The sequence below is a fragment of the Streptomyces sp. NPDC111744 genome (assembly GCF_055634995.1).
Map to the genome: position 1 here is coordinate 1 of NZ_JBVKCG010000009.1, position 115,343 is coordinate 115,343.

Consider the following 115,343-nt stretch of genomic DNA (forward strand, 5'->3'; position numbering starts at 1 on the left):
TGCGGCCGGTCCTCGGTCCCCTCGGAGCGCGGGAAGAACTCGTACCAGGAGCCGAAAAGGGCCCGCTCGCGCTCGACGAGCAGCGGCAGCGGCTCGGACGCGGTCACCAACTCCCGCAGCGGATACCGGGCCAGGACCTTGTCCACCTCGGGCGTGAGGGCGGCGGCCAGGCGCCAGGGGGCGGGCCGTTCCTCGTCGCGCAGGGCGGCCGCGGCGGCCAGCAGGACCTCCCGCTTTCTGGACTTCGGGACACCGGCGGCGGCCCGTTCGTAGAGCCGCGCGCCCTCCTCCAGGACCAGACCGGTGTCGATCGCCGCCGGGATCTTGATCTGGGCGTGGTGGCGCCAGGTGGTGACCGGATCTCCCCAGGCCTCGACCTGATAGGTCCAACGGCCCGGTTTCCCGTCGACGGTGACGGTGGCGCCCCAGCGGTCGGTGCCACGTACCAGCTCCCGCATCGGGGTCCAGGGGCCCGGACGGCCCTTGGGGTCCTTCAGTACGACATTGGCGGCCACGGCGTCATGGCCCTCGCGGAAGACGGTGGCGGTGACCTCGAACGACTCCCCGGTCACCGCTTTGGCGGGCCGGCGCCCCTGCTGGACCAGGGGACGGACGTCGAGGACGGGTATGCGGCCGACGGCGGTGGCCTCGTCCGCGGGGGGTGTGGCGCCGGGTGAGGTGCGCTGTGTCGGAGGTGCTGACGACTGGTGCGTGGCGGGCATGACCGCTCCTGTCCGCGGCGACGTGGGTGTGGGCGGATGGGTGGTGGGGAGGTGGGTCCTGCGGCTGTATCCGAGGGTGTACTTGAGGGTCTACCTGTGCGGGGTATCAGCGTTGTGTCCATGGGGTGTACCGGAGGAGCCTTCCCACCCTATTCGGGTGGGCAATCCGGCACTTTGTTAACTACTCGGCCGTATGTCTACGCACACAACCGGCCCCGTTCTGTACGAACGGGGCCGGTTGGCGTGTTCGCATGGGAGAAAACGCTTTACGATTTCGGCACCCGGAGGAGTCGGTTGGGTGACCCGGGCCCCGCACTGGACACCTTCCCGCTCGCCGCCCCCGCAATCAGGGCCCTGGCGACCTGGGCCGGGGCGGCCTTCGGGTGACCGGCGAGATAGAGCGCGGCGGCGCCCGCCACATGCGGTGATGCCATCGACGTACCGGAGTAGGTGGCCGTACCGGTGTCGCTCCGGTACGAGTCCGAGGTGATCGCCACGCCCGGGGCGAACAGGTCGACGGCGGAACCGAAGTTGGAGAACCCCGCGCGGGTGTCGGTCCGGTCGGTGGCGCCGACGGTGAGGGCCTGCGGTACGTCGGCCGGTGAGGAGCGGGCGGCCGGGAGGCCGCCGTTGCCGGCCGCGACCGTGTAGGTCACCCCGGACGTGATCGAGTTCCGTACCGCGGTGTCGAGTTGGGCGTTGCGTGAACCGCCCAGACTGAGGTTGGCGACCGCCGGCTTGCGGGCGTGTGTGGTGACCCAGTCGATACCGGCGATGACCTGGGCTGTCGTGCCCGACCCCGTGTTGTCCATGACGCGTACGGAGACGACCTTCGCCTTCTTGGCGACGCCGTACCGGGTCCCGGCGATGGTGCCGGCGACATGTGTCCCGTGCCCGTTGCCGTCGCCGGCGGATCTGTCGTTCCCGACGAAGTCCCAGCCGTAGCTCGCTCGGCCGCCGAAGTCGCGGTTGCTGATCCGGATGCCGGTGTCGATCACGTAGACGGTGACACCCGCGCCCCCCGACTGCGGCCAGGTGTACGCCCTGTCGAGCGGCAGACCCGCCTGGTCGACGCGGTCCAGGCCCCAGGACGGCGGGTTCGTCTGGGTGCGGTCGAGCCGCACCCGGCTGTCCTGGACGACGGAGGCGACCCGCGAGTCCGCGGCGAGCCGCCGGGCCTGGCCGGCGCTTGCCTGGACGGCGTATCCGTTCAGCACACTGCCGTAAGTATGGCTTATTTTCGCCCCATAGCGGGTGGCGACGCCCTTCCCGGCCGCCGACGCCCCCTTGATCCCCTCTTTCAAGGTCACCAGATAGCTTCCACCGACCGAGCCCGGTCGGCCGGCGCCGAGTACGGTCCCCTCCGGTACGGCGTGCGCGGGCAGGGTGGCCGACGACAGCACTGCGGCCGTGACGACCGCGGTCAAGCCCCCCACCAGACGCGGACACCGGGTGATCGTCCGTGACATGGCTGTGAGTTCCCCCTCCTCAGCTCAGGGGGGCAGCGTCTCGTGCGGGACCGGGTCCCACAAGGAGGCGTGACGTATCCCGGGGTCTGGGCCGGAGCTCCCGCAACGGCCCCCTCGACACCGGTACCGTCTGAGGGACGCCGAGCCGCACACCGCCGTACGGCTCTCACCACGAACGCGTGGAGTGGAATGTGAAGGCGATCCGTCGGTTCACCGTCCGTCCCGTTCTCCCCGACCCCCTCCGTCCCCTCAGCGACCTGGCCCGAAATCTGCGCTGGTCCTGGCACACCGAGACACGTGACCTCTTCCAGTCCGTCGACCCCGAGCGCTGGGCCGCCTCGGAGGGCGATCCGGTGCGGCTGCTGGGCAGTGTGCCGCCGGCGCGGCTCGCCGAGCTGGCCGGTGACCGCCGGTTCCTGCGCCGGCTGACGGCGGCCGCCGACGACCTCAACGACTACATGACCGGCGACCGCTGGTACCAGTCCCAGCCGCAGGCCGCCGAACTCCCGGCGGCCGTCGCCTACTTCTCGCCCGAGTTCGGCATCACGGCCGCCCTGCCGCAGTACTCCGGCGGCCTCGGCATCCTGGCCGGCGACCACCTCAAGTCGGCCAGTGACCTCGGCGTACCGCTGATCGGCGTCGGCCTCCTGTACCGGCACGGGTACTTCCGGCAGACCCTGTCCCGGGACGGCTGGCAGCAGGAGCACTATCCCGTCCTCGACCCGAACGAACTCCCCGTGGTGCCGCTGAAGGACGCCGACGGCACCCCGGCGCATGTCTCCCTCGCCCTGCCCGGCGGCCGGCTGCTGCGCGCCCGGATCTGGCTGGCCCAGGTCGGCCGGGTGCCGCTGCTGATGCTGGACTCGGACGTGGAGGAGAACGACCTCGGCGAACGCGGGGTCACCGACCGGCTCTACGGCGGCGGCAGTGAGCACCGGCTGCTCCAGGAGATGCTGCTGGGAATAGGGGGTGTGCGCGCCGTACGGACGTACTGCCGGCTGACCGGCCACCCCGAGCCGGAGGTCTTCCACACCAACGAGGGCCACGCGGGCTTTTTGGGCCTGGAGCGGATCGCCGAGCTCTGTGCCCGGGGGCTGGACTTCGACTCCGCGCTGGAGGCGGTGCGGGCCGGCACCGTCTTCACCACCCACACCCCCGTCCCGGCCGGTATCGACCGCTTCGACCGTGAGTTGGTCGCCCACCACTTCGGCCCCGACGCCGAACTGCCCGGGATCGAGGTGGAGCACATCCTGCGCCTCGGGATGGAGACCTACCCCGGCGGCGAACCCAACCTCTTCAACATGGCCGTGATGGGGCTGCGGCTCGCCCAGCGCGCCAACGGGGTCTCGCTGCTGCACGGCAACGTCAGCAGGGAGATGTTCTCCGGGCTGTGGCCGGGATTCGATCCCGACGAGGTGCCGATCACCTCCGTGACGAACGGGGTGCACGCCCCGACCTGGGTGGCGCCCGAGGTGGTGCGGCTGGGGGCGAGGCAGCTCGGTGACCGCCGCACCGAGGAGGCACTGACCGTCGGTGGCACCGAGCGCTGGGACGCGGTCGCCGACGTCAGCGACCAGGAGATCTGGGACCTGCGCCGGAATCTGCGGGAGCAGCTGGTTCTTGAGGTGCGGGAGCGGCTGCGCGCCTCCTGGCGGCAACGGGGTGCCGGGACCGCCGAGCTGGGCTGGATCGAGCACGCCCTCGACCCCGACGTGCTGACCATCGGTTTCGCCCGGCGCGTCCCGTCGTACAAGCGGCTCACGCTCATGCTGCGCGACCGCGACCGGCTGATGGACCTGCTGCTGCACTCGGAGCGGCCGATCCAGGTCGTGGTGGCCGGAAAGGCGCACCCGGCGGACGACGGCGGCAAGCGCCTGGTCCAGGAGCTGGTCCGGTTCGCCGACGATCCGCGCGTCCGCCATCGCATCGTCTTCCTCCCCGACTACGGCATGGCGATGGCGCAGAAGCTGCTGCCCGGCTGCGACATCTGGCTGAACAACCCGCTGCGCCCGCTGGAGGCGTGCGGGACCAGCGGGATGAAGTCGGCGCTGAACGGCGGCCTCAACCTCTCGGTCCTGGACGGCTGGTGGGACGAGTGGTTCCAGCCGGACTTCGGCTGGGCGATCCCGACGGCGGACGGAGCGGGTACGGACCCGGAGCGCCGCGACGACATCGAGGCGGCGGCGCTGTACGACCTCCTCGAACAGCGCGTCACCCCCCGCTTCTACGAGCGCGGCCAGAGCGGGTTCCCGGACCGCTGGATCGAGATGGTCCGCCAGACGCTCACCCTTCTGGGCCCGAAGGTGCTGGCGGGCCGTATGGTCCGGGAGTACGTCGAACGGCTCTACACGCCCGCGGCGCACGCCCATCGCTCGATGAGCGCCGACACGGCCCGCGAACTGTCAGCCTGGAAGGGCAGGGTGCGGGCCGCCTGGCACGGGGTGTCGGTCGACCATGTGGCGACCGCCGCGGCCACGGCCACCGCCGAACTGGGCACCACCCTCGCCCTGCGCGTCCGCGTCCGCCTGGGCGACCTCGGGCCCGACGACGTCGAGGTCCAGGCGGTCTCCGGCCGGGTCGACTCCGAGGACCGCATCACGGACGCGACGACGGTGCCGCTGAAGCCGACCGGAGGCCCGGACCTGGAGGGCCACTGGACCTACGAGGGCCCCCTGGCCCTGGACCGTACGGGGCCCTACGGCTACACGGTCCGCATCCTCCCCGCCCACCGCCTGCTGGCCTCCGGCGCGGAACTGGGCCTGGTGACGGCTCCTTCGGAGGGGGCGGCGGACGGGGCGGGGGTGCTGATGCGGTAGCCGGCGAGACGCCGGGGCGGGGCGGTCGCGCGGCTGCCCCGCCCCGGTTGGGGCGGTGACGTAGCCGCTCAGCCCTGGTCGTCGTACGGCGCGCACAGCCTCCGCAGTACCGCCCCGCAGCGGCGGGCGTACGCGTGCTGCAGTCCCCGGGTCGCCGGGCCGCCCGCGCGGGCGTACCACTTGGCGGCCTTGCTGAAGGCCGCGACCGTCAGCCAGACCGTGCCGTCGCCGGTGCGGGTGACCAGGAAGGCCTCCTCGCCGCACTCCGGATGGCCGGCGAGGGTGCCGTAGGCCCAGCCCGCCCGGCGGGACTCCTCCTGCGTCCAGACGATCCGGCAGGGGGCCTTGACGAGGCCGGCGAGCGTGACGGTGACGTCCACGCCGGGGGCCGCGCGGTCGGCGGAGGTCTCGATACCCACGCCCAGGGCGCGGTGGAGTTCCCAGGTGAGGACCGCTTCGGCGGCCCTGTGGAAGACCTCCGCGCCCTCGCCTATGCGCGTGCGCACATGGAGCGGGTGGAAGCCGGGCGGGCAGGCGGCGAGATCCTCGCGGGTCGCGCCGACCGCCTCGTACGTGAAGGACATGGGAGAGAGCGTAGGGCGGACCCCGAGGATGCCTTCGTCCCGGGGTCCGCCCGTACCGCTGCTACCGGGTCACCCGGTGACGTTGACCGCCGTCCAGGCCGCCGCCACCGCGTTGTACTCGGTGCTGCCGGAGCCGTACAGGGCGGCCGCCGCCGAGAGCGTGCCGGTGCGTGCCGACTTGTAGTTGGTGGTCGACGTGAAGTACGTCGTCAGCGCCTTGTACCAGATCTGCAGCGCCTTGGCGCGGCCGATGCCGGTGACCGTGGAGCCGTTGTAGGTGGGGGAGTTGTACGAGACACCGTTGATCGTCTTCGCGCCGCTGCCCTCGGACAGCAGGTAGAAGAAGTGGTTCGCGACGCCCGACGAGTAGTGCACGTCGAGGTTGCCGACCGAGGAGGACCAGTAGTTGGCGGAGCCGCCGTCCTTGCTGGGCTGGTCCATGTAGCGCAGCGGGGTGCCGTCGCCGTTGATGTCGATCTTCTCGCCGATGAGGTAGTCGCCGGGGTCGGACGCGTTGGCCGCGTAGAACTCCACACCCGTGCCGAAGATGTCCGAGGTGGCCTCGTTCAGGCCGCCGGACTCGCCCGAGTAGTTCAGGCCCGCTGTGTTGGCGGTGACGCCGTGGCTCATCTCGTGGCCGGCCACGTCGAGCGAGGTCAGCGGGTGGGTGTTGCCGGAGCCGTCGCCGTAGGTCATGCAGAAGCAGCTGTCGTCCCAGAACGCGTTGACGTAGGAGCTGCCGTAGTGGACGCGGGAGTAGGCGCCGACGCCGTTGTTCTTGATGCCGCTGCGGCCGAAGGTGTTCTTGTAGAAGTCCCAGGTCTCCTGCGCGCCGTAGGCGGCGTCGGCGGCCGCCGTCTGGTCGGTGGTGGAGCTGGAGGCGGCGCCGGTGCCCCAGACGTTGTCCGCGTCGGTGAACAGGGTGCCGGTGCCGGACGTCTTGTGCGCCAGGTTGTACGTCTTGTGGCTGCCGCGCGTGGCGTCGGTCAGGTTGTACGTCGAGCCCGACAGGGTGGTGTCGAGGCTGACGGTGCCCGAGTACAGCGTCTTGCCGGTGCCGGTGGCGTTCTCGATGCCCTGGTACTCGAAGAGCTTCTTGCCGGTGGCGGCGTCGGTGATGACGTGCAGCTGGTTGGGGGTGCCGTCGTCCTGGAAGCCGCCGACGATCGTCTCGTAGGCGAGGACGGGGGTGCCGGAGCCCGCCCAGATGACCTTGCGGGCGCCGTCCGCGGCGGACTTGGTGGAGCCCAGCGTCTTGGCGGCGCTGAGCGCCGACTTCTCGGCCTTGGCGGTGCTGATCTGCGGCTTGAGGGAGGCCACCTTGATGGCCGTCCTCGTCGCCTTGGTGACGCCCTCGGTCTTGCCGGCCCTGGAGGTGTGCACGACCAGGTCGCCGCCGAGGACCGGGAGACCGGCGTAGGTGCGCTCGTAGCGCGTGTGGACGGTGCCGTCGGCGTCCTTCACGACGTCCTTGACGACCAGCTTCTCCTTGGCGCCGAGGCCTATCTGCTGCGCGGTCTCGGCGACGTCCGCCTGCGCCTTCTGGATGAGGGCGGTGCGGGCCGAGTTGGAGAGCAGGGTGGGGGCGGCGGCCAACGGCTGCTTGTCGGCGGCGGAGGCGTTGGCGGTCAGACCCGTGGTCAGCAGGGCGCCGGCGGCGACAGCGGTGGCGATGGCCAGAGTGGTGCGCTGGTGACGCGCGTAGAGGGGGCTCACTCAAGCTCCTTCAGGGTGTGGGGAGCCCGGGGCGGTGTGGGGTTACCGAACCCGGCTGTGGGGTTGTGAAGTTGCTGTGCTGTGCGACGGGTGAGGGAAGAGTGACATCCAGGTCGCGTACATGTCAGGACCCTGAAGTGATGTTGGCCGAAAAGCAGATGCTCGGTGAATGTTGCGGACATGTGAACCGGGCGCCGCCCGAGGGAGTCGAACCCCCGGACGGCGCCCGTCGCTCACGCCCGTGTCCTGCGGTTTACGGGAAGGTCAGCTTCCACCCGTTGATCGTCCCGACGTCCTGCGCGGCCTGGTCCTGGACCTTCAGCTGCCAGGTCCCGTTGGCCGATTCCGCCGAGGCGTTCACCGTGTAGGTGTCCGTCACGTTGTCCGCGGAGTCGGACGAGCTGAAGTTCTTCAGGCGGTACGACGTCCCGGACGGCCCGACGAGGTCGACCACCAGGTCACCGCGCCAGGTGTGGCTGATATTGGGCGTCACCTGGAGGTTGGTCGGCGCGTTCCCGGTCCGGCCGGAGACCGTGATCGACGAGGTGACCGCCGGCCCGTTGTCCGGGATCGACACGGCTGTGGTGCTCTCGTACGAGGTGCCCGTACCGCCGCCACCGCCCGAGCGGGAGCCGACCGCGACAGCCGCCCAGGCGTCCTGCACCGCCTTGTACTCGGTGCTCGTGGTGCCGTACAGCTCACCCGCCGCCGCGAGGGTGCCGGTGCGGGCGGCGGCGTAGTTGGTCGTCGAGGTGAACTTGGTGGTGAGGGCGCGGTACCAGATCTGCAGCGCCTTGTCCCGGCCGATGCCGGTGACCGGAAGGCCGTCCGCCGTCGGCGAGTTGTAGCTGACGCCGTTGACGACCTTGGCGCCGCTGCCCTCGCTCAGCAGGTAGAAGAAGTGGTTCGCGGGGCCGGACGAGTAGTGCACGTCGAGGCCGCCGAGCCCCGAGTACCAGCTGTCCTTGGACGCGCCGTCCTTGCTCGGCTGGTCCATGTAGCGCAGCGGGGTGCCGTCGCCGTTGATGTTGATCTTCTCGCCGATGAGGTAGTCGCCGACGTCGGAGGAGTTGTTGGCGTAGAACTCGACTCCCGTGCCCATGATGTCGGAGGTGGCCTCGTTCAGGCCGCCGGACTCACCGCTGTAGTTGAGACCCGCGGTGTTCGAGGTGACACCGTGGCTCATCTCGTGGCCGGCCACGTCGAGCGAGGTCAGCGGGTCCGCGTTGCCGGAGCCGTCGCCGTAGGTCATGCAGAAGCAGCTGTCGTCCCAGAACGCGTTCACGTACGCGTTGCCGTAGTGGACGCGGGAGTAGGCGCCGACGCCGTTGTTCTTGATGCCGCTGCGGCCGAAGGTGTTCTTGTAGAAGTCCCAGGTCTCCGCGGCCCCGTAGTGCGCGTCGGCGCCCGCGGTGGCGGCGTTCGACGTGGTGCCGTTGCCCCAGGTGTTGCTCGACTGCGAGAACAGCGTGCCGGTGCCCGAGGTGCCGTGGTTCAGGTTGTACGTCTTGTGGCCGCCGCGGTCGCCGTCGGTCAGGTTGTACGTCGAACCCGACTGGGTCGTCGTCAGCGAGACCGTCCCGCTGTACTGGGTGTTGCCGGTGCCGGTGGCGTTCTCGATGCCCTGGTACTCGAAGAGCTTCTTGCCGGTGGCGGCGTCGGTGATGACGTGCAGCTGGTTGGGGGTGCCGTCGTCCTGGAAGCCGCCGACGATCGTCTCGTAGGCGAGGACGGGGGTGCCGGAGCCGGCCCAGATGACCTTGCGGGCGCCGTCGGCGGCCGACTTCGTGGAGCCGAGGGCCTTGGCGCGGGAGACGGCCTGCTTCTCGGCGCTCGCCGCGCTGACGGCCGGGCTGAGGTCGGCGACCTTGAGCGTTGCGTTGTTCGCCTTGATGACGCGCTCGGGGGCGCCCGACTTGGCGGTGTCGACGATCAGGTCGCCGCCGAGGACCGGGAGACCGGCGTAGGTGCGCTCGTAGCGGGTGTGGACCGTGCCGTCGGCGTCCTTCACGACGTCCTTGACGACCAGCTTCTCCTGCGCGCCGAGGCCTATCTCCTTGGCGGTGGCGGCCTTCTCGGCGGTCGCGTCGCGCAGCAGCTCCGCGCGCTGCGAGGGCGAGAGCTTGACGGCCACGTGGGCCGGGTTGGCCCGGCCGGCCTGCGGCGCGGCCGGGGTGGCACTGGCCGCGCCCGACTGGACGGCCGCGGCGATCAGGGCGGTGACGCCTGCGAGGGCTACTACTGCGGTGCGGTGGGGGGTGCGCCTGCGAGAGGAACTGCTTCTCAACACTGACTCCTTCTGCGTGGCCGCGGGTCACACGGCCAGGGGAGATCCGGAGGGCGGGTGGGCCGTCCGGGCAGAACATGCGGAACAGGCGGAACGCGGAACCATGTACGCGTGCAGTGCCGGACCCGGCAGCGACAGGGTGATTCTGTGGGGTTGCTGGGGGTCGGCCGTGGGAAGAGTGGCACCAGAAAACGCGGTCTGTCAGGACCGCGTCAGGAATTTGGCCGGAAAAGGTTCGTTGACCGGATGTTCATGTTCGGTATGCGGATCGTTCGGTAAGTGACCGGATCTCAGGGAGCCTTGTCGCCGTGCCAGGTCGCCCAGAGCGCCGCGTACGCCCCGCCCGCCGACACCAGCTCCTCGTGGGTGCCGACTTCGGTGAGCAGGCCGTCCTCCATCACGGCCACCCGGTCGGCGTCGTGCGCGGTGTGCAGCCGGTGGGCGATGGCGATGACCGTACGGCCCTCCAGTACGGCGGCCAGGGCGCGCTCGGCATGCCGGGCGGTCGCCGGGTCGAGGAGCGCCGTCGCCTCGTCCAGGATCAGCGTGTGCGGGTCCGCCAGCACCACCCGGGCGAGCGCGAGTTGCTGCGCCTGCGAGCCGTCCGTGGCACAACCGCCCGCGCCCAGCGGGGTGTCTAGGCCGTCGGGAAGGCCGCGGACCCAGCCGTCGGCGCCGACGGCCGTCAGAGCCGTCCACAGGTCGGCGTCGCCCGCGCCCGGTTCGGCGATCAGCAGGTTGTCCCGGACCGTGCCGAGGAAGACATGGTGTTCCTGGGTGACCAGGACGACCTGGCGGCGCAGCAGCTCCGGTTCCAGCCCGGCGATCGGCACCCCGCCCACGGTCACCGTGCCCGACCCGGGTGCGTCGACGCCCGCCAGCAGCCGGCTCAGCGTCGTCTTCCCGGCGCCGGACGGCCCGACCACCGCGAGCCGCTCCCCGGGCCGCACCGTGAGATCCACCCCGCGCAGCACCTCGCCGCCGCGCTCATAGGCGTACCGCACTCCACGCACATCGATCCGGTCGTCCGCCGGCGTCGGCGCCCCGCCGTCCGCCTCCGCCCGCGGCGCCTGCGCCAGCCCCTCCACCCGGGCGAACGAGGCACTGCTCGACTGGAGTTGCTCCACCCGTATCAGGATCTGGTCCAGCGGTTCCGTGAACTGCTTCAGATACAGCGCCGCCGACACCACCACGCCGATACCGACATGCAGCAGCCCGCCGACCAGCAGCACCCCGGCCACCGGCACGGAGTACGACACCTCGACGGCCGGGAAGAACACGGTCCGCAGATACAGCGTGTAGAAACGGGTCTTCCGGTTGGCCTCCAGCGCGTCCCGGCTCGCCGCGATCCGCTGTTCCTGGAGCCGGAACGCCTCCACCGTGCGCGCGCCCGCCACCGTCGCCGTGACGATCTCCGCGACCCCGGAAGTCGTCGAGCCCTCCGCGAGATAGCCGTCCCGGGCCCGGCGCAGATACCAGCGCAGGGCGATCCAGATCGGGGTCAGCCCGAGTATCCCGAACACACCGAGCAGCGGATCCAGTACGAACACCGCGCTCATCACGAACAGCGCCTGCACCGTGTTGACCAGCAGATCGGGTCCGATGTCCCGCAGCGTGGTGCCGACGGCGCTCACGTCGGAGGTGCCGCGCGCGGTCAGATCCCCGGTGCCTGCGCGCTCCACGACCGACGCGGGCAGCGCGAGCGCCCGGTCCACGAACTCCTCGCGCACCCGGGCCAGGGTCCGTTCGCCGAAGCGGTGGCCGACGTAGCGGGCGGAGCGGGCTAGCAGCAGCTGGGCGAGGGAGCAGACCAGGATCCACAGGGCGAGGCGGTCCACGGCGCCGACGCCCCGGCCGGCCCGCACCTCGTCCACGATCCGGCCCACCAGCCACGGGCCGGCCAGGCCGGTGCCGGCGGCGAGCGCGTTCAGCAGCAGCGCGGCGGAGAAGGCCGCGCGGTCGGCCCGCACCAGGCGGAGCAGGGCCCGGCGTACGTCGGCCCGTCCTGCGACGGGGAGTTGGCTCGTGCTCGTCGTCACCGGATGACCTCCTCCTCCGAGTCCCGGGCCACCAGGGCGCGGTAGCCGGGCTCGTCCTCCAGCAGACCCTCGTGGGTGCCGGTCGCCGCGACCTTGCCGTCGACCAGGTAGATCACCTCGTCGGCGCGGGCCAGCATCAGGGGGGAGGTGGTCGTGAGGAGGGTGGTGCGGCCGGCGCGGGCGGTGCGCAGGCGCTCCGCTACGAGGGACTCCGTGTGGGCGTCCAGGGCGGAGGTGGGTTCTACGGCGAGGAGGATCTCGGGGTCGGTGAGGAGGGCGCGGGCCAGGCGGATGCGTTGGCGTTGGCCGCCGGAGAGGTTGCGGGCCTGGGCGGTGATTTCGGAGCCGAGGCCGTTCGGGAGGGCCTGGAGGATGTCGGTGGCCGCGGCTGCGTGGAGGGCTTGGGTGATGTGCGCGTGAGGGGGCGCGGCCGGAGGTTGAGCGGCGGGTGCGGGTGCGTGGGGGCTTGTCGCGCCCACGCGGCGGTGGCCGCACATTTGATACCGCCCCGGGCCCCCTTGGGGCGCGTCTGCGCTCCCGGCGATGGCATCGCCCAGGGGGCCTGCGAAGAAGTCGGCCTCGTTGTCCGCCACCAGGACGCGGGAGCGGACCTCCCGTAGGGGGACGGCGTCCAGTCGAGTCTCTCCCCAGATCACGTTCGATCGGATGTAGCGGCCCAAGCGGTCGATCACCGTGGCTGTTTCTGTGGGGCTGGCGCCTACCAGGGCGTGCAGGCGGCCCGGGCGGACCCGTACGCCCGACTCCGGGTCGTGCAGTACGGCGGGGGCGGCGGGGGCCGGTTGGGTGCCCTCGTCCGGCTCCGGGGCCAGGTGCAGCAGTCGTACCACCCTGCGTGCGGCCACCACGCCCCGGCTGAGCTGGTAGCCCATGTCCAGGAAGAACGCCACCGGGCCGACCAGGACGGCGACATAGCCGTACACCGAGACAAGCTGACCCACCGTGATCTCCCCGCGGGCGGCCATCCGGGCCGCGATCCAGGTCACCACCGCCAGGTACACCGTGGGCAGGCCGACGCCCAGCGCCTGGACCCAGCTGGCGACCGCGCCCACCCGGTAGCCCTGGGCGCGCAGATGCTGCGAGTCCTTGCGGTAGGCGTCCGCGAACAGGCCCTTGCCGCCCAGCCCGTTGAGGACGCGGAGGCCGCCCGCGAGGTCGCCGATGCGGGCCGTGAGGACGCTCTGGCGTTCCCGGTACTCGCTCTCCCTGCCCTGGAGCCGCCGGGCCAGCGGGCCCGCGAGCAACGCCACCACCGGCACCCCGAGCAGGACCACACCGGTCAGCAGGGGCGAGATCGGCACCAGGAGGCCGGCCACCACCGCGTACACCACGACCGCGCCCACCCCGGGGCCGACGACGGTCAGCGCCTGGGCGATGGTCTGCACGTCACCGACGCCGATCGTGACGACCTCACCGGCTCCCACCCGCCGGGGCAGCGCGGCACCGAGCCGTACCGCGTGCCCGACGACCACCTTGACCGTGCGGTAGTAGGCGTCCATGCGCACCCGGGTCATCGTGCGGTGGCGCATGATGCTGATCCACGCGTTGACCGCCCCGAGGACGAAGATCGCTGCCGTCCATCCGGCCAGCACCGTCATGCGGCCCGGCACCAGCCCGTCGTCGACGGCCCGCGCCATCATGTACGGCGTTCCGGCCATCAGCGTCAGCCAGGCACTGCCCAGCATCGCCCCGGCGAGCGAGCGGCCCGGCTGGCGGCGCACCAGCCACCACAGGTAGTACCAGCCGCCGCGTGTGTCGGGCGTGCCCGGATCCTCGTACGCGTCGATCACCCTGCGCCCCCGTTCTCCTACGCCAGACTGTCCCGCCATGCCCGGTGCAGATCCGCGAACCGGCCCGTTCCCGCGATGAGTTCGGCCGGGTGGCCGTCCTCGACGATCCGGCCGTGCTCCATCACCAGTACCCGGTCGGCGATCTCCACGGTGGACAGCCGGTGCGCGATCACCACGGCCGTACGGCCCTTCAGTACCGTCGACATGGCCCGCTGCACGGCCCGTTCGCCGGGGATGTCCAGGGAACTGGTCGCTTCGTCGAGGATCAGCACCGACGGGTCGGCGAGCAAGGCGCGTGCGAACGCGACCAGTTGGCGCTGCCCCGCCGAAATGCGCCCGCCGCGCTTGCGGACGTCCGTGTCGTAGCCGTCGGGCAGTGCCGCGATGAACTCGTGCGCGCCGATCGCCTTGGCCGCCTGCTCGATCTCCTCGCGGGTGGCGGCCGGCCGGCCGATGGCGATGTTCTCGGCGACCGTGCCGGAGAACAGGAACGCCTCCTGGGTGACCATCACGACCCCGCGCCGCAGTTCGGGCACGGTCAGTTCGCGCAGGTCCACGCCGTCAAGGAGGACCCGTCCTTCGGTCGGGTCGTAGAAGCGGGCGAGCAGCTTCGCCAGCGTCGACTTGCCGGCGCCGGTGGAGCCGACCACCGCGACCGTCTGGCCGGCCGGAAGGGTGAGGCCGAAACGGGGCAGCACCTCGCCGCCGGTGCGGTAGGCGAAGCGGACGCCGTCGAAGACGACCTCGCGGCCGGGAAGTTCGCTCTCCAGCGGAGGCAGCTCCCTGGGGACCGAGGGCTCCGGCACGGACGGGGTCTGGGCCAGCAGGCCCGCGATCTTCTCCAGCGAGGCGGCCGCCGACTGGTAGGAGTTGAGGAACATGCCGAGCCGGTCGATCGGGTCGTAAAGTCGGCGCAGATACAGGACGGCCGCGGCCAGGACGCCCAGCTCCAGCGAGCCGGACGCCACCCGGTAGGCGCCCCACAGCACGATCACCGCGACCGAGGTGTTGGCGACCAGCCGGGAGCCGACCACATACCGCGCCATTTCGAGGAGCGCGTCGCCGTTGGTGCGTTCGTGGCGGCGGTTGAGTACGGCGAACTCGGCGTCGTTGGCGGCCTCCCGGCGGAACGCGCGCACCGGGCGGATGCCGTTCATCGTCTCCACGAACTTCACGATCACCGCCGCGATCGCCGTGGACCGCGCCTTGTACACCCGTACCGCCCGCCGCTGGTACAGCCGCACCAGCAGGTACAGCGGCACGAACGAGGCCACGGCCACCGCGCCCAGGCCCAGGTCCAGCCAGAGCAGCATCGCCGAGATGTAGACGAAGGAGAGGATGACCGTGACCAGCTCCTGGAGGCCCTCGCTGAGCAGCTCGCGCAGCGACTCGACGTCCGTGGTGGAGCGGGAGATCAGCCGGCCCGACGTGTACCGCTCGTGGAAGTCGATGCTCAGGGCCTGCGCGTGGCGGAAGATACGGCCGCGCAGGTCGAGGAGGACGTCCTGGTTCACGCGCGCGGAGGCCTCGATGAAGGCGTACTGGAGGCCGCCGGAGAGCAGGGCGCTCAGGCCGTAGCCGACCGCCACCGCGATCAGCGGGCCGTGGTCGTGGTGGCGGAACGCCGGTACGGCACGGTCGATGGCGTAGGCCACCAGCAGCGGGCCCGCCTGCGCGGCCGCCTGCTGGAACAGCAGCAGGAGCGTGGTCACGGCGACCCGCGCCTTCATGGGGGCGAGGAGTGAGCGCAGGAGAGTGGCCGTGGCGCCGGGCGGGACGGGCAGCACGTCCCGGTCGAAGGGGTCGCCGGTGGTGGCTTCGGCTGGTGCGGGGCCGGGGAGTTCGTCGTCCTCGTCGGGGGCGGGCAGCGAGGTGGCGGCGGTCATCGGCGGTGATCCTCCCCGGACATCAGGCGGGCGTACTCGGCGTTGCTGCGGAGCAGTTCGTGGTGGGTGCCGACGGCGGTGACACGGCCCTCGGAGAGCAGGGCGACGCGGTCGGCGAGCAGGACGGTGGAGGGGCGGTGGGCGACGATCAGGGCGGTGGTGTCGGCGAGCACGTCGCGCAGGGCGGCCTCCACGGCGGCCTCCGTGTGCACGTCCAGGGCGGAGAGCGGGTCGTCCAGTACCAGGAAGCGGGGCCGGCCGACGACCGCCCGCGCCAGCGCGAGGCGCTGGCGCTGGCCGCCGGAGAGGCTGAGGCCCTGCTCGCCGACCTGTGTCGCGGTGCCGTGCGGGAGGGCGTGCGCGAAGTCCGCCTGGGCGACGGCCAGGGCACGGTCCAGCTCCGCTTCGCCGGCGCCGTCCTCGGCCCCCATCAGCACGTTCTCGCCGACCGAGGCGGAGAAGAGGGTGGGTTCCTCGAAGGCCACGGCGACCAGGGCGCGGAGTTCCTCGCGGGGCATGGTGGTGATGTCCCGGCCGTCGAGGGTGATCCGCCCGGAGGTCGTCTCGTGCAGGCGGGGGACGAGAGCGGTGAGGGTGGTCTTCCCGCTGCCGGTGGCACCGACGAGGGCCATGGACTCGCCGGGGCGGATGTGGAGGTCGATGTGGGCGAGGGTGGGGGGTGAGTCGGGGGAGGCGTCCGGGTAGCGGAAGGAGACGGAGTGGAAACGGATGCCATCGTTGTCGGCTGACGTAGCTGCGGGCAGGTGACGGTCCCCGTCCCCCTCCTCCCGTGCAGCGTCCCGAACCTCGAAGTACCGCTCGGTGGCCGTGGCCGCTTCCTGACTCATCGCCAGCAGGAAGCCGATCGACTCCACCGGCCAGCGCAGCGCCAGGGCCGTCGACAGGAACGCCACCAGCGTGCCCGCGCTCAGCTCGCCCTCCGCGACCTGGACCGACCCCCACAGCAGCGCCGCCCCGATGGCCAGCTCCGGGAGGGTCACGATGACGCCCCAGATCGCCGCCAGCATCCGCGCCTTGCGCAGCTCTGTGCCCCGCAGGGTCCACACCAGGTCGCGGAACGCCCGCGCCTGACTGCGGTGCCGGCCGAACCCCTTGATGATGCGGATGCCGAGCACGCTCTCCTCGACCACCGTCGTCAGGTCGCCCACCTGGTCCTGGGCGAGCCGGGCCACCGCCGCGTACCGCTTCTCGAAGATCGCGCACGTCACCATCACGGGGATGGTGGGGACGAGGATGACCAGGCCAAGCGTCCAGTCCTGGAGCAGCATGATGACCACGCCGACGAGGATGGTGACCCCGTTGACCAGCAGGAAGGTCAGCGGAAAGGCGAGGAACATGCGGAGCAGCATCAGGTCGGTGGTGGCCCGGGAGAGCAGCTGGCCGGAGGCCCAGCGGTCGTGGAAGGCGACCGGCAGACGCTGCAGATGGCCGTAGAGGTCCGCCCGCATGCCCGCCTCGACGCGCGAGAGAGGTCTGGCCACCAGCCAGCGCCGCAGCCCGAAGAGCAGCGCTTCGGCGATCCCGAGCAGCAGCAGGTACAGCGCGCCGAGCCAGACCCCGCCGGGGTCCCGGTCGGCCACCGGACCGTCCACCATCCACTTGAGGACGAGCGGGATGACGAGTCCCGTACAGGAGGCGATCACGGCCACGAACGCGGCGACGGACAGCCGCGCCCGCACCGGCCGTACGTACGGCCACAGTCGCAGCAGGGTACGGACGGCGGACCGGTCCTTGGTGGTTGCACGTGTCGGAGGCATCAGGAGCGAGCCTACGGATCGGCACTGACAACGCCTACCGAGTTTTGGCCGGACCGGAATCCGTCTGTGCTCCTACGACCAGCACGTTCGAGCCGTCGTGCAACCGGATTCGCCGTATCAGCCGATCGGCTGATGCCACTTCCTATGCCATCCGTCATCGAATTGACTGCTCCCCCCTCTGATTATGAAGGGCAGGGCATCCTCCGGGCCCCGGTGACAGACATGCGCAAGTCGTACGGCGGCCGGGCAGCCGTCAGCGGGGTGAGTTTCGCCGTCGAGGAGTGCGAGATCTTCGGGACCTCCGGTCCGAACGACGCCGACAAGACTTCTACGAGAACCCACTCGACCGGGCGCTGCTCGCCGAGCGTCTCGGGATGACGTCCAGGCTCGCCACCTGGTTCGGCAAGCTCTCCGCTTGAAGCAGTGGCGGGCATCGCCACTCGCTATGAGAAGACCGAGACCATCTACCCGGCCGGACTCCACATCGCGGGCATCCTCCTCTGGCCCGCCCGGTGATTCCACTGAGCCCTACGATCTGGCGATCTCCTGCCGGAGCTCCTGGGTGAAGCGACGCAGGAGGTCCAACGTCTCCCGGAACTCGGCCCGGCGGTCGTCCCTGCCGTCGGTGGGCCGGGTGCTCCAGACGCGACGCGCGAGAGCATCGGCAAGGTCGACGGTGTCGCCGGCGCACAGCAGGTAGAGGGCTGACCGCGCTTCCTGCATCCGGTTCGCCAACTCGTTGGCTCCGGGACCGTCGTCACTCAGCTGTGTTTCCTTCAGGTAGTCGAGTAGCTGGACTACAGACGTATTGAAGCCGACCCCGGCTTTGAGCTTCTGTTCGCGCAGCCACATCCGGTCCTGTCGGCGCGCAGTGAACCAGGAACCGAACACCACACCTATGAGCCCGAAACCGGCCCCGAGGGCCACGGACAGCATGCTCTCCAACGTCAACTCCCCCCGAGGAACAGCCGACGCCAGGTTACAGAGGCCGTTGGGGGAGCAACCCGCGATGCGCACGCTCACATGCCAAGGACTCGGTGATCCGCACGAAGGCCTAGCCGACCACCCTCAGCAGCAGCACCGCCCGCGCCGGCACCGTGATCGCCATCCCCGCCTCGTGCACCACCCCCGGTGCCTCCGCCTGCTCCTCCCGTGAGGTGTCCACGAGCACCTCGTAGCGCTCCGCCCACGGCGGCCCCGGCAGCAGGAACTCCGCCGGGCGGTCGCCGGCGTGCAGGACGGTCAGGAAGCTGTCGTCCAGGACCGGCGCCCCGCGTTCGTCGCGGCCGGGGATGTCCCGCCCGGAGAGATACATACCGAGAGTGGCGGCGGGCGCGTACCAGTCGCCCTCGGTCATCTCCTCGCCGTGTGCCGTGAACCAGGCCAGGTCGCGCAGTCCGTCCGCCGAGTGGGCACGGCCCGAGAAGAAGGAGCGGCGGCGCAGCACCGGATGGCGGTGGCGCAGTGCGATGAGCCGGGAGGTGAGGTCGAACAGCTGACGCCAGGCCGGGTCTTCCAGCAATCCCCAGTCCAGCCAGCTGATCTCGTTGTCCTGGCAGTAGGCGTTGTTGTTGCCGCGCTGCGTGCGGCCCAGCTCGTCGCCGGCGACCAGCATCGGAACGCCCGTCGACAGCAGCAGGGTCGTCAGCAGATTACGCAACTGCCGCCTGCGCAGCGCCCGTACACCCTCGTCGTCCGTCTCGCCCTCCACCCCGCAGTTCCAGGAGCGGTTGTCGCCGGCGCCGTCACGGTTGTTCTCACCGTTGGCCTCGTTGTGCTTCGCCTGGTACGACACCAGGTCGCGCAGGGTGTAACCGTCGTGCGCGGTGATGAAGTTGACGGAGGCGTAGGGGCGGCGGCCGCCCCAGGCGTAGAGGTCGCTGGAGCCGGAGAGGCGGTAGCCGAGGTCACGGACGTCCGGGAGGGCCCCGCGCCAGAAGTCGCGGACGGCGTCCCGGTAGCGGTCGTTCCACTCCGTCCACAGGGGCGGGAAGGCGCCTACCTGGTAGCCGCCGGAGCCCACGTCCCACGGTTCGGCGATCAGTTTCACCCGGCGCAGCACCGGGTCCTGGGCGATGACCGCGAGAAAGGGGGAGAGCATGTCGACGTCGTGCATCGAGCGGGCCAGCGCGGCCGCGAGGTCGAAGCGGAAGCCGTCCACGCCCATCTCGGTCACCCAGTACCGCAGCGAGTCCGTGATCAGACGCAGCACATGCGGGTGGACCACATGCAGGGTGTTGCCGCAGCCGGTGTAGTCGGCGAAGTGCCGGGCGTCGTCCTGGAGCCGGTAGTAGCCGCGGTTGTCGATGCCCTTCAACGACAGCGTCGGCCCCAGCTCGCCCGCCTCGGCGGTGTGGTTGTAGACCACGTCGAGGATGACCTCGATCCCGGCCGTGTGCAGCGCGCGCACCATCCGCTTGAACTCGCCGACCTGCTGTCCCGTCGTACCTGAGGCGGCGTAGGCCGCGTGCGGGGCGAAGTAGCCGATGGAGTTGTAGCCCCAGTAGTTCTTGAGGCCCCGCTTCAACAGGTGGTCCTCGTGAGCGAACTGGTGGACGGGCAGGAGTTCCACGGCCGTGACACCGAGATTCAGGAGGTGCTCGACGGCGGCCGGGTGGGCCAACCCCGCGTAGGTGCCGCGGAGTTCCCCGGGTATGCCCGGGTGCAGTCTGGTGAAGCCGCGCACATGCAGCTCGTAGATGACGGAGTCCGCCCACGGGGTCTTCGGGCGGTGGTCGTCGGACCAGTCGTCGTCATCGTGGACGACCACGCCCTTCGGGACGTGCGGCGCCGAGTCCCGGTCGTCGCGGACGGTGTCGGCGACCCGCTGGTCCGGCCAGTCCCGCACATGCCCGTACACCTCGGGCGGCAGGCCGAACTCCCCGTCCACCGCACGCGCGTACGGGTCGAGCAGCAGCTTCGCCGGATTCCAGCGGGCACCGGTCCACGGGTCCCAGCGGCCGTCGACCCGGTAGCCGTACCGCTGCCCCGGCAGCACACCCGGCACGAACCCGTGCCAGATCTCGTGCGTCAGTTCGGTCAGCGGGACCCTGGTCTCCCGCCCCCGCTCGTCGAAGAGACAGAGCCGGACCGCCTCGGCCCCGGCCGCCCACAGGGCGAAGTTGGTGCCGGCCACCCCGTCCGGGCCGACCCGGAACCGGGCGCCCAGCGGAGTCGACGACCCCGGCCAGGCCGCCGGGACGGGCAGGGCCGTCCCGTTCACCGCGGGGGCGTCCGCCCTCGGGGCCCGCGCCCGTGCTCCCTGCTGCTCGGCTGCGCTCGTCACCTGTCGGCCCCTTTTTTGTTCCGCGGCTCGCCGACCCCCGGGGCGCACCCCACCCGTGTCCGGGCAGCCGACCGTGCCCGGACTCCCGGTCCCGGGCACGGTCGGCGGCTCGCTACGGCACGCCCGCGACGGCTCTCGCACGGGCGCGGCGGCTCCCCAGCTCGTCGTCCTTCCCTCTGTTCTGCCCAGTGCCGGCGTCGCACTCACGTTTCCCCGGGGCGTACCCGCTCGTTGAGTCCCACGTGAGTCATGCACAAGGGCGCGCACGGCGCGCGGGGGCCGCGTTGGCCGCGGTACTGACATGGGCGGGGCTGCTGGCGGGAGCCGTCGGCTGCTCCTCCGACGACACGGAGGGGCTGGGCATCGACCACGTCCTCGGGGGCGCGCCCCCGGCCCCCGAGGACGTCATCCGCATCTCCCCGGACGACGGCACCAAGGCCGTACGCCCAGGCGAACGGCTGACGGTACGGGTGCCCAGCGGCCGTCTGGAGTCCGTCAGCGTCGTCAAGTCCCAGGACGCCCAGGACTCCCCGGTCCCCGGGCGTATCGGCGCGGACGGCATGACCTGGCGGCCGGACGACCCGAAACTCGCGCTCGCCGCCAAGTACACGGTCGACGCGGTCGCCCTGGACGGCCACGGTCGCCGCTCCGCCCGCCACACCACCTTCACCACCCTGGTCCCCGACGAACGCTTCATCGGGTACGTCACCCCCGAGAACCGTGCCACCGTCGGCACCGGGATGATCGTCTCCCTCGCCTTCAGTCGCGAGATCGAGAACCGCGCCGCCGTCGAACGCGCCGTCCAGGTCACCGCGAAGCCCGCGGTCGAGGTCCGCCCGCACTGGTTCGGCAAGAACCGCCTCGACTTCCGCCCCGAGCACTACTGGCAGCCCGGCACCGTCGTCACCGTCGGCCTCGAACTCCGCGACGTCGAAGGGGCCCGAGGGGTCTACGGTCTCCAGCACAAGACGTTCACCTTCACCGTCGGCCGCAGCCAGGTCTCCCTCGTCGACGCGTCCGAGCACACGATGGAGGTCCGCCGCGACGGCGACCTGCTCGCCACCGTCCCGATCACCGCGGGCGCGCCCGCCCACACCACCTACAACGGGAAGATGGTGGTGATGGAGATGCACGAGGTGACTCGCATGAACAGCCGCACGGTCGGCTTCGGCGGCGAGTACGACATCCCCGACGTCCCGCACGCCCTCAAACTCACCGACTCCGGCACCTTCCTGCACGGCAACTACTGGGCGCCGGACGCCCCCGGACGCGTCAACGTCAGCCACGGGTGTGTGGGCCTGCGCGATGTGAAGGGCGGCAGCTCGGACACGCCCGCGGGCTGGTTCTACGACCGCAGCCTGATCGGGGACGTGGTCGAAGTCGTGCACAGCAACGACAAAACAGTCGCTCCCGACAATGGCCTCGGAGGATGGAACATGGGGTGGAAGGAGTGGAAGGCGGGCGGCGCGGTCAAGTAACCAGGTGGGGGGCCGGGCCGGTGGGGCGGGAAGTTGCGACGCAACGGTGACATTCGCCCAACACCAAGCTCAAAACCCTGCGGTTACTATGCGCCAATGCGCGATCGGGACGCGCCCGGGGTGGGCCTGACCAGGCCCTGGGAGGGGAGAAGGACTTTGGACGTACGGCCGATATCGGGGACGGCGGTTCGGGCTCGCGGGAAGGGCCTGGCCGTCGCGGCCGGTGTTCTGCTCATGGCCGTCACCGCGTGCGGGGGCGGCTCCTCCGGCAAGGGGAGCGGGGACACCAAGCAGAAGGACTCCACGACACAGGCGAGCAAGCAGTCCGTCGCCACCGTGACCATCAGCCCCAAGTCCGGGGCGACCGGTGTGGACACCAAGGGGGCGCTCAAGGTCGGCGCGGCCAAGGGCAAACTGACCGAGGTACAGGTCAAGGACTCCAGGGGCAACGAGGTCGACGGCGCGATCGCGGCGGACGGCGCCAGCTGGACGCCGGCGGCCCACCTCGCCAACTCCACGAAGTACACGGTGCACGCGGTCGCGAAGGACGCCGAGGGGCGTGAGTCGGCCGAGGACTCCACGTTCACCACGCTCACCCCGAAGAACACGTTCACCGGCTACTTCACACCGGAGGACGGTTCCACGGTCGGCGTCGGCATGCCGTTCTCCATACGTTTCACCCGGGGCATCACCGACCCGGCCGCCGTCGAGAAGGCGATAACCGTCAAGACCGAGCCGGCGGTCGACGTCGAGGGCCACTGGTTCGGCAACGACCGCCTCGACTTCCGCCCCGAGAACTACTGGAAGTCCGGCACGAAGGTCTCCGTCACGCTCAACCTCAACGGCGTCGAGGGCCGCGCCGGGGTGTACGGCCAGCAGGCCAAGACCGTGAAGTTCACGATCGGCCGCAACCAGGTGTCCGTGGTCGACGCCAAGAAGCACACGATGAAGGTCATGCAGGACGGCAAGGTCGTGAAGACCCTCGCCGTCACGACCGGCAAGCCCGGCTACGACACGTGGAACGGCCAGATGGTCATCAGCGAGAAGCTGCGGGTGACCCGGATGAACGGCGAGACGGTCGGCTACGGCGGCGAGTACGACATCAAGGACGTGCCGGACGCGATGCGGCTGACCACGTCCGGCACCTTCATCCACGGCAACTACTGGGGTGGCGACGCCTTCGGCAACTACAACGCCAGCCATGGCTGCGTGGGGTTGCGGGACATCCGGGGCGGGGGCGACCGGGGGCTGCCGGCTGCCTGGTTCTACGACCACTCGATCATCGGGGACGTGGTGACCGTGAAGAACTCGCATGACGCGACGGTCCCTCCGGACAACGGTCTGAACGGGTGGAACATGTCCTGGAAGGAATGGACCAAGTAGTCCTTCCGGGGCGCGGATGAACCGGCGTTAACCTGCTGGGCATGACTGTGACCCTCGAAGTCGCCGAAGGCGTCGGGACCCTCCGTCTCGACCGGCCCCCGATGAACGCCCTTGACGTCGCCACCCAGGACCGGCTCAGGGAACTGGCGGAAGAGGCCACCCGCCGCGAAGACGTCCGCGCTGTCGTGATCTACGGCGGCGAGAAGGTCTTCGCGGCCGGGGCCGACATCAAGGAAATGCAGAACATGGACCACGCCGCCATGATTCTGCGCTCCCGTGGCCTCCAGGACTCCTTCACCGCCGTCGCCCGGATTCCGAAGCCGGTCGTCGCCGCCGTCACGGGGTACGCCCTCGGCGGCGGTTGCGAGCTCGCTCTCTGTGCCGACTACCGGATCGCCGCCGACAACGCGAAGCTCGGTCAGCCGGAGATTCAGCTGGGGCTCATCCCGGGGGCCGGGGGCACCCAGCGGCTGCCCCGTCTGGTCGGGCCCTCCAAGGCCAAGGACCTGATCTTCACGGGCCGTATGGTCAAGGCGGACGAAGCCCTCGCCATCGGTCTGGTCGACCGGGTCGTCCCCGCCGCCGACGTCTACACGGAGGCGCACGCCTGGGCGGCCAGGCTCGCCCAGGGGCCCGCGATCGCGCTCAGGGCCGCCAAGGAGGCGATCGACACCGGCGTCGAGACCGACCTGGAGACGGGGCTCGCCGTCGAACGGAACTGGTTCGCCGGGCTGTTCGCGACCGAGGACCGCGAGCGCGGCATGCGGAGCTTCGTGGAGGAGGGGCCGGGCAAGGCGAAGTTCCTGTGACCTTCGCCTGGTTGTGAAAGCCCCGGACCACTTGCAATTGACGTGATGTCTGATTCCCGGGTCCCTCGATGGGGCGGTTTATGGGAGCCTTAAGGCGCCCTTAAGTCTGCCTTGTCGAGGGAGTCTGTCGATTGCCAGGAGATGAGCCGTCATCGCAGGTCGGGCGGGCTGCCGGCGGCCCCGAAATGCCGATGGCATATGCCGTTCGGCCGGTGCCGGGCGGAGTCCTCGCGGAGGCGTATTCCTCCGGAACGGCCCCGGAGGGCCCGCAGGGCGGCCATGATGGGGGCATGGCGGGGCTGGAGGGCATCGAACAGCCGCGGGGACACAGCCGTGCGGCCGCGGCGCGGTGGTCGCCTGCGGTCGAGGACGAGCGGGCACTCAAGGCGATCGAGCTGTTCGGCAACCCGACGGAAGCAGAGGTTCCGCTGCCGTCCCGCCCCGAGTCCGCCGCCACCGCCCGCCGGCTCGCCCAGGTCGTCGTCCTGCGTCAGTGGCGGCTCAGCCCCAAGATGACGGAGGACGCGGTCCTGCTGGTCTCCGAACTCGTGGGCAACGCCGTACGACACACCGGTGCCCGCGTGTTCGGACTGCGGATGCGCCGCCGCCCGGGATGGATCCGGGTGGAGGTACGGGATCCCTCGCGGGGGCTGCCCTGTCTGATGCCGGTTCAGGACATGGACATCAGCGGGCGGGGCCTGTTCCTGGTGGACAAGCTGTCGGACCGGTGGGGCGTCGATTTGCTGCCGCGAGGCAAGACGACATGGTTCGAGATGCGGGTGGCTGACCGATGAGGGGCTCGCTGGCCCCCTGTCAGGTCAATCAACCGATTTCTTACCCCGCGCCCCTTAAATAGGACGGGTGACCACCACCAACCGACGCGACGTCCTCCGAGCAGGCGCCGGCCTCATCGCCGGAGGCGCGCTCGCCACCGGTTGCGGCAACACCGGTACAGACGCGCCGCCCTCGCATCCTGCCGCCAACCCCACCACGGCCAAGCCCACCTCGGCCACCTCCGCCTCGGCCACCCCCACCCCCGTCGCCCCCACTCCCCGCGCCTTCCCCCGACAGCCACTCCAGATCACCCACGGCCCCCGCGCGAGCACATCCGTCGCGCTCACCTTCCACGGCCAGGGCGACCCCACCATCGCCACCCAGCTGCTCACCACCGCCGAGAAGCACGGCGCCCACCTCACGGTCCTGGCCGTGGGCAGCTGGCTCGACGCACACCCCGCCATGGCCCGCCGCATCCTCGACGGCGGCCACGACCTCGGCAACCACACCCAGCGGCACATCTCCATCAACGCCATGGCCGAGGCCGACGCCCGCCAGGAGATCACCGACTGCGCGGACCGCCTCAGGCGGCTCACCGGGTCGATCGGCAGCTGGTTCCGCCCGTCCAGGGCGCCCACCGCATCAGCCCTCGTCGCCCGGCTCGCGACCGAAGCCGGCTACCCGCACGTGCTGTCGTACGACGTCGACTCGCTCGACTACACCCGGCCCGGTGCGACGGCCATCACCCGCAAGGTGCTCGCGGAGGTCAAGGGCGGCTCGGTGGTGAGCATGCACTTCGGGTACCCGGACACGGTCGCCGCCCTTCCCGCCGTACTCCAAGAACTCGACCGCCGCGGACTGCGCGCGGTCACCACCACGGAGCTGCTGAGCTGATGCGAACCATGAAAGCCGCCCGGCTGCCGGCCGTCGGCGCCGTCCTCGCCGTCCTGACGCTGCTGCCCGCGTGCAGCGGCGGCCCCGAGACGCCGGCCGCCCGCACCCCCGCTCCCACGCAGTCGCAGGCGAAGAAGGCGGACCCGGTCGTCGACGTGCTGCCGGGAATGCCCCCGGTCCTCGACCCGACCGACGTGTACTCCGCCGACCGCCCCGGCAACCTCTCGCCCGTCGTCAAGGACTTCCCGTCCCGGATCTACGTCCCCAACACCAACTCCGACACCGTCTCCGTCATCGACCCGAAGACGTACAGGGTGACCGACACCATCCGGGTCGGCCGCCAGCCCCAGCACGTCGTGCCGTCCTGGGACCTGAAGACCCTGTGGGTCAACAACGACCTGGGCAACAGCCTCACCCCGATCGACCCGAGGACCGGCCGGGCCGGCAAGCCGGTCGCCGTGCACGACCCGTACAACCTGTACTTCACGCCCAACGGCAGGTACGCCATCGTGATGGCCTCCGCGGACCGGCAGTTGGTGTTCCGGGACGCCCACACCATGAAGACCGTCAAGACCGTCCCGGTCAGCTGCTACGGCGTCAACCACGCCGACTTCTCCCTGGACGGCCGGTACTTCATCGTCTCCTGCGAGTTCAGCGGGGAGGTGCTCAAGGTGGACACCGAGAAGATGGAGGTGCTCCGGCAGGAGAAACTGCCGTTCCACGGCGCCATGCCGCAGGACGTCAAGGTCTCGCCCGACGGCAAGCTGTTCTACATCGCCGACATGATGGCCGACGGGCTGTGGATCCTGGACGGCGACACCTTCACCAAGCCCACCTTCCTCGCCACCGGCAAGGGCGCCCACGGGCTGTACGTCAGCCGGGACTCCCGCGAGATGTACGTCTCCAACCGGGGCGAGGGCACCATCTCCGTCTTCGACTTCGCCCAGAACCGGCTGACGGAGAAGTGGCGGCTGCCGGGCGGCGGCAGCCCGGACATGGGCGGGGTGTCGGCGGACGGCAAGATCCTTTGGCTGTCCGGACGTTACAACTCCGAGGTGTACGCCATCGACACCCGCACCGGCACCGAACTCGCCCGCATCCACGTCGGCAGCGGCCCGCACGGCCTCGCCGTCTATCCGCAGCCGGGCCGCTACTCCCTCGGCCACACCGGCATCTTCCGCTGACCGCGCCGCCGCGGCCGGTGGTTCACGTCCTGAGCAGCAGCGCCTCGGCGCCGACCGGCAGATAGCCGGCCGCCTGGAACGCCCGCACGCTGCGGGCGTTCCCCGGGGCGACCTGCGCCCACAGGGGCTCCTCGGCCAGCTGCCGGGCGGCGGTCACCAGTGCCCGGCCCAGCCCTCGCCGTCGTACCCCCTCATCCACCTCCACCGAGACCTCGAGCCGCCCGGCGACCCCCCGGCCCAGGACGACCACTCCGCCCTCCGTCGCCCAGGCGCGCACCTCGTCACGGCGGGCGCGGGCGTAGGCGACCCGGGAGGGGTCGGGGCCGGTGAGTTCGGTCAGCGGGAGGTCCGGTCGGCCGGGGAGCGGGGTGGCGACCAGCAGCGCGTCGATCGTCTCCTGCTCGCGGCCCGTGCGGTCCATCAGAGCGACCAGGAAACGCGCGTTCATGGTCGCGCAGAGCGGGTCGCAGGGGGTCGCGCGCAGGGTGTCGTACACCCACTCCGGGTCCTCGTCGACGAAAACCACCGAGTGCGCGGTGAAGGAGAGGACCCCCGCGTCCCGGCCGGAGGGCTGCGGGACGACGGTCGTTCGGCCGTCCGGTGGCGGGAAGACACCGCGGGCCGCCGCGTCGAGAATGTCCCGCAAGGTCTCCATGGCCGTGCCCGCTCCTTGAGCCTTGAGTCTCCACCCACTGGAAGGCCCACACTCGCAGACATGATCGAAGACAGCACCGGACTTTTCACCATCGGTGAGCTGGCGCGCGCCACGGGGCTGACCGTGCGCACCATCCGCTACTGGTCCGACGAGGGTGTGCTCACCCCGGCGGGCCGGTCGTCCGGCGGCTACCGGCTGTATGACGCCGAGTCCTTCGCCCGCCTTGAGCTGATCCGCACCCTGCGCGAACTGGGCCTCGGCCTGGCGCATGTGCGTGCGGTGCTCTCCGGCGAGCAGACCGTGGCGGAGGTCGCGGCGGCGCATGTGGCCGCGCTGGACGCGCAGATCCGGTCGTTGAAGGTGACCCGGGCGGTGCTGTCGACCGTGGCCCGACGCGGTTCGAGTGCGGAGGAGACGACCCTGATGAACAAGCTGGCACGGCTGTCGGCTGCCGAGCGGCGGCGGATCCTCGAGGAGTTCGTCGAGGAGACGCTGCACGGGCTGGACACCGTCGACCCGGAGATCCGCAAGCGGATGCTCGCCACCGTGGCGGATCTGCCGGAGGACCCGACCCCTGAGCAGGTCGACGCCTGGGTGGAGCTGGCCGAGATGCTCCAGGACCCGGACTTCCGGGCCCAGATGCGCCGGGCGACCGAATTCAACGCGGCCGACCGGGGGCCCGAGGTGCCCGCCGGGACCTCCCTGTGGTTCATGAAGCGGCTCATCGACCTGGCGGGCGACGCACGTCGGCGGGGCATCGCACCCGAGGCACCCGAGGCCGACGAGGTGCTGCGGGCCCTGCTCGGCGACGGCAACGCGGCCGTCGTACTGGAACGGCTGGACAGCGCGTTCAACCACCGGGCCGCCCGCTATCGCGAACTGCTCTCCACGCTGAAGGGGCTGCCCCTGGTTGCTCACGCGGAGGAGATCGCCTGGGTGGCCGCCGCTCTGCGGGCTCGCGTGGACCGTTAATCTGACCTGCGACAGTACGCCGACACGGCATGAGCAATACGAACAAAAGGGGCGGATCGGTGGCGGACATCGAAGAAGCGCGCATCCACTTCCAGCGGATCGATGCGGACGGTGACGGTTTCATCACCGCCGCCGAGTTCAAGACCGCCCTCGCGCAGGGGGGCGACTGGAACGTCACCGAGACGGTCGCCCAGGCGATCATCAACAGCCGCGACCTGAACGGCGACAAGGTTCTGTCGTTCGACGAGTTCTGGGCCCACCTGAGCAAGTAGGCGCCGGCGACGAAGAGCGAAGGGGGGCCCGGATCCCGGGCCCCCCTTTCTCCTGCCCGGGGTGCGGTGCCGCCGGACCCTGCGCCGGCGCGCGGTCGTCGCGCAGGAGCAGCACGTCCAGCGCGGTGAGCAGCCGCTCCCGGCCCGGCAGGCCCGCCGGCCGGTTCGCCGAGCAGCGTCAGCCGGGGCTCGGGCATCAGGGCGGGGGCGGCGATCAGGGTCCGTCCGCGCTGGCCCTGCGACAGCGTGGGCCGGTGGGCCTCCCGGTGCGCGGCCAGCCCCGGCGTCCCGGTCAACGCCAGTGCGGCAGCGGCGCCACGGGCCGTCCGGTTCCGGGAGGCCGCAGCGTTCGACCAGGTCGAGGAGGAGTGCGGCGAGGCGGGCGGGGACCGGTTCGGTGATGCCGGCGCGCTGGGCGTCCGCCTCGCGCAGCCGTCGTACCGGCGTCTGCTCGAAGGCGGCGGCGATGCCGGGGCGGGCCCGGGCCAGCACGTGGAAGCGGCCGGCGGGCAGCTGCAGAAGGTCGGCGGCGGTGGCCGTGACCAGCGTGGCGGAGCGGCGGCCGTTCTCCACCGAGGCCTGCTCGCCGAGGAGTTCACCGGAACCGCGCAGCGCGAGCAGGGCGCGGTAGCCGGCGTGCGACTAGGCGATCACCTTGACCCAGCCGTGCACCAGCACGACGACATGGTCGGCGTCCTCGCCCTGGGTGAGGAACTGCCGGCCGGCGACGAGCGGGACCCGCGTCGCCGCCCGCAGCAGCGCCGCCCGGTTAGCTGCGTCGAGGGCCTCCCAGAAGGGCGCGGGGCTGGTCACCACGGATCACAGTGTGGCCCCGGCACACCGCACAGAAACCTGACGGAGCCTCCAGCCACGCTCAATTCCCCTTGATCGCCCATGCCTTGAGGGCGGCTTTGTCGGCGAAGTCCGCCACGTTCTTGTCGTGCGGGTCGCTGGTGTACTGGTGGAAGCGCCACTTGGCCTTGATACGCGGGTGGCCGGCGCTGACGTAGTCGGCGATCCAGAGGCCGTCGCCGGCGAACGAGGTGGTGTCGATGGTGAGCCAGAAGTTGCGGTTGGTGTACAGCACCACCCGGTTGCTGGGCCGCAGTTCCTGCACTGTTCGAATGAAACGATCCTTTTCGGCGTTGCTCGCATGCGTGCCGTCGCCGGTGGTCTCCCAGTCGACGGCGAGGATCTCGCCCGCCTTCTCGGGGGCGTGCGTGACGAAGTACTCGGCTTGGGCGGTGAGGTTGCCCGGCCAGAGGAAGTGGTAGTAGCCGACGACCAGTCCGGCGTCGCGTCCGGTCTTGGTCTGGGCGGCGAGCTTGGGGTTGACGTACGAACGCCCCTCCGTCGCCTTGATGAAGACGAAGGAGAGGCCGTCCGTGTCGTAGGCGGAGGACTGGTAGGCGCTCACGTCGATTCCGTGCAGCATGTGGGGGACTCCCTGGATGCCGGTGGGGGAGACAGGAGTTGGGGGGCGGGAATTGCAACTGCGTATTCCGTTATTCCCCGGATCGGCACGGGCGATCCGCGTGGGCGCGTGAATTGTCAGCTCCGGGCGGCCACGTCACCGAGCACGGCCGCCCGCTCCCCACGACGACATCGTGCTCGTCGTCGCCGAACTGACCGCCGACGCCGTACGGCCCCGCGCCGAACGCCTTCCGCCCCGTTCGGCCGGCCTCTGTGCCGCCGACACGGAGGCAACCGCCCGCGGGCTGCTCATCGTGGCGGGCCTCGCTGCTCGCTGGGACCGGCACCCGCGTTCTGACAGGCCGGGCACAACGGTATGGGCGAGCTACTCCCTCAGCACTCGATGATGTTCACCGCCAGCCCGCCCCGGGCGGTCTCCTTGTACTTGACGCTCATGTCGGCTCCCGTGTCCTTCATGGTCTTGATGACCTTGTCCAGGGACACCTTGTGGGAGCCGTCGCCGCGCATGGCCATGCGGGCCGCGGTGACCGCCTTGACCGCGGCCATGCCGTTGCGCTCGATGCAGGGGATCTGGACCAGGCCGCCGACCGGGTCGCAGGTGAGGCCGAGGTTGTGCTCCATGCCGATCTCGGCCGCGTTCTCGACCTGCTCCGGGGAACCGCCCAGCACCTCGGCCAGCGCGCCGGCCGCCATCGAGCAGGCGGAGCCGACCTCGCCCTGGCAGCCGACCTCGGCGCCGGAGATGGAGGCGTTCTCCTTGAAGAGCATGCCGATCGCGCCGGCGGCGAGGAGGAAGCGGACCACTCCGTCCTCGTCGGCGCCGGGGACGAAGTTGATGTAGTAGTGCAGGACCGCGGGGATGATGCCGGCGGCGCCGTTCGTGGGGGCGGTGACCACCCGCCCGCCCGCCGCGTTCTCCTCGTTCACGGCCATCGCGTAGAGCGTGATCCACTCCATCGCGTGTGCCAACGGATCGCCCTCGGCGCGCAGTTGGCGCGCGGTGATGGCGGCCCGGCGGCGGACCCGCAGACCGCCCGGCAGGATGCCCTCGCGGGACATCCCGCGCGCGACGCACGCCTGCATCACCCGCCAGATGTCCAGCAGACCCTCGCGGATCTCCTCCTCGGTACGCCAGGCCCGCTCGTTCTCCAGCATCAGCGCGGAGATCGACAGACCCGTCTCCTTCGCCAGGCGCAGCAGCTCGTCGCCCGTGCGGAAGGGGTACTTCAGGACTGTGTCGTCCAGTTTGATGCGGTCCGCGCCGACCGCCTCCTCGTCGACGACGAACCCACCGCCGACCGAGTAGTAGGTCTTGGACAGCAGCTCCGCCCCGGACGCGTCGTACGCCCACAGGGTCATGCCGTTCGCGTGGTACGGGAGGGTCTTCCGGCGGTGCAGCTTCAGGTCGGCGTCGAAGGAGAACGCGATCTCGTGTTCGGCAAGGAGCGACAGGCGTCCCGTGCTCTTGATCGCCTCGATGCGGTCGTCCGCCGTCTCCACGTCGACCGTGCGCGGCGAGGCGCCCTCCAGGCCGAGCAGTACCGCCTTCGGGGTGCCGTGGCCGTGGCCGGTCGCACCGAGGGAGCCGTACAGCTCGGAGCGTATCGACGCGACGGATTCCAGCAGCCCCTCGTTGCGCAGGCGTCGTGCGAACAGGCCGGCCGCGCGCATCGGCCCGACGGTGTGGGAGCTCGACGGGCCGATGCCGATCGAGAACAGGTCGAAGACCGAGATGGCCACGGGAACTCCTCCAAAGGGGGTGGGGGCACACGTCGTCGGGTGCCCCCACCAGGGAACTACTTGTTCAGACCGGGGTAAAGCGGGTGCTTCGCCGTCAGGGCCTCGACCCGGGCCTTGAGGGCCGCCGCGTCGTAGGACGGCTTCAGCGTCTCGGCGATCACGTCCGCGACCTCGGCGAAGTCCTCGGCCGTGAAGCCGCGGGTGGCCAGCGCCGGGGTGCCGATCCGCAGACCCGAAGTCACCATCGGTGGCCGCGGGTCGTTCGGGACGGCGTTGCGGTTGACCGTGATGCCGACCTCGTGGAGACGGTCCTCGGCCTGCTGCCCGTCCAGTTCGGACGCGCGCAGGTCGACGAGGATCAGGTGGACGTCCGTGCCTCCGGACAGGACGTTCACACCGGCCTCGCGGGCGTCGGGCGCGGTGAGCCGCTCGGCGAGGATGCGCGCACCCTCCACCGTACGGCGCTGGCGCTCCTTGAAGTCCTCCGAGGCGGCGACCTTGAAGGAGACCGCCTTCGCCGCGATCACATGCTCCAGGGGACCGCCCTGGAAGCCCGGGAAGACGGACGAGTTCAGCTTCTTCGCGAAGGCCTGGCGGGCCAGGATGATGCCGCCGCGGGGACCGCCGAGCGTCTTGTGGGTGGTGGAGGTGACCACGTCGGCGTACGGCACCGGGTTCGCGTGCAGACCGGCGGCCACCAGGCCGGCGAAGTGGGCCATGTCGACCCACAGGTAGGCCTCGACCTCGTCGGCGATCCGCCGGAACTCGGCGAAGTCCAGTTCGCGCGGGTACGCCGACCAGCCCGCGATGATCACCTTCGGCCGGTGCTCCTTGGCGAGCCGCTCCACCTCGGCCATGTCGACGAGACCGGCGTTGTCGACGTGGTAGGCCACGACGTCGAACTGCTTGCCGGAGAAGTTCAGGCGCATGCCGTGGGTGAGGTGGCCACCGTGGGCGAGGTCCAGACCCAGGATGGTGTCCCCGGGCTGGGCCAGCGCGAACAGGGCCGCCTGGTTGGCGGAGGCACCGGAGTGCGGCTGCACGTTGGCGTACTCGGCGCCGAACAGCTCTTTCACCCGGTCGATGGCGATCTGCTCGGTGACGTCGACGTGCTCGCAGCCGCCGTAGTAGCGGCGGCCCGGGTAGCCCTCGGCGTACTTGTTGGTGAGTACCGAGCCCTGCGCCTCCATGACCGCGACCGGAGCGAAGTTCTCCGAGGCGATCATCTCCAGGGTGGACTGCTGGCGCTCCAGCTCGGCGTCGACCGCGGCCGCGACCTCCGGGTCGAGCTCGTGCAGGGGCGTGTTCAGAACGGACATCTTTTTCTACGACTCCTCAGCCGGTGTCTCTACGGTCCTCAGCCGGCGGTGAAGGCGGTGTACTCGTCGGCGGAGAGCAGGTCGGCCGGCTCGTCCGCGACGCGCACCTTGAACAGCCAGCCGCCCTCGAAGGGGGCCGAGTTCACCAGGGACGGGTCGTCCACGACGTCCTCGTTGACCTCGGTGATCTCACCGGTGACCGGCGAGTACAGGTCGGAGACCGACTTGGTCGACTCCAGCTCGCCGCAGGACTCGCCCGCGGTCACGGTGTCGCCGACGGCCGGGAGCTGGACGAAGACGACGTCACCGAGCGCGTTGGCCGCGTGCTCCGTGATGCCGACCGTCGCCACGCCGTCCGCGGCGGCCGACAGCCACTCGTGCTCCTTGCTGTAACGCAGCTGCTGGGGGTTGCTCATGGCCTGAATTCTCCTGTACGCGGGGGAGTGCTGGTGAAAGAGGACTGCTGGAAAGAGATGTGAGCAGCGGAAATGTGCGCAGGGTCACGCGCCGCCGCGTTCAGTGTCTCCTCTGGGTCTACCTCTGGGGTCTACTTCTGGCGCTTGTAGAACGGCAGCGCCACGACCTCGTACGGTTCGTGGCTGCCCCGGATGTCCACGGCCACGCCCGCCGTGCCCGGCGCCGAGTGCGCCGCGTCGACGTACGCCATGGCGATGGGCCTGCCCAGGGTGGGGGAGGGGGCACCGGAGGTGACCTCGCCGATCACCTCGCCGCCGGCGACCACCGGGTACCCGGCGCGCGGCACCCGGCGGCCCTCGGCGATCAGGCCGACCAGCACCCGCGGCGGCCGGGCGGCGGCGCGGTCGGCGGCCTCCCGGAGCGCCTCGCGCCCCACGAAGTCGCCCTCCTTCTCGAACTTCACCACCCGGCCGAGCCCGGCGTCGAAGGGGGTCAGCGAGGTGGTCAGCTCGTGCCCGTAGAGCGGCATGCCGGCCTCCAGGCGCAGGGTGTCCCGGCAGGACAGCCCGCAGGGCACCAGGCCGACACCCTCACCCGCCTCGGTGAGTGCCTGCCACAGCCGCACCGCGTGTTCCGGCTTCACGAACAGCTCGAAGCCGTCCTCGCCGGTGTAGCCGGTGCGCGCGATCAGCGCCGGGACCCCGGCGACGGTGCCGGGCAGCCCCGCGTAGTACTTCAGGCCGTCCAGGTCGGCGTCGGTCAGCGACTTCAGGATGCCCGGCGACTCGGGCCCCTGGACGGCGATCAGCGCGTACGCGTCCCGGTCGTCCCGCACCTCGGCGTCGAACCCGGCGGCACGCTCCGCCAGCGCGTCGAGGACCACCTGGGCGTTGGAGGCGTTGGCCACGACCATGTACTCGGTGTCGGCCAGCCGGTAGACGATCAGGTCGTCGAGGATGCCGCCGTCGGCCCGGCAGATCATGGTGTAGCGGGCGCGCCCGACACCGACGGAGGCGATGTTGCCGACCAGCGCGTGGTTCAGCAGGGCGGCGGCCTGGGGGCCGGTCACGGTGATCTCGCCCATGTGGGAGAGATCGAAGAGCCCGGCCCTGGTCCGCACGGCGACATGCTCGTCGCGCTCGGAGCCGTAGCGCAGGGGCATGTCCCAGCCGGCGAAGTCGGTCATGGTCGCGCCGAGCGCGCGATGCACGGCATCGAGCGCGGTACGGCGGAGTCCAGCGGAATCGGAACTGCTCATCGGTCGGTCGTCTCCCAAGGGTCCCAGGGCATGACAGGCGAGGTCTGTCCTCCCCATCTGTCATCGGAACCTGAGAGGTTCGCCCTGACCACACGAGTGGTCACGGCTTGCACCTTGGGTGGGGCCACTGACACAGCGGCCCGCTTTTCAGATGTGCCTCGCCCGCGCGGTAACGGGGCCTGAGAGATTCAAGGGAGGGACTTGCTCCTTCGGCGCCCCAGCGAAGACTGCTGGGGACTCTCCCGCGCGGATTCAAGCGGCCGGTATGCAGTTGGCGGGCACATCATTGCATGCCGGGCGGAGCTTTGTAACAGGGCTGTGGCGCGGAGCGGACGGAACCGCGAGACACCGTGCATTACCTTCTCTTTACGTTAAGTGGGGAGAACCTTTCCTGAACCCCCGGGGAGGACGATCACGGTGACAAGGACCACGGCATACGGGACGACGGGCATCACCCTGCCGGGACAGCCGACGGCCCCGGCCCGCGAGCGGTGTGACAAGCGCCCCGCACCGGTCGTCCGCGATCTGCGCGACCGGGCCGGACACAGCCCGCACGGCCTGCTCTTCGGCCCGCGTGACCTGGTCGTGGTCACCGGGCTGCCCGGCAGCGGCAAGTCCACCCTGATGCACCGCACCGTCCAGGGCATCCGGATCGACTCCCAGGACACCCGCGACCGCTGGGACGCCCGCCTGGCCCGCTTCCTGCCGTACACCCTCTACCGCCCGCTGGTCCGCCTCGCCCACTACGCCGGACTGCGCCGCGCGCTGCGCACCGGCGAGGGCATGGTCGTGCACGACTGCGGTACCCAGGCCTGGGTGCGTGACTGGCTGGCCCGCGAGGCCCGCCGCCGCGACGGCACCCTGCACCTGCTGCTCCTGGACGTGACGCCGGGCACGGCACTGGACGGTCAGCGCGAGCGTGGCCGGGGCGTCTCCCGGTACGCCTTCCTGCGCCACCGCCACGCCGCCGCCCGCCTGGTGCGTGCGGTGGAGAAGGGCGGCCCGCCCCAGGGCGTCGGCTCGGCGGTGCTCCTGGACCGGGACGCGGCTGACGTGCTGTGCCGGATCGCCTTCGAGAAGGCGGAGAAGCTCGCGGGGTGAGGCTTTCCGGCAAGCGAAGCGCTCGCGGTGAGGTTTGCCGCCAGCGGGGCGCTCGCGGGGTGAGGTTTGCCGCCAGCGGAGCGCTCGCGGGGTGAGGCTTTCCGCAAGCGGAGAAGCTCGCGGGGTGAGGCTTTGTCCCCGCAGGGTGAGGCATTGTCACAGCCACCCGCTAGCCTTTTCAGCCTCAGCAGCAGTGGTTTCCAGCAGGCGGTAGGCAGATGGACTTCCCGGCGGACATTCCCGCGGACTTCCCGGCACAGGCACAGCCCCACCCGCACGGCGGTTGGCCCGGCAACGAGCTGGAGGAGGTCCTGTCGGCCTCCCTCGGCGTCCCCGCGGCGGCGGGCCGGCTCATCGAGGTACTGGGCCGGAGCTTCCTGTGGGTCCCGCTGCCGGAGGGCGGCGGCCCGCACAGCGGCTCGCTGGACCTGCCCACCACGGAGATCCAGGGCCAGGTGTACGTCCCGGTCTTCAGCTCCGAGGAGCAGTTCCGACTGGTGGTCGGCTCCCATCTGTCGTTCACGATCGCCCCGGCCGTCGAGTTCGCCCGCGGTCTGCCCCCGCAGGTCGGCATCGCCGTGAACCCCGGGGGAGTGGTGGGCGTCCCGCTGCCGCCGGAGGCGGTCGCCGAGCTGTGCCGGTCCGGCCGTACCGAACTGGACGGCGCCGCCTCGGGCGGCCGGGTCCGTCTCTTCGAACCGGACTGGCAGGACGACCCGATGGACTTCCTGACCGCGGCCGCCGCCGAGTTCGCGCAGACCGGCGTGGTGGCCACCGCCCGCCGCTGCCTGGCCGCGGTCGAGACGGCGGACCCCGTGATGTTCGTGGGCATCGAACTCTCCCGGTGGGAGGGGGACATAAGGGCGCTGCCCCTGGAGGCGCTGGGCAAGGCCCTCGGCAGGGTCCCGGTGAAGTGGCCGGTGAACCTGGTCCTGCTGGACGTGGCGGACGACCCGGTGGGCCACTGGATGAGGGAGAACGTCCGCCCCTTCTACCAGTACGGCCACTAGAAGCCGGCGCAGCGGCAGCCGAGCCAGGAGGGGGCCGAGGCGGGGCGGCCACCGCGAACCCGCACCCGCCGCCGGACAATCTGCGCCACCCCCCTTGGCGCTTAAGCTGTCTCCAAACGCGGGGCGACCTCCAACGCGGGGCAACTCAATGAAGGGGCGGTAACACGTGAGCGCCAGCGGCACCGCGGCGACCGGACAGGTCGAGCACATGCTGCGCCAGGTAACCCCCGGGCGCTACGACGCCTACGAGGCACTCCTCCGCGCCCTCGCCACGCCCTCCTCCGGCCAGATCTGGATGCTGCTCTGGCACGGCCAGGCCGGCTCCCCCGACGCCCAGTACGGGAACATGGAGGTCGACGGTCACGGCTACGCCCCCTGCGTGACCTCGGCCCAGGAACTGTCGGCGAGCGGCTGGAACCGTTCGTACGAGGTGGTCGACGGCCTCGATGTGGCCCGCACGCTCTATCCCGACCACTACGGCCTGTGGCTCAACCCGCACGCCCCCGGCGGCGGCGTCGGCATCCCCTGGCTGGACCTGCGCCGGATGGCGACCGGCCTGGACCGCCAGCCCGCGGGGCCGCTGCGCCTCGCGGAACCGGCCATCGAGGTCCCCCAGTTCTATGCGCTGCTGTCGCAGAACGCCCACCGTACGCCCGCGATCCGCTCACTGCGGCGCGCCTGGGTGCAGCCGGCGCTCGGGGCGCCGTATCTCGCGATCGGGCTCGACGTGTACGACACGTCGCCGCCGGCCGTGGACTCGGTGCGGGCGATGATGCAGCAGTCGATCGGGGCGGTGCCGGACGGACTGCCGGTGTCGACGGTCGCCATGACCGACGAGTACGACCCGGTGGTGATGTGGATGCGCGCGACGGCACGGCCGTTCTACGACCGCGAGGCACACGCCCCGGCCCCGGCGGCGGGGTACGGGTATCCGCCCGTGCGGTACTGACCCAGCGAACAGTGGGGCCCGCCCTGTGAAACAGGGCGGGCCCCACTGTGATTTCTGGCGTACGCCGAGGCCTCCGCCGATTTCTTTCTTCGGCTTCGGGTGCAGGCCTCATTCTTGCTCTGGCACGAGGCGAAAAGCGGGTACGCGGTGATGGCGTCCACGGTGTTCGACTTCACCTTCACCACACTGCAGTTCGGCTTCTCCACCTACTTGGTGGTGGAGAAGGGTGTACTGGACCTTCGGCTGGACGTAGCCGTAGGAATGGCCAGCCACCGGCAGGGTGAAGGAGACGCTGTTGTCCTTCTTGGTCTGCTTGGTCACGTTGTACGCGTAGCTTCCGTCGACCTTGATCTTGACCATCTTGCGGATCTCCCACCGACCTCGCCTCCCCGGCAGGACGCCGGGTCCTTCGTGCCGGATGTCCGCCGCCCAGCAATTCTTGGTCGGTGAGCGGCTTTGCTCTCCGCCGATGGCGAAGAATTTATCTGGCGGAAATTGAGGCTGGCAAGCGGATTCGAATTACTGCACGCGAACACCCTCAAATGACGCTCAAATTCCACTTCCGCTAGACTCGGCCCATCCGTGATTGCGTCGAATGTCCGCCCTGTGGGCGGGTAGGAAAGTGACCTCTTACTGTGAACCGGAGAGCGCTCCCTGTGATGTGACATGGGTCACTCTCTCCTCCCCTAGGGGGCTTGGGCCCGCCTCGGTCCCGCTGGCTTTCGTCTTCGCGCGTAGATGAAGGCGAAAAGGGTTGATTGCGACCTTCCTGGGGTGATTGACACCGTCCGACTCCCGCCACCTACCGTTCGGATAACGGAATCCCTCGGACTGCATCACGGTTGCGCATACTTTCTCCGTCAGATCTGGCGGGTGATCGCGGCGAAGCTGAAGACTCGCCAGTCAGGCCCGAGGTTTAAACCTCGGATCGAGCAAGTCGACAAAGCCGCAATCAGCGGCTGGCGTAGGCCGGTTACCACCGGCGAGAGGGGTCGGGTCACAGTGACCGCACCGATCGAGACCACCGGAGCGGCATCCGAAGTGCAGCCGGAGGCTGTGCTGGAAGGTGTCGGCAAGGGTCAGATCGAGGGCCGTTCCCTCGGGCAGATCGCCTGGACCCGGTTCAAGAAGGACAGAGTCGCCGTGGTCGGCGGCATCGTTGTCGTCCTGCTGATTCTCGTCGCGATCCTCGCCCGCCCCATCCAGGCCCTGCTCGGCCTCGATCCCAACGCCTTCCATCAGGACCTGATCGACGCCAACACCTCGCTGCCGACCGGCGGCTGGGGCGGCATGAGCCTCGATCACCCGCTCGGCGTGGACCCGAAGTTCGGCCGGGACATCGCCACCCGCGTCCTGGAGGGCTCCTGGGTGTCGCTGGTGGTCGCCTTCGGCTCGACCATCCTGTCGAACGTGATCGGCGCGATCATGGGTGTCGTCGCGGGCTACTACGGCGGCCGTGTCGACTCGGTCATCAGCCGGCTGATGGACACCTTCCTCGCCTTCCCCCTCCTGCTGTTCGCCATCGCCATCTCCGCCACCCTCCAGGGCGGCGCGTTCGGCCTGAACGGACTGCCGCTCCACCTGAGCGTGCTGATCTTCGTCATCGGCTTCTTCAACTGGCCCTACCTGGGCCGGATCGTGCGCGGCCAGACCCTCGCCCTGCGGGAGCGCGAGTTCGTCGACGCCTCCCGCGGCATGGGTGCCAGGGGCCCGTACATCCTGTTCCGTGAGCTGATGCCCAACCTGGTCGGCCCGATCATCGTCTACTCGACGCTGCTGATCCCGACCAACATCCTCTTCGAGGCGTCCCTGAGCTTCCTCGGCGTCGGCATCCAGCCCCCGCAGGCGTCCTGGGGTGGCATGCTCCGCGAAGCCGTGACGTACTACCAGGTCGATCCGCAGTACATGATCGTGCCCGGCCTTGCCATCTTCATCACCGTCCTGGCGTTCAACCTGCTCGGTGATGGTCTCCGCGACGCTCTCGACCCGCGCAGCCGCTGACGCCTGCTGTCACCGAGAGTCCGATTAAGTTTCCGACAATGGAGGGGAACCCACCCATCATGCGAAGGTCAGCGCTGGCCGCGATCGCGGCCATCGGCTCCGCCACCCTGCTGGTTGCAGGGTGCAGCAAGGCCGATGACAACAAGAACGGCAACGGCGGCAGCTCCGCCGCGGCCAACGCGGCTACCAAGGGTGTCGTCAACGCGTCCGACAAGAAGGGCGGCACGGTCACCTACGAGCTGTCCGACGTCCCGGACTCGTTCGACCCCGGTAACACGTACTACGCGTACATGTACAACTTCAGCCGGCTGTACGCCCGCCCGCTGATGACGTTCGAGCCCGGCCCCGGTTCCAAGGGCAACACCCTGGTCCCGGACCTTGCCGCGAGCAAGGGCGTCCCGAGCGACGGCGGCAAGACCTGGACGTACAAGCTGCGTTCGGGCCTGAAGTACCAGGACGGCACGGCGATCACGTCCAAGGACGTCAAGTACGCCGTCGAGCGCTCCAACTTCGCGCGTGACGTGCTCTCCCTCGGCCCGAACTACTTCCAGCAGTTCCTGGTCGGCGGCGACAAGTACAAGGGCCCCTACAAGGACAAGAGCGCCAAGGGTCTCTCGTCCATCGAGACCCCGGACGACACCACGATCGTCTTCCACCTGAAGCAGTCCTTCCAGGAGTTCGACTACCTGGTCTCGGCCCCGCAGACGGCACCGGTCCCGCAGGCCAAGGACAACGGCGTCGACTACGTCAAGAACATCGTGTCCTCGGGCTCGTACCAGTTCCAGAGCTACCAGGACGGCAAGCAGGCCGTGCTGGTCCGCAACAAGAACTGGGACCCGAAGACCGACCCGCTGCGCAAGCAGCTGCCGGACAAGATCATCGTCAACCTGAAGGTGAACCCCGAGACGGTCGACAAGGACGTCCTGGCCGGCGACGCGATCGACCTCGGCGGCACGGGTGTCCAGGCCGCCACGCAGGCCCAGGTGCTGACCGACTCCGCCAAGAAGGCCAACACGGACAACACCTACGGCGGCCGTCTGGTCTACATGGCGATCAACACCAAGCTGAAGCCGTTCGACAACGTCGCCTGCCGCAAGGCCGTCGAGTACGCGATCGACAAGGTCTCGGTGCAGACCGCCGAGGGCGGCCCGATCCGCGGTGACGTCGCCACCACGGTGCTGCCGCCGGACATCCCGGGCTACAGCAAGTCGGACGTCTACGCCACCGCCAGCAACAAGGGCGACGTGGCCAAGTCCAAGGACCAGCTGAAGGCCTGCGGCAAGACGTCGATCAACACCAACATCACGGCCCGCTCGGACCGCCCGCAGGAGATCGACGCCGCCACGGCGATCATCAACTCGCTGAAGAAGGTCGGCATCAACGCCACCCTCAAGCAGTACCCGTCGGGCAAGTACTTCACCGACTACGCGGGTGTCCCGAACTTCGCCAACAAGCAGAACGTCGGCCTGATGATGATGCAGTGGGGTGCCGACTGGCCGTCCGGCTACGGCTTCCTGCAGCAGATCCTGAACGGCCAGGCGATCAGCCAGTCCGGTAACACCAACCTGTCGCAGTACGACAACAAGTCGGTCAACGACCTGCTGGCCAAGGCGATCGGTACGCAGGACGACACCGCGCGCAACACCATCTACACGCAGATCGACAAGCAGACCATGGACGATGCCGCCCTGGTGCCGCTGACGTACTTCAAGGTCCTGCTGGCCCGCCCGACCACCTACACCAACCTGGTCTCCACGGCGGCCTTCAGCGGTCAGTACGACTACCTCAACATCGGCGTCGCGTCGAAGTAGCAGCCCCGGAAGGCAGGTGAAGGCATTGGTGCCCGCGGGCCGAGAGGCCCGCGGGCACCAGCGCCGATCCCCGTGATTTCGTACATCCTCCGTCGGACGCTCGCAGCGGTGATCCTGCTGCTGGTCGTCTCCGCGGTCACCTTCGCCATCTTCTTCGTGCTGCCGCGGCTGGCCGGGCAGACCGCTGATCAGCTGGCGCAGCAGTACATCGGCAAGAGCCCGTCGAAGGCGGACATCGTCGCGGTCAAGCACAATCTCGGTCTGGACCAGCCCGTCTACGTCCAGTACTGGCACTTCATCAAGGGGATCGTCTCCGGCGCCACCTACGACCTGGGCCCCACCACGGTGCACTGTGACGCGCCGTGCTTCGGCTACTCCTTCAAGACCCACCAGGCGGTCTGGCCGCAGCTGACCTCCCGGATGCCGGTGACCCTCTCGCTGGCCCTCGGCGCCGCCGTCCTGTGGCTGGTCTCCGGCGTGGCGATCGGCGTGGTCTCCGCACTGAAGCCGCGCTCCATCTTCGACCGCACCTTCATGGGCGTGGCCCTCGCCGGCGTCTCGCTGCCCATGTTCTTCACGGGCAACCTGGCGATCCTGCTCTTCACCTACCAGTGGCCGATCTTCGGCCGCACCTACGTCCCGTTGACCGAGAACCCGGCGCAGTGGGCCAACACCCTCATCCCCGCCTGGTGCTCGCTCGCTCTCCTGTATTCGGCCATCTACGCGCGGCTCACCCGCTCGGGCATGCTGGAGACGATGAACGAGGACTACATCCGCACGGCGCGCGCCAAGGGCCTGCGCGAGCGCACGGTCGTCGTCCGGCACGGACTGCGCGCCGCGCTCACCCCGATCATCACCGTCTTCGGCATGGACCTCGGTCTGCTGCTGGGCGGCGCGGTGATCACCGAGACCGTGTTCTCGCTGCACGGCATCGGCCAGTACGCGGTGCAGGCCATCGACGACAACGACCTGCCGCCCATCCTGGGTGTGACCCTGCTCGCCGCCTTCTTCGTCGTCATCGCAAATCTCCTGGTGGACCTGCTCTACGCGGCCGCCGACCCGCGGGTGAGGCTCTCGTGACCGAACTCTCCAAGACCGGCGCGGCCGTGGGCGAGCCCACGCCGTCCCACACGCCCGACGCCTTCCTCGAAGTCCGCGACCTCAAGGTGCACTTCCCGACGGACGACGGCATCGTCAAGTCCGTCGACGGGCTCAGCTTCTCGCTGGAGAAGGGCAAGACCCTCTCCATCGTCGGCGAGTCCGGCTCCGGCAAGTCCGTGACCTCGCTGGCCATCATGGGCCTGCACCGGCTCGGCGCCCGCGGCAAGAACGTCCGGATGTCCGGCGAGATCTGGCTGGGCGGCAAGGAGCTGGTGAGCGCGTCCCCGGACGAGGTACGCCGGCTGCGCGGCCGCGAGATGGCGATGATCTTCCAGGACCCGCTGTCCGCGATGCACCCGTACTACAAGATCGGCGACCAGATCGTCGAGGCGTACCGGGTCCACCACAACGTCACCAAGAAGGTGGCCCGCACCCGCGCCATCGAGATGCTCGACCGGGTCGGTATCCCCGAGCCCGCCAAGCGTGTCGACGGCTACCCGCACGAGTTCTCCGGCGGTATGCGTCAGCGCGCCATGATCGCCATGGCCCTGGTCAACAACCCCGAGCTGCTCATCGCGGACGAGCCGACCACCGCCCTCGACGTCACCGTCCAGGCGCAGATCCTCGACCTGATCCGCGACCTGCAGAAGGAGTTCGGCTCCGCGGTCGTCCTCATCACCCACGACCTGGGTGTGGTGGCCGAGATCGCCGACGACGTGCTGGTGATGTACGGCGGCCGGTGCGTGGAGCGCGGCCCGGTCGACGAGATCTTCGAGAAGCCGCAGCACCCCTACACGTGGGGCCTGCTCGGTTCGATGCCGCGCATCGACCGGGAGACCTCCGACCGGCTCATCCCGGTCAAGGGCCAGCCGCCGAGCCTCATCAACGTCCCCTCGGGCTGCGCCTTCCACCCGCGCTGCCCGTACGCGGACCTTCCCAAGGGGAACGTCACCCGCACGGTCCGCCCCGAGCTGCAGCAGGTCGACGGCGGCCACTGGTCCGCCTGCCACCTCTCGGCGGAGGACCGCACGCGGATCTGGACCGAAGAGATTGCGCCGAAGCTGTGAGTGAGACCAACAAGACCGATGACGCCGTCATCCCGCAGCAGGCGTCCGCTCCCGAGAAGGCGTCCGGGGACCGGGAGGTGCTGCTGAGGGTCGAGGGCCTGCAGAAGCACTTCCCGATCAAGAAGGGCATCCTGCAGCGGCAGGTGGGCGCGGTGAAGGCCGTCGACGGCATCGACTTCGAGGTGCGCAAGGGCGAGACCCTGGGCGTGGTCGGCGAGTCGGGCTGCGGCAAGTCGACCATGGGCCGGGTCATCACCCGGCTCCAGGACCCGACCGGCGGCAAGGTCACCTTCGAGGGGCAGGACATCACGCACCTGTCCACCGCGAAGATGCGCCCGCTGCGTCGCGACATCCAGATGATCTTCCAGGACCCGTACGGCTCCCTGAACCCCCGCCACACCATCGGCTCGATCGTCTCGGCGCCGTTCCGGCTGCAGGGCGTGGAGCCCGAGGGCGGCGTGAAGAAGGAGGTCCAGCGCCTCCTGGAGCTGGTGGGCCTGAGCCCCGAGCACTACAACCGCTACCCGCACGAGTTCTCCGGCGGCCAGCGCCAGCGCATCGGCATCGCCCGCGCGCTGGCCCTGAAGCCGAAGCTGGTGGTGGCCGACGAGCCGGTTTCCGCGCTGGACGTCTCCATCCAGGCGCAGGTCGTCAACCTCATGGACGACCTCCAGGAGGAACTGGGCCTCACCTATGTGATCATCGCCCACGACCTCTCGGTCGTCCGGCACGTCTCCGACCGCGTCGCGGTGATGTACCTCGGCAAGATCGTCGAACTCGCCGACAGCCCCAAGCTGTACGAGTCGCCGATGCACCCGTACACCAAGGCCCTGATGTCGGCGGTGCCGGTCCCGGACCCGAAGCGCCGCGGCCAGAAGAGCGAGCGCATCCTGCTCCGCGGCGACGTCCCGTCGCCGATCGCCCCGCCGTCTGGGTGCCGCTTCCACACGCGGTGCTGGAAGGCGACGGAGATCTGCCGGACGACCGAGCCGGCGCTCCTCGAACTCCGCCCGGGCCAGCGGGTCGCCTGCCACCACCCGGAGAACTTCGCCGACCAGGCCCCGCAGGACACGGTCCTGCTGAGCGCGGCGAAGGAGGCGTCGGAGCTGGTGGGCGAGGCGGTCCTGGAGGAGCCGGCGGAGACGCCGGTACCGGTGGCGGAAGCCACGGAAGCGGCGGCGGAAGCCACGGAACGGGCGGCGGAAGCTACGGAAGTGGCGGCGGAAGCTACGGAAGTGGCGGCGGAAGCCACGGAAGCAGCGGCGGAAGCCACGGAACCGGCGGCGGAAGCTACGGAAGTGGCGGCGGAAGCCACGGAACGGGCGGCGGAAGCTACGGAAGTGGCGGTGGAAGCCAAGGAACCGGCGGCGGAAGCCACGGAAGCAGCGGCGGAAGCCACTGAACGGGCGGCGGAAGCTACGGAAGTGGCGGCGGAAGCCACGGAAGCAGCGGCGGAAGCTACGGAAGTGGCGGCGGAAGCCACGGAAGCAGCGGCGGAAGCCAAGGAACCGGCGGCGGAAGCCACGGAAGCGGCGGAAGCCAAGGAAGCGGAGTCGGAGCCGGCGGCCGAGACTCCCGCAGTGGAGCCGGCGGCCGACGAAGCCCCGACGGCGGTCACCACCGAGGAGCCGGCGGCCGACGACGTCCGGGAGGGCCGGTCCTCCCGGACCGACGACGCCTGACGTCGGACGGCGCCGCCCGTCCTGAACACGACCCAACCGGCGGACTGTCCGCTCACCGCCCGCTATCGCCCCGCCGAGCACCCGTCTCGGCGGGGCGATTCGTCTGCCGGTACTCGCGTCGGCCATGACTGGCTGGCCGTTGGTGAACTATTTAAATGCCAGTGCGGGCATGCTGGGTTACCCTGCACCAGTGGTAGCGGAAGGAAGATAGGCGAGTCCGGCTTGGAGTAATTAGTCCGTATAGGATCTCATTCGTTCCGGGCGTGCCCTGACGGGGGTTTTCGTGGCTACTTTGGACGATAGGGTACAGTTTTGCGTTCTTGGCTCGCTGGAGGTCAGATTCGAGGGGAAAAGAGTATTCGTCACGGCGCCCAAACAGCAGGCGGTGCTTGCGTCGCTGCTGCTGGGTGCGAATGAGTTCGTATCGGTCGATAGCCTTGCCGACCATGTATGGGACGGCCGGCCGCCTTCTGCCTACCGTACGACGCTTCAGGCCTACGTCTATCGGTTGCGCCAGCTCATCGGGGGCAACCCGGGGGTCGAACTGGCCACGGGGAATGCCGGGTACATGCTTGAGGTCAATCCGACCGCATTTGATCTGCGAGTGTTTCGACAGAGAGTGCAGGCGGGCCGTGACCTCGTTCGTCTCGGAGATATCAGAGGATCTGCGCGGGAGCTGCGCGGGGCGCTGTCCTTATGGCGAGGAAATGCGCTTTCCGGAGTGCCGGGCGAGTTGCTCCAGCAGGAAGCACGCTTTCTTGAGAGCGAGCGGCTCGCGGCGTACGAGGAATTGCTGAGCCTGGAAATCTCCCTCGCAAACCACCGGCGTATCATTCCCGAGCTGACCAAATTGGTCAATGCGCATCCCCTGCGGGAAACTCTGGCGGCGCAGCTGATGCTGGCGCTCTACCGCTCCGGGATGCAGGCGGAGGCGTTGCAGGGCTATGCCCTCGCACGGAGCCGGCTGCGCGAGGAACTCGGCATCGAACCGGGCGTGGAGCTGCAGGAACTGCACAAAGGTGTGCTGAGCCGGATTCCGGCCGAGCAGATTCCGATCCCAGCCTGGCCGGATTGAGCGGTCCGCGTCCTGGAGGCCGTCCCGGCCGTGGCGACGTGCTCCTCCGCGCCGTCCGGGCCGGCCTCTGCGGATCTGCCGGTTCCCTCATTCCTGCAGGCGCCAGCCGGTGTTCCGGAGACTCGCACTGAGCGGCGCGGCGGCGGTCCTCTCGACCAGCAGTTCCACCAGCCCGCGTGGTGGGTCGGGAGCGTGTTCGATGCGCACGTCCTCGATGTTCACACCGGCCGCACCCGCGTCCGCCAGCAACTGGGCCAGCATTCCGGGACGGTCGGAGATCTCCACGGGCACCACCGCCAGCTCGAAGGGCGGCCGGCCCTCCTTCTGCGGTATGCGGGCGCGTCCGGTGGTGCCGCGGCGCAGCAGTTCCTCGATGTCCCGCCGGCTGCGCTTGCCGGCCACCTCGTCCCTGCTCGCCAGCGTGCGCAGCGCCGAGATCGCTCCTTCCAGGTCGTCCGCGAGGGCCTGGAGGACATCGGCGACCGCGGTCGCGTTGGCGTCCAGGATCTCGCTCCACAGACCGGGATCGCCGCCGGCGATCCTCGTCATGTCCCGCAGGCCCTGTCCGGAGATGCGGATGGCGCCGTCCTCGGCCGCCGCCAGACGGGCCGACATCAGGGCGGCGAGCAGATGCGGGGCGTGCGAGGTCAGAGCCACCGCGCTGTCGTGTTCGGAGGTATCCATCAGCACGGGAACGGCCCCGCACAGAGACACCATCTCCAGGGCGTGGTTGAAGGCGCTCTGCGCGGTGCGGTCGGAAGGGGTGAGGACCCAGTACCGGCCCTGGAACAGGTCGCCCCGGGCGGCCAGCGGTCCGGACCGTTCCCCGCCCGCCAGGGGATGACCGCCGACATAGCTGGCGGGATCGCCGCCGAAGGCGGACAGCTCCTCACCGGGACGGACCTTGACACTGCCGACGTCCGTGTAGGCGTGCGCGAGCCCGTTCTGCTGCCAGCGGGCCACCTCCGCGCTGATCCGGGCCGGCGGCACGGCGAACACGGCCAGGTCCACCGGGCCTTCCGGCAGGCCGAAGGAGCCGGCTCCCATGGCGGCAGCCGTCCGGGCGCTGGCGGGGTCGGCGTCGCTCAGGTACACGCTGACGCCCCGCCGGCTCAACGCGAGGGCGACCGACGTCCCGATGAGGCCGGTGCCGATGACTGCGGCGGACCTCATCCTGTCGGCCCCTCTCCGCCCGTCGTCCCGGTCGCGGTCGCGGCGCGGTGTCGCAGCGTCTCCGCCTCGACGAAGCGGGCGAGTCGTGCGATCCCCTCCGTGATCTCCTGCGGCGCCAGATAGCTGAAGGACAGCCGTAGCGTGTGCTCCCCGCCGCCCCGCGGATAGAAGTACGACATCGGCGTCCACAGGACCCCGAAACGCTCCGCCGAGCGGGTAAGCGCCGTGTTGTCCGCCCGGAAGCCGACTTTCATGGTGAGGAAGAAGCCACCACCCGGCTGGTTCCACCCCACCTTGAGCCGCTCGCGCTCCGCGGGAGGGAAGACCCGGGCCAGCTCGCGGAGTACGGTGTCCAGCCCTTCCCCGTAGTGCTCGGCGGCCTGGACGTTCGCCTGCGACAGCCGTCCGCCCGAGGCGAGCAGGACACCGGCCACGGCAGCCTGGCTGAGCGGCGGCGTGTTGACCGTGACCATGCTCTTGATCTTCGCCAGCTCGGTGGCCAGGAGTCCGGTCTCTCCCCGGCCGTCCCGCACGGGTTGATCGGCGACGACGAAACCGACCCGGGCGCCGGGGAAGACCGTCTTCGCGTACGAGCCGAGGTGAATGACGCGGTGTCCGCGGTCCAGCGACTTCAGCGTGGGCGGCTGGGCGCCCCGGCTGACCAGACGGTACGGGCTGTCCTCGATGATCAGGACGTCGTGGCGCTCCGCCAGTTCGATCAACCGGCGACGGCCCGGTTCGGACAGGGTGTTCCCGGAGGGGTTGGAGTGTTCGGGCACCAGATAGCAGGCGACGGGGCGCCGGCCGGCAGACAGCTCCCGCTCGATCGTGGCCTCGAACTCCTCGCAGGAGAAGCCGTCCTCGCTCTCCTCGACCTCGGCGACCGCGATGTCCAGCAGGGACGCCGCGCCGGTGATCCCGACATAGCACGGACTCGATACGAGCAGCACCTGGTCGGGTCGTGAGAACAACGCTCGGAGCACCAGAACCATGGCCTCCTGCGCGCCCACCGTCACCACGATCGACTCCGCCGTCACGTCGATGTCCTCGTCCGCGCGAAGGGAGTCGGCGATCAACTCGCGAATCTGTCCGGCCGAAGGGCCGTACTGGTAGAGGGAGTTACGGATCCGCTCGGGCGGCATTCCCTGTTCCGCGAGATGGTCGAGGTAGCGCTGAATGGCGGTGAGGATCTGATCGGTTTCGAAGAAGCCTTCGAAGGGACGTCCCGGGGCGAACGAGATCGCCTCCGGGTAACGGTCGGTGATCTCGTTGAGGAAGTTCATGGAGTCGAGCAGCGGGTCCGAGACGCTCGGGTGCAGATCGTCCTTGCTCAGCGGTCCCCGCCGGCCTGCGGGGACCGGCCCGGGGGAGGGATCCGTGGCGGCCGGTGACGGTGGGGGCTCGTGACGGGATGTCTCCGGGGCCAGGTCGACCCGGGTCGAACACGTGTCGGCCACCGAACGGGTGCCGGTGAGGGCCATGGCGTCGGTGAGTTCGGCGCGCAGGACATCCATCACCCGGGCCGCACCGGCCTGTCCCTCGACGGCCAGCCCGTAGAGCACCGGGCGGCCGAGCAGCGCGGCGTCGGCGCCCAGGGCCAGCGCGGTCAGGATGTCCGTGCCGCGCCGGATCCCCCCGTCGATGAGCACGGGGCGGGATCCCGCCACCGCCTGTGCCACTTCGGCCAGCACGTCCAGCGTGGCCGGGGCGGAGTCGAGTTGGCGGCCCCCGTGGTTGGACACCACCAGGCCGTCGACTCCTGCGGCGCACGCGTGCACCGCGTCCTCGGCCGACATGATCCCCTTGACCAGCAACGGCAGGTCGCTGACCGAGCGCAGCCACTCCAGCACCGACCAGTCCAGCGCGGGGTCGAGCGCGTCACGGCCATGGTCCGCGGGCGAGTCGAACCCCTTTCCGGGCAGGTTGGCCGGCCGGACACCCGCAGGGAGCCGGAAGGAGTTGCGGACGTCCCGCAGCCGGCGTCCCAGATGCGGGGTGTCGGCCGTGAGGACGAGGGCCTCGAACCCGCAATGCTCCGCACGCCGGATCAGGTCCTGTGTCACGGCACGGTCGCGGAAGCAGTACACCTGCAGCCACAACGGGCCGGTCGCCGCGGCGGCCAGTTCCTCGAAGGTGCGGCCGGCGAACGTGCTCACGACCACGGGAAGTCCCGCCGCGCCGGCCGCCCGTACGGTGGCCAGTTCGCCATCCGGATGGGCCAGCGTGTGATAAGCGACGGGGGCGACTCCGAAGGGCGCCGCCCACTCACGGCCGAGGATCTTGACCGCGGTGTCGGGCCGGCCAGTGCCGGCGAGCGCCCTGGGGCGCAGGCGCGCCCGGTCGAACGCGGACCGGTTCGCCGCGAGGGTGCGCTCCTCGCCCGCACCGCCGCTGATGAAGTCCCAGACCTGCGGTGCCAGCCGCGGCCGTGCCAGCCGGGCGATGTCGGCCAGGGAATGGGCGTCTGCGGCCCGGACGGCCGGGGAAAGCGTGGACCGGTTCACGCGGGGGACACCCGCTCCCGCTCGACGGCCTCGTACAGGGCGCGGATGTTGGCGCTTCCGAAGCCCTGGGCGCCGCGCCGCTGTATCAGCTCGTAGAACAGCGTGTTCCGCTCGTGCGGAGAACGCGAGAACAGCTGGAGCAGATAGCCCCACTCGTCGCAGTCGGCGAGCACGTTCGTGTCCGAGAGGTTCGATATCTGCTCACGCATGACGGGAATTCGATCGACCAGCATTTCATAATACATGTCGGGCGTGCGCAGGAATTCGACACCGCGGTCGCGGAATTCCCGTACCGCGGCGACGATGTCGTCGACGAGAAACGCCAGATGCTGGACGCCGGATCCGGAATTGCGCTGGAGGAACGCGTCGATCTGCCCGGGTTCACGCGTCGGGTCGGGCTCGATGATAGTGAAGGTGACACCACCGGAAGGGCTGCGGACCACGACCGAGTCCATGGCCTGAGTGCCCACCTCCACGTATTCGCTGTAATAGCGCTCGCACCCGAAGCCGTCGATGTAGTACTGCACGGCACTCTGCAGGGTGCCCGCGTCGAGGCAGACCGCCACATGGTCCAGCGAGAGGACCGGGTGCCGCTCCGCGCCGGTAGGCGCGCCCGCCCGCACCTCGGTCCAGTTTCGGTCGGCCGGCCGGCGACCGGAGTCGCCCCGCACCGCCTGGACCAGGGTGTGCCGGACGTCGCCGAAGCCGGAGACCACGCTGGTGTCCGGTTCGGAGGGCAGTACCCGGCCGCCCGCGGCCACCGCGGAGGCGGTGATCGCGGAGACGTCGTCGCATGCCAGCGCAATGTCGGCGACACCGTCCCCGTGCTGCTCGACGAAGGACTCGGTGGCCGGGCCGCTGGACACGACCAGGTGGACCCCCCCCTGGCGCAGCAGCGACGAATTGATGCGGGCCGATTCGGAGACTGCCGTTTCCTGGAATCCGAAGGACGCGGTGAAGTAATCGACCGTCTTGTGTCGATCCACCGCGTACAACTCGACGTAGGAAATTCCTCGTGCAGTCATGCCATTCCTTCCGACCTGAGTGGAGGTATTTCGGACTGAACTTGCCCGACGAAGGCTGGCATGCCGTCAGTGCCGACTACAAGGAAAATCATTGCGCCGCCGATAAGGCGCCAGCAGGCTGCCAGAGCAGCGTCAGAGAGCCCCCACGGGGGAGCCAAGGCCGTCGTTGATAGTGACTTCGGCCGGCCGGGGTGATCACTCCCGGCACACCGACACATGGGGGAGTCGAATGACGGGGAGTGAGGCGTCGGCGTACGCCGGAACCGCGGTTGCCCATGAATTCCGACTGCCGGACGGGGCCGCGGATCCGGCTCCCGGCAACGATCTCGCCAGGGCCGTGGCCGCACTCGCCGCGGTACTGCAGCGCAGGGAGGGAACGGAGCGCGTTCCCGTCACATGGCGAGACCCGGACGCTCCCGGAGTGTTCCGGCACGGGGTGATCGAGGTGTCCCCCGGCCTTGGTCTCGACGCGCTCGCCGACCGGGTCCGGGACATGCTCCGGGACAGTCCGGCCGGCGACGGGCGGACTGCGTTCACGGTCGAGGCTTGCGCACAACCGGGAGGCGTGCGGATGCTGCGCCCACCCGAGGGCTACTCGGCGGCCGAGACGGCGCGCTTCCTCGACCAGGCCGGTGCCCTCGTCGCAGACGCGGCACGGCGCCCGCACCTCCCGTTGCGCGACCTCGCTCTGGCCGCCGACGGTGAAACGCTGCCGCCGCCGCAGTGGGGCTCCGGCCTGCCCACCGCCGACCTCCGTGCGGTGCCGACCCGCATCGCCGCCCAGGCGGACAAGAGCCCCGACACCCCGGCGGTGGTCGCCGGTGACGTCGTACTGAGCTACGGCGAACTGCAACGGCGCGCCCAGGCCCTCGCGGCGCGGCTGGTCGCGCGCGGGGTCCGGCCGGAGTCCGTCGTGGCGATCCGCGCCGACCGGTCTCCCGAGCTCGTCGTCGCCCTCCTCGCCGTGCTGTCGGCGGGCGGCGCCTACCTCGCCCTCGACCCAGAGCAGCCCCATGACCGGATCGAACGCCTGCTCGCCGACGCCCGGCCCACGCTCGCCCTGGTGGCGCGTGCCCACCTGGCAGGCCTGGCGGCCGCCGACGCGAAGGTGCTGATCCTGGAGGACGAGCTGGCCGCGGCCGGCCGTGAACCCGCCCAGGTGAAGCTGCCCGACCTCCTGCCCGACCAACTCGCCTACGTCAGCTACACCTCGGGCTCCACCGGAGAGCCCAAGGGCGTCGCCGTCCCGCACCGCGGACTCAGCCGACTCGTGGACCCCGACTGGGCCGACTTCGGAGCGGACGACGCCTTCCTGCAGATTGCACCGGTCGCCTTCGACGCTTCGACGTTCGAGATCTGGACCTGCCTGGTGCACGGCGCCACGCTGGCCGTGTACCCACCGGAGCGGATCACTCCCGAGCTGCTCTCCGAGACGGTCCGGCGGCACGGGGTCACCGTCCTGTCCCTGACCGCCGGCCTCTTCCACCAGGTAGCCGACACCGCACCCGAGGTCTTCGCCGGGGTACGCCGGCTGATCGCCGGCGGCGACGTGGTCTCGGCCCAGCACGTCCGCAAGGTCCTGCGCGACCGTCCCGGGCTGACCTTCACTCACGCGTACGGCCCCACCGAGAACACCACGTTCACCACCGTGTGGACGCCGCACGGAGCACCGGCCGAGGAACACCTGCCCATCGGCCGTCCGATCCGGGGAACCGACGTGGTGATCCTGGACGAGTCGTTGCGCCCCGTGCCGATCGGTGTGATCGGCGAGCTGTACGCCGCCGGCGACGGGCTCGCCCGCGGCTACCTCGGCAGGCCGGCCGCGACGGCCGAACGTTTCCTGCCCAACCCGCGAACCGGCACGGACGGCGCTCGGATGTACCGCACCGGGGACCTCGCACGGTGGCGGGAGAACGGTGACATGGAGTTCCTCGGCCGCGCGGACACCCAGGTGAAGATCCGCGGCTACCGGGTCGAACTCGGCGAGATCGAGGCCCGGTTGCGTGAGATGCCGGACGTCCGGGACGCCGCCGTGCTGGCCCGGACCGGCGGGTCCGGAGAGCGTGAACTGGCGGCGTACCTCGTCCTGGCAGCGGACAGCGGAGAACCGGCCGAGGCGGCGGAAGGGCTGCGGCGGCGGCTCGCCGGCCAGCTGCCCTCGTACATGATCCCGCACCGGCTGTACTCGGTGCCTGCCCTCCCGTTGAACGTGAACGGCAAGGTGGACCGCGGTGCGCTCGGGGCCGGGACCGACGCGCTCGAACTGAACGTCCGGCGCGACGACCAGCCGTCGGCGCCCGGGACCGAACTCGAACAGCTGGTCGCCACTGCCTGGCGCGACGTGCTGGGCCGTGACACCGGCGTTCACGAAAACTTCTTCGAGGTGGGCGGCGACTCGCTGCTGCTGCTGCGCCTGCGCGCCAGGCTCTCCCAGCTCCTCGGCCGGAAAGTGCCCACCGTCACCCTGTTCAGCCACCCCACCATTCGTGACCTGGCCGACCACCTCACGGGGGAACCGGCCTCCGCGGCCCGTCCGGCGGACGCGAGCGGCACGCGCGAGTCGGCCGAGCGCGGCCGGCAGGCACTCCAGGAGCGCGCCCGCCGACTCGGCGGCGAACGGACGGGACGGCGGCCATGACATCCGACAGCAACGCCCACGAAGAGCCGACCGGCCTGGAGATCGCGATCGTCGGCATGGCCGGCCGGTTTCCCGGTGCCGCGTCCACCGCGGACTTCTGGGAGGTCGTGCGCACCGGCAAGGAGACCATCTCCCGCTTCACCGAAGCCGAGTTGGCGGCAGCGGGCGTGCCCGCCGAGGTCCGCTCCCGCGCCGACTTCGTCCCGGCGGGCGGAGTGCTCACCGACGCCGACCGCTTCGACAACGAGCTTTTCGGCTACACACCCCGCGACGCCGCACTGCTCGACCCGCAGCAGCGCCTGTTCCTGGAGACCGCCTGGGCCGCACTGGAGGACGCGGGGTACACCGCGGAGCAGTACCGGGGCCTGATCGGCGTCTACGCCAGTACCAGCCTGAGCACCTACCTGCTGCACCACCTGCGGACCGACCCGGCCGCCCTGGGCGGTGCCACCCTGCACGAACTGCTGCTCGCCAACGACAAGGACAGCCTTGCCACCCGGGTCGCCTACCACCTCGACCTCCAGGGCCCGGCCCTGACAGTGCAGAGCGGCTGCTCCTCCTCTCTGGTGGCGGTGCACCTGGCCTGTCAGGCCCTGCTCAGCCGCGAATGTGACGTGGCGCTGGCCGGCGGGGTGTCGCTGCACGTGCCGCAGCACGAGGGCTACCGCGCGCAACGCGGCGGGGTCATGTCGGCGGACGGACACGTCTACGCCTTCGACAGCCGCGCCACCGGAACGGTCAACGGAGACGGCGTCGCGGCCGTCGTACTCAAGCCGCTGGCCGACGCGGTGCGCGACCACGACACCGTGCACGCCGTGATCAAGGGATCGGCCGTCAACAACGACGGGGGACGCAAGGTCGGTTTCACGGCGCCCCGCGCCGAGGGACAGGCCGCCGTGATCCGGACGGCACACCTCGCGGCCGGAGTGTCACCGGACTCGATCTCCTACGTCGAGACGCATGGCACGGGGACGGCCCTGGGCGACCCCATCGAATACGCCGCGCTGCAGGAGGCCTTCGACACCGGCGAGCCGCGGCCGGGCGGTGCCGGCTGTGCCCTCGGATCGGTGAAGCCGTCCATCGGCCACCTGGACGCGGCGGCAGGCGTGACCGGGGTCGTCAAGGCGGCGCTGGCGCTGCGGCACCGGACGATCCCGCCGAGCCCCTACTTCCGCGAGGCCAATCCCGAAATCGACCTGGAGACCGGCCCCTTCCACGTCCCCGTGGCCGCGGCCCCCTGGCCCCGGGAAGACGGACCACGACGGGCCGGGGTCAGCTCGTTCGGCATGGGTGGCACCAACGCGCATGTCGTCCTGGAGGAAGCCCCGGTACCGCGGGCCCGGAGCGCGGCACACCGCTCCGCTCAGCTGCTGGTCGTGTCGGGAGCCTCCGGACGCGCCCTGGCGGACAACACCGCCGAACTGGCCCGGGCCCTGGCCGACGGCCCGGACGTCGCCCTGGCCGACGCGGCCTTCACCACCCAGCTGGGGCGCCGGGCACTGCCGTACCGGACGGCCGTGGTGGCCGCGGACCGGGCCGAGGCCTCGGCCCTGCTCGCCGCACAGGCCACCGCGGCCGCGAGGACGACCGGTGCCGAACCGTCCGCGCGGGAACGCCGGATCGCGTTCCTGTTCCCCGGTCAGGGCGCGCAGCACCCCGGCATGGCCGCGGGCCTGTACGGCACCGAGCCGGCCTTCCGGACGGCCTTCGACCTGTGCGCCGACCTGCTCGCCGACGAACTCGACACCGACCTGCGGGTCGTCTCGGGGCTGCTGCCCGACCCGACCGGCACGGCGGCGGGCCTGCTCGACCGGACCGAGTACGCCCAGCCCGCCCTCTTCGCCACCGAGTACGCGTTGACCCGGCTCTGGGCGGAGTGGGGCGTGCGCCCGCACGCCATGCTCGGTCACAGCGTCGGCGAGTACGTGGCGGCATGTCTCGCCGGGACCTTCGAACCTGATGACGCCCTACGGATCGTGACCGCTCGCGGACGGCTCATGCAGGCCCTCGAGCCCGGCCGGATGGTGGCCGTGCACCTGCCCGCCGAGGAACTGGCCCCGTTGCTCACGCCGCGGGTGTCGCTCGCCGCGTCCAACGGCCCTCGGCTCAGCGTGGCCTCCGGTCCGCTGGACGGCGTGGCGGAACTCGTGGCCGAGCTGACGGCACTGGGGATACGGCACAGCGTCCTGCACACCTCCCATGCGTTCCACTCGGCCATGATGGATCCGGTCCTGGACGAGTTCGCCGGCCTGCTCCGCAACGTCACCCTGCGGCCGCCGCGGATACCCTTCGTCTCCAACCTGACGGGTCGCTGGATCACCTCGGAACAGGCCACCGACCCCGCCTACTGGGCCCGTCATCTTCGTGCGACGGTGCGCTTCAGCGAGGGAGCGGCCCAACTCCTCGACGGGACCGGTCCGTACGTACTGCTGGAGGCGGGGCCGGGTACGACCCTGACGAGCCTGGTCCGCCAGCAGCCTCTGGCGGACCAGGCCCATGTGGTGGTCTCCTCGCTCGGCCATCCCCGGCAGGCCGTGCCGGACGACTTCGCCGTGCTGTCGGCGCTCGGCACCCTCTTCACCAGCGGGATCACCCCCGACTGGGAGGGCTTCTGGCAACACACGGAGCCCGCCCGGGTGCCACTGCCGACCTACGCGTTCGAGCGCCGCCGCCACTGGCTGGGCAGGCCGGCCGACCCGCTGCCCGCGACCGCGGCACCACCCGCCCCGACCGGCGCACCGGAGCCGGCCGCCGCCGGAGCCGTGGCCGACCGGGTCCGCGCGATATGGCAGGAACTGCTCGGAATACCGGATGTACAGCCGGAGAGTGACTTCTTCGCCCTGGGCGGCCATTCACTGCTCGCCACCCAGCTCACCGCCCGGGTGAGCGACGACCTGGCCGTCGAGCTCTCCGGCGCGGCCCTGTTCGAGGCCCCCACCCTGGGCGAGTTCACCGACCTGGTCGAGCGCGCCGTGCCTGGCGACGAGTCGCTGTCCGACGACCTGGTCGCCGAGTTGGGTCGGCTCACGCCCGCCGAACTGGAGAGACTGCTTGCCGAGGCAGGCGATGGCTGAGAGCCCCGAGCGACAGGCCATGGCCGACTGGTGGCGCCGCAACGTGCTCGGCGCCACGCCTTCCGACACGCGTACGGTACGGCGCCCACGACGCCGGTGGGGCGAGTGGCAGACGGATGTGGTGAACGTCCGCGTGCCCTCCTCGGTGGCAGGACTGGCCGACGTGGCGGGCCGGCCGGTCGGGGCGACCGCCGAGCAGCTCGTCGTCGCGGCGGGCTTCCTGGCCTTGCTCGGTCGCTACGCCTGCCGAGCGGACCAGATCGTCGGCTGGCGCAGCTGGGAGCGACCCGCCGGCACCGCCGGATACCGCGTGCTGCGCGTACCGACCCCCGCGGACGCCGTGTTCAGCGGCTACGTCGACACCGTTCGCACGGCGCTGGCCGATGCCTGCCACAGGTCCGCCCTGCCGGAAGAGCCGGACACGGACAGCGTCGGGGACACCTCCCTGAGCATCGGCATCGGCCCGGCCCCGGACGGCACGGGGAGTCGTACGACGCCGTACGACATGTTCCTCGAACTCGGCGACCCGGGCGGTGGCACGCCGACGGTCCTGCGTTACCGCAAGGGCCTGCTGGACCGGGCCACGACGGACCGGCTGGCCGACCAACTGAGCGGCCTGCTGGAGGCCGCCGCCGCGAACCCCCGGTGCCGGATCGCGGAGCTGCCCGTCATCACCCACCTGGAACTGGAGACGGTCACCATGAGCCTGGCCCGAGGCGGGGATCTGCCCGCCGAGAACACCACCGTGGCCGAGCTGTTCCAACGGCAGGCGGCACGGAATCCCGGCGCCGTGGCGGTCGTGTGCGGCGATCAGCGGCTGACCTACGCCGAGCTGGACGCCCGGAGCACGGAGACCGCCACCCGCCTGACCCGGCTCGGTGCCGGTCCCGGCAGTCGGTGCGCCCTGCTGCTGGACAGATCGGCGGAGCGGATCGTGGCCCTGCTGGGGATCCTCAAAGCCGGCGCCGGTTACGTGCCGCTCGATCCCGAACACCCCGCACAACGGCTCGCCGCCATTCTCCAGGACTGCCGGCCCACGGCGATCCTCACTCGCGAGGGGCTTCGGGCGCGGTTGCCGGTGAGCGGTCTGCCCGTGGTGGCCGTCGACGACGGCACGGCCCCGGTGCCCGGGCCGGCCCCGCTGCGGGCCCGCCCCGACGATCTCGCCTACGTGATGTACACCTCGGGATCGACGGGACGGCCCAAGGGCGTCATGGTCGAACACCGGGCGGTCGTCGGCTTCCTGGCCGGCATCCGCGACCGGCTCGACCTCGGACCCGGGGTGCGCATGCTGCAATTCGCCGGGATCACCTTCGACGCGACCGTTTGCGAGATCTTCGGCCCGCTCGTCAACGGTGGCACCGTGGTCGTACCACCGCCGGATGCCGACACCGTCGGTCCGGGACTGCTGGACTTCCTGCGCACGGCGCAGGTGACGACGGCGCTGCTGCCGCCGTCACTGCTGTCCGTGCTGCCCGACGAGCACCCGTTGCCCGCCCTGCACACCCTGCTCGTCGGCGGAGAGGTGGTCTCCTCGGCCGTCTTCGCCCGCTGGGGGCGGCGGCGCCGCTTCCTCATCGGCTACGGACCGACCGAAACCACCCTCATCGCCTGCACCGGCGACCGGCTGCTCGACGACCGGCCGCCTGCGATCGGCCGCCCGCTGCCGGGGGTGGAGATGTACGTCCTCGACGAGGCGATGTCCCCGGTCGCCGCCGGCGTGACCGGCGAGATCTGGATCGGCGGGGGCAACCTGGCCCGCGGCTACCTCGACTCGCCGGCCCTGACCGCCGACGCCTTCCGGCCGCATCCCTTCTCCGACCGCCCCGGCGCACGCCTGTACCGCACCGGTGACCTGGGCCGCTGGCTGCCGAGCGGGGAACTGGAGTTCCTCGGCCGCGCGGACGGCCAGTTGAAGATCCGCGGTCATCGTGTCGAACTCGGCGAAGTCGAGCAGGCGCTGGCCGCGTTGCCCGGCGTACGGGATGGCGCGGTGGTTCCGCACGGCAACGGCGCCGACCTGAAGCTGGTCGCGTTCGCCGCGGGTGCGGACCTGGACCCGACCGCCCTGGCCCACGGCCTCGCCTCCCGGCTGCCGCGGGTCATGCTCCCCGCGCTCATCGTGCCGGTCGGGAAACTGCCCATCGCCTCGCACGGAGGCAAGGTCGACCGCGGCCGGCTCCGGGAACTCGCGGCCACGGCCCTGTCCGGCGCCGCCTCCGCGGAACTGCCCACCGATCCGCTGGAGCGTCGGATGGCCGAGTTGTGGGCCGACGCACTGGGTCTGCCGGCCGTCGGACGGGACGACGGTTTCGTCGCCCTCGGCGGAACCTCACTGCAGGCTGCCCGTGTCCTGGCCCGGCTGCGTGACGAGGACGGTGTGCGGATCGGTTTCGCCGACTTCTTCGCCGCCGACACCCTGGCCCGGGCCACGGCGCTGCTGACCGCCGGGGACGCCCACGCCCCCGCGCTGCCCTCCCTGGACCTCATGTCCGGCCCCGACGACCTCGCCTCGCCCGGGCAGCGGCGGCTGTGGTTCCTGAGTACGCTCGGCGGCCGGGCCGGGGCCGCCTACAACGTGCCCGTGGTCACCCGGCTGTTCGGCCGTCCGGATCCGGAGACCCTCCGCTCCGCGCTGGCCACGGTCGTCGCCCGGCACGAGGTGCTGCGTACCGGATTCACCCTGCGCGACGGCGAGCTGCGCGCGGTCCCGGCCGACGTCGGCGAGGTCTCCCTCACGCTCCAGGACGTCAGCGGGGAACCCGAGCCGTTCCAGGCCGCTCTGCGCGCCGCCGAGGCCCTCGCGGGCACCGGGTTCGACCTGGCCTGCCCGCCGCTGCTGCGTGCCGCGATGTTCCGTGTGGGCGACCAGGAGCACCTCCTGGTGCTGGTGCTCCCGCATCTGGTCACCGACAACTGGTCGGTGGACCTGTTCGACCGTGAACTGGCCGCCGCGTACGGTGGCAACACCCTGCGTTCCCAGCCGCTCGAACAGGGGCCGGGCTATCGCGACTTCGCCGCCTGGCAGCGTTCCCTGGCGGACAGTGAGGCCCGTGCCGCGGGCGAACGGTACTGGCGCGGGGAACTGACCGGGGCACCGAACCGGATCCGGCTGCCCTACGACCGGCCCCGGCCGGACACGCCGAGCTTCGCCGGGCGGCGGGTGTCCCGGACACTGCCGCGCTCGCTCGCGCGGCGGATCACGGAGTTCGCCCGTGCCGAGGGCACCACCCCCTACGCCGTCTTCCTCGCCGCGCTGGCCGTCCTGATCGACCGGACCACCGGCCAGGAGGACATGGTCATCGGATCCCCGACCGCGGGGCGGCCCGGTCCGCGGATGGACGATGTCATGGGCTTCTTCGTGAACACGGTGCCTCTGCGGTTGCGCACCACCGCCCAGTCCCCCCGTGCGCTGCTGCGCGCCGCCACCCGGGCGGCGCTCGGTGCCTTCGAGTACCAGCACGTGCCCTTCGAATGGCTGGCCAAGGAGTTCGGCGGCGCCGCCGACGCCCTGTCCTCGCCCCTCGTCCAGCTCGTGCTCGCCTACCAGGGGCCGCGACGGCCCAACGCCCGCCTCGGCGACCTCCGTTGCGAGGCGGTGTCCGTGGACAACGGAACGGCCAAGTTCGATCTCACCTTCGAGGTCGAGGAAGTCGCCGACGGCCTGGTCTGCACCGCCGAGTACAGCACCGACCTGTTCGACCCGGCGACCGGGGAGCGGCTGCTCGACTGGTACATACGGTCGGTCGAGGCCACCGTCCGTGAACCCGACACCCCGCTGTCCTCGTTGCAGCTGTTCACCGGCGCCGAACTGTCCCTGATGCCGGCCTCACCGGCGCACCGGGCCGGCCCGGGACGCTGCCTGCACACCTGGTTCGCCGAGCAGGCCGCACGATCCGCCGGCCGGACCGCGGTGAGCGACGGCGAGACCCGGCTCACGTACCAGGAGCTGGACCGGGCTGCCAACCGGCTGGCGCACCGCCTCGTGCGGTACGGCGCAGGCCCCGGACGACTGGTGGGCGTCTGCGCCGAACGCACCGCCGGTACGGTCGTCGCCCTGCTCGCGGTGCTGAAGACGGGCGCAGGTTATCTGCCGCTGGACCCGGCCCACCCCACCGCCCGGATCCGCTCGGTCCTGGCCGACGCCGGCTGCACCCTGGTCGTGGGAGCCGACCGGCACCACGACATGGTCGGAGAGACCGTCGCCCGTGTCGCGCCGGACGCCCCGGACCTGAGCGGTGAGCCCGACACGGACCCGAGGGCGGCTGTGCGACCGCAGGACGTCGCCTACGTCATCTACACCTCGGGGTCGACCGGCCGGCCGAAGGGCGTGATGGTCTCCCACGACAACGCCACCCGTCTGTTCGAGAACACCCGGGACGCCTTCCGGCCCGGCCCGGACGACGTCTGGACCGCCTTCCACTCCTTCGCCTTCGACTTCTCCGTCTGGGAGATGTGGGGTGCCCTGCTGCACGGCGGCCGTCTCGTCATCGTGCCCTACGCCACCAGCCGCGACCCCGAGGCCGTGCTCGGGCTGTTGCGCGGTGAGCGGGTGACGGTACTCAGCCAGACCCCTTCCGCGTTCCGCGGCCTGATCCGGGCGGCCGAGCGGGAAGGCTGGCCGGACACATCGCTGCGCCTGGTGGTCTTCGGCGGCGAGGAGCTGGAACCGGCACTGCTCCGCCCCTGGTTCGAGCGATACGGCCACACCTCGCCCCTGCTGGTGAACATGTACGGCATCACCGAGACGACGGTCCATGTGACCCTGCGCCCGATGCGGGCGGCCGACGCGGGGTCGCCGGCGAGTCCCATCGGTGCTCCGCTGCCCGGTGTCGGCATCGCCGTCCTCGACGAGAGGATGCGGCCGGTACCCGTCGGCACCGTCGGCGAGATGTACGTGAGCGGGGCCGGCGTCTCGTACGGCTACCTGGGCCGGGCCGCACTGACGGCCGAACGTTTCCTGCCGGACCCCTCGGGGGAGCCCGGCCGGACTCTCTACCGCACGGGCGATCTGGCCGTCCTGCGCCCGGACGGTGAACTGGTCTACCGCGGACGCATCGACGAGCAGGTGCAGTTGCGCGGTTTCCGTATCGAACTGGGCGAGGTCGAGGCTGCGCTGCTCGCCCAGGGCGGGGTCCGCGAGACCGCAGTGGTGATGGGCGAGGACCACGAGGGCGAGCCCCGCCTGGTCGCCTACGTCGTCACGGATACCGGCCGGGTGTCCGCCGACACGCTTCGTGCGGCCCTGTCCGAAGGGCTTCCGGCCTACATGATCCCCTCCGTGTTCGTCGGTCTGGAGCGGCTTCCGCTGACCGTCAACGGGAAGCTGGACCGGGCCGCACTGCCCGCCCCGTCGGCGCGGCAGGAGCAGCCGGACCCGGTCCTCGCGACGGTGGCGCCGCGTACCCCTGTCGAACACCGGCTCGCCGAGGTCTGGGGTGCCGCTCTGGAACTGCCCCACGTCGGTGTGCACGACAACTTCTTCACGCTGGGCGGGGACTCGATCACCGCGATCCGGGTGATCGCCCGGGCTCGGGAGGCCGGGCTGGCGATAGCCGTCGAGGAGCTGTACCGACATCCCACCGTGGCGGAACTGGCCGCACTGTGTGCCGACGAGACCCGGCAGCCGGCCGCGGAGCACGACCGGGAGCCCACCGCACCGCCGCCCGGGGCGGACACGGACGCCTACGCCGTCAGCAGCATGCAGCTCGGCATCATCTACGAGTGCGAGGTGTCGGGTGATCCGACTCTCTACCACACGCTCACCAGCGTCCGGCTCGCCGGTTTGCTCGACCTCGCCGCGCTGCGCCGGGCACTCGACCGGATCTCGGAGCGGCACGAGATGCTCCGCACCTCCTTCGACATCGACGCCTTCCCGGAACCCCTTCAGGTGGTGCACGGCACGGCACCCATCCCGCTGACCAGGCTCGTCGCGCCGGACGGTCTCGACCACGAGACCGCGCTGCGGGAGTGGTGGGCCGGCGAGTGGAAGCATCCGTTCGATCTGGCCGAGGCCCCGCTGGCCCGTTGCCACGTCCTCGAGTACCACGACGGGACGTTCAGCGTCGCGCTGTCCCTGCACCACGCGGTGGAGGACGGCTGGAGCATGGCCGTGATCATCAGCGACCTCCTGCTGGCCTACGAGGGTGAACTGGGTACCGGCGCCGTCCTGGAGCCGCTGCCCCGCACCCGCTACCGGGACTTCGTGGCCCTGGAGCGGCAGGCGGCCGCCTCGGACGCGACGGCGGCGTTCTGGACGGAACGCGTCGCCGGTGCCCGGATGCGGACCATGTTCCCGCCGGACCGGGGGACGGGAGGCGACCCCGGGGTGGACCCGGAGGTCTGCGTGCCCGTTCCGGCCGAACTGGTCGCGGGCGCCCGCAAGGTCGCGGATCTGCTCGGGCTGCCGGCCAAGAGCGTCTTCCTCGCGGCTCACCTGTGGACCCTGTGGCGGCTCACCGGCAGCCGGGACGTCGCCACCGGCATCGTCGGCAACGGCAGGACGGAGACGGAGGGCTCGGACCGGGTGGCCGGGCTGTTCCTCAACTCCCTCCCCCTCTACCTGACGCTGGACGAGGGCAGCTGGCAGGAGAGCATCAGGAAGGTGTTCGAGGCGGAGCGGGAGATGCTGCCGCACCGCCGCTATCCGGTCGCCCGCATGCGGGCCACGGCCGGCGCACCGCTCTTCGACGTCATGTTCAACTACGCAGACTTCCACGACTTCGACCGGCTCGGTGGGCTGACCACGGTCCGTCCGCTCGACTGGTGGTTCTCCGCCCGCACCGCCTTCACCCTGGACGTGGAGCTGGCCGCCCGCCCGCAGTCGGACGCCTTCGACCTCTTCGTCCGGGTCAACCGCCGCCACCTGGAACCGTCGGCAGCCGAGCGTACGGCCGACGTCTTCCTTGCCACCCTCGCCGCGATCGTGCGGGACCCGGGCGCTCCGGCGGGAGGCGAGGCATGACCGTGCGTATCGCTCCGGAGCCCGTCGGACGGTGGCTGCTGCGCTGGGCTGCCGCCGGGAACCGCGCAGTGCAGCTGGTGTGTGTGCCCTACGCCGGTGGCTCCTCGTCCGTCTTCCGCTCCTGGGCGGACACCGTCGCGCCGGGTGCCGAGCTGCTGTGCGTCGATCTGCCCGGCCACGGCCGCCGGTTCACCGAACCGCTGCGGACGCGCATGGACGAGATCGCCGCGGCGCTCGCCGACGAGATCCAGGCCGTGCGGACAGGGCCGCTGTACCTGTTCGGGCACAGCCTGGGCGGTCTTGTCGCCTATGAAACAGCCCGCGAGCTGACGGCGCGCGGCCACGGCCCCGACGGCCTGTTCGTGTCGGCGGTCCGCCCGCCGAACAGGCGGGTCGCCCAGCCACTGCACACCCTGGACGACTCGGCGATGCTGTCCGGACTGACCCGGCTCGGCGGCATTCCCGACGAAGTGCTCGCTGACGAGGAACTCGTCCGGGCGTTCCTGCCCATCCTCCGGGCCGACCTGACCCTGCGCGAGACCTACGCCGCCGCCCCCGGACCGGTGCTGGAGTGCCCGCTCACGGTGTTCGCCGGCGCCGACGACCCGACGGTTCCACTCGCCGAGGTCTCCGACTGGGCGGACTGCACCAGCGGCGGTTTCGACCAGGTCGTGCTGCCCGGCGGCCACTTCTTTCTCCATGATCACGAGCCCCTGCTCGCGCTGCTGGACGAACGCCTCGCAGCGCACCGGGCCGCGGACCGAGAGAGGCACGAACGATGACCGACGACTTCGCCGCGAGGCTCGCATCGCTGACCCCGCAGCAGCGCCGTGCCCTGGCCCTGCGGATGCGGGAACGCCAGAGCACGGACCGGCACGACTCGGCCGGGACGCCGCTCTCGCATGCGCAGGAACGGCTGTGGTTCCTGAACTCCCTCGACCCCGGAGACCCCGCCTACAACATCACGTTCGGGGTGCGGATGACCGGACCGCTCGATCCCGAGACACTCCAGCACGCGCTCGACGCGGTGATCGCGCGCCACCCCGCCCTGCGTACCGTCATCACGGAGACCGACCGGGGTGCCCGGCAGACCGTATGCGACCCGGTCCCCGTCGCGCTGCCGTCGACCGACCTGCGGACCACCGCCGACCCGGCTGCCGAACTCGCCGCCGTGACCGCGGCGCACGCCGGACACCGGTTCGACCTGACGACGGGTCCGCTGCTCGCCGCGCGGCTGGTACGCCGGGCGGCGGAGGACCACCTGCTCCTGGTGGCCGTCCACCACATCGTCTTCGACGGCTGGTCGAGCGAACTCCTGCTGCAGGACCTGGTGGCCTGCTACCGGCATGCGGCCGGCGCTGCCGAGCTGCCCCCGGAGCCCGCCCTGCGGTTCACCGACCACGCGGCCCGTGAGCGGGAGGTGGTCACGGACGCATACCTGGAGCGGGACCTCTCCTTCTGGCGGGAGGAACTGGCCGGCGCCCCGGCCCTGGCCACGCTCCCCGCCGACCTGCCCCGGCCCAGGGTGCAGAGTCACCGCGGCGGCTGGCGCGCGGTCACCGTGCCGGAGAAGCTGACGGAACGGCTGGACCGCCTGGCCCGCAGCGAACGCACGACCCTGAACGTCGTCGTTCTCGCCGCCATGGCGGCGGCGCTGCACCACGCGGGAGCCCCCGCGGACCTGCCGCTGGGCGTTCCCGTGGCGGGCCGTCCCCGGGTCGAACTGGAGACGGTGATCGGCTGCTTCGCCAACACCCTGGTGGTGCGCAACCAGGTGGACCCGCAGCTGACCGCACGGGACTTCCTTCGCCGGGCACACCGCTCGCTGCGCGCGGCCTACGCCCACCAGACGGCGCCGTACGCCCGAGTCGTCGAGGCGGTGGCTCCTCCGCGCGCCCTCGGGCACAACCCGCTCTTCCAGGTCATGGTCAGTGTGAACGAACTGCCCGACCAGGCCGAACGGCAGGCCGCCGGGGTGGAGTTCACCCCCGAGGAGCTGGAACTCGGTCGCACCGACTTCGACGTCTTCCTCGCCCTGCGGCGGGAGGACGGTGAGCTGCGGGGCAACCTGACCTACAGTGCCGACCTGTATCTCGACGACACCGTCGACGGGCTGGTCACCTCTCTGATCGCCACCTTGGAGTCCTTCGCGGACGCCCCGGACCGTCCGCTGGCGCAGATCCCGTCACTGCGCCGGCACCGGCTGGCCGAAGCGGCCTCCTTCACCGTCGACCCGGTGCACGAGGTGATCGAGTTCTGGTCCGGCTTCCTGCGGCTCCCCGTCGACGTCCGGGCCGCGCCCTACAGCCAGCTGATGCAGCATCTGCTCTCCGGCGACCCCGGTGACGCCACAGTCGCGTACCTGCGGTGGGCGGACTGGCTGCGGCGCTGGGAGGGCGAGGACCGTGCCACGTTCCTGGAGGACGTCCTGGACCATGTGGTCACCGCCGTCCGGGCCTTCCGGGACCGCACGGACGCTCCGCTTCTGCTCGTCGTGTGTCCCGCAGCTCCCGGCGAGCCGGGACTGGACGCCCTGTACGGGCGCCTGGACGACCTTCTGGTGCGAAGAACGCACGGCGTCCCCGGGACGGAGATCGCCTTCGCCGCGGAATGGGCGGTGCGCGCGGGGGTGAGCGATCCGTTCGACCCGGGCGCGGACGACCTGGGACATGTGCCGTACACACCGGAGTTCTACGCCGCGCTCGGTACCCTGGCCGTACGGCGGCTGGACAGGATGTGGGCGGCCGGCGCCTGGCCCGTGGACGGCGGACGTGCCGCTTTCCTGGCCGACCGGCTCGGCGACGCCGTGGCGGTGGCCGAGCGGGTCGCCCGGACCGGCACCGACGCGGGACACAACACGGACCCCCTGGTTCCGCCGCGGACACCGACGGAACAGCGGCTCTCGACGTTGTGGACGGAGGCCCTGGCCGCCGAGGAAATCGGCGTCACCAGTGACTTCTTCGCCTGGGGCGGCCATTCCCTGCTGGCCACCCGGCTTGTGTCCCGGATCCGCGCCGAGCTGTCGGTGGACCTGTCGCTGCACGAGTTCCTGGCGCACCCCACGATCGAGGAACTGGCGCGGCTGCTGGACGGGCACCGGCAGCCGGTGGACCCCCCGCAACGGATCCGCCCCGTGCCCCGCGACGGCGCCCTGCCGCTCTCCTCCACCCAGCGACGCATGTGGACACTGGACCGGCTCGCGGACCGGACCGCGGCACACAACACCCTCTACGCGGTGACGCTCACCGGACCGCTGGACACCAGGGCACTGCGACGTGCGCTGGCGGTGGTGACGGACCGGCACGAGGTTCTGCGCAGTACCTTCGTCACGGTCGACGGTGTTCCCATGGCGCGGACCCACCGGGACGTCAGCCCCTGGCTGCCCGACGTGGACCTGGGCGGGGTGGGCGCGGCCGACCGGGCGGAGGCGGTGCGCGAGCTGGTCCGTGAGGAGCTGGGTACGCCCTTCGACCTCAGCGAAGGACCGCTGCTGCGTGCCCGGCTGGTCCGGGCCGGTCAGGAGGCGCACCATCTCCTGATCGCAATGCACCACGCGGTGTGCGACGGGGAGTCGTGGAACCTGTTCCTCGGGGAGCTGGCCGAGGCCTATGCCGCTGCCACCGAGGACCGCGCGCCCGCGCTGCCCGCGCTGCCCGTGCAGTACGGCGACTTCGCCGCCTGGCAGGACGCCTGGCTCTCCGGCGCCGAGGCCCGGGGACAGACCGAGTTCTGGCGGCAGACACTGGACGGAGCACCCGCCGTGCTCAACCTGCCTGCGGCCCGCCCGCGGCCACGACAGTGGTCGGGCCGCGCCGGAAATGTACGGCACCACCTGGCGCCGCGGGCGGGAGAGGCGCTGCGGGGCATCGGCCGACGGGAAGGAGTGTCACCTTTCACGGTGCTCCTGGCCGCCCTCACGGTCGCCCTCAACCGGGCCGGCGCAGGTGACGACCTGGTGGTCGGGGTGCCCAGCCGCGGGCGCGAGGAGCCCGAACTCGACCACGTCATCGGCTACTTCGCCGATCTCCTGCCGCTGCGGGTGGACCTGAGCGGCCGACCGGGCTTTCAGCGTGTCCTGCGACGCGTCCGCCGGACCACCACCGAGGCCACGGCCCGGCAGGGCATCCCCTTCGCCGGCATCCTCGACGCCGTACGCCCGGCCCGTGACCCCGGACATCACCCGCTGTTCCAGTGGGTCCTCAACTATGTCGAGCGGCTGGAGCCCGAGCCGACGCTGCCCGGACTGGTCACGGAGCATCTGCCGGCCCACGACACGGGCATCGACTTCGACGCCTTCGTCAACGCGACCTGGGAGGACGAGCGGCTGGTCCTGGACGCCGGCTATGCGGCCGACCTGTTCACCGCGGAGACGGTACGGGAACTGCTGCACTCCGTGGAGTCGGTGCTGCTGACGGTCGCGGAGGAGCCGGACGCCGTTCTCACCGAGGCGGCCGAGGACGGTCGGACCCCCGTGGCACGGCTCGCGGTGGCCGCCACCTTCTCGGACGGCGCCCTCGGCGCGCACCTCGCGGAGTGGCAGCGCAGACTCGGCATCACCGTGCGCGCCGACCAGGCACCGGTCGGGTCGGTGATCCGGCCGCTGACCGACCCGGACTCCGCGTTCCACGCGGAGGACCCGGACCTGGGTGTCGTCGTCCTGCGGGGGCAGGACCTGCTGCCGCCCTCGGTGGCGCCCACCGACGCGCACGGGGAGGCGGTGTGGCACACCGACGAGGCCCTCTGGGACCTGGCCGGCACCCTGAGGGACTTCCGGGCACGGCGGCCGCTGCCGCTGTTGCTCGTGCTGTGCCCGCCGTCGGCGCCCTGGATCGGCCTGGCCGAGGTCTTCAGCGCGCTCGGCGACCGGCTGGCCGCCGCGGTGGCCGACCTCTCCGACGTCGAGGTGGCCGTCCTGGGCCCCGACGACGGAGCGGCCGCCGCCGCGCAGTGGGTGTTGCGACGCCTCCCGCACAGCTGCGGGTACTCACCGCGCTGGGTGGCCCTCGACGGAGCGGCCATGGACCGCCTGCGCCTGATCGGGACGGCCGTCGAACAGCTCTCGCACGGTCGGCGTGTGCTGGTCGCGGCGTCCGGTGCCCCCTTGCCGGAGGTGGATGCCCTCGCCGGGGTGACTGCACTCCCCGCGCTGACCGAGGGCCTCCAGCGGCTGGTGGCCGGTGGAGAGCTGACCGAGTCCGAGGGGCTGGTGCTCACCGGCGACGCCGAAGCGGTACGCCGGACACTGCCGGGCACCCTCGTGCTGGCGGCGGATCTGGCACGCGAGGACGCCGGCTGCTGGCCGCTCGACGCCCCGCTCGGCACGCCCGACCACCGTCCCTGGTCAGAGCTGGCACCCGGCGGCATCACCCCGGACCGGGCAGCGGCAGCCGACAGGGAAGTGGCCCCGGCCGTCGTCGAGCACCTCACGGCGATCTGGCGGGACCTGCTGCACGTGGCATCGGTGGGCCCGCAGGACAACTTCTACGAGCTCGGCGGCGACTCCATGCTCGCCATCGAACTGGCCTATCGGGCCGTCGAGTCCGGGCTTGACCTGACTCCGCGCAACATCGTCGACCACCCGACGGTCGCCGCCCTGGCGGCACTGCTCGCCGGTGGCGGTGACGGCGGGCCGAGCGAGCGGGCGGACGACGCCGACGAGGTCGCCGCACTCGGCGCGGGGCAGCACTGGTTCATGGCGGAGGTCGCTCCGGGTATGACACGGCCGGCCCACTTCAACCATCCCTACTATCTCCAGCTCACCGGGCCGGTCGATCCCGAAGACGTCCGTCATGCGATGGACGCCCTGGCCGCCGCCCACGACTCACTGAGGCTCGGCCTCCACCAGGACCCGCAGGGGCGCTGGTTCCTGAAGCGCGGACCGGAACACGACGGGCCGGCCTTCGAGAGCGTGGACGTCTCCGGGCTTCCCGCCGCCGAACGGGACCGCACGGTGGCGACGCTGACGGCGCGGGCACAGGCCTCGCTCAGCCTGGGCGGCCCGCTGTCGCGGGTCCTGCATCTGCGGATGGGCGTGGGCGGAGACCGGATTCTCATGGTCAACCACCATCTGGTGACCGACGGGGTGTCGCGGGGCATCCTGCTGGAGGATCTGCGGCGACTTCTCCAGCAGGGCGGGGACCGCGCCGCGCGGGTCACCGGTACCACCCCCTACCTCAGCTGGGTCCGGGCGTTCGACGCATACGCCCAGTCGCCCGAACTCCGCGCCGAACTGCCCTTCTGGCTGGAGCAGCGTGTCACCGAACCGGCCGTCCCCCTGGACCTTCCCGGCCGGATGACCTTCGGCACGCTCCGGCACCAGGGCTTCCACCTCGCCGAGGAGGAGACCACGGGGCTGCTCGAACGGGCACGCCGCATGCGGTTGAAGGTCAACGACCTGCTCGTGTGGGCCGTGGCCGGGTTCGTCGCCGACTGGACGGGCCGGCCGGACTGCACCCTGGCCATGACCGGACACGGACGCGACGACCTGGCCGAGGGACTGGACCTGTCCCGGACCACGGGCTGGTTCCAGGTCTTCTACCCCCTGCGTCTGACCCTGCCCGATCGTCACGCCGAGCCGGACGCGGCCGCCGATCTGGGCCGCCAACTCGCCCGGGTGCCCGGCTCCGGAATGGGCTGGAGCGCGCTGCGCTACGGCTGCGCCGACCCCCAGGTGCGCGCGGCCCTCGCCGAGGTGCCCCTGCCGCGCGTCAGTTTCAACTACATGGGCCACTTCAACTTCGAGGAGAGCCGCCAGGGAGCGGACGTCTTCCGGCTCTGCCACGAGCCGTACGGTCTCGAACAGGACTCCGCGGGCGTGGCACCGTTCGACCTGGACTTCGTGGCCTCCATGACCGGCGATCGGTTGCGGTTCGAGGTCAACTACGGTCTGCACTCGCACAAACCGGAGACGGTCGAGTGGATCCTCGCCGAACTCCGCAGTCGGCTGCGGCTCGCAGCGGACGTGTCTCGATGAACCATCTCGGAAGGAAACAGGTGACGTGATGCACAGGCCGCAAGGCTTCGGTGCGTTCAGCATCATTTGGCTGGGACAGATCGTCTCGGCAGTGGGTACCCGGATGACGGCCTTCGCCCTGGGGCTCTGGGTCTGGCAGGAATCGGGGCGGGTGTCGGACGTCGCGCTGCTCTCGTTCTGCTCCTTCGCCGCGACCGTCGTCTTCAGCCCGGTCGCGGGCCCCCTGATCGACCGGTGGAACAGGCGTCTCACCATTGTGATGAGCGACCTCGGGTCCCTCGCGGCGACCGGAGCGCTGCTGGTGCTCTTCCTCACCACCACGGTGCACCCGTGGATGCTGTACGCGACCGCGGTCGTGACCGGAGCGTTCCTCGCCTTCCAGTACCCGGCGTACGCGGCGGCGATCACCCAGATGATGAAGCGCGGGCACTTCCCACGCGCCAACGCGATGATGTCCCTCGTCCGTTCACTGCCCGCCGTGGCCGCTCCCACCCTCGCGGCGCTGCTGCTCGCGCTGACCGACATCAAGGTCATCGTCGCCGTCGACACCGCCAGCTATCTCTTCGCCCTGGCCACCGTGTTCGTGGTCGCAATCCCGCAGAACGAACAGCGTGAGCCGCGTGCCGAGCGCACGAGCATGTGGCGGGACTCGGCGTTCGGCTTCCGGTACATCCTGCGCCGGCCACCGCTGGTCTTCCTGCTCGGACTCAGTTTCGTGGTGGGCCTGACCGCGGCGGTGACCTGGACGGTGATGATCCCCTTCATCCTGTCGGAGACGGGCAACAGCTCCGCACAGGCGGGCGTCGTCCAGACGGTCGGAGCGGTGGGCGGGGTGCTCGGAGGCCTTCTGGTCGGGGCGCTGGGCGGACGCGACGACAAGATGAAGTACGTCCTGGGCGGGGTGATCGGCCTGGGCCTGCTGGGCCGCGTGGTGTTCGCACTGGGCGACTCGGTTCTGATCTGGTCCCTGTCGCTGCTGGTCGGCTGGGGCGCGATCCCCGTCATCGACGGCTACACGCAGTCGATCTGGCAGGAGAAGGTCGACAAGGGGGCGCAGGGCAGGGTCTTCGCCGCCCAGCAGTTCGTCGAGAACCTCTCCATGCCGCTGGCCCTCGGGCTGTCGGGGCTGCTCGCCGACCACTTCTTCGTGCCTGGCATGGAGAAGGGCGGTGACCTCACGGCCTACTTCGGCGGCCTGGTCGGCACGGGGCCGGGGGCCGGCATGGCGCTGATGTGCGTGCTCGGTGGCGCCGTACTGGTGCTGATCGGTGTGCTCGGCTATCTGGTCCCGCTGATCCGCAGGGTGGAGGTCCTCATACCCGCCCCCGAGGAGCACGCCGAGGCCGTGGAGGCCGCCTGAGGCGGGTGCCCCGCCCGCCTCACGCAATTCCCCTGAAACGAAGAACTCGAGGAGTCGACGGTGGACGACAGCACGACCGAGTTGCGGTACCTCGTCGTTGTGAACGAGGAGGAGCAGTACTCCCTGTGGCCCGGGGAGCGGGAACTTCCCGCCGGATGGCGGGCCGAGGGCCACTCAGGGACCAGGGCCGAGTGCCTTGACCACATCGAGAGCGTGTGGCGTGACATGCGCCCGCGCAGTCTGCGGGAGGCACGATGAGCCAGAGCACGGAAGCCGCGGCGCTCCGCGATGTCATGGCCCAGGTCTTCGGCGTCGACCCGGCCGAGCTGGAGGACGACTTCGGCCCGCACCAGGTCGCCACCTGGACCAGCCTCAAGCACCTGGAACTGGTGGTCTCCCTGGAGGAGGTCTACGGCGTCTCCCTGTCGCAGCAGGACATCAGGGCGATGCGCACCGTCGCCGCCGTACGCGGGATACTCGCCGCCCAAGGGGTGAGCGCATGACCACGACCACGGCGGAGCCGGGGCAGACCGGCACGTGCCTGACGCGGCTGCGCGACCAGGACCTCGACGACCTGCTGATGATCCGTCACTTCGAGCTGGCCCTCCTGGACCTGTTCTCCCAGGGCCGGCTGAACGGCACCACGCACACCTGCCTCGGCCAGGAGTACGTTCCGGTCGGCCTCTACTCCCTGCTGGACGACGGCGACCATGTCTTCAGCAACCACCGCGGCCATGGTCACTACCTGGCGCGTTTCCGAGATCCGCACGGCCTGCTCGCGGAGGTGATGGGCCGGGAGGGCGCCGTGTGCAACGGCGTCGGCGGAAGCCAGCACATCTACCGTGACCGCTATCTGTCCACCGGTGTCCAGGGACAGAGCCTGCCCGTCGCCGTGGGTGTGGCCCTTCACCTCAAGCGCGCCGAGCCCGGTCGGATCGCCGTCGTCCACATCGGCGACGGCACGTGGGGCGAGGGCTCGGTGTACGAGGCCCTCAACATGGCAGCCCTGTGGGACGCTCCCGTGCTCGTCGTCGTGGAGAACAACGGGATCGCCCAGTCCACGCCCACGGAGCGGGAGATGGCCGGCACGATCAGGGCCCGGGCGGCCGCCTTCGGGGTGGATCACCATCTCGTCGACTCCGTGGACGTCGAGGTGATACGGCGTGGTCTCGCCCCGGTCGTGGCGGGGGTGCGCCGGGGACGGCCCTGCGTCGTCGAGTTCCTCACCCACCGGGTGGGCCCGCACAGCAAGGGCGACGACTCCAGGCCGCTCGACCTCGTGGAGCGGGCCGCCCGGCAGGACTGGTACCGCCGGTACCAGCAGGACCATCCGGACCACTTCGAGTCGGCGGACCGCCGGCAGCGGGAACGCACCGCCGCCATCGTGCGCGAGATCGAAGAGCGCCCCGCCGCCCGCTGGGAGGAACGATGACCAGACGCGAGCGAGTCGCCGAGAACCTCAACCGAGCCCTGCACACCCTGCTCGACACGGACCCTTCCGTCTACGTGCTCGGCGAGGACATAGCCGACCCCTACGGCGGCGCCTTCAAGGTGACAAAGGGCCTGTCCGAACGCCATCCGGAGCGAGTGATCACCACACCGCTCAGCGAAAGCGGCATCACCGGGGTGGGCGCCGGGCTCGCGCTCGCCGGCAACCGGCCGGTGGTCGAGATGATGTTCGCGGACTTCGCGTCCCTCGCCTTCGACCAGCTGCTCAACTTCGCCAGCAAGTCGGTGTCCATGTACGGCCGAAGAGTTCCGCTCAGCATGGTGGTGCGCTGCCCGACCGGGGGCAACCGCGGCTACGGTCCCACCCACAGTCAGAGCATCCAGAAGCACTTCATCGGCATTCCGGAGCTCAGCCTGTACGAGACCACGCCGTTCCACGACAACCAGGACGTGTTCACGGCCATGCTGAACCGTGAGCAGCCCTGCGTCCTGTTCGAGGACAAGGTGCTCTACACCCGGCCACTGTTCGCCGACGGGGTCGTCGACGAACTGTTCCGCTACGAACTGGTCGGGGAGGACAATCCCACCGCGCACGTTCAGCCGGTGGACGACGAGGCCGAGCCCGACTGGATCGTCATCGCACCCGGCGGCCTTTCCGAGCGGGTCGTCGAGGCGATGCGGTCGCTGCTCGTGGAAGAGGAACTGAGCTGCGAACTGCTGGTGCCCTCACGTCTGTATCCGTTCGACCTTTCGACGCTGCGTCCGCTTCTGTCCCGGGCCCGCGGCATCTGTGTGGTGGAGGACGGCACGGCCGGCGGAACCTGGGGTGAGCTGCTCGCCCAGCAGGCCCACACCCAGCTGTGGGGACGGCTGAGCCGTCCCGTGCTGCTGCTCAGCGCGGAGCCCAGCATCATCCCGACCGCGGCTCATCTGGAGCGTGAGGTGGTTCTCCAGAGCCGGACCATCCACCGAGCCATCGCGGAGGCTAGCAAGTGATCGACATAGAGCTGCCGAAACTCAACAACAACGACACGAGCTATGTGCTGGTGGAGTGGCTCGCCGACGACGGCGCCGAGGTCGAGGCCGAGCAGCCGCTTGCCGTCATCGAGACGTCCAAGGCGCAGGAGGAGATCGAGAGCCCCGGCGAGGGCGTGCTGCACAGCCTGGTCAAGAGCGGTCAGGACTGCCGCCCCGGCCAGGTCATCGCCCATGTCTTCGGCACCCCCGAGGAGCGCGAGGAGTTCCTGCGGACCAGCGCGGCTTCGGCCGAGGCCCCGGAGGAGCCCGCCTCCGGTCTGGTCGTCACCAAGGGCGCCCAGGCGCTGGTCGACGAGCACGGCCTGACCGAGGACGCGTTGCGTGCCATCGGGCGGACGGTGATCCGCCGGGCCGACATCGAGGCACTGCTCGCCCGCACGGATCAAACGGACACGGCCGAAGGCCGGGAACTGCCGCAGTGGCAGCGGACGGTCGGTGCCGTCGTCTCCGAGTCGATGCGGACCATCCCGGCGGCCGCGGCCTACGTCCGGGTCGACGTGGACGAGGCGCTGGCCCTTGCGCGGCAGGCTTCGGAGGACGGCGGCGCACCGTTCGCTCTGCCGGAGCTGCTGGTCAAGGCGGTGGCCCGGCGCCACGCGGAGCAGCCGCTGTTCTTCGCCCGGCTGCTCGACGACGGCAGCGTCCGGATCCCGGAGACCGCGGACGTGGGTGTGACCATGGACCTCGGCAAGGGACTGTTCGTGCCGGTGGTCCGGGACGCGGCCACGCTCGCCACCGAACAGCTCGGCGAGCTTCTGATGGACTACCGCGTGAAGGCGCTGCGCGGCTCCTTCCGGGCGAGCGAGCTGGCCGACGCGAACATCATGGTCGCCCTGCACAACACCGAGGGTGTGGTGCTCGCCACCCCGATCGTCTTCCCCGGCCAGACCTGCGTCATCTCACTGGGCGGCACCGAAGAGCGCCTCGTCCTGGGCGCCGACGGCCGTCCGGTCGTCCGCCGCCACGTGCACGTCGGCCTGGTCTACGACCACAGGGTGGTCAACGGCCGTGACGCGATGACGTTTCTCCAGGGCCTGAAGCAGGACCTGGAGTCCCCGGCGGTCCTCGGCACGGCGGCGGGGTGACCGGCGTGGCCGCACACCCGTCCCGCCCCGATCTGTTGGCACTGCGCACCCGTTGGACACGGCTGTCCGGCGATGGTTCCGCGCCTTCCGGTACGACCGTGCGCCTGCTGGCCAGTTACACCATCGATCCGCTGGTGCCCTACACCGGAGTGCGACTGCACGACGCGGGTGTACGGGCCGACCTCAGCGTCGGCCCGTACCACCAGATCCTCCAGCAGTGCCTGGACGACACGTCGGACACCGGGCGGCTGCGGCCGGACGTGCTGGTCGTGGCGCCCCGGCTGGAGGACTACGCCGACGACGGTCGGGACCTCCTGCAGATCGCGGATGCCGCCCTGGCCGCCGCCCGGCGGTGGCGCTCGTGCCTTGCCTTCGTGCTGCCCGCCGTTCCGGAGCTGCGGTCGTACGGCGTCGGCGACGGGGGCCGCCGCACCGGTACCGCGGCGACGGCGGCAGCGGTGAGGGAACGCCTGCGCGCGATGTTGTCGGGCCGGCCGAACGTGCTGGTGGCCGACGCGGAGGAGGCCGTGCGTGCGGTGGGCACGGGCAGCGCACACCGGCCGGTGATGTACCGGGTCGCCCGCGTGCCGTACGCGGAAGCCGTCTTCGACCACCTCGCCCGGCAGCTCGCGGGCCTGCTGCGACTCCGCCTGGGCAGGGGCCCGCGCGCCGTCGTCCTCGACCTGGCTGCGGTCGGCACGGACAGCCTGGCGGAGCTGAGGCAGCCCCTGGAGCTGCTGCGACGGTGCGGGCACCGTCTGGCGGTCCGCGCCGCGGAGCCGGCCCCGGACCTGGGACCGGTTCTGGCGGGCACACTTCCGGAGTTGCTGGCCGACGCGAGGGTCGCACTGGTCGCCGACGGCAGGCCGCCGGCCGAGCAGCTGGCGTCCGTGGCCGCCCGGCTGCGGGTGTCGGTCACCTCGACGGTCCTGCTGACCGCGGCATCCGCGCCCGTCGATGCCGGAGCGGCAGAGGTGGTCCGGCTCGGTGAGGAGCCCGCCGACTGGGTGTCGGACATCGCGGCGGCCGGGCTGCTCGACACCCTGCCGGGACCGGAGGACGCCGGAGGGACACCGGACGGTCCGGGGGACGCGGGAGAGGACCCGGCGTCCGGGAGACGCCCGGAGGTGTCGCTGCAGGACTTCATCACGGGTCTCGGCGTCGAGGTGACGTTCCACGGTGTGGACCGCGCTCTGGACGACCACACGAGTGAACTGGTGGCCCGGGCCCACGACTTCACTCTCGGGGAGAACCGTCCGCCGGACCCGTCCGGGCCGGGGTTCGCCATAGCGGCACGGGTCACCGACAGGCTGGGCGACTACGGAACGAGTGCCGTGGCTGCCGTTCACCACGCGGACGCCGTGGCCACGGTCGACGTCTTCTCCGTTTCGTGCCCCGCGATGGGCCGGGGAGTCGAGGACAGGGTGCTCCAGGAGATCGTCGCCCGTGCCGACGGCGACGGCTGTCACACCGTGGTCGTCGAGTACGAGGAGACAGGACGCAACCAGGTGGCGGTGGACTTCCTGCGTGCCTCGGCGGAGCGCACCTGGGAAGCCCCGTCCGGCAGGCAGGTGCGGATGACGATCGTACGGAAGGAGGGTGACCGGTGACGTACGGCATCGTGTCGCTCGCGCACACGCTGGGCACGGCGGAGAACGTGATCGACGCCGCCCCTCGCTACACGGCGGACCTGGAGCGGATCCGGGACTGGGGCTACCGGGGCTTCCACCGGGCCGAGGAGGGCGTCGGCGTGACGGATCTTGCGGTCTCCGCCGGGGCCGCGGCGCTGGCGAAGGCGAATCTGACGGCCGACCAGGTCGATCTGCTGGTCCTGGCCATACCGGATGTGGCCGAACACCTGTACTGGGATGCGGCGGCGGCCTGCCAGGCCGCACTGGGCGCCCACCGGGCGGAGGCGGTCCTGGTCAACCAGGCGTGCAGCGGTGGCGTCATCGCCTTCGACCTGGTGGCCGGCCGGTTCGCCACCCACCCCGATCACCGTGTCGCTCTCCTGGTGACTGCCAGCCGGGTGTGCGAGACGTACAAGAACCGGATGGAATCGGACACCTCCATCGCCTCCGACGGCGCGGTCGCCGCGGTGGCCGTACGCGGTCACGAGGCCGGCCGCTGGCTGGTCACCGAGACGATCTCGGACGGCCGGTACGCCCGGTTCGCACGGCTGCCGGGCGGTGGCACCGCCCGGCCGTTCTCGTCCCGGGACGTCGATCCGGGGGTACTGGCGAGCCCCTTCGACGAGATGCAGAACTACTTCGGCAGGGACGTGCGGTCGATGCTCGAGTACGCGCGCCGGATCCAGTCGAACACCCGGGAGGTGATCGACCGGGCCTGCAAGCGCGCTTCGGTGGAATTTGGCGATCTCCGCCGTGTCCTTCATCTCAACGAGAACGCGAAGGCGCTCGGCGCCTTCGCCCGCGACCTCGGGGTGGGCCTGGATCGCACCAACGCCGAACTCGCCATGGAGCACGGTCATCTGGGCACGGCGGACCAGCTCTTCGCCCTCGAACGGCTGCTGGACGACGGCGATCTCGCCCCCGGCGACCTGGTCGCTCTGACCAGCACCGGCACCGGCATGCACTGGGCGTGCACGCTGTTGCGTATCTAGTCGGAGCATGACAAATCTGTAAAGGCATGTACATGCCCTAACGGGAGGGCGCAGAGTCGACCGTGTCTGTTCGCTGACCGGCACGCTCGAAAGGGACGACTCATGCGCCTCTCCCGTTCGGCACGTCTGGCGGCTGTCGCCACCGCGGCAGCCGCCTCCTTCGTCATCGCGGCCGCCCCCGCCCCCACCCCGGGCGCCACGGGCATCGGTGACCCCTACTTCCCGCAGCTCGGCAACGGCGGTTTCGACGCCCGCCACTACGACCTCGACGTCGCCTACGCCCCCGACACCGGGCGCCTGGACGGCCGTACCACCCTCACCGCCCGCGCCACCCAGAACCTCTCCTCCTTCGACCTCGACCTCCAGAAGCTGGAGGTCACGCACGTCGAAGTGAACGGCAGACGCGCCCGGTTCACGCGCGCCGGCGACGAGATCACCGTCACGCCGAGGAACCCGCTGTCCAAGGGGCACGAGTTCACCGTCTCCGTCACCTACGGAGGGATACCCGAACCCCTCAACGGCCCCATCGTCTTCGGCTCCGACTACGGCTGGATGAAGACCCCCGACGGCGTCTTCGTCGCCTGCGAGCCCAACGCCGCCTCCACCTGGTTCCCGTCCAGTGACCACCCTTCCGACAAGGCCACCTACGACATCCGGATCAAGGCGCCCAAGGGTCTGACGGGTGTGTCCAACGGCCGGCTCGTGAACACGTACGACAAGGGCGCCTCGACGTACACCCACTGGCGTGAGTCGAAACCCATGGCGACCTATCTCGCCACCGCCACCATCGGGAAGTTCGACGTGCGGACGGGGAAGACGCCCTCCGGCATCCCGATCTACGTCGCCATCGACCCCGTGCTCGCGAACAGCAACAGCGTCGACGTGTACGCCGTGACGGCCGCCGCCACCGACTACTGGTCGCAGATCTTCGGGCCGTACCCCTTCGAGGAGACCGGCGCGATCGTCGACGACATGCCGGAAGCGGGGTTCTCGCTGGAGGTGCAGAGCAAGCCGGCCTACTCGGCGGTACGCAACGAGACGACGATCGTGCACGAGCTGGCCCACCAGTGGTTCGGCGACTCGGTGAGCGTGGCGCGGTGGAAGGACATCTGGCTCAACGAGGGCTTCGCCACCTACGCCCAGTGGCTGTGGGCGGAGCACCAGGGCACCCGCTCGGCCCATGACTCCTTCCTGGCCGGCTACAACTCCCGCGCCGCCGACAGCCCCTTCTGGCAGACGGTCGTCGCCGACCCGCAGCGCGACACCATGTTCGCCTCCGCCGTGTACCAGCGCGGCGCGATGACCCTCCAGATGCTGCGCGAGCGGATCGGGGACACCGCGTTCTTCAAGCTCCTCCCCGCGTGGACGAAGCTGCACCGTTACGGCAACGCCGACACCGCCGACTTCATCCGCCTCGCGGAGAAGGTCTCCGGGCAGCAGCTCGACGACCTGTTCCGGACCTGGCTGTTCACCACAGGGAAACCCGCCCTGTGAGCCTGGCTTTGTAAGGTTCATGCACCCTGCCGGGTCACAATGTCGGGGTGCAGCTCCAGAACCTCTTCTCTCCCTCCGTCCAGCACACGCTCGATGTCATCGGCATCTTCGTGTTCGCGATCTCCGGCGCGCTGCTGGCCGTCCGCAAGAACTTCGACGTCTTCGGCATCGCCGTGCTCGCCGAGGTCACCGCGCTGGGCGGAGGGATCTTCCGGGACGTGATCATCGGAGCGGTGCCCCCGGCCGCCTTCACGGACCTGGGGTACTTCATCACCCCGCTGCTCACCGCGCTCGTGGTGTTCTTCCTGCACCCGCACGTCGAGCGCATCCAGTCCGCGGTCCTGGTCTTCGACGCGGCCGGTCTCGGCCTGTTCTGCGTGACCGGCACGACGAAGGCGTACTCCTACGGCCTCAACCTGACCGCCTCGGCCGCCCTCGGGCTCGCCACCGCGGTCGGCGGCGGAGTGCTCCGGGACGTACTCGCCAACGAGGTTCCCTCACTGCTGCGCTGGGACCGCGATCTGTACGCGGTCCCGGCGATCGTCGGGGCGACGATGGTGGTGCTGTGCATCCACTACGACACGCTGACCCCGTTCACCAGCGGGGTGGCGGTCGTCACCGCTTTCGTGCTGCGCCTGCTCGCGATGCGGTTCCACTGGCGAGCGCCGCGTGCGTGGAATCGGCGGACGACGGTTCGTGAGGAGTAGTTCCGGCGCGGGCGTGGCTCTGGCCCATGTTGACGGTGAGCCACTCGAAGACCCCCGGCACCTGGGGCCGCCACAGCGCCATGTTGTGGCCGCCCGCGCTGCGCGGCAGATACACCACGTGCACGGTGGTCGGCGCCTTGGCGATCTGTTCGAGCGCCACCCCGGCCTGGTAGCCGTCGCCGGACTCGCCGGAGAGGTAGAGGGCGATCGGGGGCGGGGTGGCCGTCTTCCTCAGCATCAGGTAGGGGTTGTTCCGCTCGCGCAGGGTCACGCTCTGCGCGGTGAGTGAATTGCGTTCGCCGATCGGGTCGTTGTAGCCGGACAGGCTCACGGCGGCCCGGTAGCGGTCCGGGTGGGCGACGGCCAGCTTGACCGCGCAGTGCGCGCCCGCCGAGTACCCGGCGACCGCCCAGTTGGCCGGAGCCGCGGCGGCGCGGAAGTTGTCGGTCACCATCTTCGGGACGTCGATGCTGAGCCAGCTGTCGGCGTTGACCGTGCCCGGGATGTTGGCGCAGCCGGTGTCGACACCGGCCAGCAGGTTGGTCCGCGGGGCGACCAGGATGAAGGGCGCGACCTTGCCGCTCCTCATCAGCGGCAGCAGCTGCTCGTGCACCTTCAGCGAACCGAACCAGGCCTTGGCCGAGCCGGGGTAGCCCGGCAGCAGCTCCACCACGGGGAACCTGTGGTTGCGGTACGCGGGTTCGTTGTACTGGGGCGGCAGCCAGACGTAGACCTCGGCGTTCACGCCCGAGACCCGGCCCCTGAGCTGGGTGACGCGCACCCCGCCGGCGGCGTGCATACCCGGTCCGGTGGATGCCGTGAAGGCCTGCCTCACCTTGGGCAACCGTGTCAGCGCTATGCCGCCCGTACCGTCCCGGCCGAGGTCGGCGGCCTGCTGGACGTGGTTCCCGGTACCGAGCAGGTCGGCCCAGTTGTCGTACAGGCTGTTCTCGTTGTTGACCAGTACGAAGATCAGCGTCACCGCCGTGGCCTGTGCGAACAGCAGCATCAGGAGCCGGGCCGCGGTGCGCACGGCCTTGGGTCCGCGCATCCTCGACCACAGGACGAGCGGCAGTATGAGGGCAACCACGGACAGGACGATGGTCGTGTAGAGGAACGGAGTCCCGGTGAGGCTCATGTCCCCATAGAGGGGAATTACCGGCTCCGGGTTACGGACGTGTCCGGACACTTACCTAGAAATTGCCGGAACCTCACCCGGCGGAGTGGATCCCTTGCCCGCCGATCACACCGCACCGCCCCGCGTCTGCCTGGAAAAGCTACCGCTTAGTAATTTCCTGTTGTACTGTTCACGCATGCCAGAAGCAGCTTCCATGCGAGCCGTGATCGGCGACAGCGAGTTCGACCGCGACACCGCCGTCATCAGGCGTGCGCCCGGGGTCTACGACATCGACCTCTCGGCCGGCTGGACCATCATCAACGCCGTCAACGGCGGCTATCTGCTGGCCGTCCTCGGCCGGGCCCTCGCGGACACACTGCCGCATCCGGACCCGTTCACCATCTCGGCGCACTACCTGACCGCGTCCCGGCCGGGCCCGGCCGTGATCCGCACGGACACCGTCCGCGCCGGCCGCACTCTCTCCACCGGCCAGGCCTCGCTCTTCCAGTACGACGACGAGGGCACCGAGGTCGAACGCATCCGTGTCCTCGCCTCCTACGGTGACCTCGCCGCCCTGCCCGACGACGTCCGTACCACGGCGTCCCCGCCCGCCATCCCGCCCATGGACCAGTGCTTCGGCCCAGAAGACGGCCCTGCCCCGGTCGACGGCAGCTCCGCCATCACCGACCGCCTGATGCTCAAGCTGGACCCGGCGACCCTGGGCTGGGCCCTCGGCGCCCCCTCCGGCAAGGGCGAGATGCGCTCCTGGTTCGGCCTCGCGGACGGCCGTGACGCCGATCCCCTCGCCCTGCTCCTCGCCGTCGACGCACTGCCGCCCACCGCCTTCGAGATCGGCCTCAAGGGCTGGGTCCCCACCGTCGAACTCACCGTCCACGTCCGCCACCGCCCCGCCCCGGGCCCGCTGCGGGTCTCCGTCACCACCCGCAACCTGGCCGGCGGCTTCCTGGAGGAGGACGCCGAGGTCTGGGACAGCGCGGACCGACTGGTCGCCCAGTCACGGCAGTTGGCCAGGGTTCGCCTGGGCTGACGTACCTGCCGTGCCCCCGTACTGTCACGGACGTGTACCAGCGAGTAAAGCGCGCCCGTCCAGGAAGACGCAGGTCAGCGCGGTGACTTGAGCCGCCCTTTACCCGAATCACAGGCCGGGGACAGTGCGGGCCCAAGTACGCCCTAAACGCCGTTGGTTGAGTGCCACGCTTCAGGACTCCCTCATCCTTTATGGAGCTGTCTCTCATGAAGCGTGTACGTCTCGTCCCCGCGGCCGCCCTGCTCGCCGTGTCTCCACTGCTGCTGACCGCGTGCGGCTCGGGCGACTCGTCGTCGTCCTCCGGCAGCGGCAACTCCGGCCAGTCGCAGTCCTGTCAGGCACCGTCGGGCATGCCGACCGGCAACGCCACCGGGGCACCCTCCGGCGCCCCGTCCGGCGCCCCCACGGGCAACGCCACCGCCCGGCCGACCGGCACCCCCACCGGCATGCCGAGCGGCGGCCCCGGCGCCGGCGGTAAGGGCGGCCCCGGCGGCGGCCAGGGCGGCGGTTGCGGCGGCGGCCAGGGCGGTCCCGGCGCGGGCGGTGCGGCGCCCAGCGGCGCTCCGACCCAGCAGGCCACGAAGAGCTGACGCCGGACGCCGTACGGCTGGGGCGGTACATCCGACGACCGGACGCACCGCCCCTTCGTGTTGCCCGCGGACCGATGCGGACTACTCCAGCCAGTGCTGGCGTCCGAGGCTGATCAGCCGCATCTGGCGGGCGGCGACCCGGGTGACGCGCTGCTGCTCCGTCTCCGAGGGCTCCGGCGACTCCAGGGTCTCCAGGAACAGGGACGCCGTCATGAGCATCTGGTCCACATAGAGGTGGGCGAGCATCAGCAGGTCGTCGTCGTTCCAGCCCGCGGCCTCGGGTTCCTTGGCCAGCTCGGTCCTGACCTCCTCGGCGAACCGGGCCAGTTGGTCCCGGATGGCCTCGCGCACCGGCTGCACCCCGCCGTGCCGCTCCCGGGCGATGAACCGCACATGCGCCGGGTGCGCGGCCACATGGTCGGCGATCAGCCGCACGGCACGGTCGATGCGTTCCGGGCCGGGTGTGGAGACCGTCGTGCGGACCATGGGGTGCAGGCTGCCCAGCGCCTCGTCGACGAGGGCGACGCCCAGATCGGCGGTGGAGCGGAAGTGCCGGTAGAAGGCGGTCGGGGCGACGCCGACGGCCCGGGTGACCTCGCGCAGCCCAAGGCTGCTCAGGCTCTGCTCTTCCAGTAGCCCCAGTGCCGCGTCCAGGAAGGCCTGGCGGGTCTTCTGCTTCTGGGCCTGCCGGATGCCGAGAGTGTGACTCATGTCATCCAGTTAACAACTGTTCTCCGGAATTGAAAAGCCGTGCGGGTTGCTAGACTCGAAGTCAGTGAACAACTGTTACTACAACCGTTCACCCAAACTTAACGGAGGGGGGATCGATCCCCATGCTGTTCCTCGTCGCCGCACTCATGCTGCTCGGCGTGGTGCTGGGCACCGTGGCCCACGCGCCGCTCGACGTCACCGCAGGACTCGCCGCCGTGATCGTCGTCTGGCTGGCCGTCTTCGCGCTCCGCGAGCGCCTCGCCCGCCGTCGCCGCACCTCGGCCAACTGACCGTCCACCACGACTTCCAGGAGCTGAGCATGCTGCACCTCACCGCCCCGGCCACCACCACCCGCCCCCAGCCCCGCACCCGCGACGCCGACGGCATGGCCGTCGCCTCCTTCATCCTCGGCCTCCTCGGCCTCCTCGTCCTGAACCTGTTCCTGGGCCCGATCGCGATCGTCCTGGCGCTGGTGTCCCTGTGGCGCGGCACAAGCCGCAAGGGCCGCGCATACCTGGGCCTGGCCCTGGGCGTGGCGGACCTGGCGGTCCTCGGCATCGCGATGGAGGTCTCGAACACGGTGTCCTGGAGTCTGTGAGCAGGGCTCGGGACAGGCGTCCCAAAGGGGCGCGGGGCTGTTCTGGGCATGCGGCTACCGCCGCGTGGGCGCGACCGACCCGCACGGCCGGCGGCGACCCACCGGCCCGAGCCGAGCGCGGCGCCCCTCGGTCCTACGGCGGAGCCTCCCCCGTAGAATCGACTCACCATGGCCTACCTCGACCACGCAGCCACGACCCCGATGCTCCCGGAGGCGGTAGAAACTCTCACCGCCACCCTCGGTATCACCGGCAACGCGTCCTCCCTGCACGCCTCCGGCCGCAAGGCCCGTCGCACGGTCGAGGAATCCAGGGAGACCCTCGCGGAAGCGCTCGGCGCCCGCCCCAGCGAGGTCGTCTTCACCTCCGGCGGCACCGAGGCCGACAACCTCGCGGTCAAGGGCCTCTACTGGTCCCGCCGCGACGCCGACCCCATCCGCACCCGCGTCCTGTCCAGCCCCGTCGAACACCACGCGGTCCTCGACGCGGTCCACTGGCTCGGCGAACACGAGGGCGCGACGGTGGAGTACCTCCCCGTCGACGCCTACGGCCGGGTCCACCCCGAGGTGCTGCGCGAGGCCATCGCCCGCAACCCCGACGACGTGGCCCTCGCCACGGTCATGTGGGCCAACAACGAGATCGGCACGGTCCTGCCGGTCCGTGAACTCGCCGACGTGGCAAGCGAGTTCGACATCCCCCTGCACGCCGACGCGGTCCAGGCCGTCGGCCAGACCCCGGTGGACTTCGCCGCCTCCGGCCTCGCCGCCATGACCGTCTCCGGCCACAAGGTCGGCGGCCCGTACGGCATCGGCGCGCTGCTCCTCGGCCGTGAGTACACCCCCGTACCGGTCCTGCACGGCGGCGGCCAGGAGCGGCACGTCCGCTCCGGCACCCTCGACGTCCCGGCGATCGCCTCCTTCGCGGTGGCGGCGAACCTCGCCGTCGAGCGCCGCGAGTGGTTCGCCCGCGAGATCGGCGCCCTGCGCGACCAGTTGATCGACGCCGTGCGTACGGCCGTACCGGACGCGATCCTCGGCGGCGACCCGGTGGACCGCCTCCCGGCCAACGCGCACTTCACCTTCCCCGGCTGCGAGGGCGACTCGCTGCTCCTGCTGCTCGACGCCCAGGGCATCGAGTGCTCGACGGGCTCCGCGTGTACGGCCGGGGTGGCCCAGCCGAGTCACGTCCTGCTGGCCACCGGGACCGACCCGGACCTGGCCCGCGGCACCCTCCGCTTCTCGCTCGGCCACACCTCCACCCAGGCCGACGTCGAGGCGGTCGCGAAGGTGATCGGCCCGGCGGTGGAGCGCGCCCGGGCCGCCGGACTGAGCTGACCCCGGCCACAGCGACGGTGGTCCGCGACACGCGGAATCAAGCCCAACTCGCTTCCCCAGGGGGCGAGTTCTCCGCCTCAGCGAAGAGCCCCGAACCCGTTCCCTCCGATTCCCGCTCCGCTTCCGGCGGACTGCTGGCCGCGGGCCTCGCCTCCGCGGACACCGCGACCGCCCCGGAGACCGACGAGGGTCCCTACTCGCTCGAAGGTGCGCTCGTGCGAGAGGAACGCCGTGAACGGCTGCCGCCGGCGCTTCCACCGCCGGCGGCAGCCTTCCCGGGAGACCAGGTTCCGGCTAGCTCTCGGTGACCATGAGGGACGCCATCATTCCCTCGTCCTCGTGCTGCAGGAGATGGCAGTGGAGCATGTACATGTACGTGTCGTCGGTGAAGTCGGTGAACTCCATGGCGATCTCGATGGAGCCACCGCCGACCACCTCGTAGGTGTCGTACCAGCCGAGTTCGACACCGGTCGGATCCTCGCCGTTGACGGAGATCAGCTGATACGGAACGTCGTGCAGATGGAAGGAGTGCTCCAGCTGCGTGCCGTTCTTGATCGTCCAGATCTCCTTGGACCCGAGGGTCGTACTGATCATGGCCATCGAGCTCATGCTGGTGCCGGCCGAGCCGTTGATGGTCATGGTCGTACCGCTCTGGCCGAGGGTGATGGTCCGCGCGGTGAAGTCGCTGGTGTCGTACCGGTCGATGGTCCGCAGCGAGGTGGGCAGGTCGTCCGGGGTGTCCGTGCCGCCGGCGGTGACGGACAGGAAGTCGTACGTGCCGCTGCCGCCGCGGACCCAGCCGGTGGTGACGACCGCCTGGAGGGTGACGTCGTCCGACAGGTCCATGACCATCTCGGCGCGGGCGCCGGCGACCAGCCGGATCTCGGTCACGTCCGCCGCCGCGGACAGATAGCCCTGGTCGGTGGCGATCTGCGTCATCGTGCCGCCGTCGCTGCGCTGGATGGTGATGATGTCCGACGGCGAGGCGTTGAGCAGACGGAACCGGGTCCGGGTCTTGGTCGCGGTGAAGGTGAGCGTGGTGTCGTCGACGTTGGTGCCGTTGACCAGCAGCGGGTAGTTGAGGTTGCCGCTGAGGTAGCCGGTGAGGTCGTACTTGATGTCGCCGTCGTCGTCCACGGCCAGGCACTGGAAGATCAGCGGGATGTCGTCCGTGCCGTAGGTGCTGGGCAGCGCGGCGCTGGTGGTGTTGTCGTCGTCCTCGACGATGATCATGCCGGCCAGACCGTGCACCGCCTGCTTCGCCGTGGTGCCCAGGGCGTGCGGGTGGTACCAGAGAGTCATGGGCTCGTCGAGGACCTCGAAGGTCGGCGACCAGGTCTCGCCGTCGGAGAAGGCGACCTGGGGGCCGCCGTCCATCTTGGCCGGGACGTGCGCGCCGTGGAAGTGGACGGTGGTGTCCTCGCCCAGGCTGTTGGTGATGTTGAGAAGGACCGTGTTGCCCTTGGTCCACTTCATGGTCGGGCCGAGGAACGACTGGTTGTAGCCCGCGGTGGTGCTGGTGACACCGCTGATCACCTCGGCGCTGCCGGTCTGCGCCTCGATCGTGTAGGTGGTGGTGCTGTCGGAGGTGGTGCCCTCCAGAAGGTCCGGGACCGACAGGGTGGCGGTGTTGGTCGCGGCGCCGGCCTTGTTGCCGTTCGCGTCGGTCAGCAGGGCGAAGGTCGTGCCCGCCGCGCCGACGGCGCCCAGGCCGACCCCGGCCATCCCGCCTAGGAACCTCCGCCGGTGAACGCCCTTGCCGCGCTTGGCCGTCGCGTCCTTGGAGTGCTCGGGCCCGGTGACGCGCCCGGCCTTGGAGTGCTCCGCGCCCTTGGCACGCCGTCGCCTGCCGCGGGTGTCCTGCTCTTCGCTGCCGCCCGCCTCGAAGGGGGGCTCTGAGGTGTGGGTCATGGCCGGGATGTTTGACCTGAGGACTGTGCGAAATCTGAGGCGAAGTTAGGAGGAGGGCGGGGGCACTGTGAAGCAGCCATGGATGCCGGTCATGCTTAACTCCTTTGAAAAAAGCGGGGGTTGAGCAGGCGCAGCTGGCGCCCGGGGTGCGGGACGCAACGGACACAGGCGGTGCGCAGGGCGAGCACAGAATAACGATTCAATCACGGGTGGAACCAGGGTCAGGGCTGTCCGACCCGCCGTACAAGACCCATGTAGCGCTCCCAGTCCCAGTACCTGCCCGGGTCGGTGTGATCCGTCCCCGGCACCTCCACATGACCGATCACATGCTCCCGGTCCAGCGGCATGCCGTACCGCCGGCATATCGCGGTCGTCAGCCGCGCCGACGCCGCGTACATCGCGTCGGTGAAGTCCTCCGGGCGGTCCACGAAACCCTCGTGCTCGATGCCGACACTGCGCTCGTTGTACGACCGGTTGCCCGCGTGGAACGCCACGTCCAGCTCCCGGACCAGCTGGGTGATCCGCCCGTCCTTGCGCACGATGTAGTGCGCCGCCGCCTCGTGCGCCGGGTCCTGGAAGACCTTCACCGCGCTCGCGTAGCCGCCCTGGGTGACATGGATGACCACCCGGTCGACCGGATAGTCGTCCGGCCGGTTCGCCGTCCGGTAGTTCGCGGGTGACGCGGCCACCCAGCGCGCGCCCCTGAAGTCCACCGCGCCCGCCACCCGCGCCTTGCGCACCCCCGGCAGCCGCCAGTACAGCCGCGCCAGCTCGTCCCTGGTCAGCACCGCCGTGCCCACGGCCGCCGCCGCCCCGCCGACCAGCAGCGCCCGCCGCCCGATCCGCCGGTCCCGATCACCAGTCGTCGCCCCCATGTGATCCCCAACGGATACTCGCGGGCCCCGGTTCCCGCGTCCCTTTACTCTGGAGGGGTTATGACTGACACCCCGCAGCAGCGCACCCGCCCCCTCCGCGTCCTCGCCGCCATGTCGGGCGGCGTGGACTCCGCCGTCGCCGCCGCCCGCGCCGCCGAAGCGGGTCACGACGTCACCGGCGTCCATCTCGCGCTCTCCGCGAATCCCCAATCCTTCCGTACCGGCGCGCGGGGCTGTTGCACCATCGAGGACTCCCGCGACGCCCGCCGCGCCGCCGACGTCATCGGCATCCCGTTCTACGTCTGGGACCTCGCCGACCGCTTCCGCGAGGACGTCGTCGAGGACTTCGTCGCCGAGTACGAGGCGGGGCGCACCCCCAACCCGTGCCTGCGCTGCAACGAGAAGATCAAGTTCGCGGCCCTGCTGGACAAGGCGCTCGCCCTCGGCTTCGACGCGGTCTGCACCGGCCACTACGCGAAGATCGTGACGCTCCCCGACGGCTCCCGTGAGCTGCACCGCGCCTCCGACATGGCGAAGGACCAGTCGTACGTCCTCGGCGTCCTGGACGAGCAGCAGCTCGCCCACGCGCTCTTCCCGCTCGGCGACACACTGACGACCAAGGGCGAGATCCGCGCCGAGGCCGAGCGCCGGGGCCTCGCGGTCGCGAAGAAGCCCGACTCGCACGACATCTGCTTCATCGCCGACGGCGACACCCAGGGCTTCCTGGCCCAGCGGCTCGGCAAGGCCGAGGGCGACATCGTCGATGAGTCCGGCGCCAAGGTCGGCACCCACGAGGGCGCGTTCGGCTTCACCATCGGCCAGCGCAAGGGGCTGCGGATCGGCACCCCGGCGGCCGACGGCAAGCCGCGCTACGTCCTCGACATCTCGCCGGTCGACAACACGGTGACGGTCGGCCCGGCCGCCGCCCTGGACGTCAGCGGACTGACGGCGATCAAGCCCCGCTGGTGCGGCACCGCCCCCACCGGCCCGGGCGTCTACACCGCCCAGCTCCGCGCCCACGGAGGCGAGACCGAGGTCAGCGCCGAACCCGTCGACGGCGAGCTGCGCGTCACCTTCACCGAGCCGGTCCGCGGCGTCGCACCCGGCCAGGCGATCGTCCTGTACGACGGCACGCGCGTCGTCGGCTCGGCGACGATCGCCTCGACGGTCCGGGCCGCCGACGTGGCCCGCGCCTGACCCCTCTCGGCCGGGCCGGGGGGGGCAACACCGCCACGTCTACTGCCGTTGGCGGCGCAGTGAGCGCATTCGCCGAGGCCGCCGCGGTGACGACCCCGAGGCCGTCGTCGTCCTGCGGCGGGGCGCTGGGCCGCCTCCCGATCCAGTTGCAGGCGGCGCGCGCCACACCGCCGGCTACGACGGGTCGCCCCGCTGGGCGTCGGACTTCTCCGCGGCGGCCAAGCCCTTCGCTGGAGAGCCGCGCGACCACGGGAAAGCTGCTGCTCTCCCTCTGATCAGCCGGTGACCTCGACCTCGTAGAAGCAGAGGTGATCCTTGATCGCGGCGACGTCGGGCTTGGGCTCGGGGTAGGCCCACACCAGGTCCGGCGCGTCCGGCAGGGACCAGTAGGAGGCGGTGCCCTTGAAGGGGCAGACGGTGTGCGTCTCGGAGGGCGTGAGGAGATCCAGCCGCACGTCCTCGGCCGGGATGTAGTAGCGCACGGGACTCCCGGTCTCGCGCAGGATCAGGGGCCGGTCGCTCTCGGCCAGCACGAGGTCGCCGTGCACCACGCGCACGGCCCGGTCGCTCTTCTCGATGGTGATCGTGTGTCCAGAAGCCATACAGGGATGACAGTGGCGGGCGCCGACTTGTTCCCGCCTACCCTGACCTCATGCGTATCTGCGTCTTCCTCTCCGCCGCCGACCTGGACGACCGCTACACCCGCCCGGCCCGGGACTTCGGGCAACTGATCGGCAAAGGCGGCCACACCCTCGTCTGGGGCGGCTCGAACGTCGGCCTCATGAAGGTCGTCGCGGACGGGGTCAAGGAAGCCGGCGGCAAGCTGCTGGGCGTCTCCGTCGAGTTCCTCGCGAACAAGGCCCGCCCCGGCGCCGACGAGATGGTGATCGCGTCCGACCTCGCGGAGCGCAAGCGGCTCCTGCTGGAGAAGGCCGACGCCGTGGTGATCATGGTCGGCGGCACCGGCACCCTGGACGAGGCCACCGAGATCCTGGAGCTGAAGAAGCACGGCCGCACCGACAAGCCGGTCGTCCTGCTGAACACCGCCGGTTTCTACGACGGCCTCAAGCAGCAGTTCCGCCGCATGGAGGAGGAGGGCTTCCTGCCCCGGCCCCTGTCCGAGCTGATGTTCTTCGCCGAGGAACCGGCCGCGGCGCTCGCCCACCTGGAGGCGGCCCGGAGCGCCGGCTGATGCGAGCATGGCCCGCATGGCAACTCATGTGATCACCGGTGCCGGTTCCGGCATCGGCGCCGCCGTGGCCCGCCGTCTGCACGCGCGCGGGGACGACCTCGTCCTGCACGCGCGCGACGCCGGCCGCGCGAAGGAACTGGCCGCCGAGTTCCCCGGCGCCCGCACCCTGGTGGGCGACCTGGCGGACCCGGACAAGCTCTCCTGGGCCTTCTCGCACCAGACGCTCCCGGACCGGGTCGACTCGCTGCTGCACATCGCGGGCGTGGTCGACCTGGGCGAGATCGGCGAACTGACCCCGAAGTCCTGGCGGCACCAGCTGAACGTCAACCTGGTCGCACCGGCCGAGCTGACCCGCCACTTCCTGCCCCAACTGCGCACCGCCCGCGGCCATGTGCTGTTCGTGAACTCGGGCGCCGGCCTCAACGCCCACGCGGGCTGGTCGGCGTACGCGGCTTCCAAGCACGGCCTGAAGGCCCTCGCCGACTCCCTGCGCCACGAGGAACACGGCAACGGCGTCCGGGTCACCTCGGTCTACCCCGGCCGCACGGCGAGCCCGATGCAGGCCAAGGTCCACCAGCAGGAGGGCAAGGAGTACGACGAGGCGAGGTGGATCGACCCGGAGTCGGTCGCGACCACGATCCTGACGGCCCTGGACCTCCCTAGAGACGCGGAGATCAACGACCTGACGATCCGCCCCGGTATGTGATTCAGCGACTCCGAGAACCCCCGTCGGCCCACCCCGCTTAGGCTCCTCACGTGAACGCAACCCCCTCCTTCGGCCCCGCCACCGGCATCGGCTCCCTCCCCGGTACCGACGCCCGAGAGGCCGCCAGGACCGCGACCGGCAGCTTCGAGGACTTCCCCTTCCTCCCCGAACTGCCCGCCCGCGGCCCCGGCGCCGACATGATCGGCCGTACCGCAGGCCTGCTCGTCGAGCTGTACGCGCGCGTGGAACCCAGCGGCTGGCGGCTCGGCGACCGGCCGGGCCGGGACACCCGGCGGGCCGTCTCCTGGCTGGGGGAGGACCTGGACGCGCTCGAGGAGTTCACCCAGGACTACGAGGGTCCGCTCAAGGTCCAGGCGGTCGGCCCCTGGACCCTCGCCACCGCCCTGGAGCTGCGGAACGGCGAGGCGGTCCTCTCCGACCCCGGCGCCTGCCGTGACCTGGCCGCCTCTCTTGCCGAGGGCCTGCGGCTGCATCTGGCGGAGGTCCGGCGCCGTATCCCCGGCGCCCGCATCGTGCTCCAGCTCGATGAGCCGTCCCTCACCGCCGTGCTGCGTGGTCAGGTGAGGTCGGCCAGTGGCTACCGCACCCACCGGGCCGTCGACCGCCAGCTCGTCGAGTCGAGGCTGCGGGACGTCATGGGCGTCCACGCCGGCGGCCCGGTGGCCGTCCACTCCTGCGCCCCCGACGTCCCCTTCGCACTGCTGCGCCGTGCCGGGGCCGCCGCCGTCTCCTTCGACTTCTCACTCCTCACCGAACGTGACGAAGACGCGATCGGCGAGGCCGTGGAGGGCGGTACCCGGCTGTTCGCCGGTGTCGTGCCGGGCACGGACACGGCATTGTCAGACCCTGCCGGTAGCGTCATGGGTGTCAGGACGCTGTGGCGCAGGCTGGGGCTGCAACCAGGGCTTCTCGCGGAGGCCGTGACGGTCACCCCGTCGTGCGGGCTGGCGGGAGCTTCCCCCGCCTACGCCCGGCAGGCGCTCGCCCACTGCGTCCTGGCGGCGAGATCACTCGCGGACAACCCAGAGTAACGGGAGGAACACGGTGGCCGGCGACAAGCAGCAGGCGGAGACGGCGGTGCCCGCCGAGGCACGGGAGCAGCACGCGCGGCTCGCCGAGCAGATCGAGGAGCACCGCTTCCGGTACTACGTGAAGGACGCTCCGGTCATCAGCGACGCGGAGTTCGACAAGCTCCTGAAGTCCCTGGAGGCGCTGGAGGACGAGCACCCCGAGCTGCGCACCCCGGACTCGCCGACCCAGAAGGTCGCGGGCGCGTACGAGACGGAGTTCACGGCGGTCGAGCACCGCGAGCGCATGCTGTCGCTGGACAACACCTTCAACGACGAGGACCTCGCGGCCTGGGCCGAGCGGATCCACCGGGAACTGGGCGACCAGGAGTACCACTTCCTGTGCGAACTGAAGGTCGACGGCCTCGCCGTCAACCTCACCTACGAGCGCGGCCGGCTCACCCGCGCGGCGACCCGCGGCGACGGCCGCACCGGCGAGGACATCACCCCCAACGTCCGTACGATCGCCGAGATCCCGGACCGCCTGCACGGCGACAAGGTGCCCGACCTGGTCGAGATCCGCGGCGAGGTCTACTTCCCGATGGAGAAGTTCGCCGAGCTCAACGAGCGCCTGGTCGCGGCCGGTGACAAGCCGTTCGCCAACCCGCGCAACGCGGCGGCCGGTTCGCTGCGCCAGAAGGACCCGCGGGTCACCGCCTCCCGCCCGCTGCACATGGTCGTCCACGGCATCGGCGCCCTGGCGGGCTTCGAGGGCATGACCCGGCTCTCCCAGGCGTACGACCTGCTGAAGACCTGGGGGCTGCCCACCTCCCCGCACAACCGGGTGGTCGACGACCTCGACGGAGTACGGGAGTTCATCGCCTACTACGGCGAGAACCGGCACTCCGTGGAGCACGAGATCGACGGGGTCGTCGTCAAGCTCGACGAGATCCGCCTCCAGGGGCGGCTCGGCTCCACCGCGCGGGCGCCGCGCTGGGCGATCGCCTACAAGTACGCGCCGGAAGAGGTCAACACCAAGCTCATCGACATCAAGGTCGGTGTCGGCCGCACCGGGCGGGTCACGCCGTACGCGCAGGTCGAGCCGGTCACGGTGGCGGGCAGCGAGGTGGAGTTCGCGACCCTGCACAACCAGGAGGTCGTCAAGGCCAAGGGCGTGCTGATCGGCGACACCGTGGTGCTGCGCAAGGCCGGTGACGTCATCCCGGAGATCCTCGGCCCGGTCGTCGACCTGCGGGACGGCAGCGAGCGGGAGTTCGTGATGCCGGCCGAGTGCCCCGAGTGCGGGACGCCGCTGCGGGCCATGAAGGAGGGCGACATCGACCTCCGCTGCCCCAACGCCCGCACCTGCCCGGCCCAGTTGAGAGAGCGGGTCGCCTATCTCGCGGGGCGTGAGTGCCTGGACATCGAGCACTTCGGCGCGGTGGCCGCGGCCGCGCTCACCCGGCCGCTGGAGCCGGCCGACCCGCCGCTGATCGACGAGGGCGACCTCTTCGACCTCACGGTGGAGAAGCTGCTGCCCATCAAGGCGTACGTGCTGGACGCGGACAGCGGGCTGCCCAAGCGCGACCCCAAAACGGGCGAGGAGAAGGTCGTCACGGTCTTCGCCAACCAGAAGGGCGAGCCCAAGAAGAACACCCTCGCCCTGCTCCAGAACATCGAGGAGGCGAAGACCCGCCCACTCGCCCGCTTCCTCAACGGCCTGTCCATCCGGCACGTCGGACCCGTCGCCGCGCAGGCACTGGCGCGCGAGTTCCGCTCCATCGAGCGCATCGAGCAGGCCACCGAGGAGGAACTGGCGCACATCGACGGCGTCGGCGGCATCATCGCGACGGCGCTCAAGGAGTGGTTCGCCGAGGAGTGGCACCGCGAGATCATCCGAAAGTGGAAGAGCGCTGGAGTTCCGCTGGAGGACGAGTCCACCGGTGAGGACGAGGGCCCGCGTCCCCTGGAAGGCCTCACCGTGGTCGTGACCGGAACCCTGGAGCACTACACCCGGGACGGCGCCAAGGACGCACTGCAGAGCCGCGGAGCCAAGGTGACCGGCTCGGTGTCGAAGAAAACGTCGTTCGTGGTCGTGGGTGACAACCCCGGATCGAAGTACGACAAGGCGATGCAGTTGAAGGTTCCGGTTCTGAACGAGGACGGATTTGTCGTCCTTTTGGAGCAAGGACCGGACGCGGCGGCCGAAGTCGCCCTTCCAACCGAGCAGTAGCGGTTGAAGGCCACCCGTTCGGCGCATACCAGATGCATACGGGTGGCCGGGGCGCAATCGGGCAACCGTCGACGACCGCTGCCCGTGGAAGCCTTCTGCGGCCTACTGTTGAGATGTGCACCTGCCGTGCCCAGCTGCGGTCGGGGCATTCCCGTGCTCCCGCAGGGCACGGACCGCATGGCGTGGGCACCGCCGGCTGTGAGAGGGACGGGAATGGAACCGACCGAGAGCGCCGCCCCGGACGCGCGGCTACCGCTGCGCCGCCGGGCGGGCGCGTGGCGGGGGACTCGGCGGACGCTGCGGGGCGACCGGCGCGTCGGTATGCCGGTGGTGAGCGCCGCGGTGGACGCGCGCGACCCGCTGCCGCTGGCCGCCGTCGAGCCGCGGCCCGACCTGCCCGGCCACGAGCACGAACGGCACCTGACCTGGCCCGCGCTGCCCGCCGGAGTCGTCGCGGCCGCCGCGTTCGCCCTGGGCGCCGGCTTCTACCGCGCCTTCACCGACAACCACGCCCTCTTCCCGTCCGGCACGGTCGGCTGGTCGCTGGCCGTGCTGACCGGAATCATCGTCGGCCACCTGGTGCTGCTCGGCCGCGCCCGCTGGTGGGGCGGCACCGGCTCCGGCGCCGCCCTCACCCTCGCCGTACTCCTGCTGTACGGCTGGGTGCCCGCCGGCATGGTCAGCCTCACCGTCGTCGTCCTGGTCGGCATAGCCAGGCGCCACCGCTGGCGGCAGGGCCTCCTGCACGGCGCGGTGGACATCCTCGGCATCGGCGCCGGCGCGCTGGTGCTCGGCCTGTGCGGGCGGGTCCCGACCGTCGAGTCGCCCTGGAACCCGGGCAGTTGGAGCGTCGCCACCGCCCCCGAGGTCGTCCTCGTCGCGGTGGCCTATCTCGCGGTCACCCGCGCCCTGCTCTGGTACCTGCACGCACCGCGCGGCGGCGGAGTGCCCACCGTCGCCCGCACCGCCCTGATGCGCCAGGGACTGGTCGCGGTCGCACTGCTCGGCATCGCCCCGCTGGTCTGCGTGGTCGCCGTCGCCCAGCCGCTGCTGCTCCCGCTGTTCTCCATCCCGCTGGTCGCCCTGGACTCCACCCTGTGGATAGCCCGGGCCCGCGCGGAGGAGCAACTGCGCGACCCGCTGACCGGACTGCCCAACCGGCAGTGGCTGCTGGAGCGGATCTGGACCGCCCTCGACGACGCCGAACGCATCGGCGCCCGCTCCGCCCTGATGGTGATCGACCTCGACCGATTCCGTTCGGTCAATGACACCCTCGGTCATCTCGCCGGTGATCGGCTGCTGCTGCAGATAGCCGACCGGCTGCGGGCCGCGCTGCCGCGCGGTGCGGAGGCGGCCCGGCTCGGCGGTGACGAGTTCGCGGTGTTACTCCCGGTCGCCGACTCCACGACGTCCGCGACCCGCGTCGCCCGGGGCCTGGTCTCGGCCCTCTCCTCCCCGCTCGACCTCGACGGACTCACCCTCGTCCTGGAGGCCAGCGCGGGCGTCGCCGTCTTCCCCGACCACGCGCTGGACGCGGAGGGGCTGCTGCGCCGGGCGGACGTGGCGATGTACCAGGCGAAGCGGGACCGTACGGGCGTCGAGGTGTACGAGTCCAAGCGGGACTCCAACACCCCGGACCGGCTGGGGCTGCTGGGCGATCTGCGCCGCGCCCTGGACGCCCACGAGGTGCAGTTGCACTACCAGCCGAAGGTGCGCTTCGACGGGCAGGTGGCCGGTCTTGAGGCGTTGGTGCGGTGGGTGCACCCCGAGCGCGGCAAGGTGCCGCCGGACGAGTTCATAGCGATCGCCGAGTCGTCGGGCCTGATGCCCCATCTGACGGAGTACGTCCTGGATACCGCGCTCGGTCAGGTGGCCAAGTGGCGGGCGCAGGGGCTGCGGGTGCCGGTGGCGGTGAACGTCTCGCCGCGTGACGTCCACACGCCGGGCTTCGCGGGCTCGGTGGCCGCGCGGCTGGCGCGGCACGGCGTCCCGGCGGGAGCACTCCAACTGGAGATAACCGAGCATGTGCTCCTTGAGGACCCGCAGCGGGCCGCCGATACCCTCGCGGGTCTGACCGGCCACGGCGTGAAGATGTCGTTGGACGACTTCGGTACGGGCTACTCGTCCCTGGTGCATCTACGGCGGCTGCCGGTGAGCGAGCTGAAGATCGACCGGTCCTTCGTGGCCCGGCTGGCCATCGACAACGAGGACGCGGCGATCGTGCGCTGCACGGTAGACCTCGCGCATTCGCTGGGGCTGCTGGTCGTCGCGGAGGGTGTGGAGGACGACGAGACGTGGGAGCGGCTGCGGGACCTCGGGTGTGACGCCGTGCAGGGGTGGCTGGTCGCCGCGGCGATGCCGCCGGAGGAGGCGACGGCGTGGCTGTTGGCGCGGGGGTCGCGGGGGTGGCAGCGGCCGCGAGCGGCGTTGCCGGCCGCCGAGTAGCCACCTGCCGTGGGGGTGCGGTGGTGTCGGGACTGCGGGTGCGTTGTGGCTGGTCGCGCAGTTCCCCGCGCCCCTTGGGGGGGGCGATGAGGTCACGGCGTCATGAAGTGGGCCACCAGTAGTGCCACTCGTTCCTGGTGTGCGTGCTCCGGCAAGCGGCCGCTGCGCATCAGCGTCACCAAGCCGTGCAGGGCCGCCCAGAACGTCTCCGTCAGGAGGCCGGGGTCGTCGCCGGCCAGGGCGATTGGCTCCACCGCCAGCAGTAGCTCCGCGAACGCGGCCTGCAGGGCTTCCGGGGCCTCGGGGGTCGCGAACGGGAGGTTCACGGTGTGCGTGAACATCACGTCGTACAGCGCGGGGCGTCGGCGGGCGAACGACGTGTACGTCTCGGCCACCGCCGCCAGTGCCCCGCTCACGTCCTTCGCGGCCTCGCGCGCCGCCCGTAGCTCCGTCGCCAGCTCCGCGCAGCCCTGGATCGCCACCGCCGCCATGATCGCGTCCTTGCCCTTGAAGTGGCTGTAGAGCACCGGCTGGCTGTACTCGATCTCGGCGGCCAGACGCCGGGTCGTCACCGCGTCCCAGCCCTCCGCCTCCGCGAGTTCCCGCGCGGCCGTGACGATCAGCTGCTCCCGCTCTGCCCGCTCGCGCTTCCGGCGCGTCTGAATCGACATGCCAGCGATTCTAGCGGTGCTAGTCAATCTGTCGCCGCTCTGCTATCTTCGCTATCAGTCCTAGCGTTGCTAGACAACCCAGGGGGCCGTCATGACCGTCACCGCCTACACGCTCGCCGTCGTACTCGACCTGTTCATCGCCTTCATCGGCGCCCGGTTCCTGCTCCAGCCCGAGCCCTCCGCCGTCGGCTACGGCGTCCCCGCCGACCCGAAGGGCGACGCCTCCGCCTACCTTGCGATCAAGGGCCTCAGGGACGGCACCTTCGGCGTCGTCGGTCTCGCCCTGCTCGCCTTCGTAGGCGCCCGGGCGGAGGCCTGGTTCATGCTCTGCGTGGCACTCGTGCCGTTGTTCGACACGCTGATAGTGCTGCGCAACGGCGGAACGAAGTCGGTCGCCTACGGGATTCACTTCGCCACCGCGATCGTTGTGCTGATCAGCGCGGTGCTGCTGTTCCTCGTGTGAACGGCACGACACGTCCATCAACAGGGGGTTCGGAAATGTCGTTGTTCGTACCGAAGTTCGATGAGTCAGTGATCGTGAGGGAGGCCGACGCCGAGGTGGTCGGCGCTGACCCGACCCGGATCGAGCTGCTCGCCGACAGCAGCGCCACCGGCGGCGCGCTGTCCACCGTGCGGGTCACCCTCGGTGAGGGCGGCGACGGCGCCCGGCCGCATCTGCACCGCAACTCCGCCGAGATGTTCTATCTGCTCGACGGCGCCGCCGAACTGCTCTCCGGCGACGACGTCGTCACCGCCGAGCGCGGCGACCTGGTCGTCATCCCGGCCGGCCGGCCGCACGCCTTCGCCGCCGTCCCCGGCAGCACCGCGGACATCCTGATCGTCATCACACCGGGCGTGGAGCGCTTCGAGTACTTCCGCCACCTCCAGCGCATCCGCGTCGGCGAGGTCACCCCGGAGACCATCCTCGAAGTGCAGGAGCGGTACGACAACCACTTCCTGCAGAGCACCGCCTGGGAGAAGCGCCGCTGAGGAGCGGAGACGCCGAGGATCCGGGCCCGGGGGAAACCGTTTCACGGTCACCGGGCCAGGCCCCATAGGATTGGCTCCAAACCACACGCACTCACCCCAGAGGATCGCTGCATGCCTGGCATCACGCGCGAGGAGGTCGCCCACCTCGCCCGGCTGGCGCGTCTGGAGCTGAAGCCCGAAGAACTCGACCACTTCGCGGGACAGCTGGACGACATCATCGGCGCGGTCGCCCGCGTCAGTGAGGTCGCCGACCAAGACGTACCGCCGACCTCGCACCCGCTGCCGCTGACGAACGTCATGCGCGCGGACGAGGTCCGTCCCTCGCTCACCCCCGCCCAGGCGCTCTCCGGCGCCCCGGCCCAGGAGCAGCAGCGTTTCAAGGTGCCGCAGATCCTGGGGGAGGACTGATCCCGATGACCGACATCATCAAGCTCACCGCCGCCGAGACCGCCGCGAGGATCGCCTCCGGCGAGCTCACGGCCGTCGAGGTCACCGAGGCCCACCTCGCCCGGATCGAGGCCGTCGACGAGAAGGTGCACGCCTTCCTGCACGTCGACCGCGAGGGGGCCCTCGCCCAGGCGCGTGCCGTCGACGAGAAGAAGGCCAGGGGCGAGAAGCTCGGGCCGCTCGCCGGTGTACCGCTCGCGCTCAAGGACATCTTCACCACCGAGGGCGTTCCGACGACCGTCGGCTCGAAGATCCTGGAAGGCTGGATCCCGCCGTACGACGCCACCCTCACCAAGCGGCTGAAGGCCGCTGACGTGGTCATTCTCGGCAAGACCAACATGGACGAGTTCGCCATGGGGTCGAGCACGGAGAACAGCGCCTACGGGCCTACCGGCAACCCCTGGGACCTCACCAAGATCCCCGGCGGCTCCGGCGGCGGCTCCTCCGCCGCCCTCGCTTCCTTCCAGGCACCGCTCGCCATCGGCACCGACACCGGCGGGTCCATCCGCCAGCCGGCCTCCGTCACCGGCACGGTCGGTGTGAAGCCGACGTACGGGGCGGTCTCGCGGTACGGCATGGTCGCGTTCTCCAGCTCGCTGGACCAGGGCGGGCCCTGCGCCCGTACGGTCCTGGACGCCGCCCTCCTCCACGAGGTGATCGCCGGGCACGACCCGATGGACTCCACCTCCATCGACGCGCCCGTCCCGCCGGTCGTCGAGGCCGCCCGCAACGGCAGCGTGCAGGGCATGCGCGTCGGCGTCGTCAAGCAGTTCCGCGGCGAGGGCTACCAGCCCGGTGTCATCCAGCGCTTCGACGAGTCCGTCGAACTGCTGAAGGAACTGGGCGCCGAGATCGTCGAGCTGGACTGCCCGTCCTTCGACCTGGCGCTCTCCGCGTACTACCTGATCGCACCGAGCGAGTGTTCGAGCAACCTCGCCCGCTTCGACGGCCTGCGCTACGGGCTGCGGACCGGCGACGACGGCACGCACTCCGCGGAGGAGGTCACCTCCCTCACCCGTGAGGCGGGCTTCGGCCCGGAGGTGAAGCGCCGCATCATGCTCGGTACCTACGCCCTGTCGAGCGGGTACTACGACGCCTACTACGGCTCCGCGCAGAAGGTCCGCACGCTCATCACGCGTGACTTCGAGAAGGCCTTCGAGCAGGTGGACGTGATCGTGTCGCCCACGACTCCCACCACCGCCTTCGCGATCGGCGAGCGCGCCGACGACCCGATGGCCATGTACCTCGCCGACCTGTGCACCATCCCGACCAACCTGGCGGGCAACGCGGCCATGTCGCTGCCCTGCGGTCTCGCCCCGGAGGACAACCTCCCGGTGGGCCTGCAGATCATCGCGCCGGCGCTCAAGGACGACCGCCTTTACAAGGTCGGAGCCGCTGTCGAGGCCGCCTTCGTGGAAAAGTGGGGGCACCCGCTGCTTGAGGAGGCACCGTCGCTGTGAGCAACGCACTGTCGAAGGCCAAGGGCTTCAAGAAGTCGAAGTCCGGTACGTACCTGTCCATGGCCACCACCGTGTTCGGCGCGGTCGGTGTCGCCAAGCAGATCAAGAAGGCCCGCGCCGAGCACGACACGCTCCGGCTGATCGACGCCGGGGTGTCCGCCGTCGCCATCGTCACCGGCCTCGCCATCCTCTACCGCGAGCTGAAGCGGCTGGGCGACGACGACGTCCTGCTGGGCTGAGAGGGAAGTTTCACCGTGACCACCACGACCGAACTGGTGTCGTACGAGGACGCGCTGGCGTCCTACGACCCCGTCATGGGCCTTGAGGTCCATGTCGAACTCGGCACCAGAACCAAGATGTTCTGCGGCTGTTCGACAGAGCTGGGCGCCGAGCCCAACTCGCAGACCTGCCCGACCTGCCTCGGCATGCCCGGCGCCCTCCCCGTCGTCAACGCGACCGGCGTCGAGTCCGCGATCAAGATCGGTCTCGCGCTGAACTGCGAGATCGCCGAGTGGTGCCGTTTCGCCCGGAAGAACTACTTCTATCCGGACATGCCGAAGAACTTCCAGACCTCCCAGTACGACGAGCCGATCGCCTTCAACGGCTACCTCGACGTACAGCTGGAGGACGGCGAGACCTTCCGCGTGGAGATCGAACGCGCCCACATGGAGGAGGACACCGGCAAGTCCACCCACGTGGGTGGCGCGACCGGCCGTATCCACGGCGCCTCGCACTCGCTGCTCGACTACAACCGGGCCGGCATCCCCCTCATCGAGATCGTCACCAAGCCGATCGAGGGCGCCGGCGAGCGCGCTCCCGAGGTCGCACGGGCGTACGTCCGTGAGCTGCGCGAGGTCATCCGGGCGCTCGGCGTCTCGGAAGCCCGCATGGAGATGGGGCAGATGCGCTGCGACGTGAACCTGTCGCTGCGCCCGCACGGCCGCGCCAGGTTCGGCACCCGCTCCGAGACGAAGAACGTCAACTCGCTGCGGTCCGTGGAGCGTGCGGCCCGCTTCGAGATCATGCGGCACGCGGCCGTGCTGAGCGGCGGCGGCACCATCATCCAGGAGACCCGGCACTTCCACGAGGACACCGGCTCCACGACATCCGGCCGGGTGAAGGAGGAGGCCGAGGACTACCGGTACTTCCCGGAGCCGGACCTGGTCCCGGTCGCCCCGTCCCGCGAGTGGGCCGAGGAGATCCGCGCCGCGCTGCCGGAGATGCCGCTGGCCCGCCGCAACCGGCTGCTCACCGAGTGGGGCATCTCCGCGGTGGAGATGCAGGCGATCATCAACGCCGCCGCGCTGGACCCGATCGTCGCCACCATCGACGCGGGTGCCGACGCGGCCTCCGCCCGCAAGTGGTGGATGGGCGAACTGGCGCGCAGCGCCAACGAGTCGGGCAAGGCGCTGGACGAGCTGGCGATCACCCCGGCGCAGGTCGCCCGGGTCACCGAACTGGTCAACTCCGGTGACCTGAACGACAAGCTGGCCCGCCAGGTCATCGAGGGCGTCCTCGCGGGCGAGGGCACCCCGGACGAGGTCGTCGAGAAGCGCGGTCTGAAGGTCGTCTCCGACGACTCGGCGCTCGGTACGGCGGTCGACGAGGCCATCGCCGGCAACCAGGGCATCGCCGACAAGATCCGCGGCGGCAAGGTGGCCGCGGCCGGCGCCCTGGTCGGCGCGGTCATGAAGGCGACCCGTGGCCAGGCCGACGCGGCCCGCGTCAAGGAGCTGATCCTGGAGAAGCTGGGCGTCAGCGAGGGCTGAGCAGCAGCACGCGGTACGGCCCCGGAGGCAGCGCCTCCGGGGCCGTACGCCTGTCCGCGGCGCGCGACCAGCCGCACGAATCCCAGGGCGCGGCCCTCGTCGGCGCACAGCGTCTCGGCGACCACCTCGCACCACAGCAGCCAGTCACACCGGCCGTCCGGCTACCGGTCGGCGGCCTCGACCTCGACCGCGCCGCTGCGCGTCCAGTGGCGGCACCAGCTCGCCGAGCGGAAGCACCAGGGCTCGAGGTGCTCGGGCGCCCCGACCCCCTCGGGTTCCTCCCGCAGCGCCGGTACGAACCACACCGATCCGGCCGCCGGGCCGACATGCACGGCCCGCACCCGGTCGGCGAACCCGGCCTCGGCGATGCGCCAGGGGCCAGGCGGTCAGTGAGGCGGCCGCCCCGGTCCTGGTGTCGGCCATGAGTGAACGGACTCCCTGTGATCTTCGTAGTGGACGGCGATGAACAGGAGCTCATTCGGACCGTCGAACAGTGCTGACCAGCGGAAGCCGGCAGTTGTGGACGCCGTTCGCAGCAGGTTTCCTCAGGTGCGGGTACTACGCTCGCCCGCCATGACCGGACACGCGGAATCCGACATCGAACCCGAGATGACCGAGGCGGAGTCCGCGGACGGCGGGGATCCCTACGAGGACGCCCGTCGGGCCCGCTGGACCGCCACCGTGACCGGGGCCCTGCTGACCCTGATGGGCCTGACCGCCTCCCTGATGAGACTGGGCGGCGGCGTACCCGCGCTGGTGCCGACCGCTTATGCCGTCGGCTCCGCCGTGTGTGTGGCCGCGGGGGCGCTCGGCGCCCGGGGCCGTACCCGCAGAGCCCTTTGGCTGATGATCCTGGGGGGCATGGTCATGGCGCTGGGAGACCAGTTCGACTGACCGGCAGCGACTCGCCCGGGTGCCGTGCCGTCCATGAGAGGCTCGACGCGCCGACCGAAGACGTGGTGGAACTGGAGAAGCACGATGTACGCGATATCCCTGGGTGACGACGGCGCCGAACTGCGTCCGCTGGAGTCCTGGCACGCCGAGGAGTTCCTGGCCCACCTGGAGCGCGGGCGGGGGTTCATCGGACGGTTCATCTCCTTCGGCTCCAGGGAGACGGACGTGTGCTCCGCGCGGGCGCTGCTCCAGCGGTACGCCGACATGCGCGCCGCCGACACCGGCTCCCTGCACGGCCTGTGGCTGAAGGGCACGCTCGTCGGCGGTGTGCTCTTCCTGAACTTCGACGCGGAACAGGGCAACTGCGAGGTCGGCTGCTGGCTGGAGCCGGCCGGCACCGGGCGCGGACTCGTCACGCGCGCGATGCGGGTACTGATCGACTTCGCGGTCGAGCGGCGCGGTATCCACCGCGTCGAGTGGGTCGCCGCCTCGGGCAACGAGCCCAGCCTGAACGTGGCCCGGCGCCTGGGGATGACCCGCGATGGCGTACGCCGTGAGGCGCACCCCTATGGTGGCCTGAGGCACGACCTGGAGGTGTGGTCGATCCTCGCCCCGGAATGGCGTGAAGCACGCGCGCGTGCCGTACACAACGATCATTAAGAGACCTCTCAGACAGGATCCGTACGGTGCCGGACATGGGAACCAAGACAGCTGACGAGACCGGTGCCGAGACGGGCACCGAGGCCACGACCGACGAGGAGAAGGTGAGCGTCACCAAGAGCGCCGACGACGCGACGGAGTCCAAGCCCGAGCCGGAGGCCGAGGCCGCCGGGACCGAGGCAGCCGACGGCACGGACACCGACGTCGACGCGGAGAACGCCGAGGACGCTGAGGAGCTGGAGGACGACGCCGTCCTTGCCGAGGCCGAGGCCGAGAGCCCCTCGGGCGTCGGCCAGGGCGCCGCAGCCCTGGTCTCCGTCGTGCTCGGCCTGGTCTCCCTCACCGGTGGCTGGATCGGTACGGTGGCCGCCGCCCGCGAGACCCTCATCGGCCAGCTCCGGACCTCGTCGAGCGCGAGCGTCGCCACGCAGGTCAAGGAGGTCTACGGCGACGCCTGGCAGACCACCGCGCTGTGGGCCGGCGCGTTCGCGCTGGTGGCCCTGATCACCGGCGTCGTGGTGCTCGTCCGGCCCGCCTTCGGTGCCCCCGGCAAGCCGCAGGCGCCGTGGATCAAGTCGGTCGCCTGGGCGGGTGTCGCGCTCGCTGTCATCGGCCTGCTGCTCGCCGTCCTCAAGTACTCCGACGCGCTCCTCGGGCTGCCCTCGACCAGCTGAGACAGCCCAGGTCAGAAGGGGCCTTAGGTCGTCCGTAAGCACCTTATGGACGACCTGAGGCCCCTTACGCGTGTCCGGGGTCCTGCGGGCGTCCGAAGATGCGGAACTCTCCCGATGTGGCGCACCCCCCTGGGAGACGAAGGTGGAGGCATCGCAAGAAGCGAGGCCCAACCACCGTCTCTGACAAGGGAAACCGCCATGTTCGCCTTCGAACTGCACGAGATCCGTTCCGCCGAACTGCGCCGGCAGGCCGAGGACGCCCGTCTCGTCCGCGAGGCCGTCCGCTCCCGCCGTGCCGCCCGCCGCGAGGCGGCGGCCCGCCGTGCCGCGGTGCCGGAGGAAGTCCATACCGGTCACCGCAGCCGACGTCGGCTCCCGGGCACCGCGTGACCAGGTGGCCGGGCGGCGACGACCGCCCGGCGACCGAGGGCCAGGCGACCGAGGACGCCGAGGACGCGCAGACCGGTGGCCGTACGGGGGTCGGCCACCGGTCTGCAGGACCGCCGTCGGCTTGTACGCCGTCAGGTCATATGAGTCGTACGACAAGCGCATCGGTGCTGTGGAAAACCGCTGCCGTCCGATCGGAGCCGCGTGCGATGCTCTGGCCTGTGGAAACCAGGTCCGTGAGTCCCGTGTTCGTAGGCCGCAGCGACGAGCTGGGGTCACTGAACGAGGCGCTGGCCCGTGCCGAGGCCGCCGAGCCGCAGGCGCTGCTGCTCGGCGGTGAGGCCGGCGTCGGCAAGACGCGGCTGGTCGAGGAGTTCGCCACGGCCGCCTGCCGCCGGGGCGCGGTCGTCGCGCTCGGCGGCTGTGTGGAGATCGGCGCCGACGGGCTGCCGTTCGCCCCCTTCTCCACCGCGCTGCGGGCGCTGCGGGCCGCGCTGCCGGAGGAACTGGCCGCGGCCGCCGCCGGGCAGGAGGACGAGCTGGCCCGGCTGCTTCCGGAGCTCGGCGAGGCCTCCTTCAGTCGGCACGACGAACAGGGCATGGCCCGCCTCTTCGAGCTCACGGCGCGGCTCCTTGAGCGGGTCGCCGCCGAGCGCACGGTGGTGGTCGCCCTGGAGGACCTGCACTGGGCCGACGCCTCCACCCGCCACCTCCTCTCCTATCTGCTGCGCACCCTGCGCACCGGCCGGCTCGTCGTCCTCGCCACCTACCGTTCCGACGACATCCACCGCCGCCACCCGCTGCGCCCGCTCCTCGCCGAACTCGACCGGCTGCGCACCGTCCGCCGTATCGAACTCGCCCGTTTCAACCGGGAGGAGGTCGGCCGCCAGATCGCCGGCATCCTCGCCGCCGAACCCGACCCCGCCCAGGTCGACGAGATCTTCGAGCGCTCCGACGGCAACGCCTTCTTCGTCGAGGAACTCGCGGTCGCCACCACCGAAGGCTGCCGCACCGGGCTGACCGACTCGCTGCGCGATCTGCTCCTTGTGCGGGTCGAGGCGTTGCCCGAGAGCGCCCAGCGGGTCGCCCGGATCGTCGCCGAGGGCGGCTCCACCGTCGAGTACCAGCTGTTGGCCGCCGTCGCCCAGCTCGCCGAGGACGACCTCATCGAGGCGCTGCGGGCCGCCGTCGGCGCCAACATCCTCACCGCCACGCCCGGCGGCGACGGCTACCGGTTCCGGCACTCCCTGGTCCGCGAGGCCGTCGCCGACGACCTGCTCCCCGGCGAACGCTCCCGGCTCAACCGGCGCTACGCCGAGGCCCTGGAGTCCGACCCGGCGCTGGTGCCGGCCGACGCGCGCGTGACCCGCCTGGCCAGCTACTGGTACCAGGCCCACGACCCGGCCAAGGCCCTGCCCGCCGTCCTCGACGCCTCCGTGGTGGCTCGCCGCCGGCACGCCTACAGCGAGCAACTGCGGCTCCTGGAGCGGGCCATGGAGCTGTGGGACCCCGCCCCCGAGGAGATCCGCGCCGCCCTGCGCCCCGTCGACTACACCGACGTCTACCCTCCCTGCGGCTGTGACCCGGCCACCACACCTCTGCGCTACCTCGACCTCATGGCGGAGGCCGCGGTCGCGGGCCGCTTCTGCGGGGAACGCGAACGCGCCCTGAAGATCACCAAGAAGGCGCTGCGGATGGTCGAGGACGAGGGGGATCCCCTGCGCGCGGCCTGGTTCTGGGTGCAGCGCTCCCGGCTGGTCCAGGACCTGGCCCGGGGCGACGGCTGGCAGGAGCTCGGCACCGCCCAGGACCTGGTGCGCGGCCTGCCGCCCTCGGAGGTGCACGCCGACGTGCTGGCCAACGTCGCCAACTGGTCCATGCTCCACGAACCCGGCCCCGAGGCCTTCGCCGCCGCCGAACGGGCCGTGGAGTACGCGCGGATGGTGGGCGCCCGGGAGATCGAGCTCAACGCGCGCATCACCCTGGGCTGCCTCATGGTCGACGCGGGTGATGTGGACAACGGGATGGAGGAGCTGCACCGGGTCAAGGACAACGCCCTGCGGGAGGGCGTGGCACTTGTCGCGGGGCGGGCCTACGTGAACCTGCCCGCCGGGCTGGACTCGGTCGGCCGCTCCGGGGAGGCGGTGCCCATCCTGCGGGAGGGCCTCGCCTTCGCCCGCCGGTACGGCATGCTGGACTCCGAGATGTGGATCTGGGGCAACCTCTCCGACTCGCTGTACGCGCTCGGCCAGTGGGACGAGGCCGCGGCAGCCGCGGCGGGCGCCCTCGGCTCCGCGGCCAGCGCCAAACCCCGGGGCGCCGGCGCCCTGCGCCTGGCCCATATCGCCCTCGCCCGGGGAGACGCCGCCGAGGCCGCCCGCCAACTGGCCATCGCCCGCGAGCACTTCGGCACCCACGACCCGATGCCCCAGGCGCTGCTCCCCGTCGCCCGGATCGCCATCGGCGTCGCCGCCGAGGAGGGCCGGCTCCTCGACGCCCGCGCCGAGCTGGACCGCGCCCTGGAATTCGGCTTCCCGCCCGGCACCCAGCGCTACGGCTGGCCCCTGCTGCTGGCCGCCGCCGCTGCCGAGGCCGACGCCCGCGCCCTGCCCGCGGCGGCCGAGGGCCGAGCCGAGGTCCTCGACCGGCTCACCGAGGCCGTCCGCAAGCTCACCACCGGTGCGCCCCTCTGGCTGGCGTACGAACGCTGGACCCGCGCCGAACTGCACCGTGCCCGGGGCACTGACACCGCCGCGATCTGGTCGGACGTGGTCACCGACTTCGAGTGCCTGGACCGCCCCTACGATCTCGCCAGGGTCCGCCGCCGCCTCGCCCAGGTCCTGCTCGAAGAGGCGTCCGGCGACGACGACCGCGACCGTGCGACCGAACTGCTCCGGCTGGCCGGGGCCGTCGCCGACCACCTGGGCGCCCGCCCGCTCGCCGAGGCCGTCGCCCTGCTCGCCCAGCGTGCCCGCCTCAGCCTCACCACCGGCACCCCTCGCCGGGCCCTGGACGCCGCCGAGAGCCTCGGTCTCACCAGCCGCGAGCGGGACGTCCTGCGCCTGGTCTCGGCGGGCCGTACCAACCGTCAGATAGCCGAGGAGCTCTTCATCTCCCCGAAGACCGCGAGCGTCCACGTCTCCAACATCCTGGGCAAGCTCGGCGTCTCCGGGAGGGGCGAGGCGGCGGCGGTGGCCCACCGCCTGGAGATGTTCCCGCCCGACCGCACCGACCGCAGTGCCACCGCCGGTCAGCGCACCTGAAGCTCCAGGATCCGGTCGTCGCCCGACTTCGGCTTCCCACGCCCGTCCGTGTTGCTGGTCACCAGCCACACCTTGTCGCCGCCCGCCGCCACGACCGTGCGCAGCCGGCCGTACTCGCCCTTGAGGAAGGCCTGGGGCTCGGCGGCCGCGACGGTGCCCTTGAGCGGGATGCGCCACAGGCGCCCGCCCTTGAGGCCGGCCATCCAGATCACGCCGTTCACATAGGCGATGCCGCTGGGGGAGGCGTCGGCGGTGTGCCACTGGGCGATCGGATTCACGTACTTGGCGTCGGAGGACCTGCCCTCCGCGTTCGGCCAGCCGTAGTCGCCGCCGGGCTTGATGGCGTTCAGCTCGTCCCAGGTGTCCTGGCCGAACTCCGAGGCGAACAGCCGCTGATTGTCGTCCCAGGCCAGGCCCTGCACATTGCGGTGACCGTAGGTGTAGACGGGGGAGTCGGGAAAGGGGTTGCCGGGGGCCGGTTCACCGTCCGGGGTGAGCCGCAGGATCTTGCCGCCGAGGGAGGCCTTGTCCTGGGCGAGGCCCCGCTGCCCGCTCTCGCCGGTGCCGGCGTAGAGCATGCCGTCGGGACCGAAGGCGATCCGGCCGCCGTTGTGGATGAGCCCCTTGGGGATGCCCTTGAAGATCGTGTCGGGGGCGCCCAACTGCTCCCCGGCCGGCTTGCCCTGGTCCCAGAGCATGCGCACGACGCGGTTGTCGGAGGCCGACGTGAAGTACGCGTAGATCATGCGGTCCGAGGCGAAGTCGGGGGAGAGGGCGATCCCCAGCAGACCGCCCTCTCCGGCCGCGGACACCCCGGACACCGTGCCCAGCTCGGTCTTCTTCCCGGTCTTCTCGTCGACCTTGCTGATCGTCCCGTCGTCGCGGTCGGAGACGAGCAGCCCGGACCCGTCCGGCAGTGGCGCGAGCCCCCACGGTGACTTCAGGCCCTCGGCGACCGTGCGCAGCACCTTCACCGAGCCCTTCGCGGGCGCGGTCGACTCGCTCGCTGCGGCGGACGCGGAGGAACCGGCCGACGCACTCCCGGCCCAGGGCGGCGTGGGCACATCCCCACCACCACCGCCTCCGCCGGAGGAACACCCCGCCGCCAGCAGGAGTCCGGCCGCGGCCAACACGGCGGGCACAGCTCGACGTTGCACGATCATGGTCCCTTCGACAGGGGCAAGCGGCTCCTTCGACCGTAGCCCGGCGGTCGGGTGCCCGTCCGGCGGATCATGGTGCGGGGTCTGCACGGGACCTGCGCGACCAGCCACAGCGCCACCGCACCGAACCGACGACCGATCGTCAGGCCCTAGTCCCAAGAGCCCTGCGCAGCAGGCAGCCGCCCCAACTCCGCCAGATCCTCCGCACTCAGCCGTACGTCCACCGCGCCCGCGTTCTCCGCCGCCCACCGCCCCCGCTTCGTCCCGGGCACCGGAACCACATGCCGCCCCCGCGAGAGCACCCACGCCAGCGCCACCTGGGCGGCGGTGACCTCCTCCCCGTGCCGCCGGGCAATGCGCCGAAGCCCCGCCACGATCGGCTGGTTGGCCGCCATCATCTCCGCCGTGAAGCGAGGGTGCCGCGCCCGCACATCGTCGGGTTCGAAACCCTCGCCCGGTGTGAGCGTGCCGGTGAGGAAGCCGTTGCCCAGAGGCATCGCCGCGAGGAAACCCACGCCCCGCGCCCCGCACCACGGCAGCAGCGCCTCCAGCGCCTCCGGCGACCACAGCGACAGCTCCGCCTGTACCGCGCTCACCGGGAAAACCTGCTGCACCCGCTGCAGCTGGCGCAGGGTCGCGTCGTGCAGCCGCGCACCGGACCTGCGCCCCCCGCGCGCCCCCAGGGCGCACAGCCCCAGGGCGCGCACCTTCCCCGCCTGCACGAGCTCTGCCATCGCGCCCCAGGTCTCCTCGACGGGGACCTCGGGGTCCGCACGGTGCAGTTGGTAGAGGTCGATGACGTCGGTCTGGAGCCGGCGCAGCGACGCGTCGCAGGCACGCTTCACATAGCCGGGCCGGCCGTTCGCCACGATGTGCTGGTCGCCGACCAGCAGGCCCACCTTGGTGGACACGAAGGCCTCCGCGCGCCGCTCCCTGAGCACCCGCCCCAGCAGCAGCTCATTGGTGAACGGGCCGTACATGTCCGCGGTGTCCAGCAGCGTCACGCCCAGGTCCAGCGCCCGGTGCACCGCCCTCACCGATTCGTCACCGCGCTGCCGCGACCCGCTGTAGGCCCAGCTCATCGGCATGCACCCGAGTCCGACGGCCCCCACCGCGAGCGCCCCCGCGCCGATCGTCCTGCGCTCCACCAGCCCGTGAACCTCCTTCTAGAGCCCCCAACCTAACCTCTGCGCCCACACGTCCCTGACATAGCCTCCTGACCATGACCTCTGACGTGTGGCTCCCCATCCCGCCGGCCGAGTTCACGGGGCTTCCCGACGGGCTCGACTACCTCTTCTGGGACGGGGACCAGGACTTCCCCGGTGACCCCGCCGACTGTGCCGTGTATGTCGTCCCCTACATGAAGCGGCAGAACGTGAAGGTGCGGCCGCTGGAGCGGATGCGGAACGTCCGGCTCATCCAGACCCTCACCGCCGGCGTCGACGACATGATCGCGGCCCTGGACCTCATCGCCCCCGGCGTGCCGCTGTGCAACGCGCGCGGGGTGCACGAGGCGAGCACCGCCGAACTCGCGCTCACCCTGACCCTGGCGTCCCTGCGCGGTGTCCCGGGGTTCGTGCGCGCCCAGCAGCAGGAGCACTGGCAGAGCGGCTTCCACCCCGCCCTCGCCGACAAGTCTGTCCTCATCGTCGGTTACGGCGCCATCGGCTCGGCCATCGAGGACCGGCTCGTGCCGTTCGAGGTTGCGCGGGTGGCGCGCGTCGCGCGCTCCGGGCGCGCCTCGGCGCGCGGTCCCGTGCATCCGCTCACCGAACTGCCGCAACTGCTTCCGGAAGCCGATGTCGTCATCCTCTCCACGCCCCTCACGGACACCACGCGTGGCCTGGTCAACGCGGAGTTCCTCGCGAGGATGAAGGACGGCGCACTGCTCGTGAACGTCGCGCGCGGGCCCGTCGTGGACACCAAGGCGCTCCTCGCCGAGCTTGAGAGCGGCCGCCTCACCGCCGCCCTGGACGTCACCGATCCCGAGCCGCTGCCGGCCGGACATCCCTTGTGGCAGGCGCCCGGAGTGCTGATCAGCCCCCACGTCGGCGGCCCCACCTCGGCCTTCCGGCCGCGCGCCAAGCGCGTCGTCACCGAGCAGCTGAACCGCTTCGTGAACCGGGAGCCGCTGCGGAACGTGATCCTTACGACGGGATCCACCGACAACTGACAGTTCCGGCAACACGCGTGTAATCCGCTTCCGGTACGGTCCGCGACCTTCCGGGCGCGGTGCGTACGCGCATCGCTCCTGCTCGTCACGGAGCGTAGAGAAGCTATGTCCCTGAGTGACGAGACTGGTGTATCGTCCGACAGGGGTTGCGCCGTGCACCGTTCGGCGCCGGGGATGGACATTTCAGATTTGTGAGGGGGGCGACGGGCGATGCACGGCCTATGGACGAACGATCCGACGCGGCGGAGCCGCCGGCGGCGACCCTGGCGCACAGCTGCGCGCAGACGCGGCCGTCACACCAGCCATCACCACCACCGCAGGCACAGCGGACGCAGGCACGCTCACCCAACGCACCGGGACCCGAGGGACCCGGGAGCGGTGCGGACCGGGAGGGTCCGGTGACAGCGCCGACGCCTGTGACGACCACCCGCCCCGGAGCGCTGCGGGCACAGCCTCCGGCGGGAATGCCGCACTACCGGCCGCCGATCACCGGCGGCGGGACCGGCGTGGTCCGCCAACTCGTCCTGGCCCTGATCTGCGCGGGATACGCCGTCGGTTCCGCGTTCGACTGGGGCTCGAACCAAGTCGCCCTGTTCATGGGTGACTTCGGTCTGACCGCGGCCGCCGGCACGGCCGCCGTGTCCTGCTTCTGCTACGCCCGCTCCCCGCGGGTCCGCTTTCGACCCGCCTGGCTGCTGTTCGCCCTCTCCTCGGCGATGGCGGCCCTGGGCAACGCGGTCTGGGGGTGGTACGAGGTCGTGCTGCACAGGCCCGTGCCCAGCCCCAGCTACGCCGACCTGTTCTTCCTGTGCTTCGCGCCGCCCGCCATCGTCGGTCTGCTGGTGCTGGCCAAGCGGCCGATGACCAAGGCCGGCTGGATCTGCCTGGCGCTGGACGCCTGGCTGATCGGCGGCTCCCTGCTCACCCTGTCGTGGAGCCTCGCGCTCGCCCAGGCCGCCCGGCTCGACGGGCCCAGCGTCGCGCACACCGCGCTCTCGCTGGCGTACCCGCTGCTGGACATCGCCCTGATCAGCATGGTGCTCGCGCTGCACTTCCGGCGCTCGCCGGGCAACCGCACCGCGGTGAACACCGCGATCGGCGCGCTCGCCCTGACCGTGATGTGCGACGCCCTGTTCACCTCGCCGCTGCTGCACAGCAGTTACCACTCCGGTCAGCTGCTGGACGCGGGCTGGTTCGCCGGCTCGCTGCTGCTCGCGTACGCGCCCTGGGCCGCGCCCCGGCAGCAGGGCGCCCCGGAGCCCGAGGGGCACACGCGAGTGGTCCACGAGCATGTGCCTGGCGGACGGGCCCCGGCGCCGAAGAAGGCGCCCGTGCCCACCCCGGGGGGCGATCACCTCCGGTACCCGGCGGGCCGCCCCCTGTCCGGCTCCCTGGCCGCGCTCACCCCGTATCTGGCCGCCGCCGTGTGCACCCTTGGCATCCTGTACAACGTGCTCAACGGCCGCAGCCCGGACCACGTCGTCCTGATCACCGCCGGCTGTGTGGTCCTCGCGCTCGTCGTACGCCAGGGCATCATGCTGCTCGACAACATCACCCTCACCCAGGAACTGGCGCATCAGGAGAACCACTTCCGCTCCCTGGTGCAGGGCTCCAGCGACGTCATCATGATCGCCGCGCCCAACGGCATCCTCCGGTACGTCTCCCCGGCCGCCGCCGGGGTCTACGGACGGCCCGCCGAGGACCTGGTGGGCTCGGAACTGGCCAACCTCATCCACCCGGAGGACCTTGGCTGTGTGGTGCACGAGGTGCGCCGCTTCCTCGCCGCCAACCCCCTGGAGGAAGCCACCACCCGTATCGAGTGCCGTTTCCGGTCCGGCGACGGCGGCTGGCTCAATGTCGAGTCCACCGTCAACCGGCACCACGGCGGCCTCATCTTCAACAGCCGGGACGTGACCGAAAGAGTGCGCCTGCAGGCGCAGCTCCAGCACAACGCCGAGCACGACCCGCTCACCGACCTGCCCAACCGCGCCCTGTTCACCCGGCGGGTGCAGCAGGCCCTGTCCGGCCGCCGTTCCTCCGACCGGGGCCCCGCCCTGCGGAACACGGCCGTGCTCTTCATCGACCTGGACGGCTTCAAGGCCGTCAACGACACGATCGGGCACCAGGCCGGGGACGATCTGCTCGTCCATGCCGCACGCAGACTCCAGGACGCGGTCCGTCAGGGCGACACCGCCTCCCGCCTTGGCGGCGACGAGTTCGCGGCGCTGATCGTCGGTGACGGCACCCGTGACCGCAGTGCCAGAGAGCGGCACATCCTGGAGCTCGCCGACCGCCTCAGGGTGACCCTCTCGCAGCCGTACGCCATTGACGGCAACGATGTCCGTGTCAACGCGTCCATCGGTGTCGCCTTCGCCGAACCGGGCCTGGGCGCCGGGGAGTTGCTGCGCAACGCAGACCTGGCGATGTACCGCGCCAAGTCGGCGGGAAAGGGCCGCGTCGAGCTGTACAAGCCACAGATGCAGCAGGACGTCGTACGCAAGGCCGAACTGGCCACCCGGCTGCGGGCCGCCCTGCACGACGGCGAGTTCGCGCTGCTGCACCAGCCCGTGGTGTGCCTGGAGAGCGGCCGGATCGACTCGGTCTCCGCGCAGGCGCGCTGGCGCTCCTCGCAGGGGGTACTGTTCACTCCGGCCGAGTTCCTGCGGGTCGCGGAGGACAGCGACAAGACCTCCGAGCTGGACCGCTGGATCCTCCAGGAGGCGGTCGAACAGGCCGCCGAGCGGGCGGCCAACGGGCTCGTGGTGCCGGTCGCGGTCCGGACGTGTGCCCGGCGGCTGCTCGACCGGTCCTCGCCGCTCGGCTCCGTGGAGGCCCTGCTCACCCGGCACGGCCTGCCGTCGGGGGCGCTGGTCCTGGAGCTGTCCGACACCGACCCCAGGGTTCCGCTGGACGAGCTGGAGCGGCGCC

Annotated in this window: 86 protein-coding genes, 4 pseudogenes and 2 riboswitches (1 of these 92 running past the window's edge); of the genes and pseudogenes, 58 read left to right on the plus strand and 32 right to left on the minus strand. The window is 70.8% G+C overall.

Translation table 11 applies throughout. The features are described 5' to 3' along the window. On the minus strand, window positions 1-722 hold a 722-nt coding region (locus ACZ7OO_RS21155), incomplete at its 3' end, for a maltotransferase domain-containing protein (RefSeq protein WP_471506502.1). A 266-nt stretch (window positions 723-988) separates the two neighbouring features. Further along, window positions 989-2,191: a S8 family peptidase gene (locus tag ACZ7OO_RS21160; RefSeq protein WP_471506504.1), complete on the minus strand. Its 1,203-nt coding sequence runs from the start codon at window positions 2,189-2,191 to the stop codon at window positions 989-991. A 191-nt stretch (window positions 2,192-2,382) separates the two neighbouring features. Between ACZ7OO_RS21160 and ACZ7OO_RS21165 the strand changes: the two genes are divergently transcribed. After that, window positions 2,383-5,007 (plus strand): glycosyltransferase family 1 protein, encoded by a 2,625-nt coding sequence (locus tag ACZ7OO_RS21165; RefSeq protein WP_471506506.1) that lies wholly within the window; start codon window positions 2,383-2,385, stop codon window positions 5,005-5,007. A 68-nt stretch (window positions 5,008-5,075) separates the two neighbouring features. On the opposite strand, the gene ACZ7OO_RS21170 is transcribed toward ACZ7OO_RS21165, so the two are convergent. The 7 genes from ACZ7OO_RS21170 to ACZ7OO_RS21200 all read right to left on the minus strand — a co-directional run bounded on the left by ACZ7OO_RS21170 (window position 5,076) and on the right by ACZ7OO_RS21200 (window position 17,105). Further along, entirely contained in the window at window positions 5,076-5,591 is a 516-nt protein-coding gene (locus ACZ7OO_RS21170) for a DUF1990 family protein (protein WP_471506508.1), read from the minus strand. Window positions 5,592-5,660: 69 nt separating this feature from the next. After that, window positions 5,661-7,307, minus strand: a complete 1,647-nt coding sequence (locus tag ACZ7OO_RS21175) for a M4 family metallopeptidase (RefSeq protein WP_471506510.1) — start codon at window positions 7,305-7,307, stop codon at window positions 5,661-5,663. A gap of 253 nt (window positions 7,308-7,560) precedes the next feature. Beyond that, complete coding sequence (locus tag ACZ7OO_RS21180) at window positions 7,561-9,594, minus strand: M4 family metallopeptidase (RefSeq protein ID WP_471506512.1); 2,034 nt, start codon at window positions 9,592-9,594, stop codon at window positions 7,561-7,563. A 290-nt stretch (window positions 9,595-9,884) separates the two neighbouring features. Then, window positions 9,885-11,633, minus strand: a complete 1,749-nt coding sequence (locus tag ACZ7OO_RS21185; RefSeq protein WP_471506514.1) for an ABC transporter ATP-binding protein — start codon at window positions 11,631-11,633, stop codon at window positions 9,885-9,887. Next, entirely contained in the window at window positions 11,630-13,441 is a 1,812-nt protein-coding gene (locus tag ACZ7OO_RS21190) for an ABC transporter transmembrane domain-containing protein (RefSeq protein WP_471506516.1), read from the minus strand. The genes ACZ7OO_RS21185 and ACZ7OO_RS21190 overlap by 4 nt, the downstream gene beginning before the upstream one ends. A gap of 17 nt (window positions 13,442-13,458) precedes the next feature. Then, window positions 13,459-15,327: an ABC transporter ATP-binding protein gene (locus tag ACZ7OO_RS21195; protein WP_471506518.1), complete on the minus strand. Its 1,869-nt coding sequence runs from the start codon at window positions 15,325-15,327 to the stop codon at window positions 13,459-13,461. After that, window positions 15,324-17,105, minus strand: a complete 1,782-nt coding sequence (locus ACZ7OO_RS21200) for an ABC transporter ATP-binding protein (protein ID WP_471506520.1) — start codon at window positions 17,103-17,105, stop codon at window positions 15,324-15,326. The genes ACZ7OO_RS21195 and ACZ7OO_RS21200 overlap by 4 nt, the downstream gene beginning before the upstream one ends. A gap of 144 nt (window positions 17,106-17,249) precedes the next feature. Between ACZ7OO_RS21200 and ACZ7OO_RS21205 the strand changes: the two are divergent. Continuing rightward, window positions 17,250-17,438, plus strand: a pseudogene (locus ACZ7OO_RS21205) (hypothetical protein); the annotation flags it as partial. 195 nt (window positions 17,439-17,633) lie between these two features. Here ACZ7OO_RS21205 and ACZ7OO_RS21210 read toward each other — a convergent pair. Both ACZ7OO_RS21210 and glgX read right to left on the minus strand, forming a co-directional pair. After that, the gene (locus tag ACZ7OO_RS21210; protein WP_471506938.1) at window positions 17,634-18,050 is read right to left on the minus strand and encodes a hypothetical protein; all 417 of its coding nucleotides are present in this window, start codon (window positions 18,048-18,050) and stop codon (window positions 17,634-17,636) included. 109 nt (window positions 18,051-18,159) lie between these two features. Further along, window positions 18,160-20,391, minus strand: coding sequence for a glycogen debranching protein GlgX (gene glgX, locus ACZ7OO_RS21215; RefSeq protein ID WP_471506522.1), 2,232 nt, complete (start codon window positions 20,389-20,391; stop codon window positions 18,160-18,162). 242 nt (window positions 20,392-20,633) lie between these two features. Here glgX and ACZ7OO_RS21220 point away from each other — a divergent pair, with 242 nt between their 5' ends. The 6 genes from ACZ7OO_RS21220 (at window position 20,634) to ACZ7OO_RS21245 (ending at window position 26,913) form a co-directional block, all read left to right on the plus strand. After that, on the plus strand, window positions 20,634-21,869 hold the full coding sequence (locus tag ACZ7OO_RS21220) for a L,D-transpeptidase (protein ID WP_471506524.1): 1,236 nt from the start codon (window positions 20,634-20,636) through the stop codon (window positions 21,867-21,869). A gap of 156 nt (window positions 21,870-22,025) precedes the next feature. After that, window positions 22,026-23,252 (plus strand): L,D-transpeptidase, encoded by a 1,227-nt coding sequence (locus tag ACZ7OO_RS21225; RefSeq protein ID WP_471506940.1) that lies wholly within the window; start codon window positions 22,026-22,028, stop codon window positions 23,250-23,252. A gap of 41 nt (window positions 23,253-23,293) precedes the next feature. Continuing rightward, window positions 23,294-24,061, plus strand: a complete 768-nt coding sequence (locus ACZ7OO_RS21230) for an enoyl-CoA hydratase/isomerase family protein (RefSeq protein ID WP_352219246.1) — start codon at window positions 23,294-23,296, stop codon at window positions 24,059-24,061. A 290-nt stretch (window positions 24,062-24,351) separates the two neighbouring features. Beyond that, the gene (locus ACZ7OO_RS21235) at window positions 24,352-24,855 is read left to right on the plus strand and encodes an ATP-binding protein (protein WP_471506526.1); all 504 of its coding nucleotides are present in this window, start codon (window positions 24,352-24,354) and stop codon (window positions 24,853-24,855) included. Window positions 24,856-24,922: 67 nt separating this feature from the next. Continuing rightward, window positions 24,923-25,729, plus strand: a complete 807-nt coding sequence (locus tag ACZ7OO_RS21240; RefSeq protein WP_471506528.1) for a polysaccharide deacetylase family protein — start codon at window positions 24,923-24,925, stop codon at window positions 25,727-25,729. Further along, window positions 25,729-26,913: a YncE family protein gene (locus tag ACZ7OO_RS21245; RefSeq protein ID WP_471506530.1), complete on the plus strand. Its 1,185-nt coding sequence runs from the start codon at window positions 25,729-25,731 to the stop codon at window positions 26,911-26,913. The genes ACZ7OO_RS21240 and ACZ7OO_RS21245 overlap by 1 nt, the downstream gene beginning before the upstream one ends. 22 nt (window positions 26,914-26,935) lie before the next feature. Here the strand turns inward: ACZ7OO_RS21245 and ACZ7OO_RS21250 are convergent, their stop codons facing one another. Further along, window positions 26,936-27,568 carry a GNAT family N-acetyltransferase gene (locus ACZ7OO_RS21250; RefSeq protein ID WP_471506532.1) on the minus strand — a complete coding sequence of 211 codons (633 nt, stop codon included), beginning with the start codon at window positions 27,566-27,568 and terminating at the stop codon, window positions 26,936-26,938. A gap of 60 nt (window positions 27,569-27,628) precedes the next feature. On the opposite strand from ACZ7OO_RS21250, the gene ACZ7OO_RS21255 reads away from it, so the two are divergent. Together ACZ7OO_RS21255 and ACZ7OO_RS21260 are read left to right on the plus strand one after the other, a co-directional pair. Then, entirely contained in the window at window positions 27,629-28,540 is a 912-nt protein-coding gene (locus tag ACZ7OO_RS21255) for a helix-turn-helix domain-containing protein (RefSeq protein ID WP_471506534.1), read from the plus strand. 59 nt (window positions 28,541-28,599) lie between these two features. Continuing rightward, window positions 28,600-28,812, plus strand: coding sequence for an EF-hand domain-containing protein (locus ACZ7OO_RS21260; protein ID WP_471506942.1), 213 nt, complete (start codon window positions 28,600-28,602; stop codon window positions 28,810-28,812). A 642-nt stretch (window positions 28,813-29,454) separates the two neighbouring features. Here ACZ7OO_RS21260 and ACZ7OO_RS21265 read toward each other — a convergent pair. From ACZ7OO_RS21265 to gcvT, 6 genes are all read right to left on the minus strand, one after another. After that, window positions 29,455-29,628 carry a hypothetical protein gene (locus ACZ7OO_RS21265; RefSeq protein ID WP_471506536.1) on the minus strand — a complete coding sequence of 58 codons (174 nt, stop codon included), beginning with the start codon at window positions 29,626-29,628 and terminating at the stop codon, window positions 29,455-29,457. A gap of 58 nt (window positions 29,629-29,686) precedes the next feature. Then, window positions 29,687-30,247 carry a glycoside hydrolase family 25 protein gene (locus tag ACZ7OO_RS21270; protein ID WP_471506538.1) on the minus strand — a complete coding sequence of 187 codons (561 nt, stop codon included), beginning with the start codon at window positions 30,245-30,247 and terminating at the stop codon, window positions 29,687-29,689. A gap of 371 nt (window positions 30,248-30,618) precedes the next feature. Continuing rightward, on the minus strand, window positions 30,619-31,986 hold the full coding sequence (locus tag ACZ7OO_RS21275; RefSeq protein WP_471506540.1) for an L-serine ammonia-lyase: 1,368 nt from the start codon (window positions 31,984-31,986) through the stop codon (window positions 30,619-30,621). A gap of 56 nt (window positions 31,987-32,042) precedes the next feature. Further along, window positions 32,043-33,305, minus strand: a complete 1,263-nt coding sequence (gene glyA, locus ACZ7OO_RS21280) for a serine hydroxymethyltransferase (RefSeq protein ID WP_471506542.1) — start codon at window positions 33,303-33,305, stop codon at window positions 32,043-32,045. Window positions 33,306-33,343: 38 nt separating this feature from the next. After that, entirely contained in the window at window positions 33,344-33,721 is a 378-nt protein-coding gene (gcvH, locus tag ACZ7OO_RS21285) for a glycine cleavage system protein GcvH (RefSeq protein ID WP_352219263.1), read from the minus strand. A gap of 131 nt (window positions 33,722-33,852) precedes the next feature. Next, window positions 33,853-34,980, minus strand: a complete 1,128-nt coding sequence (gene gcvT, locus ACZ7OO_RS21290) for a glycine cleavage system aminomethyltransferase GcvT (protein ID WP_471506545.1) — start codon at window positions 34,978-34,980, stop codon at window positions 33,853-33,855. A gap of 47 nt (window positions 34,981-35,027) precedes the next feature. Beyond that, a riboswitch (glycine riboswitch) is annotated at window positions 35,028-35,137 on the minus strand. Then, window positions 35,138-35,235: riboswitch (glycine riboswitch) on the minus strand. It abuts the riboswitch before it with no gap. A gap of 156 nt (window positions 35,236-35,391) precedes the next feature. On the opposite strand from gcvT, the gene ACZ7OO_RS21295 reads away from it, so the two are divergent. The 3 genes from ACZ7OO_RS21295 (at window position 35,392) to ACZ7OO_RS21305 (ending at window position 38,040) form a co-directional block, all read left to right on the plus strand. After that, window positions 35,392-36,081, plus strand: a complete 690-nt coding sequence (locus ACZ7OO_RS21295; protein WP_471506944.1) for an AAA family ATPase — start codon at window positions 35,392-35,394, stop codon at window positions 36,079-36,081. A gap of 218 nt (window positions 36,082-36,299) precedes the next feature. Continuing rightward, the gene (locus ACZ7OO_RS21300; RefSeq protein WP_471506547.1) at window positions 36,300-37,091 is read left to right on the plus strand and encodes an enhanced serine sensitivity protein SseB; all 792 of its coding nucleotides are present in this window, start codon (window positions 36,300-36,302) and stop codon (window positions 37,089-37,091) included. Between the two features lie 166 nt (window positions 37,092-37,257). After that, window positions 37,258-38,040, plus strand: coding sequence for an enhanced serine sensitivity protein SseB C-terminal domain-containing protein (locus tag ACZ7OO_RS21305; RefSeq protein WP_471506549.1), 783 nt, complete (start codon window positions 37,258-37,260; stop codon window positions 38,038-38,040). 108 nt (window positions 38,041-38,148) lie between these two features. On the opposite strand, the gene ACZ7OO_RS21310 is transcribed toward ACZ7OO_RS21305, so the two are convergent. After that, window positions 38,149-38,400 carry a hypothetical protein gene (locus tag ACZ7OO_RS21310; RefSeq protein WP_471506551.1) on the minus strand — a complete coding sequence of 84 codons (252 nt, stop codon included), beginning with the start codon at window positions 38,398-38,400 and terminating at the stop codon, window positions 38,149-38,151. A 642-nt stretch (window positions 38,401-39,042) separates the two neighbouring features. On the opposite strand from ACZ7OO_RS21310, the gene ACZ7OO_RS21315 reads away from it, so the two are divergent. From ACZ7OO_RS21315 to ACZ7OO_RS21340, 6 genes and pseudogenes are all read left to right on the plus strand, one after another. After that, the gene (locus ACZ7OO_RS21315; RefSeq protein ID WP_471506553.1) at window positions 39,043-40,041 is read left to right on the plus strand and encodes an ABC transporter permease; all 999 of its coding nucleotides are present in this window, start codon (window positions 39,043-39,045) and stop codon (window positions 40,039-40,041) included. 59 nt (window positions 40,042-40,100) lie between these two features. Further along, window positions 40,101-41,852 carry an ABC transporter substrate-binding protein gene (locus ACZ7OO_RS21320; RefSeq protein WP_471506555.1) on the plus strand — a complete coding sequence of 584 codons (1,752 nt, stop codon included), beginning with the start codon at window positions 40,101-40,103 and terminating at the stop codon, window positions 41,850-41,852. Between the two features lie 72 nt (window positions 41,853-41,924). Next, window positions 41,925-42,932: an ABC transporter permease gene (locus ACZ7OO_RS21325; protein ID WP_471506557.1), complete on the plus strand. Its 1,008-nt coding sequence runs from the start codon at window positions 41,925-41,927 to the stop codon at window positions 42,930-42,932. After that, a complete protein-coding gene (locus tag ACZ7OO_RS21330; RefSeq protein ID WP_471506559.1) occupies window positions 42,929-44,020 on the plus strand; it encodes an ABC transporter ATP-binding protein in 1,092 nt (363 codons plus the stop codon). The genes ACZ7OO_RS21325 and ACZ7OO_RS21330 overlap by 4 nt, the downstream gene beginning before the upstream one ends. Beyond that, window positions 44,017-45,360: pseudogene (locus tag ACZ7OO_RS21335) on the plus strand (ABC transporter ATP-binding protein); the annotation flags it as partial. The gene ACZ7OO_RS21330 and the pseudogene ACZ7OO_RS21335, both read left to right, overlap by 4 nt. 625 nt (window positions 45,361-45,985) lie before the next feature. Beyond that, a complete protein-coding gene (locus tag ACZ7OO_RS21340) occupies window positions 45,986-46,777 on the plus strand; it encodes an AfsR/SARP family transcriptional regulator (protein ID WP_471506561.1) in 792 nt (263 codons plus the stop codon). Between the two features lie 87 nt (window positions 46,778-46,864). Here ACZ7OO_RS21340 and ACZ7OO_RS21345 read toward each other — a convergent pair whose 3' ends face one another. The 4 genes and pseudogenes from ACZ7OO_RS21345 to hppD form a co-directional block, all read right to left on the minus strand. After that, window positions 46,865-47,950 carry a prephenate dehydrogenase gene (locus ACZ7OO_RS21345; RefSeq protein WP_471506563.1) on the minus strand — a complete coding sequence of 362 codons (1,086 nt, stop codon included), beginning with the start codon at window positions 47,948-47,950 and terminating at the stop codon, window positions 46,865-46,867. Next, window positions 47,947-49,233, minus strand: coding sequence for an aminotransferase-like domain-containing protein (locus ACZ7OO_RS21350; protein ID WP_471506946.1), 1,287 nt, complete (start codon window positions 49,231-49,233; stop codon window positions 47,947-47,949). Before ACZ7OO_RS21350 ends, ACZ7OO_RS21345 begins: the two co-directional genes overlap by 4 nt. A 219-nt stretch (window positions 49,234-49,452) precedes the next feature. Next, window positions 49,453-50,454: pseudogene (locus tag ACZ7OO_RS21355) on the minus strand (alpha-hydroxy acid oxidase); the annotation flags it as partial. After that, entirely contained in the window at window positions 50,451-51,479 is a 1,029-nt protein-coding gene (hppD, locus tag ACZ7OO_RS21360; RefSeq protein WP_471506565.1) for a 4-hydroxyphenylpyruvate dioxygenase, read from the minus strand. The gene hppD and the pseudogene ACZ7OO_RS21355, both read right to left, overlap by 4 nt. Window positions 51,480-51,708: 229 nt before the next feature. Here hppD and ACZ7OO_RS21365 point away from each other — a divergent pair, with 229 nt between their 5' ends. From ACZ7OO_RS21365 to ACZ7OO_RS21435, 15 genes are all read left to right on the plus strand, one after another. Then, window positions 51,709-54,117 (plus strand): amino acid adenylation domain-containing protein, encoded by a 2,409-nt coding sequence (locus ACZ7OO_RS21365; protein ID WP_471506567.1) that lies wholly within the window; start codon window positions 51,709-51,711, stop codon window positions 54,115-54,117. After that, window positions 54,114-57,191 carry a type I polyketide synthase gene (locus ACZ7OO_RS21370; protein WP_471506569.1) on the plus strand — a complete coding sequence of 1,026 codons (3,078 nt, stop codon included), beginning with the start codon at window positions 54,114-54,116 and terminating at the stop codon, window positions 57,189-57,191. The genes ACZ7OO_RS21365 and ACZ7OO_RS21370 overlap by 4 nt, the downstream gene beginning before the upstream one ends. Beyond that, a complete protein-coding gene (locus tag ACZ7OO_RS21375) occupies window positions 57,184-64,155 on the plus strand; it encodes an amino acid adenylation domain-containing protein (RefSeq protein ID WP_471506571.1) in 6,972 nt (2,323 codons plus the stop codon). Before ACZ7OO_RS21370 ends, ACZ7OO_RS21375 begins: the two co-directional genes overlap by 8 nt. Beyond that, window positions 64,152-64,937 (plus strand): thioesterase II family protein, encoded by a 786-nt coding sequence (locus ACZ7OO_RS21380; RefSeq protein WP_471506572.1) that lies wholly within the window; start codon window positions 64,152-64,154, stop codon window positions 64,935-64,937. The genes ACZ7OO_RS21375 and ACZ7OO_RS21380 overlap by 4 nt, the downstream gene beginning before the upstream one ends. Continuing rightward, the gene (locus ACZ7OO_RS21385) at window positions 64,934-71,128 is read left to right on the plus strand and encodes a condensation domain-containing protein (RefSeq protein WP_471506574.1); all 6,195 of its coding nucleotides are present in this window, start codon (window positions 64,934-64,936) and stop codon (window positions 71,126-71,128) included. Before ACZ7OO_RS21380 ends, ACZ7OO_RS21385 begins: the two co-directional genes overlap by 4 nt. Window positions 71,129-71,156: 28 nt before the next feature. After that, window positions 71,157-72,488 carry an MFS transporter gene (locus tag ACZ7OO_RS21390; protein ID WP_471506576.1) on the plus strand — a complete coding sequence of 444 codons (1,332 nt, stop codon included), beginning with the start codon at window positions 71,157-71,159 and terminating at the stop codon, window positions 72,486-72,488. Window positions 72,489-72,548: 60 nt separating this feature from the next. Then, entirely contained in the window at window positions 72,549-72,746 is a 198-nt protein-coding gene (locus ACZ7OO_RS21395) for an MbtH family protein (RefSeq protein WP_471506578.1), read from the plus strand. Further along, entirely contained in the window at window positions 72,743-72,991 is a 249-nt protein-coding gene (locus ACZ7OO_RS21400; RefSeq protein ID WP_471506580.1) for an acyl carrier protein, read from the plus strand. The genes ACZ7OO_RS21395 and ACZ7OO_RS21400 overlap by 4 nt, the downstream gene beginning before the upstream one ends. Then, window positions 72,988-73,920 carry a thiamine pyrophosphate-dependent dehydrogenase E1 component subunit alpha gene (locus tag ACZ7OO_RS21405; protein ID WP_471506582.1) on the plus strand — a complete coding sequence of 311 codons (933 nt, stop codon included), beginning with the start codon at window positions 72,988-72,990 and terminating at the stop codon, window positions 73,918-73,920. Before ACZ7OO_RS21400 ends, ACZ7OO_RS21405 begins: the two co-directional genes overlap by 4 nt. Next, complete coding sequence (locus ACZ7OO_RS21410; protein WP_471506584.1) at window positions 73,917-74,933, plus strand: alpha-ketoacid dehydrogenase subunit beta; 1,017 nt, start codon at window positions 73,917-73,919, stop codon at window positions 74,931-74,933. Before ACZ7OO_RS21405 ends, ACZ7OO_RS21410 begins: the two co-directional genes overlap by 4 nt. Then, on the plus strand, window positions 74,930-76,060 hold the full coding sequence (locus tag ACZ7OO_RS21415) for a 2-oxo acid dehydrogenase subunit E2 (protein ID WP_471506586.1): 1,131 nt from the start codon (window positions 74,930-74,932) through the stop codon (window positions 76,058-76,060). Before ACZ7OO_RS21410 ends, ACZ7OO_RS21415 begins: the two co-directional genes overlap by 4 nt. Before the next feature lie 5 nt (window positions 76,061-76,065). Further along, on the plus strand, window positions 76,066-77,670 hold the full coding sequence (locus ACZ7OO_RS21420) for a hypothetical protein (RefSeq protein WP_471506588.1): 1,605 nt from the start codon (window positions 76,066-76,068) through the stop codon (window positions 77,668-77,670). Next, complete coding sequence (locus ACZ7OO_RS21425; RefSeq protein ID WP_471506590.1) at window positions 77,667-78,683, plus strand: 3-oxoacyl-[acyl-carrier-protein] synthase III C-terminal domain-containing protein; 1,017 nt, start codon at window positions 77,667-77,669, stop codon at window positions 78,681-78,683. Before ACZ7OO_RS21420 ends, ACZ7OO_RS21425 begins: the two co-directional genes overlap by 4 nt. 102 nt (window positions 78,684-78,785) lie before the next feature. Continuing rightward, window positions 78,786-80,177, plus strand: a complete 1,392-nt coding sequence (locus tag ACZ7OO_RS21430; protein ID WP_471506591.1) for a M1 family metallopeptidase — start codon at window positions 78,786-78,788, stop codon at window positions 80,175-80,177. A gap of 47 nt (window positions 80,178-80,224) precedes the next feature. Next, window positions 80,225-80,884: a trimeric intracellular cation channel family protein gene (locus tag ACZ7OO_RS21435; RefSeq protein ID WP_352219276.1), complete on the plus strand. Its 660-nt coding sequence runs from the start codon at window positions 80,225-80,227 to the stop codon at window positions 80,882-80,884. On the opposite strand, the gene ACZ7OO_RS21440 is transcribed toward ACZ7OO_RS21435, so the two are convergent. Further along, complete coding sequence (locus ACZ7OO_RS21440; RefSeq protein WP_471506592.1) at window positions 80,793-82,022, minus strand: alpha/beta hydrolase; 1,230 nt, start codon at window positions 82,020-82,022, stop codon at window positions 80,793-80,795. The two genes, ACZ7OO_RS21435 and ACZ7OO_RS21440, sit on opposite strands and share 92 nt — an antisense overlap. A 175-nt stretch (window positions 82,023-82,197) precedes the next feature. Here ACZ7OO_RS21440 and ACZ7OO_RS21445 point away from each other — a divergent pair, with 175 nt between their 5' ends. Together ACZ7OO_RS21445 and ACZ7OO_RS21450 are read left to right on the plus strand one after the other, a co-directional pair. Further along, entirely contained in the window at window positions 82,198-83,049 is an 852-nt protein-coding gene (locus ACZ7OO_RS21445; protein WP_471506593.1) for a thioesterase family protein, read from the plus strand. Between the two features lie 206 nt (window positions 83,050-83,255). Beyond that, window positions 83,256-83,639 (plus strand): hypothetical protein, encoded by a 384-nt coding sequence (locus ACZ7OO_RS21450; protein WP_471506594.1) that lies wholly within the window; start codon window positions 83,256-83,258, stop codon window positions 83,637-83,639. 81 nt (window positions 83,640-83,720) lie between these two features. Here ACZ7OO_RS21450 and ACZ7OO_RS21455 read toward each other — a convergent pair whose 3' ends face one another. Further along, window positions 83,721-84,350, minus strand: coding sequence for a TetR family transcriptional regulator (locus tag ACZ7OO_RS21455; protein WP_471506595.1), 630 nt, complete (start codon window positions 84,348-84,350; stop codon window positions 83,721-83,723). Between the two features lie 122 nt (window positions 84,351-84,472). On the opposite strand from ACZ7OO_RS21455, the gene ACZ7OO_RS21460 reads away from it, so the two are divergent. The 3 genes from ACZ7OO_RS21460 (at window position 84,473) to ACZ7OO_RS21470 (ending at window position 86,280) form a co-directional block, all read left to right on the plus strand. Further along, the gene (locus tag ACZ7OO_RS21460; RefSeq protein WP_352219281.1) at window positions 84,473-84,640 is read left to right on the plus strand and encodes a hypothetical protein; all 168 of its coding nucleotides are present in this window, start codon (window positions 84,473-84,475) and stop codon (window positions 84,638-84,640) included. A 32-nt stretch (window positions 84,641-84,672) separates the two neighbouring features. Continuing rightward, on the plus strand, window positions 84,673-84,948 hold the full coding sequence (locus ACZ7OO_RS21465; RefSeq protein ID WP_352219557.1) for a DUF4190 domain-containing protein: 276 nt from the start codon (window positions 84,673-84,675) through the stop codon (window positions 84,946-84,948). A gap of 168 nt (window positions 84,949-85,116) precedes the next feature. Further along, window positions 85,117-86,280, plus strand: a complete 1,164-nt coding sequence (locus ACZ7OO_RS21470; protein ID WP_471506596.1) for a cysteine desulfurase family protein — start codon at window positions 85,117-85,119, stop codon at window positions 86,278-86,280. 294 nt (window positions 86,281-86,574) lie between these two features. Here the strand turns inward: ACZ7OO_RS21470 and ACZ7OO_RS21475 are convergent, their stop codons facing one another. Both ACZ7OO_RS21475 and ACZ7OO_RS21480 read right to left on the minus strand, forming a co-directional pair. Then, complete coding sequence (locus tag ACZ7OO_RS21475) at window positions 86,575-88,191, minus strand: multicopper oxidase family protein (protein ID WP_471506597.1); 1,617 nt, start codon at window positions 88,189-88,191, stop codon at window positions 86,575-86,577. A 221-nt stretch (window positions 88,192-88,412) separates the two neighbouring features. Beyond that, complete coding sequence (locus ACZ7OO_RS21480) at window positions 88,413-89,066, minus strand: N-acetylmuramoyl-L-alanine amidase (RefSeq protein WP_471506598.1); 654 nt, start codon at window positions 89,064-89,066, stop codon at window positions 88,413-88,415. A 60-nt stretch (window positions 89,067-89,126) separates the two neighbouring features. On the opposite strand from ACZ7OO_RS21480, the gene mnmA reads away from it, so the two are divergent. Continuing rightward, complete coding sequence (gene mnmA / locus ACZ7OO_RS21485) at window positions 89,127-90,263, plus strand: tRNA 2-thiouridine(34) synthase MnmA (protein ID WP_471506599.1); 1,137 nt, start codon at window positions 89,127-89,129, stop codon at window positions 90,261-90,263. Window positions 90,264-90,538: 275 nt separating this feature from the next. Here mnmA and ACZ7OO_RS21490 read toward each other — a convergent pair whose 3' ends face one another. After that, on the minus strand, window positions 90,539-90,865 hold the full coding sequence (locus ACZ7OO_RS21490; RefSeq protein WP_471506601.1) for a DUF427 domain-containing protein: 327 nt from the start codon (window positions 90,863-90,865) through the stop codon (window positions 90,539-90,541). A gap of 50 nt (window positions 90,866-90,915) precedes the next feature. Between ACZ7OO_RS21490 and ACZ7OO_RS21495 the strand changes: the two genes are divergently transcribed. From ACZ7OO_RS21495 to ACZ7OO_RS21515, 5 genes are all read left to right on the plus strand, one after another. Further along, window positions 90,916-91,455, plus strand: coding sequence for an LOG family protein (locus ACZ7OO_RS21495; RefSeq protein WP_471506603.1), 540 nt, complete (start codon window positions 90,916-90,918; stop codon window positions 91,453-91,455). Window positions 91,456-91,462: 7 nt separating this feature from the next. Further along, entirely contained in the window at window positions 91,463-92,161 is a 699-nt protein-coding gene (locus ACZ7OO_RS21500) for an SDR family oxidoreductase (protein ID WP_471506605.1), read from the plus strand. A 50-nt stretch (window positions 92,162-92,211) separates the two neighbouring features. Next, a complete protein-coding gene (locus tag ACZ7OO_RS21505; RefSeq protein ID WP_471506607.1) occupies window positions 92,212-93,213 on the plus strand; it encodes a methionine synthase in 1,002 nt (333 codons plus the stop codon). 13 nt (window positions 93,214-93,226) lie between these two features. Beyond that, window positions 93,227-95,422 carry an NAD-dependent DNA ligase LigA gene (ligA, locus tag ACZ7OO_RS21510; protein ID WP_471506609.1) on the plus strand — a complete coding sequence of 732 codons (2,196 nt, stop codon included), beginning with the start codon at window positions 93,227-93,229 and terminating at the stop codon, window positions 95,420-95,422. Window positions 95,423-95,635: 213 nt separating this feature from the next. Continuing rightward, window positions 95,636-97,867 (plus strand): putative bifunctional diguanylate cyclase/phosphodiesterase, encoded by a 2,232-nt coding sequence (locus ACZ7OO_RS21515; protein ID WP_471506611.1) that lies wholly within the window; start codon window positions 95,636-95,638, stop codon window positions 97,865-97,867. A gap of 92 nt (window positions 97,868-97,959) precedes the next feature. On the opposite strand, the gene ACZ7OO_RS21520 is transcribed toward ACZ7OO_RS21515, so the two are convergent. Beyond that, window positions 97,960-98,538 (minus strand): TetR/AcrR family transcriptional regulator, encoded by a 579-nt coding sequence (locus tag ACZ7OO_RS21520; protein WP_471506613.1) that lies wholly within the window; start codon window positions 98,536-98,538, stop codon window positions 97,960-97,962. Between the two features lie 91 nt (window positions 98,539-98,629). Here ACZ7OO_RS21520 and ACZ7OO_RS21525 point away from each other — a divergent pair, with 91 nt between their 5' ends. The 6 genes from ACZ7OO_RS21525 to gatB all read left to right on the plus strand — a co-directional run bounded on the left by ACZ7OO_RS21525 (window position 98,630) and on the right by gatB (window position 103,204). After that, on the plus strand, window positions 98,630-99,001 hold the full coding sequence (locus ACZ7OO_RS21525) for a DUF4267 domain-containing protein (RefSeq protein WP_471506615.1): 372 nt from the start codon (window positions 98,630-98,632) through the stop codon (window positions 98,999-99,001). Window positions 99,002-99,036: 35 nt separating this feature from the next. Then, window positions 99,037-99,528, plus strand: a complete 492-nt coding sequence (locus ACZ7OO_RS21530) for a cupin domain-containing protein (protein WP_471506616.1) — start codon at window positions 99,037-99,039, stop codon at window positions 99,526-99,528. A 111-nt stretch (window positions 99,529-99,639) separates the two neighbouring features. Beyond that, entirely contained in the window at window positions 99,640-99,936 is a 297-nt protein-coding gene (gene gatC / locus ACZ7OO_RS21535; protein WP_018544665.1) for an Asp-tRNA(Asn)/Glu-tRNA(Gln) amidotransferase subunit GatC, read from the plus strand. 5 nt (window positions 99,937-99,941) lie between these two features. Continuing rightward, window positions 99,942-101,435 (plus strand): Asp-tRNA(Asn)/Glu-tRNA(Gln) amidotransferase subunit GatA, encoded by a 1,494-nt coding sequence (gene gatA, locus ACZ7OO_RS21540; protein ID WP_352219302.1) that lies wholly within the window; start codon window positions 99,942-99,944, stop codon window positions 101,433-101,435. Further along, window positions 101,432-101,674, plus strand: a complete 243-nt coding sequence (locus ACZ7OO_RS21545) for a hypothetical protein (RefSeq protein ID WP_352219303.1) — start codon at window positions 101,432-101,434, stop codon at window positions 101,672-101,674. Before gatA ends, ACZ7OO_RS21545 begins: the two co-directional genes overlap by 4 nt. Window positions 101,675-101,689: 15 nt before the next feature. Then, window positions 101,690-103,204 carry an Asp-tRNA(Asn)/Glu-tRNA(Gln) amidotransferase subunit GatB gene (gene gatB, locus ACZ7OO_RS21550; RefSeq protein ID WP_471506619.1) on the plus strand — a complete coding sequence of 505 codons (1,515 nt, stop codon included), beginning with the start codon at window positions 101,690-101,692 and terminating at the stop codon, window positions 103,202-103,204. A gap of 56 nt (window positions 103,205-103,260) precedes the next feature. Here gatB and ACZ7OO_RS21555 read toward each other — a convergent pair. Continuing rightward, window positions 103,261-103,549: pseudogene (locus ACZ7OO_RS21555) on the minus strand (SAM-dependent methyltransferase); the annotation flags it as partial. A 228-nt stretch (window positions 103,550-103,777) separates the two neighbouring features. Here ACZ7OO_RS21555 and ACZ7OO_RS21560 point away from each other — a divergent pair. From ACZ7OO_RS21560 to ACZ7OO_RS21580, 5 genes are all read left to right on the plus strand, one after another. Next, window positions 103,778-104,098, plus strand: coding sequence for a hypothetical protein (locus ACZ7OO_RS21560; RefSeq protein WP_471506621.1), 321 nt, complete (start codon window positions 103,778-103,780; stop codon window positions 104,096-104,098). 84 nt (window positions 104,099-104,182) lie between these two features. Then, entirely contained in the window at window positions 104,183-104,758 is a 576-nt protein-coding gene (locus tag ACZ7OO_RS21565) for a GNAT family N-acetyltransferase (RefSeq protein WP_471506622.1), read from the plus strand. 35 nt (window positions 104,759-104,793) lie between these two features. Continuing rightward, complete coding sequence (locus ACZ7OO_RS21570) at window positions 104,794-105,432, plus strand: hypothetical protein (RefSeq protein WP_471506624.1); 639 nt, start codon at window positions 104,794-104,796, stop codon at window positions 105,430-105,432. Between the two features lie 198 nt (window positions 105,433-105,630). After that, a complete protein-coding gene (locus ACZ7OO_RS21575) occupies window positions 105,631-105,822 on the plus strand; it encodes a hypothetical protein (RefSeq protein WP_471506625.1) in 192 nt (63 codons plus the stop codon). A gap of 206 nt (window positions 105,823-106,028) precedes the next feature. Then, window positions 106,029-109,082 (plus strand): helix-turn-helix transcriptional regulator, encoded by a 3,054-nt coding sequence (locus ACZ7OO_RS21580; protein WP_471506627.1) that lies wholly within the window; start codon window positions 106,029-106,031, stop codon window positions 109,080-109,082. On the opposite strand, the gene ACZ7OO_RS21585 is transcribed toward ACZ7OO_RS21580, so the two are convergent. Continuing rightward, entirely contained in the window at window positions 109,070-110,245 is a 1,176-nt protein-coding gene (locus tag ACZ7OO_RS21585; protein ID WP_471506629.1) for a PQQ-dependent sugar dehydrogenase, read from the minus strand. The two genes, ACZ7OO_RS21580 and ACZ7OO_RS21585, sit on opposite strands and share 13 nt — an antisense overlap. A gap of 146 nt (window positions 110,246-110,391) precedes the next feature. Then, window positions 110,392-111,390 (minus strand): aldo/keto reductase, encoded by a 999-nt coding sequence (locus ACZ7OO_RS21590; RefSeq protein ID WP_471506631.1) that lies wholly within the window; start codon window positions 111,388-111,390, stop codon window positions 110,392-110,394. 74 nt (window positions 111,391-111,464) lie between these two features. Here ACZ7OO_RS21590 and ACZ7OO_RS21595 point away from each other — a divergent pair, with 74 nt between their 5' ends. Further along, window positions 111,465-112,415, plus strand: a complete 951-nt coding sequence (locus ACZ7OO_RS21595; protein ID WP_471506633.1) for a 2-hydroxyacid dehydrogenase — start codon at window positions 111,465-111,467, stop codon at window positions 112,413-112,415. Between the two features lie 398 nt (window positions 112,416-112,813). Next, window positions 112,814-115,343, plus strand: the 5' portion of a protein-coding gene (locus ACZ7OO_RS21600) for a putative bifunctional diguanylate cyclase/phosphodiesterase (protein ID WP_471506635.1). The gene runs 473 nt beyond the window's last position; the window shows 2,530 of its 3,003 coding nt (coding positions 1-2,530); the start codon lies at window positions 112,814-112,816; its stop codon lies off the right edge, out of view.

Coding starts and splice junctions, on each gene's coding strand:
- ACZ7OO_RS21160 (WP_471506504.1), bottom strand. CDS start 2,191: ATGTCACGGACGATCACCCGGTGTCCGCGTCTGGTGGGGGGCTTGACC.
- ACZ7OO_RS21170 (WP_471506508.1), bottom strand. CDS start 5,591: ATGTCCTTCACGTACGAGGCGGTCGGCGCGACCCGCGAGGATCTCGCC.
- ACZ7OO_RS21195 (WP_471506518.1), bottom strand. CDS start 15,327: ATGACCGCCGCCACCTCGCTGCCCGCCCCCGACGAGGACGACGAACTC.
- ACZ7OO_RS21200 (WP_471506520.1), bottom strand. CDS start 17,105: ATGCCTCCGACACGTGCAACCACCAAGGACCGGTCCGCCGTCCGTACC.
- ACZ7OO_RS21230 (WP_352219246.1), top strand. CDS start 23,294: ATGACTGTGACCCTCGAAGTCGCCGAAGGCGTCGGGACCCTCCGTCTC.
- ACZ7OO_RS21235 (WP_471506526.1), top strand. CDS start 24,352: ATGGCGGGGCTGGAGGGCATCGAACAGCCGCGGGGACACAGCCGTGCG.
- ACZ7OO_RS21245 (WP_471506530.1), top strand. CDS start 25,729: ATGCGAACCATGAAAGCCGCCCGGCTGCCGGCCGTCGGCGCCGTCCTC.
- ACZ7OO_RS21250 (WP_471506532.1), bottom strand. CDS start 27,568: ATGGAGACCTTGCGGGACATTCTCGACGCGGCGGCCCGCGGTGTCTTC.
- ACZ7OO_RS21255 (WP_471506534.1), top strand. CDS start 27,629: ATGATCGAAGACAGCACCGGACTTTTCACCATCGGTGAGCTGGCGCGC.
- ACZ7OO_RS21270 (WP_471506538.1), bottom strand. CDS start 30,247: ATGCTGCACGGAATCGACGTGAGCGCCTACCAGTCCTCCGCCTACGAC.
- glyA (WP_471506542.1), bottom strand. CDS start 33,305: ATGTCCGTTCTGAACACGCCCCTGCACGAGCTCGACCCGGAGGTCGCG.
- gcvH (WP_352219263.1), bottom strand. CDS start 33,721: ATGAGCAACCCCCAGCAGCTGCGTTACAGCAAGGAGCACGAGTGGCTG.
- gcvT (WP_471506545.1), bottom strand. CDS start 34,980: ATGAGCAGTTCCGATTCCGCTGGACTCCGCCGTACCGCGCTCGATGCC.
- ACZ7OO_RS21300 (WP_471506547.1), top strand. CDS start 36,300: ATGGACTTCCCGGCGGACATTCCCGCGGACTTCCCGGCACAGGCACAG.
- ACZ7OO_RS21310 (WP_471506551.1), bottom strand. CDS start 38,400: ATGGTCAAGATCAAGGTCGACGGAAGCTACGCGTACAACGTGACCAAG.
- ACZ7OO_RS21320 (WP_471506555.1), top strand. CDS start 40,101: ATGCGAAGGTCAGCGCTGGCCGCGATCGCGGCCATCGGCTCCGCCACC.
- ACZ7OO_RS21345 (WP_471506563.1), bottom strand. CDS start 47,950: ATGAGGTCCGCCGCAGTCATCGGCACCGGCCTCATCGGGACGTCGGTC.
- ACZ7OO_RS21350 (WP_471506946.1), bottom strand. CDS start 49,233: ATGAACTTCCTCAACGAGATCACCGACCGTTACCCGGAGGCGATCTCG.
- hppD (WP_471506565.1), bottom strand. CDS start 51,479: ATGACTGCACGAGGAATTTCCTACGTCGAGTTGTACGCGGTGGATCGA.
- ACZ7OO_RS21365 (WP_471506567.1), top strand. CDS start 51,709: ATGACGGGGAGTGAGGCGTCGGCGTACGCCGGAACCGCGGTTGCCCAT.
- ACZ7OO_RS21370 (WP_471506569.1), top strand. CDS start 54,114: ATGACATCCGACAGCAACGCCCACGAAGAGCCGACCGGCCTGGAGATC.
- ACZ7OO_RS21375 (WP_471506571.1), top strand. CDS start 57,184: ATGGCTGAGAGCCCCGAGCGACAGGCCATGGCCGACTGGTGGCGCCGC.
- ACZ7OO_RS21380 (WP_471506572.1), top strand. CDS start 64,152: ATGACCGTGCGTATCGCTCCGGAGCCCGTCGGACGGTGGCTGCTGCGC.
- ACZ7OO_RS21385 (WP_471506574.1), top strand. CDS start 64,934: ATGACCGACGACTTCGCCGCGAGGCTCGCATCGCTGACCCCGCAGCAG.
- ACZ7OO_RS21390 (WP_471506576.1), top strand. CDS start 71,157: ATGCACAGGCCGCAAGGCTTCGGTGCGTTCAGCATCATTTGGCTGGGA.
- ACZ7OO_RS21400 (WP_471506580.1), top strand. CDS start 72,743: ATGAGCCAGAGCACGGAAGCCGCGGCGCTCCGCGATGTCATGGCCCAG.
- ACZ7OO_RS21405 (WP_471506582.1), top strand. CDS start 72,988: ATGACCACGACCACGGCGGAGCCGGGGCAGACCGGCACGTGCCTGACG.
- ACZ7OO_RS21410 (WP_471506584.1), top strand. CDS start 73,917: ATGACCAGACGCGAGCGAGTCGCCGAGAACCTCAACCGAGCCCTGCAC.
- ACZ7OO_RS21430 (WP_471506591.1), top strand. CDS start 78,786: ATGCGCCTCTCCCGTTCGGCACGTCTGGCGGCTGTCGCCACCGCGGCA.
- ACZ7OO_RS21440 (WP_471506592.1), bottom strand. CDS start 82,022: ATGAGCCTCACCGGGACTCCGTTCCTCTACACGACCATCGTCCTGTCC.
- ACZ7OO_RS21445 (WP_471506593.1), top strand. CDS start 82,198: ATGCCAGAAGCAGCTTCCATGCGAGCCGTGATCGGCGACAGCGAGTTC.
- ACZ7OO_RS21450 (WP_471506594.1), top strand. CDS start 83,256: ATGAAGCGTGTACGTCTCGTCCCCGCGGCCGCCCTGCTCGCCGTGTCT.
- ACZ7OO_RS21455 (WP_471506595.1), bottom strand. CDS start 84,350: ATGAGTCACACTCTCGGCATCCGGCAGGCCCAGAAGCAGAAGACCCGC.
- ACZ7OO_RS21460 (WP_352219281.1), top strand. CDS start 84,473: ATGCTGTTCCTCGTCGCCGCACTCATGCTGCTCGGCGTGGTGCTGGGC.
- ACZ7OO_RS21470 (WP_471506596.1), top strand. CDS start 85,117: ATGGCCTACCTCGACCACGCAGCCACGACCCCGATGCTCCCGGAGGCG.
- ACZ7OO_RS21475 (WP_471506597.1), bottom strand. CDS start 88,191: ATGACCCACACCTCAGAGCCCCCCTTCGAGGCGGGCGGCAGCGAAGAG.
- ACZ7OO_RS21480 (WP_471506598.1), bottom strand. CDS start 89,066: ATGGGGGCGACGACTGGTGATCGGGACCGGCGGATCGGGCGGCGGGCG.
- mnmA (WP_471506599.1), top strand. CDS start 89,127: ATGACTGACACCCCGCAGCAGCGCACCCGCCCCCTCCGCGTCCTCGCC.
- ACZ7OO_RS21490 (WP_471506601.1), bottom strand. CDS start 90,865: ATGGCTTCTGGACACACGATCACCATCGAGAAGAGCGACCGGGCCGTG.
- ACZ7OO_RS21495 (WP_471506603.1), top strand. CDS start 90,916: ATGCGTATCTGCGTCTTCCTCTCCGCCGCCGACCTGGACGACCGCTAC.
- ACZ7OO_RS21500 (WP_471506605.1), top strand. CDS start 91,463: ATGGCCCGCATGGCAACTCATGTGATCACCGGTGCCGGTTCCGGCATC.
- ACZ7OO_RS21515 (WP_471506611.1), top strand. CDS start 95,636: ATGGAACCGACCGAGAGCGCCGCCCCGGACGCGCGGCTACCGCTGCGC.
- ACZ7OO_RS21520 (WP_471506613.1), bottom strand. CDS start 98,538: ATGTCGATTCAGACGCGCCGGAAGCGCGAGCGGGCAGAGCGGGAGCAG.
- ACZ7OO_RS21525 (WP_471506615.1), top strand. CDS start 98,630: ATGACCGTCACCGCCTACACGCTCGCCGTCGTACTCGACCTGTTCATC.
- ACZ7OO_RS21530 (WP_471506616.1), top strand. CDS start 99,037: ATGTCGTTGTTCGTACCGAAGTTCGATGAGTCAGTGATCGTGAGGGAG.
- gatC (WP_018544665.1), top strand. CDS start 99,640: ATGCCTGGCATCACGCGCGAGGAGGTCGCCCACCTCGCCCGGCTGGCG.
- gatA (WP_352219302.1), top strand. CDS start 99,942: ATGACCGACATCATCAAGCTCACCGCCGCCGAGACCGCCGCGAGGATC.
- ACZ7OO_RS21560 (WP_471506621.1), top strand. CDS start 103,778: ATGACCGGACACGCGGAATCCGACATCGAACCCGAGATGACCGAGGCG.
- ACZ7OO_RS21565 (WP_471506622.1), top strand. CDS start 104,183: ATGTACGCGATATCCCTGGGTGACGACGGCGCCGAACTGCGTCCGCTG.
- ACZ7OO_RS21570 (WP_471506624.1), top strand. CDS start 104,794: ATGGGAACCAAGACAGCTGACGAGACCGGTGCCGAGACGGGCACCGAG.
- ACZ7OO_RS21575 (WP_471506625.1), top strand. CDS start 105,631: ATGTTCGCCTTCGAACTGCACGAGATCCGTTCCGCCGAACTGCGCCGG.
- ACZ7OO_RS21580 (WP_471506627.1), top strand. CDS start 106,029: ATGCTCTGGCCTGTGGAAACCAGGTCCGTGAGTCCCGTGTTCGTAGGC.
- ACZ7OO_RS21585 (WP_471506629.1), bottom strand. CDS start 110,245: ATGATCGTGCAACGTCGAGCTGTGCCCGCCGTGTTGGCCGCGGCCGGA.
- ACZ7OO_RS21595 (WP_471506633.1), top strand. CDS start 111,465: ATGACCTCTGACGTGTGGCTCCCCATCCCGCCGGCCGAGTTCACGGGG.